This is a genomic window from Nitrosomonas aestuarii, assembly GCF_003046585.1.
GTDB lineage: Bacteria > Pseudomonadota > Gammaproteobacteria > Burkholderiales > Nitrosomonadaceae > Nitrosomonas > Nitrosomonas aestuarii.
The window spans coordinates 1-115,343 of the sequence record NZ_QAAE01000008.1 but is presented as its reverse complement, the minus strand read 5'-3'; the positions used below and the strand labels follow the sequence as shown (position 1 = coordinate 115,343).

96 protein-coding genes and 1 pseudogene (1 of these 97 running past the window's edge) are annotated in these 115,343 nt (G+C 44.3%); 65 read left to right on the top strand and 32 right to left on the bottom strand.

What is annotated here, in order from left to right:
• On the bottom strand, positions 1–238 hold the beginning of the coding sequence (locus C8R11_RS08775; RefSeq protein WP_107795373.1) for a copper oxidase. Its footprint begins 812 nt before the window's first position; 238 of the gene's 1,050 nt are visible here — the first part of the coding sequence; the start codon lies at positions 236–238; its stop codon lies off the left edge, out of view.
• Positions 231–1,955, bottom strand: a complete 1,725-nt coding sequence (locus C8R11_RS08770; RefSeq protein ID WP_107795372.1) for a multicopper oxidase domain-containing protein — start codon at positions 1,953–1,955, stop codon at positions 231–233. The genes C8R11_RS08775 and C8R11_RS08770 overlap by 8 nt, the downstream gene beginning before the upstream one ends.
• A gap of 423 nt (positions 1,956–2,378) precedes the next feature.
• Here C8R11_RS08770 and C8R11_RS08765 point away from each other — a divergent pair, with 423 nt between their 5' ends.
• The 5 genes and pseudogenes from C8R11_RS08765 to C8R11_RS08750 all read left to right on the top strand — a co-directional run bounded on the left by C8R11_RS08765 (position 2,379) and on the right by C8R11_RS08750 (position 9,626).
• On the top strand, positions 2,379–3,515 hold the full coding sequence (locus C8R11_RS08765; RefSeq protein ID WP_107795371.1) for an efflux RND transporter periplasmic adaptor subunit: 1,137 nt from the start codon (positions 2,379–2,381) through the stop codon (positions 3,513–3,515).
• Between the two features lie 43 nt (positions 3,516–3,558).
• Positions 3,559–6,732: an efflux RND transporter permease subunit gene (locus C8R11_RS08760; RefSeq protein ID WP_107795370.1), complete on the top strand. Its 3,174-nt coding sequence runs from the start codon at positions 3,559–3,561 to the stop codon at positions 6,730–6,732.
• Positions 6,733–6,805: 73 nt separating this feature from the next.
• Positions 6,806–7,300 (top strand): annotated as a pseudogene (locus tag C8R11_RS16970) (shikimate kinase); the annotation flags it as partial.
• A 102-nt stretch (positions 7,301–7,402) separates the two neighbouring features.
• Positions 7,403–8,503 carry a 3-dehydroquinate synthase gene (aroB, locus tag C8R11_RS08755; RefSeq protein ID WP_280142041.1) on the top strand — a complete coding sequence of 367 codons (1,101 nt, stop codon included), beginning with the start codon at positions 7,403–7,405 and terminating at the stop codon, positions 8,501–8,503.
• On the top strand, positions 8,496–9,626 hold the full coding sequence (locus tag C8R11_RS08750) for a deoxyguanosinetriphosphate triphosphohydrolase (RefSeq protein WP_090696869.1): 1,131 nt from the start codon (positions 8,496–8,498) through the stop codon (positions 9,624–9,626). Before aroB ends, C8R11_RS08750 begins: the two co-directional genes overlap by 8 nt.
• A gap of 144 nt (positions 9,627–9,770) precedes the next feature.
• Here the strand turns inward: C8R11_RS08750 and C8R11_RS08745 are convergent, their stop codons facing one another.
• Together C8R11_RS08745 and C8R11_RS08740 are read right to left on the bottom strand one after the other, a co-directional pair.
• Positions 9,771–10,229, bottom strand: coding sequence for a SpoIIAA family protein (locus tag C8R11_RS08745; protein WP_107795368.1), 459 nt, complete (start codon positions 10,227–10,229; stop codon positions 9,771–9,773).
• A 121-nt stretch (positions 10,230–10,350) separates the two neighbouring features.
• A complete protein-coding gene (locus C8R11_RS08740) occupies positions 10,351–10,881 on the bottom strand; it encodes a peroxiredoxin (protein ID WP_107795367.1) in 531 nt (176 codons plus the stop codon).
• 508 nt (positions 10,882–11,389) lie between these two features.
• Between C8R11_RS08740 and C8R11_RS08735 the strand changes: the two genes are divergently transcribed.
• Complete coding sequence (locus tag C8R11_RS08735; RefSeq protein ID WP_107795366.1) at positions 11,390–12,118, top strand: hypothetical protein; 729 nt, start codon at positions 11,390–11,392, stop codon at positions 12,116–12,118.
• Between the two features lie 135 nt (positions 12,119–12,253).
• Positions 12,254–12,586, top strand: coding sequence for an acylphosphatase (locus C8R11_RS08730; protein ID WP_107795365.1), 333 nt, complete (start codon positions 12,254–12,256; stop codon positions 12,584–12,586).
• Between the two features lie 108 nt (positions 12,587–12,694).
• Here the strand turns inward: C8R11_RS08730 and C8R11_RS08725 are convergent, their stop codons facing one another.
• A complete protein-coding gene (locus tag C8R11_RS08725; protein WP_107795364.1) occupies positions 12,695–14,176 on the bottom strand; it encodes a lipase family protein in 1,482 nt (493 codons plus the stop codon).
• Between the two features lie 351 nt (positions 14,177–14,527).
• On the opposite strand from C8R11_RS08725, the gene sucC reads away from it, so the two are divergent.
• The 26 genes from sucC to C8R11_RS16155 all read left to right on the top strand — a co-directional run bounded on the left by sucC (position 14,528) and on the right by C8R11_RS16155 (position 46,526).
• Positions 14,528–15,700, top strand: a complete 1,173-nt coding sequence (gene sucC / locus C8R11_RS08720; RefSeq protein ID WP_107795363.1) for an ADP-forming succinate--CoA ligase subunit beta — start codon at positions 14,528–14,530, stop codon at positions 15,698–15,700.
• A gap of 59 nt (positions 15,701–15,759) precedes the next feature.
• A complete protein-coding gene (gene sucD, locus C8R11_RS08715) occupies positions 15,760–16,638 on the top strand; it encodes a succinate--CoA ligase subunit alpha (RefSeq protein WP_107795362.1) in 879 nt (292 codons plus the stop codon).
• A 64-nt stretch (positions 16,639–16,702) separates the two neighbouring features.
• Positions 16,703–17,020, top strand: coding sequence for a hypothetical protein (locus C8R11_RS08710; protein ID WP_090696882.1), 318 nt, complete (start codon positions 16,703–16,705; stop codon positions 17,018–17,020).
• A 25-nt stretch (positions 17,021–17,045) separates the two neighbouring features.
• Positions 17,046–18,509, top strand: coding sequence for a D-alanyl-D-alanine carboxypeptidase/D-alanyl-D-alanine endopeptidase (dacB, locus tag C8R11_RS08705; protein ID WP_107795361.1), 1,464 nt, complete (start codon positions 17,046–17,048; stop codon positions 18,507–18,509).
• A gap of 34 nt (positions 18,510–18,543) precedes the next feature.
• A complete protein-coding gene (locus C8R11_RS08700; RefSeq protein WP_090696885.1) occupies positions 18,544–19,119 on the top strand; it encodes a Pvc16 family protein in 576 nt (191 codons plus the stop codon).
• Positions 19,120–19,206: 87 nt separating this feature from the next.
• Entirely contained in the window at positions 19,207–20,067 is an 861-nt protein-coding gene (locus C8R11_RS08695; RefSeq protein WP_107795360.1) for a hypothetical protein, read from the top strand.
• Between the two features lie 119 nt (positions 20,068–20,186).
• Positions 20,187–21,683 carry a phage tail sheath family protein gene (locus tag C8R11_RS08690; RefSeq protein ID WP_107795359.1) on the top strand — a complete coding sequence of 499 codons (1,497 nt, stop codon included), beginning with the start codon at positions 20,187–20,189 and terminating at the stop codon, positions 21,681–21,683.
• Between the two features lie 74 nt (positions 21,684–21,757).
• Positions 21,758–22,216, top strand: coding sequence for a phage tail protein (locus C8R11_RS08685; RefSeq protein WP_090696890.1), 459 nt, complete (start codon positions 21,758–21,760; stop codon positions 22,214–22,216).
• Between the two features lie 66 nt (positions 22,217–22,282).
• The gene (locus C8R11_RS08680) at positions 22,283–22,750 is read left to right on the top strand and encodes a phage tail protein (protein ID WP_090696892.1); all 468 of its coding nucleotides are present in this window, start codon (positions 22,283–22,285) and stop codon (positions 22,748–22,750) included.
• 17 nt (positions 22,751–22,767) lie between these two features.
• Positions 22,768–22,932 (top strand): DUF5908 family protein, encoded by a 165-nt coding sequence (locus C8R11_RS16165; protein WP_181258211.1) that lies wholly within the window; start codon positions 22,768–22,770, stop codon positions 22,930–22,932.
• A gap of 1 nt (position 22,933) precedes the next feature.
• On the top strand, positions 22,934–23,623 hold the full coding sequence (locus tag C8R11_RS08675; protein WP_107795358.1) for a CIS tube protein: 690 nt from the start codon (positions 22,934–22,936) through the stop codon (positions 23,621–23,623).
• A gap of 9 nt (positions 23,624–23,632) precedes the next feature.
• A complete protein-coding gene (vgrG, locus tag C8R11_RS08670) occupies positions 23,633–25,423 on the top strand; it encodes a type VI secretion system tip protein VgrG (protein WP_107795357.1) in 1,791 nt (596 codons plus the stop codon).
• Positions 25,424–25,446: 23 nt separating this feature from the next.
• On the top strand, positions 25,447–25,746 hold the full coding sequence (locus tag C8R11_RS08665; protein ID WP_107795356.1) for a PAAR domain-containing protein: 300 nt from the start codon (positions 25,447–25,449) through the stop codon (positions 25,744–25,746).
• Positions 25,747–25,784: 38 nt separating this feature from the next.
• Positions 25,785–26,207, top strand: a complete 423-nt coding sequence (locus C8R11_RS08660) for a GPW/gp25 family protein (RefSeq protein WP_090696899.1) — start codon at positions 25,785–25,787, stop codon at positions 26,205–26,207.
• A 136-nt stretch (positions 26,208–26,343) separates the two neighbouring features.
• Positions 26,344–30,237, top strand: coding sequence for a baseplate J/gp47 family protein (locus tag C8R11_RS08655; protein ID WP_107795355.1), 3,894 nt, complete (start codon positions 26,344–26,346; stop codon positions 30,235–30,237).
• Entirely contained in the window at positions 30,221–31,057 is an 837-nt protein-coding gene (locus tag C8R11_RS08650) for a hypothetical protein (RefSeq protein WP_107795354.1), read from the top strand. The genes C8R11_RS08655 and C8R11_RS08650 overlap by 17 nt, the downstream gene beginning before the upstream one ends.
• A gap of 14 nt (positions 31,058–31,071) precedes the next feature.
• The gene (locus C8R11_RS08645) at positions 31,072–31,407 is read left to right on the top strand and encodes a hypothetical protein (RefSeq protein ID WP_090696904.1); all 336 of its coding nucleotides are present in this window, start codon (positions 31,072–31,074) and stop codon (positions 31,405–31,407) included.
• A complete protein-coding gene (locus tag C8R11_RS08640; protein ID WP_107795353.1) occupies positions 31,394–34,528 on the top strand; it encodes a hypothetical protein in 3,135 nt (1,044 codons plus the stop codon). The genes C8R11_RS08645 and C8R11_RS08640 overlap by 14 nt, the downstream gene beginning before the upstream one ends.
• Complete coding sequence (locus C8R11_RS08635) at positions 34,512–39,674, top strand: contractile injection system tape measure protein (RefSeq protein ID WP_107795352.1); 5,163 nt, start codon at positions 34,512–34,514, stop codon at positions 39,672–39,674. Before C8R11_RS08640 ends, C8R11_RS08635 begins: the two co-directional genes overlap by 17 nt.
• Complete coding sequence (locus C8R11_RS08630; protein ID WP_107795351.1) at positions 39,658–41,040, top strand: ATP-binding protein; 1,383 nt, start codon at positions 39,658–39,660, stop codon at positions 41,038–41,040. Before C8R11_RS08635 ends, C8R11_RS08630 begins: the two co-directional genes overlap by 17 nt.
• Before the next feature lie 2 nt (positions 41,041–41,042).
• Complete coding sequence (locus C8R11_RS08625) at positions 41,043–43,688, top strand: hypothetical protein (RefSeq protein ID WP_146159100.1); 2,646 nt, start codon at positions 41,043–41,045, stop codon at positions 43,686–43,688.
• A 285-nt stretch (positions 43,689–43,973) separates the two neighbouring features.
• Positions 43,974–44,747 carry a glutathione S-transferase C-terminal domain-containing protein gene (locus C8R11_RS08620; protein WP_181258210.1) on the top strand — a complete coding sequence of 258 codons (774 nt, stop codon included), beginning with the start codon at positions 43,974–43,976 and terminating at the stop codon, positions 44,745–44,747.
• Positions 44,748–44,878: 131 nt separating this feature from the next.
• Positions 44,879–45,031: a hypothetical protein gene (locus C8R11_RS16160; RefSeq protein ID WP_181258209.1), complete on the top strand. Its 153-nt coding sequence runs from the start codon at positions 44,879–44,881 to the stop codon at positions 45,029–45,031.
• Between the two features lie 235 nt (positions 45,032–45,266).
• Positions 45,267–45,896, top strand: a complete 630-nt coding sequence (locus tag C8R11_RS08615; protein ID WP_107795348.1) for a class I SAM-dependent methyltransferase — start codon at positions 45,267–45,269, stop codon at positions 45,894–45,896.
• A gap of 95 nt (positions 45,897–45,991) precedes the next feature.
• Positions 45,992–46,306 carry a BolA family protein gene (locus C8R11_RS08610; RefSeq protein WP_107795347.1) on the top strand — a complete coding sequence of 105 codons (315 nt, stop codon included), beginning with the start codon at positions 45,992–45,994 and terminating at the stop codon, positions 46,304–46,306.
• Between the two features lie 70 nt (positions 46,307–46,376).
• Positions 46,377–46,526 (top strand): hypothetical protein, encoded by a 150-nt coding sequence (locus C8R11_RS16155; RefSeq protein WP_181258208.1) that lies wholly within the window; start codon positions 46,377–46,379, stop codon positions 46,524–46,526.
• Between the two features lie 111 nt (positions 46,527–46,637).
• Here C8R11_RS16155 and C8R11_RS08605 read toward each other — a convergent pair whose 3' ends face one another.
• The 3 genes from C8R11_RS08605 to C8R11_RS08595 all read right to left on the bottom strand — a co-directional run bounded on the left by C8R11_RS08605 (position 46,638) and on the right by C8R11_RS08595 (position 50,002).
• Positions 46,638–47,654: a sodium:calcium antiporter gene (locus C8R11_RS08605; RefSeq protein ID WP_107795346.1), complete on the bottom strand. Its 1,017-nt coding sequence runs from the start codon at positions 47,652–47,654 to the stop codon at positions 46,638–46,640.
• Positions 47,655–47,778: 124 nt separating this feature from the next.
• Positions 47,779–48,504, bottom strand: coding sequence for a glycosyltransferase (locus C8R11_RS08600; protein WP_107795405.1), 726 nt, complete (start codon positions 48,502–48,504; stop codon positions 47,779–47,781).
• Positions 48,505–48,757: 253 nt separating this feature from the next.
• Positions 48,758–50,002 carry an MFS transporter gene (locus C8R11_RS08595; RefSeq protein ID WP_107795404.1) on the bottom strand — a complete coding sequence of 415 codons (1,245 nt, stop codon included), beginning with the start codon at positions 50,000–50,002 and terminating at the stop codon, positions 48,758–48,760.
• Positions 50,003–50,833: 831 nt separating this feature from the next.
• Between C8R11_RS08595 and C8R11_RS08590 the strand changes: the two genes are divergently transcribed.
• Both C8R11_RS08590 and C8R11_RS08585 read left to right on the top strand, forming a co-directional pair.
• A complete protein-coding gene (locus tag C8R11_RS08590; protein ID WP_107795345.1) occupies positions 50,834–51,721 on the top strand; it encodes an L-type lectin family protein in 888 nt (295 codons plus the stop codon).
• Positions 51,722–52,072: 351 nt separating this feature from the next.
• Entirely contained in the window at positions 52,073–52,453 is a 381-nt protein-coding gene (locus C8R11_RS08585; RefSeq protein WP_107795344.1) for a rhodanese-like domain-containing protein, read from the top strand.
• Positions 52,454–53,044: 591 nt separating this feature from the next.
• On the opposite strand, the gene C8R11_RS08580 is transcribed toward C8R11_RS08585, so the two are convergent.
• The 5 genes from C8R11_RS08580 to C8R11_RS08560 form a co-directional block, all read right to left on the bottom strand.
• On the bottom strand, positions 53,045–53,644 hold the full coding sequence (locus C8R11_RS08580) for a urate hydroxylase PuuD (protein WP_107795343.1): 600 nt from the start codon (positions 53,642–53,644) through the stop codon (positions 53,045–53,047).
• Between the two features lie 216 nt (positions 53,645–53,860).
• Positions 53,861–56,188: a nitric oxide reductase activation protein NorD gene (locus tag C8R11_RS08575; RefSeq protein ID WP_107795342.1), complete on the bottom strand. Its 2,328-nt coding sequence runs from the start codon at positions 56,186–56,188 to the stop codon at positions 53,861–53,863.
• Positions 56,189–56,245: 57 nt separating this feature from the next.
• Entirely contained in the window at positions 56,246–57,052 is an 807-nt protein-coding gene (locus C8R11_RS08570) for a CbbQ/NirQ/NorQ/GpvN family protein (protein ID WP_107795341.1), read from the bottom strand.
• 148 nt (positions 57,053–57,200) lie between these two features.
• Positions 57,201–57,557, bottom strand: coding sequence for a ribulose bisphosphate carboxylase small subunit (locus C8R11_RS08565; protein WP_107795340.1), 357 nt, complete (start codon positions 57,555–57,557; stop codon positions 57,201–57,203).
• 74 nt (positions 57,558–57,631) lie between these two features.
• Positions 57,632–59,053, bottom strand: a complete 1,422-nt coding sequence (locus C8R11_RS08560; RefSeq protein WP_090702347.1) for a form I ribulose bisphosphate carboxylase large subunit — start codon at positions 59,051–59,053, stop codon at positions 57,632–57,634.
• Between the two features lie 214 nt (positions 59,054–59,267).
• Between C8R11_RS08560 and C8R11_RS08555 the strand changes: the two genes are divergently transcribed.
• Positions 59,268–60,188 (top strand): LysR family transcriptional regulator, encoded by a 921-nt coding sequence (locus tag C8R11_RS08555; protein ID WP_107795339.1) that lies wholly within the window; start codon positions 59,268–59,270, stop codon positions 60,186–60,188.
• A gap of 28 nt (positions 60,189–60,216) precedes the next feature.
• Here the strand turns inward: C8R11_RS08555 and C8R11_RS08550 are convergent, their stop codons facing one another.
• From C8R11_RS08550 to C8R11_RS08530, 5 genes are read right to left on the bottom strand one after another with little or no spacing between them, the layout of a single operon-like run.
• On the bottom strand, positions 60,217–61,728 hold the full coding sequence (locus C8R11_RS08550; RefSeq protein WP_107795338.1) for a polysaccharide lyase: 1,512 nt from the start codon (positions 61,726–61,728) through the stop codon (positions 60,217–60,219).
• A gap of 52 nt (positions 61,729–61,780) precedes the next feature.
• Positions 61,781–62,335: a GNAT family N-acetyltransferase gene (locus tag C8R11_RS08545; protein WP_107795337.1), complete on the bottom strand. Its 555-nt coding sequence runs from the start codon at positions 62,333–62,335 to the stop codon at positions 61,781–61,783.
• A 21-nt stretch (positions 62,336–62,356) separates the two neighbouring features.
• Complete coding sequence (locus C8R11_RS08540) at positions 62,357–62,740, bottom strand: SirB2 family protein (protein WP_090702338.1); 384 nt, start codon at positions 62,738–62,740, stop codon at positions 62,357–62,359.
• Entirely contained in the window at positions 62,737–63,225 is a 489-nt protein-coding gene (locus tag C8R11_RS08535; RefSeq protein WP_090702335.1) for a hypothetical protein, read from the bottom strand. The genes C8R11_RS08540 and C8R11_RS08535 overlap by 4 nt, the downstream gene beginning before the upstream one ends.
• A 47-nt stretch (positions 63,226–63,272) precedes the next feature.
• On the bottom strand, positions 63,273–63,638 hold the full coding sequence (locus C8R11_RS08530; RefSeq protein WP_107795336.1) for a SpoIIAA family protein: 366 nt from the start codon (positions 63,636–63,638) through the stop codon (positions 63,273–63,275).
• Between the two features lie 450 nt (positions 63,639–64,088).
• Here C8R11_RS08530 and C8R11_RS08525 point away from each other — a divergent pair, with 450 nt between their 5' ends.
• Positions 64,089–65,954, top strand: coding sequence for a GGDEF domain-containing protein (locus C8R11_RS08525; protein WP_107795335.1), 1,866 nt, complete (start codon positions 64,089–64,091; stop codon positions 65,952–65,954).
• A gap of 190 nt (positions 65,955–66,144) precedes the next feature.
• Positions 66,145–68,214 (top strand): polyphosphate kinase 1, encoded by a 2,070-nt coding sequence (gene ppk1 / locus C8R11_RS08520; protein WP_107795334.1) that lies wholly within the window; start codon positions 66,145–66,147, stop codon positions 68,212–68,214.
• A 24-nt stretch (positions 68,215–68,238) separates the two neighbouring features.
• On the opposite strand, the gene ppx is transcribed toward ppk1, so the two are convergent.
• Together ppx and C8R11_RS08510 are read right to left on the bottom strand one after the other, a co-directional pair.
• On the bottom strand, positions 68,239–69,735 hold the full coding sequence (gene ppx / locus C8R11_RS08515) for an exopolyphosphatase (protein ID WP_107795333.1): 1,497 nt from the start codon (positions 69,733–69,735) through the stop codon (positions 68,239–68,241).
• 147 nt (positions 69,736–69,882) lie between these two features.
• The gene (locus tag C8R11_RS08510) at positions 69,883–70,341 is read right to left on the bottom strand and encodes a helix-hairpin-helix domain-containing protein (RefSeq protein WP_107795332.1); all 459 of its coding nucleotides are present in this window, start codon (positions 70,339–70,341) and stop codon (positions 69,883–69,885) included.
• Between the two features lie 598 nt (positions 70,342–70,939).
• On the opposite strand from C8R11_RS08510, the gene C8R11_RS16710 reads away from it, so the two are divergent.
• The 4 genes from C8R11_RS16710 (at position 70,940) to C8R11_RS16150 (ending at position 73,223) form a co-directional block, all read left to right on the top strand.
• On the top strand, positions 70,940–71,173 hold the full coding sequence (locus C8R11_RS16710) for a hypothetical protein (RefSeq protein ID WP_244907616.1): 234 nt from the start codon (positions 70,940–70,942) through the stop codon (positions 71,171–71,173).
• Entirely contained in the window at positions 71,086–71,523 is a 438-nt protein-coding gene (locus tag C8R11_RS08500; protein ID WP_244907613.1) for an isochorismatase family protein, read from the top strand. The genes C8R11_RS16710 and C8R11_RS08500 overlap by 88 nt, the downstream gene beginning before the upstream one ends.
• A gap of 111 nt (positions 71,524–71,634) precedes the next feature.
• Positions 71,635–72,867 carry a nicotinate phosphoribosyltransferase gene (locus C8R11_RS08495; protein WP_244907612.1) on the top strand — a complete coding sequence of 411 codons (1,233 nt, stop codon included), beginning with the start codon at positions 71,635–71,637 and terminating at the stop codon, positions 72,865–72,867.
• 191 nt (positions 72,868–73,058) lie between these two features.
• A complete protein-coding gene (locus C8R11_RS16150; RefSeq protein ID WP_181258207.1) occupies positions 73,059–73,223 on the top strand; it encodes a hypothetical protein in 165 nt (54 codons plus the stop codon).
• A 145-nt stretch (positions 73,224–73,368) separates the two neighbouring features.
• Here C8R11_RS16150 and C8R11_RS08490 read toward each other — a convergent pair whose 3' ends face one another.
• A complete protein-coding gene (locus C8R11_RS08490; RefSeq protein WP_107795330.1) occupies positions 73,369–74,718 on the bottom strand; it encodes a GGDEF domain-containing protein in 1,350 nt (449 codons plus the stop codon).
• 337 nt (positions 74,719–75,055) lie between these two features.
• Here C8R11_RS08490 and hemE point away from each other — a divergent pair, with 337 nt between their 5' ends.
• The 3 genes from hemE to C8R11_RS08475 are packed head-to-tail and all read left to right on the top strand — an operon-like array spanning position 75,056 to position 78,159.
• Positions 75,056–76,117, top strand: a complete 1,062-nt coding sequence (gene hemE / locus C8R11_RS08485) for a uroporphyrinogen decarboxylase (RefSeq protein ID WP_090702169.1) — start codon at positions 75,056–75,058, stop codon at positions 76,115–76,117.
• Between the two features lie 58 nt (positions 76,118–76,175).
• Positions 76,176–76,865 carry a response regulator transcription factor gene (locus C8R11_RS08480; protein ID WP_090702186.1) on the top strand — a complete coding sequence of 230 codons (690 nt, stop codon included), beginning with the start codon at positions 76,176–76,178 and terminating at the stop codon, positions 76,863–76,865.
• Complete coding sequence (locus tag C8R11_RS08475) at positions 76,846–78,159, top strand: sensor histidine kinase (protein ID WP_107795329.1); 1,314 nt, start codon at positions 76,846–76,848, stop codon at positions 78,157–78,159. Before C8R11_RS08480 ends, C8R11_RS08475 begins: the two co-directional genes overlap by 20 nt.
• A gap of 16 nt (positions 78,160–78,175) precedes the next feature.
• Here C8R11_RS08475 and C8R11_RS08470 read toward each other — a convergent pair whose 3' ends face one another.
• The 6 genes from C8R11_RS08470 to fliF all read right to left on the bottom strand — a co-directional run bounded on the left by C8R11_RS08470 (position 78,176) and on the right by fliF (position 84,777).
• Entirely contained in the window at positions 78,176–79,324 is a 1,149-nt protein-coding gene (locus C8R11_RS08470) for a flagellar hook-length control protein FliK (protein ID WP_107795328.1), read from the bottom strand.
• An 82-nt stretch (positions 79,325–79,406) separates the two neighbouring features.
• Entirely contained in the window at positions 79,407–79,862 is a 456-nt protein-coding gene (gene fliJ / locus C8R11_RS08465; protein ID WP_107795327.1) for a flagellar export protein FliJ, read from the bottom strand.
• A 17-nt stretch (positions 79,863–79,879) separates the two neighbouring features.
• Positions 79,880–81,316: a flagellar protein export ATPase FliI gene (gene fliI, locus C8R11_RS08460; RefSeq protein ID WP_107795326.1), complete on the bottom strand. Its 1,437-nt coding sequence runs from the start codon at positions 81,314–81,316 to the stop codon at positions 79,880–79,882.
• A complete protein-coding gene (locus C8R11_RS08455) occupies positions 81,297–82,013 on the bottom strand; it encodes a flagellar assembly protein FliH (protein ID WP_107795325.1) in 717 nt (238 codons plus the stop codon). The genes fliI and C8R11_RS08455 overlap by 20 nt, the downstream gene beginning before the upstream one ends.
• 60 nt (positions 82,014–82,073) lie before the next feature.
• On the bottom strand, positions 82,074–83,069 hold the full coding sequence (fliG, locus tag C8R11_RS08450; protein WP_107795324.1) for a flagellar motor switch protein FliG: 996 nt from the start codon (positions 83,067–83,069) through the stop codon (positions 82,074–82,076).
• Positions 83,062–84,777 (bottom strand): flagellar basal-body MS-ring/collar protein FliF, encoded by a 1,716-nt coding sequence (fliF, locus tag C8R11_RS08445; protein ID WP_107795323.1) that lies wholly within the window; start codon positions 84,775–84,777, stop codon positions 83,062–83,064. The genes fliG and fliF overlap by 8 nt, the downstream gene beginning before the upstream one ends.
• Before the next feature lie 320 nt (positions 84,778–85,097).
• Between fliF and C8R11_RS08440 the strand changes: the two genes are divergently transcribed.
• The 4 genes from C8R11_RS08440 (at position 85,098) to C8R11_RS08425 (ending at position 89,388) form a co-directional block, all read left to right on the top strand.
• Entirely contained in the window at positions 85,098–86,342 is a 1,245-nt protein-coding gene (locus C8R11_RS08440) for a sensor histidine kinase (RefSeq protein ID WP_107795403.1), read from the top strand.
• Positions 86,335–87,651, top strand: coding sequence for a sigma-54-dependent transcriptional regulator (locus tag C8R11_RS08435; RefSeq protein ID WP_107795322.1), 1,317 nt, complete (start codon positions 86,335–86,337; stop codon positions 87,649–87,651). The genes C8R11_RS08440 and C8R11_RS08435 overlap by 8 nt, the downstream gene beginning before the upstream one ends.
• Before the next feature lie 99 nt (positions 87,652–87,750).
• Complete coding sequence (fliE, locus tag C8R11_RS08430) at positions 87,751–88,074, top strand: flagellar hook-basal body complex protein FliE (protein WP_107795321.1); 324 nt, start codon at positions 87,751–87,753, stop codon at positions 88,072–88,074.
• Positions 88,075–88,233: 159 nt separating this feature from the next.
• Positions 88,234–89,388 (top strand): HD-GYP domain-containing protein, encoded by a 1,155-nt coding sequence (locus C8R11_RS08425; RefSeq protein ID WP_244907611.1) that lies wholly within the window; start codon positions 88,234–88,236, stop codon positions 89,386–89,388.
• A gap of 337 nt (positions 89,389–89,725) precedes the next feature.
• Here C8R11_RS08425 and C8R11_RS16705 read toward each other — a convergent pair whose 3' ends face one another.
• Positions 89,726–90,004 (bottom strand): cation:dicarboxylate symporter family transporter, encoded by a 279-nt coding sequence (locus tag C8R11_RS16705; RefSeq protein ID WP_244907610.1) that lies wholly within the window; start codon positions 90,002–90,004, stop codon positions 89,726–89,728.
• A gap of 66 nt (positions 90,005–90,070) precedes the next feature.
• Positions 90,071–90,280 (bottom strand): hypothetical protein, encoded by a 210-nt coding sequence (locus tag C8R11_RS16700; RefSeq protein WP_244907609.1) that lies wholly within the window; start codon positions 90,278–90,280, stop codon positions 90,071–90,073.
• Between the two features lie 969 nt (positions 90,281–91,249).
• On the opposite strand from C8R11_RS16700, the gene C8R11_RS08415 reads away from it, so the two are divergent.
• The 15 genes from C8R11_RS08415 (at position 91,250) to odhB (ending at position 107,925) form a co-directional block, all read left to right on the top strand.
• Complete coding sequence (locus C8R11_RS08415) at positions 91,250–91,657, top strand: rhodanese-like domain-containing protein (protein ID WP_181258206.1); 408 nt, start codon at positions 91,250–91,252, stop codon at positions 91,655–91,657.
• A 70-nt stretch (positions 91,658–91,727) separates the two neighbouring features.
• Positions 91,728–92,153, top strand: a complete 426-nt coding sequence (ndk, locus tag C8R11_RS08410; protein WP_090702146.1) for a nucleoside-diphosphate kinase — start codon at positions 91,728–91,730, stop codon at positions 92,151–92,153.
• Between the two features lie 32 nt (positions 92,154–92,185).
• The gene (rlmN, locus tag C8R11_RS08405) at positions 92,186–93,325 is read left to right on the top strand and encodes a dual-specificity RNA methyltransferase RlmN (protein WP_107795319.1); all 1,140 of its coding nucleotides are present in this window, start codon (positions 92,186–92,188) and stop codon (positions 93,323–93,325) included.
• On the top strand, positions 93,322–94,137 hold the full coding sequence (gene pilW, locus C8R11_RS08400; RefSeq protein ID WP_107795318.1) for a type IV pilus biogenesis/stability protein PilW: 816 nt from the start codon (positions 93,322–93,324) through the stop codon (positions 94,135–94,137). The genes rlmN and pilW overlap by 4 nt, the downstream gene beginning before the upstream one ends.
• Positions 94,134–95,225 (top strand): helix-turn-helix domain-containing protein, encoded by a 1,092-nt coding sequence (locus C8R11_RS08395; RefSeq protein WP_107795317.1) that lies wholly within the window; start codon positions 94,134–94,136, stop codon positions 95,223–95,225. Before pilW ends, C8R11_RS08395 begins: the two co-directional genes overlap by 4 nt.
• Positions 95,226–95,294: 69 nt before the next feature.
• Positions 95,295–96,536 carry a flavodoxin-dependent (E)-4-hydroxy-3-methylbut-2-enyl-diphosphate synthase gene (gene ispG / locus C8R11_RS08390; RefSeq protein WP_107795316.1) on the top strand — a complete coding sequence of 414 codons (1,242 nt, stop codon included), beginning with the start codon at positions 95,295–95,297 and terminating at the stop codon, positions 96,534–96,536.
• Positions 96,536–97,798, top strand: coding sequence for a histidine--tRNA ligase (gene hisS, locus C8R11_RS08385; RefSeq protein ID WP_107795315.1), 1,263 nt, complete (start codon positions 96,536–96,538; stop codon positions 97,796–97,798). The genes ispG and hisS overlap by 1 nt, the downstream gene beginning before the upstream one ends.
• Before the next feature lie 61 nt (positions 97,799–97,859).
• On the top strand, positions 97,860–98,498 hold the full coding sequence (locus C8R11_RS08375; protein ID WP_090702133.1) for a YfgM family protein: 639 nt from the start codon (positions 97,860–97,862) through the stop codon (positions 98,496–98,498).
• A gap of 11 nt (positions 98,499–98,509) precedes the next feature.
• The gene (gene bamB / locus C8R11_RS08370; RefSeq protein ID WP_244907608.1) at positions 98,510–99,730 is read left to right on the top strand and encodes an outer membrane protein assembly factor BamB; all 1,221 of its coding nucleotides are present in this window, start codon (positions 98,510–98,512) and stop codon (positions 99,728–99,730) included.
• Between the two features lie 84 nt (positions 99,731–99,814).
• Positions 99,815–101,212 (top strand): ribosome biogenesis GTPase Der, encoded by a 1,398-nt coding sequence (gene der / locus C8R11_RS08365; protein ID WP_107795313.1) that lies wholly within the window; start codon positions 99,815–99,817, stop codon positions 101,210–101,212.
• Between the two features lie 157 nt (positions 101,213–101,369).
• Complete coding sequence (locus C8R11_RS08360) at positions 101,370–102,065, top strand: succinate dehydrogenase iron-sulfur subunit (protein WP_090702128.1); 696 nt, start codon at positions 101,370–101,372, stop codon at positions 102,063–102,065.
• Complete coding sequence (locus tag C8R11_RS08355) at positions 102,062–102,295, top strand: FAD assembly factor SdhE (RefSeq protein ID WP_090702125.1); 234 nt, start codon at positions 102,062–102,064, stop codon at positions 102,293–102,295. The genes C8R11_RS08360 and C8R11_RS08355 overlap by 4 nt, the downstream gene beginning before the upstream one ends.
• Before the next feature lie 103 nt (positions 102,296–102,398).
• Complete coding sequence (gene gltA / locus C8R11_RS08350) at positions 102,399–103,697, top strand: citrate synthase (protein ID WP_107795312.1); 1,299 nt, start codon at positions 102,399–102,401, stop codon at positions 103,695–103,697.
• Between the two features lie 22 nt (positions 103,698–103,719).
• Positions 103,720–106,584 (top strand): 2-oxoglutarate dehydrogenase E1 component, encoded by a 2,865-nt coding sequence (locus C8R11_RS08345; protein WP_107795311.1) that lies wholly within the window; start codon positions 103,720–103,722, stop codon positions 106,582–106,584.
• A 15-nt stretch (positions 106,585–106,599) separates the two neighbouring features.
• Positions 106,600–107,925 carry a 2-oxoglutarate dehydrogenase complex dihydrolipoyllysine-residue succinyltransferase gene (gene odhB, locus C8R11_RS08340; protein ID WP_107795310.1) on the top strand — a complete coding sequence of 442 codons (1,326 nt, stop codon included), beginning with the start codon at positions 106,600–106,602 and terminating at the stop codon, positions 107,923–107,925.
• Between the two features lie 18 nt (positions 107,926–107,943).
• Here the strand turns inward: odhB and dnaE are convergent, their stop codons facing one another.
• Positions 107,944–111,459: a DNA polymerase III subunit alpha gene (gene dnaE, locus C8R11_RS08335; RefSeq protein WP_107795309.1), complete on the bottom strand. Its 3,516-nt coding sequence runs from the start codon at positions 111,457–111,459 to the stop codon at positions 107,944–107,946.
• A 97-nt stretch (positions 111,460–111,556) separates the two neighbouring features.
• Between dnaE and trhP the strand changes: the two genes are divergently transcribed.
• Positions 111,557–112,927 carry a prephenate-dependent tRNA uridine(34) hydroxylase TrhP gene (trhP, locus tag C8R11_RS08330; RefSeq protein WP_090702113.1) on the top strand — a complete coding sequence of 457 codons (1,371 nt, stop codon included), beginning with the start codon at positions 111,557–111,559 and terminating at the stop codon, positions 112,925–112,927.
• A 12-nt stretch (positions 112,928–112,939) separates the two neighbouring features.
• Here trhP and C8R11_RS08325 read toward each other — a convergent pair whose 3' ends face one another.
• The gene (locus C8R11_RS08325) at positions 112,940–113,938 is read right to left on the bottom strand and encodes a YheT family hydrolase (RefSeq protein WP_107795308.1); all 999 of its coding nucleotides are present in this window, start codon (positions 113,936–113,938) and stop codon (positions 112,940–112,942) included.
• Positions 113,939–114,053: 115 nt separating this feature from the next.
• Positions 114,054–115,049: an integron integrase gene (locus C8R11_RS08320; protein ID WP_107795307.1), complete on the bottom strand. Its 996-nt coding sequence runs from the start codon at positions 115,047–115,049 to the stop codon at positions 114,054–114,056.
• Positions 115,050–115,343: the final 294 nt, after the last annotated feature.

Below are 115,343 nucleotides of genomic sequence, written 5' to 3'. Positions count from 1 at the left end.
CATGGGCGTCATGATCGTGAGCGCTATGATCCATATCATGTCCTGTATGGTCAGTATGGTCAGTATGGTCAGCATGGTCGCTGTGATCACCATGATCATGATCTTTATCATTCATGTCATGATCACTATGATCATGTTCTGTGCTTTGGTGGCTGCTTTGATCGGTAGTTTCCTGTGCAAGTGCGTAAGAACTCAACGCTATCATGCCCAATAGCAGAATGAAAAAATGCTTAGTCATTAGCTTTGCTCCCTTTTAAGCCTTTAAGCCTGGATATTGCGCTTGTCATAGCTGCTTTAGCTTGCTGTCGTCTGGCGATAACTAAATAAATCAGTATTCCAACAAGGAATCCGCTGACCAGGTTCAGCATGGTTGTTCGGGTCTCAGAGTCCATGCCTGACCGCACACCTGCTGCACCTAAACTGCTGGTTTGGTCCAGATCCTGCCATATTGGTATTCTTCTCTGATAATATTCTTTGGTGAAGAAGACTGATAGATCAATACCATGTGCCACTTTGGGCAGACCCAACTCATTGAGATAGGATTTATAAGCAATCATACTCATGCTGCCGCCTTCACTCATGCCGTCCGTAGTTATTCCCTTTTCACGATGATCATGAAAAAGCCATGCACCTTCACCATAATTATGCAAGCCATCATTAGTCGTGTTTAATGTTAGATCCAGGCGCTGGGCAGGAGCCATATCAAATACATCGCGCGTAATTTGTGCTGCTGGATTGTGTTCTACCCCGTCGTAATGCGTAATCGTTGCCTTGTGACCATGCGTGTGTATTGCCACCATTTCTCCGCCACTGTTGAGCATTCTCAGTTTTATTTTTTGGTTTGGCTCGGCAATGATCATGGATTCCCTTAAGGTGTAGGGAAATGACAATCCATTCAGAGTAAAGTAATCTTCTGTAGAATCTGTCAGATCGTATCGCCGGTTCATATCACGTGCGATCAATCGGGGGTCGTTGTATTTCTGTATAATTTCATGCAATTCCTTATCCATTGCATGGTACTGCAGATCATATTCCTGATCGAATTGTTCTTTTATCGCTACAGACGGATGCCGGACTTTGCCACCGCCGACATTTAATGTCTGCAACCAGTTATTAGGCCGGTTTTCCTCCACAATAATCATACCGGCTAATCCCATCGCCAAATGCGTATGGGTTTGTACGTGACAGTGATAAAACATGGTGCCTGGTTGGCGCGGCTGAATTTCATAAACGCGCCTTTCGCCGGGCATCAGATTTATTTCACTGGTTTGTGGCACGCCGTCATTTCCATATTTTCCTCCGTTATATTCATGATGAGAGAAAGGATGGTCGACGCCATGCAGATGAATGGTATGAGGGAAGTAATGTGTGTTTTCCAGCACTATTTGAACAATGTCACCAACTTCAACCCGAATGACTGGAGAGGGTAGCCGTAATAATGAATTAGCGCGGAGACTTTCAAAGTTTTCTGTTGACATTCCGCTTGTCTTGGGAGCAAATACCCATGCACCAGGCTGTATGCCTGGCGCAATATCGAATGTAGGAATAACACCCTCAAAATCGGGCGTACGGCCATTGAGTTCAATAATTTCAAGCTTAATGGTGATGCGGTCAGGGTCGCCATCACCATCAATATCATCTGTTTTAATAATGGCATCCGGCGATAGACCGCTTTTCATCAAGGTGTCCATGGAGACATTATTGGTACCTTTAACAACTGCTGCGATTAAATGGGGATTATCCGGACTGCATTGTTCTGATGCTTCAATTTTAACTCCCTCAATAACCTGGGCTTTCCGCCATGATGGAGAAATTTTAGGGTCACACATAGGTTCAAATTCTAATGCCGCAGGATCGACTTTAACAGTAGCAGGCAATTTTAAAGACGCCTGAGTGTTGACTGCAAAAAATATACTGCTGAAAGCCAGAATGGCAATAAAATAACGTATAGGCATTTCAACGCACCTTTCAATTTATCTTAAATTTAAATGTTTTAGTTCTGTTTACATTGATCTTAATTGACTACCATAAACTCGGATGTGTTTCTGTGTAAGCTTCCAGAAAATACAGAAAATAAAATGGCACAACCAAAAACAGAATTAATAGGATTTCCTCATTGTTGAGGTTTTATTAAAATACAGTTTTAATCTATATCAATTACACTACATAGATTTGATATCTTGTCCAATTACGAAGTTCACGAGTATTCATAATGTTTTTATTAGATTTAACAAAAGAAGATTATTTATGACATTATACAGAACCCCATTAGGCTTATGTGGTCATTTCTGTTGAATTCACTCAATTTCACCTTTTGAACGCATAACGTATTTGAACTGATTTCGAGTTATGTGAATCCTTACTGCTAATCACTATTCATGAAAAAAACTTTCGTATCAAATCTGTTTTTATTTTTTCAATTTTTTTTGGTTGCTTGCAGCAGTAATGCACCTATTGATAACAATAAAACGTCAACTGAAGAGCTTACGGTTGGTGTATTGCAGGTGCAACCTGTCATCATGCGCATCAGTGCGGAAACAGTCGCGCAAACGGAAGGCGCAAAAGAAATTGATATCCGGCCAAGAGTGGGTGGAATCGTGCTAAAGCGTTATTATCATGAGGGTATGGCGGTTAAGGCAGGACAGCCATTGTATCTGATTGATCCGGAGCCGTTTCAGAAGACTCTGGCCGAGGTGCGGGCGGCGTTTCTGGAGCAAAGCATTCGTGTTATGCAAGCAAATACTGAAAAGGCGCGCCAGGAAAAGCTGGTTGCAGAGAATTTTGTCAGTAAGCGATCCTATGATAACGCTGTGGCCGATCTGAGGATAACCGAAGCTGCCTTGCACGCGTTAAAAGCGCGTGTAGAACAGGCTGAACTGGATGTATCCTACACGACAGTTAAAGCACCGATTGACGGCATTACCGGCCGCTCACAGATATCGGAAGGAGTGTTGGTTGCGGCAAATACCAGTGTGTTAACAACGATGATGCAAGTGTCACCCATCTGGGTGCGTTTCAGTTTTTCTGACAATGAACTCGTTCGTTTCAATGGGCGGTTAAATGAGGACAATGTCGAAGAAGTTATCCTTATTTTCCCGGATGGCTCCGAGTATCCTCTCAGCGGCAAAATTAATTTTGCTGCAAGCGAGATAGATCCGCTCATCGGTACGCAGCAACTTAGGGCAACTTTTGAAAATCCCGATCATCGTTTATTGCCAGGTCAATTTGTACGCGTGCGTGTGGTTGCGGGTGAAACTGATCAGGTTTTTTTGTTACCACAGGTGGCAGTCATGACTTCCGATCTGGGCAGATATGTTTATGTGGTTGATGAAAAAAATATTGTCACGAAACGCAGAATAACTGTTGGTGAGTGGGTCGGTAAGGATTGGATAATTTTAGACGGTTTGCAGTCAGGAGATAAAGTTGTGATTAATAATCTCATTCGGCTCAGTCCTGATATGTCAGTCAATCCCGAGTTGATGGACGCTTCTGAAGTTTTGTCTCTCAGATCCTGATTTAAAAATTATAAAACATAGTCAAAATCGATTTTAAGACAAAATGACGAAATTTTTCATTACACGCCCCATATTCGCGTCAGTATTATCCATAATTATTGTGCTAGCCGGTATTGCAGCAGCCGTTCAATTGCCGATCGCACAATATCCACAAATTACACCACCAGTGGTGCAGGTGACTGCCACTTTTCCAGGCGCCAGTGCGGAAACGCTGATTAAAACAGTAGCAGCGCCAATTGAGGAACAACTCAGTGGCGTTGATGACTTGTTATATTTTAATTCGAGTGCGGATTCGAGTGGACGGTTAACCATTACCGTCACGTTCGAAATTGGTACTGATATTGATCTGGCCACATTCAATATCAGTAATCGGGTGAATATTGCTTTGCCGCGTCTACCCGATGAAGTCAGGCGATCTGGTATTACCATACAAAAGCGCGCCAATGATTTATTGCTTGTGTTTGCGGTAACTTCAGAGAATAAGGAACATACCCCTTTATTTTTAAGTAATTATATTACCAATCATTTTTTGGATGAACTGAAACGTACTGGTGGGGTTGGTGAAGCGCGCATTTTCGGAGCACAGGATTATTCAATGCGCATATGGCTGCAGCCTGACAAAATGGCGCAGCTCGGTATTACTACAAGTGATATTGCTGTGGCGATTCGGGCACAAAATGCGCAATATGCGGCGGGAAAGATTGGGCAGGAACCGGCAGTTGCTGATCAGCAACTGGTTTACACGGTTACCGCTAAAGGCAGACTGTCAGAGTCCGAAGATTTCGGCAATATTATTCTGCGGGCCGACGGATCACGCGGGGTGTTATATTTAAAGGATGTCGCGCGTATTGAACTGGGGGCACAGGAATATAATATTCAAACCGTTCTGAATGGCGAACCGGGTGTCGGGATCGGTATTTTTCTGCAGACAGGCGCCAATGCATTGGATACGGCCGCGGCTATCAAATCTAAAATGCAGGAATTGCAGCATTTTTTTCCGGAAGGTATGCAGTATGTACTTCCGTATGACACCAGTGATTTCGTAAAAGAATCAATCTGGGAAGTTGTTAAAACGCTTGTTGAAGCCATGGTGCTGGTTGTACTGGTCGTTTACCTTTTTCTGCAAAGCTGGCGTGCGACCATTATTCCAATCATCGCTGTACCGATTTCGCTAATAGGCACATTTGCGGGATTATGGCTGCTGGGTTATTCAATTAACACCATGACGCTGTTTGCCATGGTGCTTTCCATTGGTATTGTTGTGGATGATGCCATTGTTGTGCTGGAAAATATCGAGCGATTGATTTCTGAAGAAAAACTGTCGCCTGTTAACGCAGCGATCAAAGCCATGCAGCAGGTATCGAGTGCGGTGGTTGCCATGACGCTTGTCCTGGTGGCGGTTTTCGTACCAGTTGCGTTTCTTGGAGGTATGGCCGGAGAACTGTACCGTCAATTCGCGGTGACAGTAGCTGTAGCAGGCGTGATTTCAGGGATAGTCGCACTTACGTTGACACCCACACTTTGTGCCATTTTACTCAAGTCTGCTCAACAGCATGCCGCCTTTTTTCAATGGTTCAACCGCGGGTTTAACCATATGAGAAACTTTTATGTCAGCATGGTTGGTGCCGCAATTAGAAATGTTGCCGTTAGTGTACTGATTTTTTTAGCTTTCATTGGCGGGGTAAGCTATTTGTTGAAAATCATTCCAGGCAGCCTTGTGCCGCCGGAAGACCAGGGTTATGTAATTGCAGCCGTTATTCTTCCAGACAGCGCCGCGTTACCACGCACAATTGCAACGACCGATGCTATTCGCACCGAAATTGCAAAAAACCCGGACGTGGCCTTCCAATTTGCTGTGAGTGGCTTGGATTTCATTGGCGGCGGCAATAAAACAAACGTATCTACTGTTTTCACAAGAATGACTGACTGGTCGGAACGCGAGACAACCGCAGATGATCTGGTAGACGAATTGTTTCAGATTGGTGCGCAGCAGTCGGATGGCTTGGCTATCGCGTTTAATCCGCCTGCAATCCGTGGATTGGGCAGTACGGGTGGGTTTGAACTTTACGTGCAAAGCCGTACAAACCCCGATCCGAGGCAATTGGCGAAAGTAGTGGATGATTTTATGCAAGCATTAAAGCAAGAACCCAGGCTGGCATCTGTCAATACATTTTACCGCTCTACAGTGCCGCAGTTTTTTGTGTCAGTGGATGAAGCCAAAGCAATGTCACAGGGTGTCGCTATTGCCGATATATATGAAACATTGCAAAGTACGATGGGATCATTGTATGTGAATGATTTTAATCGCGCCGGACGCACATACCGTGTGCAATTACAGGCTGAAGCCGCTTACCGCATGAAACCGGAGGATATCGGTAAAGTGTATGTGCGTTCAAGTGCGGGATTGATGGTGCCGCTTTCTGCGCTAGCGCAAATAAAACATGTCATTGGTGCAGAGCAATTGGAACGTTTTAATGGATTGCTGTCGGCGAAACTCATTGGAGACGGAGTGCCCGGTTTAAGTTCGGGTGAAGCAATTGAACTGGTTGAACAGGTTGCTACTGAGGTTTTGCCGGATGGTTATCAAATCGCATGGACGGGCAAAGCCTTTCAAGAAAAAAGAACCGGCGCTGCAGCGGTTTTTGCGTTTAGTCTGGCCATTATTATGGTTTTTTTAATTCTGGCCGCTCAGTTTGAAACCTGGGCATTGCCGCTGGCGGTTATTATGGCCGTTCCTTTTGCTTCGGCAGGTGCATTGATCGCGGTGTTGATACGTGAAATGCCCAATGATATTTATTTTCAGATCGGCATGGTGACATTAATCGGATTGGCAGCCAAGAATGCGATTTTACTGGTTGAATTTGCCAATCAAAAAATGAAAGAGGGTATGGATGCGAAGCGTGCAGCTATGGAATCCGCTCTGTTGCGATTTCGTCCTATCGTAATGACTTCCATGGCGTTTATTCTGGGTGTAGTACCTTTAGTGATTGCGACAGGCGCGGGTTCCGCCGCACGCCAGTCGATGGGGACAGGTGTTTTTGGCGGCATGATTCTGGCTGCATTTGTTGCGACTATTTTTGTGCCATTGTTTTTCTCATGGTTTGTGTCAAAACATACCATGCCACCTTCAAAAATGCGATGGAGAAAGGTTGAGTCTTCAGATGCGTCTTGTCTGTCCTATAAGTCCGCAGGGCCGGGGATAGCCAATAGAGCCTGAATGCTTCTGAACACATGTAGTAATGTGCAATATATAAGTATCTTCATTCAGGGCGTTCAGTTAAAATTTTATTATGAACATAAATATAAAAATAACTGCGCTGGATAAAAAGCTGATACGGTCTTTAGGTAATTGTAATATCATTCTGGTAGGAATGATGGGCGCAGGAAAAACTACAATCGGTAAAGCATTAGCGAATTATACGGGGAAGCGGTTTTTTGATTGTGATCATGAAATCCAGGAACGAACTGGTGTCAAAATCCCGATTATTTTTGAAATTGAAGGAGAAGCCGGTTTTCGCAAGCGCGAATCGCAAGTGCTGCAAGAACTGGTCAGGAAAAACAATATCATCCTGGCCACGGGCGGGGGCGCAGTGCTCAGTGTTGAGAATCGCAGATTGTTAAAACAGCATGGAACTGTCGTTTATCTACGGGCATCCGTCAATGATTTGTATCGTCGCACACGTTACGATAAAAATCGGCCATTACTGCAAACAAATGATTTACGTGGCAAATTAGTTGAACTCTTTGAACAGCGCGACAAGTTTTATCAGGAAACAGCACATATTATTATAGACACCGGTAAGCAAAATATACGCTCTCTGATAAAAGACCTAACAAAACGTTTAACTTCTTTTGAAACAACTCACTCTACTTATACACAGAATCTTATGCGAACCATTACGGTCGACTTTTCATCAGCTTCCGAGGCACGAAATTATCCAATTCATATAGGTAATAGCATTTTAAACCAGGCTGATTTAATCGTATCCTGTCTGCAGCAAAAACATGTGGCTATCGTCAGTAACACTACAGTAGCGCCGCTTTACCTGAATAAATTACGTTCTGCGCTGGAAGAAAAAGGCGTGCGCTCTTTTCCTATTATCCTTCCAGACGGTGAGGCCTATAAAAACTGGGAAACCTTGAACCTTATTTTTGATGCGCTGCTAAACAATCATTGCGAGCGTACCACAACCATTTTAGCATTAGGGGGTGGTGTAATCGGTGATTTGACCGGATTTGCGGCCGCTACCTATTTGCGTGGCGTGCCTTTTATTCAGATACCGACTACGTTGCTGGCGCAGGTGGATTCTTCCGTTGGCGGAAAAACCGGCATTAATCACGCGCTGGGTAAAAACATGATTGGTGCTTTCTACCAACCGCGTATGGTACTGGCTGACAGCGCGACACTGGATACATTGCCCGACCGTGAATTACGCGCAGGTCTTGCTGAAATAATTAAATACGGGTTGATTCGTGATCCCGCTTTTTTTGAATGGCTGGAACAGAATATGCAACGATTGCTAGCACGTGATCCGGTGGTGTTGAATGAAGCTATTCAACGCAGTTGCGAAAACAAAGCCGAAATTGTTGCGGCAGATGAAAAAGAAAGTGGTGTTCGCGCATTATTGAATCTGGGACATACTTTTGGTCACGCGATTGAAAATGGCATGGGTTATGGTGTCTGGTTACACGGCGAGGCAGTAGCAGCGGGTACAATAATGGCGGCAGAGCTGTCCAGACGTATGAAATTAATCAACGAAGCGGATGTTATGCGTATTCGCAAGATTTTTGTACAGGCTGAGTTGCCTGTTACTGCCCCCAGATTTTCACCGGAAAAATATCTGGAACTGATGGCGCTCGACAAAAAAGTGTCTGCCGGGAAGACGCGCTTTATTTTATTAAATCGTATCGGTGAAGCGGTCATGCGTGCAGACATTCCTTCTTCCCTTATTATCGATACGTTGACTGCCTGTATGACGCATGAATAAACATGAATACCTGGCGTCTTATGCTGTTTGCGAAACAAATACCCGTGGCCGGTTAGTCAAAGAAGAGTCGCCAACAGGGCGGAGTGAGTTTCAGCGAGACCGTGACCGCATTATCCACTCAAAAGCTTTTCGGCGCCTGGAATATAAAACACAAGTGTTCGTTAATCATGAAGGCGATCTGTTTCGTACGCGACTGACCCATAGCCTTGAAGTGGCCCAAATAGGGCGTTCAATTGCACGTAATCTGCGATTGAATGAGGATCTGGTTGAGGCGATTACCTTAGCACATGATCTGGGCCACACGCCATTCGGTCATGCCGGTCAGGATGCATTAAATGCGTGTATGAAGGACTATGGTGGTTTTGAACATAATCTTCAATCTCTGCGCGTGGTGGACCTGCTCGAAGAGCGCTACGCTGCATTTGATGGGTTGAATCTGTGTTTTGAAACCCGAGAAGGGATTTTGAAGCATGCTTCTAAAAAAAACGCCCGTCAATTGGGCGATGTTGGTGAACGTTTTCTTTCGAATAGGCGGCCATCGCTAGAAGCGCAGTTGGCCAATTTTGCCGATGAAATCGCTTACAATAATCATGATGTCGATGATGGCTTGCGCTCCGGCTTGATTTCCCTGGAGCAGTTGCAGGATGTAGACATTTTCTCCCGTCATTTGGCAGCCGTCAGAGAAAAATATCCTGATCTTGTGGGGCGGCGGCTGATTCATGAAACCATACGCTGTATGATTAATACCCTGGCAACTGACCTGACAGTACAGAGTACTCAAAATATTGAAAATGCACAGATTAGAGACTTGTCTGCTGTGCATCATGCGCCGCCGCTGATAGGTTTCAGCAACCAAATCAAAAAAGAGCAGCAGGCACTCAAAAAATTTCTGTTTGAAAATTTGTATCTGCATTACCGCGTCATGCGAATGAGCAACAAGGCATCGCATATCATCAGAAAATTATTTGACGCTTTCAGCAATAATGTTCGCCTGCTTCCAGTGAAATATCAACAGAAATTCGAACATGAAAATTATCAGGCAATTGCAGATTACATTGCTGGTATGACAGACCGCTACGCAATCAGAGAATATCAACGTTTGTTCGCTATCACACAGGATTAGCGGGCCGTTGAATAATGTTTTTATTTTTCTGTTTTGTATCTTCCGTTGTTCACCTTAACTAAGAATAGTTTAACGCACTTAGAAAGGTACCCGGTAAAATCAGACGGCAACAGCATTCCTGTTAAAGAAAGCTTTCGCCTAACTTCATTCCTCCGCAATCCACTGCTGAGCATCTTTCAAATCATTGAAGGTAAAACGGCGGACTTCGGCAGCAACAAAATGGCTGACTATCCTGTCAGCCAGCCAGCCGACCGCTGAATCCGTAACCAACGCCACCTTGGATACATGACGGTGATAGTTGCGGACAAACCGGAAGTGCGAGAGCGTAGCACCAAAGGATTCCCAGCCGGGGAAATATCGAGTATTGATGATTATACCCTTCAATTTATCGTGCTTTTTCAAGTAATCATCGACTCGTTGCGTGGCGTATTCAAAATCCACTTCCGATAATGCATTGTCCGGAGTCATGGTAGTAATACCAGCGGATTCATCTATCTTGACTTCGAGCATAGATCCTCCTTTTACATTGTAGCTGAACCCCTCCTGCTGCCGGATTTCTTTATTCAGGCAGTCGACGTCACAAAAAAATATCTTCAAATTCATCTATATCCTCTTATCAATAGCGCGATTCTAGATGAGGTAAAGAGTTTTAATAAGTTGGATTATTAATCCGATCTACACATTGAAAAAATTGACTCGGTTTATAACCGAAACAAGTTTGCGATTATTTGGATTTTAGGTATTCCAGCATTTTGTCAGCACCTGAAATCTCAAAAGGATCAGTGGGATAATTGTCTGCAAAACCAGGTTCAATGAATATTTTCTCGATCTGTTTGTTTTGTACAACCATGGAATACCGCCATGACCGCATGCCAAACCCTAGATTCGATTTATCAACAAGCATTCCTATTTTACGTGTAAATTCTGCATTTCCATCGGGGAGTAGAAATACATTTTTTATTCCAAGATGCTTACCCCACTGAAACATAACAAATGCATCATTTACTGATAAACAAATTACCTCATCAATACCTAACCTCTTAAGTTCATCGTAATACTTTTCATAGCCAGGCAAATGGGCATTCGTACAAGTAGGTGTATATGCGCCTGGCAAAGCAAATAAGACAATTCGCTTTCGATCAAAAATGTCATTGGTTGTTAAATCCTGCCAGCGGAAAGGATTATCGCCACCGATAGATTCATCACGTATGCGCGTTTTGAAAATTACGTTCGGTACTTGCCGTTGTTCTGTCATTATTGCCTCCTTGAGCTATTGCTTGTCTACGATCTGTAAACTTGTGAATCCTGTGTTTGTTCATAAATGCCGCAAAATAATGAAAAGCATTCCTGTCAAATCAACTCCACTCTTTTTTAATGCGACTATTACTTTTTAGTTGAGTTCAGTTGCTCAGTAAACATAAATCCGAATTCCATGGTTGGATGAGTCTCAGTTTATGATTTCTCGAGCATAGGGGTATGGCGCACTTGAAAAGATAATGCTATTTCAAGGTGACATTATGTTGATACGGGGTCGAAAACCTTGCAATTCATCACGTAACATTAACGTCTAATAAAGAGGCGCTATAATTTCCAAAAAGGAACTCAAACTCAAAACTCCGGTAAGATTAAAATAAACTGAAAAGTATTGATCTAAGAGATGATCAATTTAAGGCAATGGAACTTTGCAAGTTTTCGTAGAATCTCATAACAGCATTTATAAATGATTGGAGCGAATAGTATGAAGTTTTTGAAAGGAGGTGCGCATGAAATTAAATTTATTCACAAAATCTGATTGTTATCGTTTTGTCACTTTTATCGTTTATATATTATTGTTTCCTGTGTCCTCTGTATTTGCCAATGAAAGAATTATTCATGTCATTGATTTCACAGGACAAGAAAATGGCAGTGCTCTATCCTGGCTTAAAAGGGAGGGATTTGAATTTGAGCTAAAAGCAAATAAACTGAATCCAAGATTTGAAAATGATGCCTTGGTTATTAGCACCCAAGATGAAGTAGCCGGTTTGTTTGGATTGAAGTTTGCACAACAGGATTTTGTGCATGATGTCAAAAGAGTTGAAATCGTCTGGGGTGTAAACAAATATCCGGATGGGGCGGATTGGAACAATGGTATTAACAGCGTTCCGATTGCAGTCATGTTTTCATTTGGAACTGAAAAACTGTCGAGTGGTTTGCCGCTGGGAATAAAAGCTGCGCCCTATTTTTTAAGTCCGTTTATTGGCAAGGAAGAAGACCAGGATAGAATGTATGTTGGCAAACTGTGGCGTAAAGGGGGGCGATATTTTTGTGTCGCGTCGGGGGATCAAGCAGGCCAGACTATAATCACAGATTTTGAAGTTGACGAAAGGTTTAAATCGACTTTCAATCATGATGATACACCACCCATTACCGCGATTGCTTTTCAAAAGAATACCAAGAATACACAAGGCGGGTCAGAAGCATTTATAAAAAAGATTACCTTTCTATCAAAATAAATTCATAATTTGAAGATACTTTTATGTATTGCATGATTGCACGTTCCTCCCTACGTGTGATTGGGCATTCATATAGTTAGAATAAAATATATAAGCAACTAGTGTGCAGAATGAATTGAAAAGGATTGCAACAGATTGAAGAGAACAAGCTTTTATGTCACCGGTAATGTACAGAATGTCATGTTCAGGCAAACATTTATTCGTGGTGCACAAAAGCGAAAGTTAAAAGGTGGTGCATCCAACGATACAAAAGATTCTAACCGGGTACATTGTTCACTCGAGGGCGAATCGGCTGCAATTGATGAAATGATTAGTAAGCTTCGGACAGGCAAACCGATTAATTCCTGGAATGCTCATGTGGAAGTACTGCATTTTTATGATTATTTCACTGAAATATCCGAGCATCAAGTGACCACCGAAAATGTTAATCAGCATCACTGGTCACCTAATGTTGAATTTTATCTTTAAAACGAACAGCCGGAATTTTGTTACGTTTGTCGTTTGAAATTGAATAACTTTGTCTTTCTTTATGAGACCATATTAGTTGTATTGGCGAAGTCTGTTGACAGGATCACACTAGGGTAACTCCGCCAGGGAATCAAACCAATCGTTTCCGCTGAGCAAAGCCGGTATCGCGCAATCAAGGTGATTGCCGAAAAACAATGTTTCCAGTTCGACATTTGCACCTGCAGCAATAAAGTAGTCAATTGCTACCGTGGAATTTTCATAAGGCACGCGGTCATCGTCGAGGCAGTGATAAAGCCGGGTCGGCGAAACTGGTGTCCAACGATAGACATCGTTATTTTCGAGTGCCACCCTCAGTTGTCGGTCGTCGCCGTTTTTCAGTGCGGTCAAAAAAGAAGGTGCGAATAATTCGTCGGGAATGATTGGCAGTGCCGCGTCAATGGCATCGCTGTCGTGCGCACCATCGAATAATTCAACGATAGTTTCTGCCACATCATCTGTAGCCAGAAGATTCGTGATGTCATCTTCAAAACCGTAGATCTGATTGTAAGCAAGTAGTACATAGGGAAAATACATCGGTCTTGGTAACGGTTTATCCGTAAGAATCTGCTGCAACATTGTGCCAGACAGATCGTAAGCGCCTGCCATCGGCGCGGAGGCAGTGATGACGAATTCGTCAGCGTGATGTGTTTCGATCTCACGTTGGGCCGCCATGGTGGCGTAACCACCTTCCGAATATCCTGCAAGGAATAGTTGGCCATTGAGCGGATAACCGCCGTCGGCAGCTAATGAGCGCGCCGCTCGTATAAGATCAATGACCGCCCAGGCCAGCGTCTTGGCGTGCATGAAAGGATGTAATCCATTACTGTCGCCAAAACCTAAATAATCCGGTACTACCGTCAAATATCCTCTGGTACCCATCAGAAACAGTGCCAGGTCTGTTCCGGATTCTTCCGGATTTACACTGGGGGCATGGTCGCGCTTGATTATGGTGCCATGCTGAAAACTAAGCAATGGCGCCCCGGTCGGAATACCGATTGGTGTGCCGATAACGCCAGATGCTGCGGTGGGATTGCCGAACGCATCCTGCGTCTGATAACCTACACGATAAACAGCAACATCGTAACGTGGATTCAGGCCTGCTAATGCGGTAAAGGGGTATTCGATTGCAATCTGGTCGACTGTCTTTATTTCCATCAGCTTGACGGAGAGAACGGCGCCTCTCCCTTCAGGCATGGTTAATTTTGCTGCGTGTTTAATTTGGAAGTGGCTGTTTGCATTGTGACGTAAAGAGGCACTGTACAGTTCACCCCGATAACTGACCATCGGCAAAAAAATTTCCAATTCATCGCCAACGCTGGCAAGTCCACCGGACGACGCTTTGTTTTCACGCTCGCTACTGTCGGTCAGCCTAAAAACCTGCTCTTCACGGTTTTCTGGATTCAGGAACGCTGAATAGGTTTGTCCTTGATACATGATCCAGGGCAGATATAGTTCGAATTCTTCTGTAAGCAGCGCGATGGCGCGCGCCGATGCTGGAATGCAGGCCATTGAAAAGACCAGAATGTATATCAAACAGATTGATTGCTTCATATAAGCATTAATATTGTTTTCATTTGGTATTTAAAATTCATCTAAAATACTTGTCAGTTTTCTGCAAGCCTTGTTTTATCATAATTTTGCTAGGATTTGCTATTATCAAAACAAAATTCGACGGTTTTCATTGAGGAAATAAAACCTGCTTTTTTGTATTTCCTATAATGTTTTCAGCTATCCTTGCAAATTGCAACAGGAAATAAACGCAATCTTATTATCTAGGGTTATTCATTTCAGTAAAATACAATATTGAATCAATTGTGCATACATGGTGATAGAAGAATTATGCGCTATACTGAAAACATCCATAGCATGCATAAATTTAGATAGAAAGACGGAATCCATACTATGAAAATTCATGAATATCAGGCGAAAAAGATTTTGCAGCAGTTTGGTGTGGCCACACCACGTGGAATTGCCTGTTTCAGCGCTGATGAAGCGATGAAAGCAGCGCAGGAACTGGGAGGCGATACCTGGGTTGTCAAAGCGCAGATTTATGCGGGTGGGCGTGGTAAGGGCGGTGGTGTCAAGGTGGCCAGATCACTTGATGAAGTACGTGAGCTGGCCGGAAAAATGCTGGGTATGCGGCTGGTTACACATCAGACCGGATCCGAAGGACAGATTGTGCATCGTTTGTTTATTGAAGAAGGCGTCAATATTGCTAACGAGTATTATGTCGGAATGGTAGTCGATCGCGGCAGTCAGCGCGTATGTCTGATGGCCAGTGCTGAAGGCGGCATGGACATTGAGCAGGTGGCGGCGGAGTCGCCCGAAAAGATACATAAGATTTATATCGACCCGATTGTCGGTTTAACCAATAACGAAGCGCTTGATGCGGCCGCCAAGATGGGTATTCCAGAAGCGGGCCGCGACGAGGCCAGGGCATTATTAGTGGGATTGTATCGGGCATTTGACGAAAAGGATGCCTCACTGGCGGAAATTAATCCGCTGACATTGACTGCGGATAATCATGTGCTTGCACTTGATGCGAAAATGAACTTCGATGATAGCGCGTTGTTTCGGCATCCTGAAATTGTGGCGTTGCGCGACCTGGATGAGGAAGATCCGATAGAAGTCGAAGCGTCAGAACATGATCTGTCGTATATTCCGCTTGACGGTAATATTGGCTGCCTTGTCAATGGAGCAGGACTGGCTATGGCAACAATGGATATTATTAAACTGTATGGCGGTAATCCAGCCAATTTTCTTGATGTCGGCGGCGGTGCAACGGCCGATAAAGTGACGGAGGCGTTTAAATTAATGCTCCGCAATCCCAAACTGGAAGCAATTCTGGTAAATATTTTTGGCGGTATCATGCGATGCGATGTCATTGCAGAGGGTGTCGTGCAGGCGGCGCGCGAAGTTCATCTGACGGTCCCGCTGGTGGTTCGGCTAGAAGGTACCAACGTGCAGCTTGGTAAAAAGATTCTAGCCGATTCAGGATTGCAGATTATCCCAGCTGAAAATATGGCCGAAGCAGCGCAGAAGGTAGTAATCGCGGCCAGAGCACCTGAAAACTAGCGTTTTTAGTTTTTGGCAACATTGAAATAGCTATTTACTTATCGAAGGAGCCATTTTTCATGTCCATCCTGATCAATCGAAACAGTCGTGTGATGACGCAGGGGATTACCGGGAAAACCGGTCAGTTTCATACCCGCATGTGCCGGGAATATGCCAACGGCGGGGAATGTTTTGTTGCTGGAGTGAATCCGCGCAAACCTGGCGAAAATTTTGAAGGTATTCCGATATTTGGTACTGTGAAAGAAGCCAAAGAAACGACAGGTGCGAATGTTTCGGTGATTTATGTACCGCCGCCATTTGCAGCCGCTGCGATAGATGAAGCTGTTGAAGCAGAACTGGATCTTGTGATCTGCATTACCGAAGGCATTCCGGTGCGCGATATGATACGTACGCGCTATAAAATGCAAGGTAAAAAAACACGGCTGATCGGACCAAACTGCCCCGGCATTATCACACCGGATGAAATCAAGATTGGCATTATGCCCGGTTACATTCACAAGAAAGGACGCATCGGGGTAGTATCGCGTTCGGGTACGCTGACTTATGAGGCGGTTGCACAATTGATGGAACAAGGATTGGGGCAGTCGACCTGTATCGGTATTGGTGGTGATCCGGTTAATGGTTTGAAACATCGCGATGTTATTCAGCTGTTCAATGATGATGACGAGACTGATGCAGTGCTGATGGTCGGTGAAATTGGCGGTACCGATGAAGAAGACTGTGCACGCTGGGTGAAAGAACATATGCAAAAGCCGGTAGTCGGCTTTATTGCCGGTGTTACTGCGCCGCCGGGCAAACGCATGGGACATGCCGGTGCAATCATTTCTGGCGGCAAAGGAACAGCGCAAGAGAAGCTGGCTGTGATGGAAGAATGCGGGATAAAGGTTACCCGTAATCCGGCGGAGATGGGAAAGCTGTTAAAGTCGACGCTTGCTTAGCGTAACAGCAAAAATATAGTCATTAGTTGTTTTGTGTTTTTGTGTATAAGGAGCAGTCATGCACATGAGTGGTCGCGTTAAATTATTTGTTTCAGTGTTTGTTCTGTTTACATTCGAAGGTTGTGCGATGCTCGAACCGATGCAACCGACTAAGCCAGCGCAGCCTCCGACTGAGCGTCCGAAAGAGCCGCTGCCGCCCAGTACCAAACCGACTTATAATCTGATGGGTTACCCGCCCGCCACTCAGGAAGGTTATATAGACGGTTGTGAAACCGCTAAGAAATCAAAATGGGGCTTTAAGGACCTCAAACGCTATGAAAGTGATGGCCAGTACCGGACAGGCTGGGATGATGGTTTCTTTATATGTAATCGAAAAAAATAAATTATAAAACGATCATGCTGCTGCTATGAATACAACGCATTTAAGCGTATTTGTATTGTTTGTCCTACTGCTGGCGTGTCAGCCTGTTTATTTGCTGGCCGATCAGCAATCGCATCAAATACCGATTCCTGTTAAACAAAAACTTAATCATGCAGGTGTCCCGGAATCTGCTGTGGGTATTTATGTCCATGAAATCGGCAATGAACTGCCGATCATTGCGGTGAATGCAGATGTTCCCATGAATCCCGCATCGGTGATGAAACTGGTTACGACATACGCCGGACTTGAAATACTGGGCCCGGCTTATTCCTGGCAGACTATTCTATACGCACATGGCAAAATAAATGAGGGTGTATTGCACGGTGACCTGGTAATCAAAGGTTATGGTGATCCCAAGCTGGATCTGGAGAATTTCTGGCTATTGATTCATCGCCTGCGCCAGACCGGATTGCATGAAATAACAGGCAATCTGATACTGGATTACAGTCATTACGATATACCGCAGGATGATCCGGGTGCTTTTGATGGCCAACCTTACCGTACTTACAATATTCTGCCTGAGGCGCTACTGGTTAATTACCGTTCTACGGCGTTACATTTTATGCCCGATCCAGAGAAGAACGCAGTGAGGGTGGTTGCCGATCCAATACCCGATTCGCTGGTTTTGCTGAATAACCTGAAATTGAGTAACAGGACGTGCGGCAGCGATTGGCGCAATTTTATGGATATTGAAATTCAAACCAACCAGGAAAGCAGTAATCACATGCTGATTACTCTGAACGGCAGCTTCTCGGCACAATGCGACAGGCGGTCGTTTTTACTGGGCTTGCACGATAGTGCAACATATACGCGCGATCTGTTCAGACGATTGTGGTCACAACAGGGGGGAGTGTTTACAGGTGATGTTGTTGTTGCCAAAGCGCCGGCAAACTTGTTGCATATCAAAACGTATCATTCACCGCCACTAGCTGAAATTACTCGCGGGATCAATAAATTCAGTAACAATATTGCCGCGCGTCAGTTGTTTTTGACGCTGGGCACTGCCGGGTCAATCAGTCGCAGTCGTGCTCCGGCCACGCTTGATAAGTCAGAGCAGGCATTAAAACAGTGGCTGGTGTCCAAACAACTGTTTTTCCCCGAACTGGTAATTGAAAATGGCTCCGGCCTGTCACGTAAAGAGCGTATCAGCGCATGGCATATGGGTCGACTTTTATTGACAGCATTTCAAAGTCCGGTGATGCCTGAATTTATCTCGTCGATGCCGATAGTCGCAGCCGACGGCACCATGCGTAACCGCATGACAGGTACATCTGTAAGTGGTGTTGCGCATATGAAAACGGGCACTTTAAACGGCGTCAGAGCACTTTCCGGTTATATGTTAAATAAATCGGGACAGCGTTTTGTCGTTGTGATTTTTGTCAATCATGCACTGGCAGATCGTTCGGGTGCTGCCATGGATGCATTGTTGCAATGGATTTATGATCGCTAACCACTCTCGGTCACAATAATAAGATAGAAATACTATGATTAACCTGGCTATACAATTGATGGCTACACAATTGAATCAGCACCTCAGGCGCACTTACGATCTGAGTGAAGACGTAGTAATTGTCTCCAATTTGCTGGATGTAGACGGTAGCGTCGCACCCAATACCCATAACAAACTGGTTATTTTTCTAACCAATGTTGAAAAGGACTCGGTGTCTGCTGGAGCGGGCCGCTCACAATCGTTCGGCGAGTGGACCGTGCAACGTAGCGCTGCGGTGAATTTTAACCTGTATGTGATGTTGACGGCCAATTTTACAGGTAACAACTATGCCGAAGCGCTGAAGTTTCTCTCTAGTACAATTGGTTATTTTCAGCGTAATCCATTGTTTAACCATCAGACTGCACCGGATATGGATCGGCGTATCGAGAAACTTATTCTGGATATAGAAAATCTCTCCATTCAGGATTTAAGTAATTTATGGAGTTCGCTGGGTGGGAAATATATGCCATCCATTCTTTATCGTGTGCGTATGATTACATTTGATTCGGATGAAATTACAGGGCGCCAGCCGGTTGTTACGACGCCCAGGCCCTCTGTCGGTAGAGATTGACAGTTTGTAAGGTTTACATTTACAGTGTCGGCTTGTTGAGTGATTTGAATAAATGGGCCATATTAAAACGGAGCGTTAGTCAAACCAATGGGTGCCTACCAGCTGCTATACAGTGTTACTGTTGAGCATATGTATTTTGCCAATAATGTCTGCAAGTCACTTCAATTTGTTCCCACACAAGCAACTGTTAACTTGCTTTATAAGTCAGGCTTGCTGTTAAAAGTAAGCGAAAATCGTCTGTCAGTTTTTTTTGAAGATGACAGGCTGGATGTTCTTCAGATGCATGCGGAAGATAATTTTGTATTCACATTTAAGGTTTTTTCTAAAGATCCAAATTTTTCCCTGTATACGTTTCCCGAAATACCGGCTCAGCATACAATCCTTTATTTTGACAACCAGCATTTGGCCAATGATACAGTCGGCAGATTTTTGCTGCATAGCGGCTCAACCGTATCTAATGCTGACTATTTAGATTTAAATGCTGATCTGATCAGCGGTGATCTTGAGTCAAGAGATTGCCATGTGCGTCCCTGTTTTATCATAAAAATAGTCATTCAAAAGGATGCACAGTTACTGTCTTTAAATCAGCAAAGCGGCAGCTTTAGACAATTTCATATCTCATTTGCGAGTAAAAAAACTTTTTGGAAATATTATCTAATGGGTAATTTGTCCGGTCGCGAGCTTTATATTGCGGATATGAACAACGAAATTGAATTTGAAGAAATCGGCAGTGCGGTGTTGCCGGGAAATCGTAATGCCAAAATGTTGCGGTCAACCAGCGCAATCCAGATGCAAGAAAAACCGCTGCAGTGTCTTCAACTAATGGAGTTTATAGATTTGAGGGGTAAAATTGTTATTAAGCGGCTACCCAATGCATCCATCCATCAAATTAATGGCGAGATGGTTCAAGGTAAAATGAAGAATATTTCAGAGATTTATATTCACTAGCGACTGCATGATCGAATACAAATATTGTGAAAAGCGTTGTCTAATAACTTGATTGATTATTGTAAGATAGAAGCGTAAATATGGCTAAAGCGCATTAATTCAACCTAAAGGAGCGAGCTATGGGGCAGTACAAAACACCAGGTGTATACATTGTTGAGAAAAATGCATTTCCAAATTCTGTGGTTGAAGTGGCGACTGCAGTACCTGCTTTTATCGGTTACACAGAACGTTCTGACAATAAAGGGAAATCATTGCTTAACAAAGCCTGGCGCATTTCGTCCATGTCTGAGTTCATAAGCTTTTATGGCGGTGCACCTAAATCCCAATTTGCAATTAATGCGCAGAAAAAAGGCTCAGCTATAGAGGTCGATTTTTCTGTGAATGATAAAGCGTATCTTCTTGAACTTCAGGACTCAAGATATTTTCTGTATCACAGCATGATGCTTTTTTTTCAGAATGGCGGCGGGGCCTGTTATGTCGTTTCGGTCGGCAAATTTGACGAAGCAATCGAGAAAAATAAGCTCGAATCGGGTGTTAAAATCCTGCTGAAGGAACAGGAGCCGACGATGGTTGTTATTCCGGATGCCATGTCACTGGATCAGAAGGATGGCATAGCCTTGCAACAGGCGATGCTGGATCATTGTGGGCGCGTAATGAAAAACCGTTTTGCTATTCTCGATATTTTTGATGGTGATAAGGAGGTACAAGATAGCGGATGTGTAGAAAATTTCCGTAATGATCTGGGTACTAATTTTCTTGATTATGCTGCAGCCTATTACCCTTGGTTGAATACATCTGTCGTACAGACAAGTGATCTGAGTTTTGAAAATATTACCAATCTGGATGTTTTGAAGGAATTGCTCGATACCGAAGTTGATAATAGTCAATTGGTTGATACGAAGAAAGAAGAAATTAAAGCGCAGACAACTGAGTTGACATCAGATAAAAAAACATCAACCAGTGCCGAATTACATAAAAATCTGAATGCTGCGAGTCAGTTGTATGGTGCGATTCTGCTGTCTGCCAGAGCCAGACTGAATCTGCTTCCGCCAAGCGCCGCCATGGCAGGCGTTTACTCCATGGTTGATAACTTCCGCGGCGTCTGGAAAGCACCAGCCAATGTCAGTCTTAATGGTGTTGTTTCGCCGGCAGTAGAAATTACCCATGATCAGCAAGAAGACTTGAATGTTACTACGGCGGGTAAATCGATTAATGCCATACGCTCGTTTATCGGTGAAGGTACATTGGTATGGGGCGCACGTACACTGGATGGAAACAGTCTGGATTGGCGCTATATTAATGTGCGCAGGACCATGATTATGTTGGAGGAATCGATCAAGCTGGCGACAAAAGCATATGTTTTTGAACCGAATGTCTCCAGTACCTGGGTAACCATTAAAAGCATGGTTAACAATTTCCTGACCAGTATTTGGAAACGTGGTGGGTTGGCTGGGGCGACACCGGAAGATGCATTCGGTGTATATGTCGGACTCGGTGAAACTATGACGCCGCAGGATATTCTGGACGGCGTTTTGCGTGTGACTGTTTTAGTGGCACTGAGCCGGCCGGCAGAATTTATCGAGATCACATTCCAACAGCAAATGCAGAAGTCATAGTTCGGAGTCGATGGAATAACCGTTTAAATCGGCCTAATATGATTTATTTTTTAATCGTAACATAGAGGTAAGTTATGGCAGATGATGGATCAAGTCAATCGGCATCCGTATGGCCCATGCCGAAATTTTATTTTCAGGTGAAATGGGATTCCCAGGTCATGTCGTTTCAGGAAGTCAGTGGTCTCGATATTCAATCTGAAGAAATAAAATACCGGCATGGTGACAGCCCCGAATTTTCTGTTATTAAGATGCCGGGCATGAAGAAGGTGGGTAATATCACCATGAAAAAAGGTGTCTTTAAAGGTGATAATAAATTCTGGGATTGGTTTAAAGAAATCAAAATGAATACCATTAAGCGCTTGCCGGTAACCATTAGTCTGCTGGATGAAGGTGGTAATGCAACCATGGTCTGGACCTTGACCAATGCCTGGCCAACAAAAATTACCGGAACCGATTTGAAATCGGAAGGTAATGAAGTGGCAATTGAAACCATTGAAATTGTGCATGAAGGATTAACCATTGCAAACGGGTAATGCGGGAAATTCATGATTCAGATTTTACAATTATGGATTTTTGCTGTCTGTGAGTTTTTTTGAATAATGCCAGGTACGCAGTTCGATAATGCCTATCCGCCTTCTGCTTTTTACTTTAAGGTTATGTTTGGCGGTACCCATGAAACAACGGATACTTCCTTTCAGGAGGTATCCGGAATTTCGTCAGAAATTGATTTGGAGTCCGTCGTAGAAGGTGGTGAGAATCGGTATGTCCATCAATTGCCTAAAGGTATCAAACACCCTAATCTTGAACTCAAGCGCGGTATCGCACCTAAAGATTCACCTTTGGTGAAGTGGTGTATTGCTGTCATCGAGGGGGAATTTATCAAAGCGATTGAAACGCGGGTTATTCGCGTTTTTTTAATGAATGAAGAAAAAAAACCGATACGCGGCTGGCTTTTTGATTCGGCTTATCCGGTTAAATGGGAGATTGAAAGTTTCGGGTCAACTAAAAACGAAGTCGCTATAGAAAAAATAATCATGAATTATACTTTTTCAAAACGTATTGTCTAAAGTCGACCGTCAATAATATGCCCATAGAAATCAAACAACTACTAATAAAATCCAATATCGTGCACTATACCGAGGACGAAGAAACCGATGCGCATGAAGCGCGCAGCGCATTTAAGGAAGAACTATTGACCGAATGCCGTCATTTGATTCTGGAAATGCTGCGTGAAAAAGAGGAACGTTAAAATGGCAAATCAAAAAAAAGCGCTATTGACGATTTCCCCTTGTACCGTCAGTTCAAATGGTAAAATCAGTGTCGATCGTTCCAGAAAGAAATTTGAGGCGTTGATCAATCCATCTGGTTATGAACATACTTTAAGTTTGAGGTATTCCAAAAATAAGGTTTTGGGACAACCGGGAACAGAAACCAAATATGATGTCAGTCACCCTGAGAAAATCGTATTGAAAGAACTGGTTATAGATGGAACAGGTGTTGTCAAATCCTCAAATAATCAAACTGTTTCAGTCAAGAATCAAATTGAATTACTCAAAAATGTAGTTTATACCTATGTCGGCAGTAAACACGAAGCACCGATCGTGCAGTTAACGTGGGGCAGTTTTTTATTTTACGGCCGGGTAGAGTCACTTAAGCTTGATTATACGTTATTTAAGCCCAACGGCGTACCGTTACGCGCCAAGGTTACATTGACGTTTACTGAATATCAAAGCAGTGAAGAAATTGCAAAAGAAGCAGACAACCAATCGCCCGATTTGACGCATCAAGTTGAAGTTAAAGCAGGTGATACACTACCTTTACTGTGCTATCGGATTTATCAGGATTGTGCTTTTTATCCGGAAGTCGCACGCGTTAATAATTTAATGCATTTTCGTGATTTAAAGCCAGGCATGCAGCTTCTATTTCCACCACTGAATTAAAGTTTTGTCATGGCTGATTCACCACTGACGCATAGTACGGGTGTTATATCTTTTACCCTATCCAGTAATGGACAGGTGATTGCGGATACGATACAGATTGTTTCGGTGGAAATCAGTTATTGCGTTAACAGGATTCCGTCAGCAAAGATTATTATCCTAGATGGCGATATGCCGAACAATGATTTTCCGGTCAGTAATCGGGACGATTTTAAGCCCGGTGCCATGATTCAGATAAAGGCCGGATATGACGGTAAAGAAACCAGTCTGTTTACCGGAATTGTTATCAGGCACAATATCAAGATCGATGGCGATAATTTTTCCCGCTTAATCATTCATTGCAAAGATAAAGCGGTGGCGATGACAGTTGGACGTAAAAACGCGAATTTTGTCGATGTAAAAGACAGCGACGTGATGATGCAGCTTGTTGGTGGTTATAGCGGTTTATCTGCTGATGTTTCTGCAACGCCGGCTCAGTTCAAGAAATTGGTTCAATATTACTGTACCGACTGGGATTTTTTGCTGACAAGAGCGGATGTGAATGGTTATCTGGTGACTGTCGAGGCCGGAAAAATCAGCGCCAGAAAACCACAAGTAACGGGAGATGCACAACTGACGGTTACTTATGGTGTCGATTTGATGGCGTTTGATGCGGATCTTGATGCCTTTACACAGTTTAGCAGCGTAAAAGCGACCTCCTGGGACCCATCGATGCAAGCGGTTGCGGAAGCTCGGACTGGTCCGGTCAGCCTGAACAGTCAAGGTAACGTGGATAGCGCTGAATTGGCTAAAGTAATCGGCCCCGATTATTTTAGGCTGCAAACCAATATTCCGCTGGACAATGCCGCGTTATCTGACTGGGCCACAGCTCAGCAGATCAAATCAGGATTGGCCCGAATACGGGGAAGCGCCACTTTTCAAGGCAACGCCAAAGCAAAAATCGGCTCGTTGATCGAATTGAAAGGTGTTGGTGATCGTTTTAATGGCAATGTGCTGGTGACTGAAGCCAAACATCGAATTGTTAATGGTAACTGGATTACCGAGATTCAGTTCGGTCTTTCGGAAAAATGGTTTACCGAACAACATGCAATTGAGGCGTCGTTGGCTTCTGGACGCACTTCCGGTGCCCGAGACCTGCAAATAGGCGTTGTCAAAAAACTTGATGCTGATCCGGATGGGCAGTATAAAATTCAAGTATCTATACCTGTCATGCAAGTGGATACAGAAGGTGTATGGGCGCGTCTGATCAGTTTTTACGGGTCCAGTGATTTCGGTGTTTTTTTTATGCCTGAAATCGGCGATGAAGTGATCTTAGGATATTTAAACAGTGACCCATCGTGCCCGGTCATTCTGGGCAGTCTTTATAGCAGTAAACGAAAACCTGCCTATGAACCGACAGCAGAAAACAATATCAAGGCTGTTGTGACGCGCAGTAAACTTAAAGTCGAGTTTAATGAAGAAAAGAAAATGATTACATTGATTACACCGAATCAAAATCGAGTTGTAATCAGTGACGAGCAGAAATCGATTCTGCTTCAGGATGAAAATAATAATAAAGTGGAATTAAATGCCAGCGGTATTACTATGGACAGCCCAAAAGACATCAAAATCAGTGCGAAAGGGAAACTCACAATCGAAGCGGTAGGTAATGTTGAAGTGACTTCCCAGGCGGATATCAATAACAGTGGACTTAATATTAACCATCAAGCGAATATCGGCCTGGTTGCAAAAGGAAATGCAACGGCCGAATTGTCGGCGAGCGGACAGACTACGGTTAAGGGTGCTATGGTGATGATTAATTAATCACTTTTTATAAGAATGTGAAGATGCCCCCAGCTGCCAGAATAACCGATATGCATATCTGCCCGATGCAAATACCGGGTGTTCCGCCAATTCCACATGTGGGCGGACCTATCAGCGGCCCTTGTGTGTCGAATGTACTGATTGCCAGTTTGCCTGCCGCTGTTGTGGGTGACATGTGTGTCTGCGTAGGGCCGCCGGATACTGTAGTGATGGGTTCTGCAACGGTGATGATCAGCGGCAGGCCGGCGGTCAGAATGGGGGATACTACAGCGCATGGCGGCAGTATTGTTGCAGGTGCGCCCACTGTAATGATCGGCGGATAGGTTTATATAAGCTTATTTTTTTACAACTCATTGATGCTATGACAATAGACAAATCTTTTCTTGGTACGGGCTGGGCCTTTCCGCCACAGTTTAATCAAAATGGCTCGGTCAAACAAGTGACAGCCGAAGAAGATATCCGTGAAAGTTTATATATTCTGCTGTCTACAACCCCCGGTGAAAGGGTTATGCAGCCAACCTATGGATGTGACTTGAAATCACAGGTTTTTGAAGAGATCGATGAAGGTTCGGTTACCGTCATCATTGATTTGATCAAGCGCGCCATTTTGTTTTTTGAGCCGCGTATTTTGGTTGAACATATTCTTGTGGACACAGAAAATGAAACGGATCAGTTAAATGGCCTGATCAGAATCTATATCACCTATATCATCCGCGCCACCAATAATCGCCATAATATTGTGTATCCGTTTTACTTTACAGAAGGCACCAATGTGCGTATTTAAACCCTCAAAGTCCTGGATGGTCGATTTAATTTCACATAATCGATGCAAATAGATAACAGGTAAATTGACTCGGTAGCAATGCGCTGTTTTTCTCAAGTTGCACGAGTGTGCCGCTCTATTTATATTTAATTGTTCAATGAAAAACTGTTCTGACTTGATCTCATCAAACGTTCATTTGCATATCCGTGATGGCACGAGTCAGACCAGCCGCTTGTTGCCCGCACTTGATCCTGCATATTTTCAGCTGATGGATCTGCGTTTTCATTCATTACTGGCCATGGCTGTCGACTACGCCGAGCGGATGAAATTTTATAATATTCACAATGCAGCTGATGGCAACTGGAAGTCTTATTTCTCGGCCGATGAAACAGTCATCATAGCGATTATTCTGTCAACCGATACCAAGAAACTGGCAACCTTTTTTAAAAACCGGCAATACCCCGACAGTGGTTGTGTTGATGTGATGAATGCGTTACATGCAGCATTGCCGGCAGAAAATCAGCAACAACTTATTGCGCTCTATAATGTTAGCGTACTTCTGGATAACTGGCTGGCATCGTTAAGATCAACGCAAAGTCAGACTGGACACGAATTGCATCAACTGATTGCAGGCATTATTACCGGGCTTAATAAAGAGCTGCAATTACTTTTGCAGTGTTTCGCATATTTTTTGCCCGACAAGCCTTTGGATATGTTCTTTTCAAAGGATTTAATTAAACTGTTAAAAGTACCGGAATCTGAAAAACAATCTGTGTCATTGGATTTCTCAGACCGACCGATAGATCAACTGGCCATACGCTCGAGTTTTTATGCAGTGGTCAAAGCCATTGAAATGGCGCAGAGGCGGTCGGCTGATCTGCTAACGACTTCCCTGCAGAGCCAGCGTCACGATCCTGCTACCGGCCTGTTAATTGCATTTCTACAATTATTTCAAAGACTGCATCAAAAAATCAACCGGTTCACGCCGGGTCTTGTTGATTTTTATTATGAACAAGTGTTGGGTGCGCAGGCGCATCCATTTGAACCGGATCATACCTATCTGGTCGTTACGCTGGTAAATGAAAAGCAAACTAAATGGATTCCTAAGGGGACTGTTTTTCTGGCTGACAGGCATAGTGGAAAGCAAGAGACGCTTTATGTCAGTGATGATGATGTGCTGATACATGGCGCCAAAGTCGGTGCGACGCATACCTTGTTTTTTAACCGTGATCGGTTGAATTCTTCCGAGAATAGACTGCAGGAAACTGTTTTTTTGCCGAATATTTCCAAAAAAAAAAACAGACAACTTGCCACGTCATGTTGGCTTAATAGTATTCCTATTATCAGCCAGGAAGCGCTTGCGGCTCGAAGCAGCTTTGTGGCTTATCCGATTCTGGGGGCGCCTAAAAATACAGAAACAGAGTCTTTATCTGTTTCGCAAGCCCGCATAGGGTTTGCATTGGCCAGCAAGACACTGCTTCTCAAGGAAGGACACAGAAACATTAACATCACCCTCAAATTTGCTGACGCAGAAACCAACCCTGAGCAAGACAAGTTTCACCACTGGATTCATAAGATTGCGGCCGTGCTGAAATCATCACAGGATAACGATACAGAAGCCATTTTCACAAAGGAAGAAGCGCAAGACATCTTTTTCAAGGTTTTCAGTAATATTTTCGTTATCCACCTGACGGGTGAAGAAGGGTGGTTGCCTGTTGATGAATATGTGCCGATTTATTCAGGAATCGATGAGAGCATCAGTGATAACAGCCTGCAAATTGCTTTTACCCTGCCAGCGGACGCGCCTGCGATTACGGCCTATTCCAGTGAAGTCCACGGTGAACGCTATGAAACACAGCTGCCAGTCGTCAAATTTACACTCAATCCACGGGGCTATTTGTATCCCTACAACATATTGAATAAACTGGTACTCGACTGGATAAAAATAGATGTTTCGGTTTCGGGTAATCGGACGCTGGTATTGCATAATCAGCTTGGACAATTGTCAGCGCTGACATCATTTAATCCATTTGGCCCGTTGCCGGAAGTGGGCTCTTATCTGCTGGTTGGGTGCACCGAAGCGGCGGTAAAACAATTGACACATTTTAGTCTCGAAATAAAATGGGGTGGTCTTCCGCCTGGTATTGGCGGATTCAACACTTATTATCATGGTTATGATAGTCCAAGTAATCACAATGATTTCAAAATTAACAAATCAGTGCTGATGGAAGGCAAATGGCTTCCGGAAGAAACTGCCCCGGAAACTGTTGATACATTGTTTCAAATTAAAAATTCGCATCACGCTTCAAATGTGTTGAGTGAAACCAAACAAATATCATGTGATGCACTGATTCCTTACTGGAGTTCGTCAGACTACTTTCAAACAATAATCGGTTTAAGTTATACACCTTCCAGTAAAAAAGGATTTTTTAAATTTACTTTGACAGAGCCGCTTGATGCTTTTGGACACAAAAAATACCCGCAGATTCTGGCGCGGGCATTGACCCATAATGCCAGGCAGCGCATTTCCAAACTACGCAAAGCTGAACCTAATACGCCTTATACACCTATGGTCACATCCATACTGGCTAATTATCATGCATCTTCCAGGATAACTACCGGTAAAAGTGATAATGATAGTTGTTTGTCTACCTATCAGGAGAAACTGATTCATCTTCATCCAATGGGATGGGAAAATACTGCGATGCAATCAGGTCAAGCTGTCTTTTTATTACCGCAATATACTTATTCGGGTAACCTGCTGATCGGATTGGAAACTTTCGATGCGGGTGGTTTGATAACCTTGTATTTTTATCTGCGTGAAAATTCACTGCCGACAGAACACCATTCCGTAGAAAAACTACAGTGGTTTTTTCTTTCTTCAAATCAATGGATGCCACTCTCACCCAAGGAAGTGATTGCCGATTCAACACATGGATTTATGACATCAGGAATTGTGACTTTGGACGTTCCTGCAGACATTAATCAGGGTAATACCATCATGCCGGATTGTCTTTTCTGGCTATGTGTATCCGCTGACCAGGATATGGAGAAATTTTGCAGTTTGTATGCAGTTTTTGCACAAGCAATTCAAGTGAGTCGGTATTTGCCCGGTGGTGAAGATATCCATAAACTGACGCCCTTTAATTCGCTACCGGCCGGCAGTATCAAACAGACGAAACAATCACTTCCCGGAGTGGATAATATCTGGCAAGTGCAATCGTCAGTAGGAGGAAGATCCGTTGAAAATAAAATTGACGTGCGTATCCGTATGAGTGAACGATTGCGTCATAAAAATCGAGCATTACTGCCGCTTGATTATGAACAGCTCTTGCTGGCGCGTTTTCCGCAAATATACAAGGCGAAGTGTTTTGCAAATCTGTCCCCTGAATATGATTCGCGCTACCAGCGAATTTGTCCGCGCATTTGTTCTGGTCACGTGACAATTGCGGTGCTGCCTTACCCGGTTAAACAGACGCGCTATGGTGAACAACTGTGGTTAAGTGGTCATATGGTGAATGCAGCAAGAGATTTTATCAATCAATACACGTCTTCGTTTGTTACCGTTCATTTTGTCAATCCAGTCTATGAAACCATACAAGTGCGTTGTACTGTTAAACTGAGAAACGCACGTAACGGGGGATTGTATCTTGGCAAGCTCAATGACGCGATCTCAGCCTATATCTCTCCCTGGCATGATACAGTTGGTTACACTACGCATTTTGGTTGGTGTATTAATAAATTTGATGTGCAATCCTATATACAGCAGTTGGATTTTATAGACCGGGTAACGAATTTTTCAATATTGCGTATCACACCCGACGGCAACGCATTGTTTAACTTGCTCGACAGCGTGGCGGAAAGTAAAGTGACGACGGAATCCTGCGAGATAACGCCCAGGTATCCCTGGAGTATAGCGGAACCTATGCAGCAGCATTTTATTGAAGTGGACGACAGTTACGTTACGATAGAACCGGAGATTACCGGTATTGGCGAGTTGGAAATAGGCAGCACATTCATTATTCAGAATAGAGATGGCGAAACAAAATAGAAAAACACTGGAAGCCAAATTCAAGAATGGCAGCAGGCCCTCAGAAATTGCTTTTGCCGATTTGATTGATTCAACGTTGAATTTAATCGATGATGGTTTCGATAAAACGATCAAAGACGGCCTTAGAATTTTCCAGCTCGGCGACGGAAAGCTGATGAGTTTTTATCAAAAAATGGAGACACTCAGTCCTTTGTGGTTTGTTGGTTTGGATAAGGCAACATCAAATCTCAAAATTGGCAATCAATTCAACCCGAATGTGTTGACATTGCGCAGTATAGGCAATTCGTCCAATACGACAGAGGCGATCGATACTGCAGATGCCGCCAGAGTCGGTGTCGGTATTAATAATGCGCAACCACAGTATGAACTGGATGTTGTGGGCACGATTGCTTCGCATGGGAGGGTCGGGCAGAAAGATGCGTTTGCCGTACCGGCTGATGGCGAATGGTATGATATTACGCGTGTGTTAACCGGTTGCCAGGCATTTGAAGTTGTGGCCGGTGTCGGTGGCCGGGATGCAGATGGTAAATATGCTTTGATGCACGCTTTCGCATTATGTACTTATTATGCAAAAAATCATATCAGTTACCATCAGGCGCATTTTGGCGCCAAATGCAACCAACTTGAATTGCGTTGGGAACCGGTTTCCAATGAAAATGGTAACTTTGAATATATACTGCAGTTACGGACAGGCGTTTCCTACGGCCATGATATCTGGGTCAGATATCATTTAACCCGGCTTTGGAACGACACGGCCATGTATGACAGTGAAATTAAGCCGGACGGAACACCCATGTCCACATCCAGAAAGAAAAAATGAAGTAAACAGGCAGGATGACAGAACGTATTTTATCGATAGAATTAAGTTTGGAAGAAGGTAATCTGCTACTGATTGCGCTGGCCGAGTGTCCCTTTAAGATAGTTTTTGAATTAATCGGTAAATTGAATCAACAGGCACATTATCATTTTGCAGAGGGCGTCGATCAGTCCGGGAAAAAAATTTTTACATTTACTGAACTAGAGATACGATTGGCGATCAAGGCGCTAGGAAAGCTGCCGTATGAGCATGTTCATCATCTGCTTTTCAGCTTAAAAAAGCAGATGACACATCAACTGCAGCCAGAAAGCGATCTGCCGGTCAAACCTTCTAATACTTATGCCGGCAATTGAACAAATAAACCGTATTCGAAGCGATCCGGACGCGCTTGATTTTGAAACGCTAAGAAAAGATGCTATAGCGTTAATCCAAAATTTATGCGGGGAATGTTGGACTGATTATAATTTACACGATCCAGGCGTTACCATTCTGGAACAGCTCTGTTATGCTTTGACTGACCTCTCCTATCGTGCTGAATTTTCCATACAGGACTTCCTTGTCAATGGTGGCGGCGTAGTCGATTATGAAAAACAGACCCTTTACCCGCCGCATGAAATATTGCCCAGTTCAGCTGTCACGCATACTGATTATGAGCGGGTAGTATACGACAGCATTCCGGAAATAGACCAAATCCGTTTTAAACCTTATGTGGATGAACAGAGTGATGTAACCGGTTTATACACTGTTTATGTAAAAATTGACCGGAGCCTGTTTCAAATCCGGACCGATGCGATTTATTCTGAAAAGGTTAAAAATGAGACTGAGCGCATCAATCGACTACGGGATAGTTTAAGCTACTTGCATAGCGTCACAAGTCAGATTGTCGAGAGTCTGCAACTGCGGCAAAATGCACTAAAAAGATGGCGGGATCGAATTGACCGATCTAAGCATGAGACCCAGGCCAAGCAAATGCAACGCATTGAATCGTCCATTCATCAATCCGAAGAAATTTTATCACTGTTGACGCAACATGCCTTAAGCTTGTCTCATGCAGGGGGTGCACTCAATGCGATCGACGCCATGCAGCATGGTCAGTCTTGTCAGACAAAAACAATTGTTCAGTCCAGCGAGCAGTTGGCGGCACTCGAACAGTTATTAAACCACCTGCCTGTGGAGAAACTAGAACAAATTCATGCCATTTTGGATACGCCGCTTCAGAAACTGAGCGATATTATACCCGTTTTAAATAATATTCTGCCTCGACTGACTGCTCTGTTCAATGAAACAACAGTACCCTTGGCAAAAAAGATTGATTGCCTCAAAACTGACAAAACGCATTTGCCACTATCCGATGAAACCCGAGTCAAACAACGGATTCTGGCGGTCTTTTCCAGTAACCGCAGTCTTGGTGAAGATATCCATAGTATCAAGATGATTGAATCAAGTTCTTTTTTTTTAGTGGGTGATATTGAAGTACATCCACACCATAATCCAGCTAAAGTTTATGCTGAAATTATGTTCAGATGTTCACGTTTTATTTCATCAGATATGCAGATTGATCACTACGGGAGTGTATTAGCCGAAAATAAAAACTATGAACAGGTTTTTTCAGGTCCATTAACGCAGCATGGCTATATTCGGAATGCGTCAGCTGACACATCTCGGGGTGCCATAACGATTATGGATTTGATAGCGTATATTGGTAACATTAAAGGTGTTACGCAAACCCGGAATCTTGCATTAACCGACAAAGACGGACGACAATACGTAAGCCTGAACTATCTGCAGTCACAGCATTTTTTTCCTGATTTGCGTATTTCATATGTCGAGAACTCAGCCCACATATTACATTTAAGACTGCCACAAAGTGCGGACGAAGTTGAAACCGAAATTGTGTACGCCGAAGCTGTATCATCGGAAAAAAACGAATCCAGGAAAAATGCAGTTTTTTTTGAGGAATTTCACCGCGAACTGAAAAAACTGATTTTTGAGTACCATGCATTCAGGCGCAACACACAGTCACTTGCGCAATTTATACCACTGCCCAACGGTCAATTAAGGGACTTTCGTCGCTATTATTCAATTCAGAATCATTTTCCGGCTATTTATGGTGTCAACAAACAGGGTATGTCACGCGCAAACCCACCTGAGGCACTGGCCAAAGTCAAGCAGCTTAAAGCCTACCTGTATCCGTTTGAACAACTGATGGCTAATTATTTACAGGGACTGCAAGAAATTTCAGGCTTGTTTTCCGCATATCAGGAATCAAGAAAAACATATTTCTCCCAGTTTCTGGATAATACCAAAATCCCTGGAATTGAAGCACTTTATACGGAAATACCAGTCAGCAAGCCGTCTGCAATCGGCGATACCATTGATGATATTCCAGGCCGATATGATGAATACGGTGTGCGAAAAAACCGGATACTCGATATTTTACTGGCGCTTTATGGCGAAGTATTTGAACAGCATAAACTGCTTCGCTTCAATTATTACCGGCACAAGGATGCGGACGACTGGATGATTGAAAATAAAATCAATTACTTGAAGTCCATTCGTAAAATCAGCAAAGATAAAGGCAAGGGGTTTGATTATCTGCAGCCTGTTTTTGCATCGCAACACCTAGACCAGAAAGGCAACTTGGCTGGCCTGCATATAAAAGTCCGCGCGCTACTCGGATTAAAACATGTCCTTAAGCCAGTGTTAACAACGGATGTCCTGACGGAGAAACAAAGCCGTCTCATTTCTGATCGTGCACTGGCCAGCAAAATTAAATGGCTATCTGGTGATAGCCAGCATGAAGCAGTACCCGTTATTTCAGACTTTAAGCCAGGAAAGTGGACAGAAAATACATTGCCTACGCGATTGCCGGTTTTCAGTGATTCAATTTTTAAGGAAGGCATCAAGCTGGATAATTATCGGCTTGTCCGGTCGGCGCAAAAAGACACCATGATTTGCTTCATGCATGCGCAAGATAACAAATTATGGATACTAGCGAAAGAAGCCACTTTTGATAAGGCTGCCCTTTATGCGCATCAGTTTTGTAACACGCTCAGTCAATTAAATCAATTATGTGAGGATTTTCATATAATTGAGCATCTGTTGCTGCGGCCGCGCGGTTCGAAGGAAAATGACGTATTGGCATGTGATCATCTGTTTATAAATAATCGTATCAGTATCCTTTTCCCATCCTGGACAACGCGTTTTTCAGACAACGTATTTAGAAAATTTGCCGAAGAAACCATACAAAGGAGTCTTCCGGCGCATGTATTTGCACAATTTTACTGGCTCGATTTTTCTCCCATGCAGCGTTTCGAGCAGTACTATAAAGATTGGCTGTACTTGATGCAGCAGCTCAATCAAGCTCAAGACCATGAGACCGTATTATTTCCGCAACTTAATCAAGTATCCGCACAAATTATTTCATTTTTAAACCAATACCGACAGGAAGGCGGTCGTGATTATTGGCTCTGATCGCAGGTCTGCGCATGTTATCGATGAAGTGGTTTTTGATTACTTGATTCACGCCGAATCCGTTGCACATGAACATGAATCCTTCATGAACACATGGGTAGTTGATGCGTTGTTACCCGTTGTAGAAACCATTCTGGACGAATATGATGTTGCAGAGAATGTTTTACGTATCGAGCAGATAACCCTTGATCTGGGTGATATTCCCAGCGCCGATTATCCCGCGCAAATTATTCGACGGTTGCGCGAACAACTCGCCATAGAACTTGATGAAGCCATTCAGGCGTTGCCTTTATCATCACAACAAGCGTCACGGCAGGTGATCGGAGAACCCGTAAAATCATTAACCGGTGACTTCGCTATACAGCAAATCAGCTTGCTGCAATCAGATCTGGAGCAGCTGAAACATTTCCTGTTAACCGGCAGACTGCCCTGGTATGTTGATGCAATCGATTCAATCGTCCATGAAAAACTTTTGGAGCGGGTGTTGCAGGAAGAAAATAGCAGCGGTGCGCTGAAAGCGTTATTGGCACAAATTCCAACGACCAGTCGCGCATTATTCATTCGGCGTCTGGTTAATCAGTTCTCAACCGATCTCCGGCAAAAGCTGCTTGCACGCCTCGTGCCGGAACAAAGTGATTTGATAGTGGACCTGGCCGCAGTATTGCAACCGCTCTTGTCGACTCAGCAAATATCCGCATCACAACGAATGAGCGCCGCGGTAATGCTATGGGAGCAGATATTTCATTTTGTTTTTGACAATGTGCATACCCTGAATTCGCAGGATTTATCAACAGCAGTCGCGAAAATACTCAACAAAGTATCTGTATCATTGACAGGTGATGCAAACGTCCTGAGTAACAGACTGATTCATGCCGCCAGAAGTCAGCGAAATAATCCGCAGTTATTGAAAATTGTGTCTGCATCCATCCCGGTGCAAACAGAAACTTTAACCGTCATTGCAGAGAGTCATTTTCCCAATAAAGAAACGGATCTGGCCGGTAAGCAAGCGGTCACCACAAAGCAGACCTTGCCGCAGCCCTATGAAGCTATGTTGTATCAGCGCATTATCGTGGCGTTAGCGCAGGCAGGCATCAATGATTTAGATGAATATCCTGAAAATTTACAATCCCCCAAGGCGCAGGCAGTTCAGCAATGGTTGCTGAAAATGCTAAAGGATGCAACGATATGCATACAGTTGGCCGCCAAACTTCCAAAGCCTGTTCTGCTCGATATTATTTATCTGCTATCGCCTTATGCGGCGGCAATCGTCGAACAGATGTTGTTTCATGCTGAAACGCTTTGCCGGTCAATTGCAAATAGACGTCAGATAACGTTTGACCAATGGGAGCGGCAAATCTACGAGAAAGCGCTGTGTTATTTTGCGCCAATATCGCCAGACTGTTTTACAAACACTTTATTTGAAGCAACAGGGTTTATGGATGCGATAGTGAATGCATTTTCACATAGCGGGGAAAATGTAGCAACATTACAATTTTGGCATGAAGCGTTGTTGCAACAGCAGCCCTGGGAGCGGGGCGGAAGCGTTCTGATGAATATCATTTCCGAAAGTGTGCTGTCATACCACTCAGAGCATTCACACATTTTGTCTGGCAACGAAATCCGGAAGATCACGGAAGCGATGATGGATGATTTTGAGACGCAACAGCGGCGTCTGAAGGCGGCATTTCATGCCGGCCGGTTGATACCAGAGAGATTGCCTGAATCTGAGCTGAGAAATCTGATTCAAACCATACTTGAATTTGGCCCAGAATCGGTTGATACGGATCGCCAAGCGATTCTCGATACCATTGAAGCATATGCCCGCAAAGCCGCCAATTCCGCGTCTTATTATCAACAGATACTGAAAAATTTACTTTGCAACCAGGCTGTTGATATAGAAGCTATTACTTTACAAAATAAGCAGCGTGTGTCATCGCAAAAGGCAACATTCACGCCAGCGAAAATCGATTATGCCGATCAGATAGCTAGCGATTCAAAAGAAAAACCTGATCAGAAGCTGCACACACCTGAAGTCAATGCAGTCATCTTTCAGCGTTTACTGTCTGCCATTGATCAAGTCGCGATCAACCGGGCAGGTCTGGATCTGTCTCCAGAGAAGCTTCCCACTGATAATATACAAACAACCCAAAAGCAACTGTTGGAACTGTTTCAGGATGCGGCGATACGGACACAATTAATCGGCCAGCTTCCATTGACAGCGTTAATTGACTTTATTTACTTACGGTCGCCGCAGGCCGCTATGATTGTTGAGCAAATGCTGCTGCATGCTGATGCTTTTTATCAACATACTGTCAGTAATCGCTTTGCTGATATTACAGCATGGAAACGACAGCTGTTTGAAAGTGCGCTGCGCTGCCTTGTATCAGCATCGGCTGGTGGGGCTGCAGGTTCTTTAAGCGCTACAATTTTTGTTCGGGCATTGCTGGCCGGATTGTCGGATGACAAGAATGCTGCGTCAGTATTGCAATCCTGGCGGGAGATTCTGGCAGGTAACCGTCTGCCGGCGCAAGGATCTGTGCCGGGAACGGGTGCGCTGCAAAATATGATGCTTGGCATCATCGCGCCGGCATCACCCAATCAGCCAGTCCCCTTAAGCGCTGAGGAAATACAGAAAATTACAACCGCGTTGCCTGCTGATTCCATTATGCAGCGACAACGACTTAAAACGTTATTCTATAATGGCCAAATAATACTTGGAGAATTGCCTCAAACTGTGCAGAAAGCTTTGATTCAGGCTCTGCTGGAACCTGATTTAAGATCAGGTAAGTCCGACCAGCAGGCATTTGTCGAAGCAATTAACATGTTTGCGTCAAAAGTTATCAATACCGGATCGTATTATCAGAGGATATTGGAGAATCTGCTGCTTGAGCGGGAGATCGACCTTGAAGCTATTATCGCTCAAACATTGGCCGATGGCAGTGGTAGCTTAACTCAAAACGAACCCGATACAGAACGAACCGCTGCACAAATGGCGGAAGCTGATACAGTTATCATGCATCGCATTCAGTCTGCGTTGACAAAATCTGCGTTTATCGAAGTGGATCGCTATCTGGAGGATATGCATTATTCAACTGAGCGGATAACTCAAAAACGGTTGTTGGAAATGCTTCAGAATGTTGCGATACGAAAACAATTGATCGCCAAGCTGCCAGAGTCCGTTTGGGTTGATATCGTTTACATGCTGTCGTCACAAGCCGCCATCGTTTTAGAACAACTGTTGTTGCATGCTGAAACACTTTGCCGGATTACTGATAAAAATCGCCGCACTAAGTTATCCGAATGGAAAAAGCAACTGCTGGAAAATGCGCTGCATTATCTAGTGGCAACATCGGTTACCGAGACTGTCGGTTTATCTGTAAGTCCATTGAATATAGATCACTTTATCCAGGCTGCAATACCTGCACTGTCTGGAAATGAAGCTGTGGCGTCAATATTACAACTTTGTCAGGCAGAGTTTAAACAGCAATCAGCTTCCGGACGCAGAGCGGTGCCAGAGTATGGTATGAGGACCCTGCAAAACATACTTTTACAAACTGTTTTATCTGCACCTGTCAATCAACAAGCTATTTTGACTGACATGGAAATAGAACAGATAACAGCCGCATTGGCAGATGATTTTAAAATGCAGTGGCAATATCTGACAGCGGCGTTTTATTCCGGTAAATTGATTCCCGGGCGGTTGTCTAATATTACCCTGAAAAATTTGACACTGGCGATACTGGAACATGACCCGGCATCGACTGAAACGGATCGTCTGACATGGATCAATGCAGTCAAGACGCATTCTCGGAAAACTGTTGACAGTGCATTTTATTTTCAGCAGATACTTGAAAAACGAATACTTGATCAAGCGATAGACCTTAAAATCATAGCCGACGAATCGACAGGGCGAAATTGCTCTATTCAAAAAAAATCAACTGCAGAACGAATGATCCGACAGCCAGCGGAAGCTGTTGCGATTATTAACCAACGCCTCCAGTCTGCTCTGCGACAGGCTGCGATTATCGGGACGACAGATCTGTATTTTGAAGAAGTTAATGCTGTTGATGCGCAGACAGTCCGGAAACATCTACTTGAAATACTTCAGGATAGTACGATACGGAAACAATTGATCGCCAAGCTGCCAGAGTCCGCTTTGATCGATATTGCCTACTTATTGTCGCCTCAGGCCGCAATCATTTTAGAGCAACTACTGCTGCACGCTGAGTTGTTTTATCAACACGCTGTAAACTTACATTATGCAGGTGTGGCTGAATGGAAGTGCGCGCTTTGGCACAGCAGTATGAAGATGCTTCTTGCAACGGCGGACACAGATTCATTAACGCCTCGATTTGATGCAGTATTTTTTATACGGACGCTAATTACAGAAATGTCAGACAGTCGCGACGATTTTCCTATAATTCAGTCATGGCATAACGTGTTGGCACGGATACAAAAGACAGTTCTGCCAAAAGATCAATACCCAGAAAGCGGGGAGGGGATCGTTCTTCAACATCTGCTGCAGACATGCATGATGCGGCGTAATGCTAATGCATGTGAAGAATCTAAAAAATCGCTACATCCCCAATTCGATGTATTGATTGCGAATGAATTGACTGAGGTGGATTCGTCTGATACTTCCGATGAAGCGTTTTCTATCCATAATGCAGGTCAGATATTGGCGGCGCCTTACTTGCCACGTCTTTTCGGTCGGCTGGGATTGATTGAAGCGGGTGTTTTTATTGACCGGCAGGCGGCTGAACGTGCGGTACATCTATTGCAATTTATGGTGAATGAAAAGACGCATTCTCCCGAGTATTGGTTGCTGCTTAACAAGATTTTGTGCGGTCTGTCGGCCGGTATCCCGGTTTGTAATCAGATTGAGCTCAGTTATCGCGAGCGCGATACCATTGAAGATTTAATGCGAGGCATGATCCAGAATTGGAAAACAATCGGCAAGACTTCAATCAATGGTTTGAGGGAAACATTCCTGCAACGTCAGGGGCGATTGCAGTTAAAAGATGGCATATGGTTTTTGACGATTGAACCTGGACCGTTTGATATGTTACTCGATCAATTGCCTTGGAGCTTCTCGGTCATTAAGCATAGTTGGATGGAGCGAGCAATTCATGTTACCTGGCGCTAAAATACCATTGCCCTTATCCAAAGGAAAAAAAAACCCTAACGCGGCAGCACTTGAGAAGGAAATTGCCTGGTTCAAAACGGTGATGATGGCGCGTTTTGATCTTTATTTTGAGCGTGAAACGGATATTGAGGACATTCATACCATACAGCCGCCCGATTTGACCACGGATTTGTCAGCGTTTGCGCAGATCGTCAAAGCGTTTGATATGGGTTTTGATGAGCGATTGATTGTCATATTGGCGTTAATGCCTCATTTGCAGGCACAAGCACTGGATTCCTTTTTATTCATGAATAAGGATATTGCCCGCTGCTTTACAGAATTTGGTGGATGGCAGGGTAAGCATCACAGCGGTTTCTTACCCACTTGTGAGACGGCTATTTTTATTCTGGCAGGTAGTGATTTGACAAGACGCTTTCAGGTGTTGCAGTTGTTTCAGGCAGACCACTACCTGTCAAAGCAAGGCATCATTAAAATTACGCATACAGCCAGTGGCGAGCCATTCTTAACTGCGTCATTGACCATGACCGCTGAGTATCTGGGACGCATGATGACAGGGAAAAATCAAAAGCCCGACTATGACATTCATTTTCCGGCAAAATATATCACAACTGCGCTGACCTGGCAGGATTTGGTGCTCAGTGTTGAAGTTATGGATGAAATTGAAAATATCAAAACCTGGCTACAGTATTCGGCAAAAATATTGCAGCAGTGGGAACTGGGCCGGCATATAAAACCCGGTTATCGTGCCTTGTTTTACGGGCCACCGGGAACAGGTAAAACATTGACCGCAACATTAATCGGTGCCGAAGCAGGTATTGATGTTTACCGCATTGACTTGTCCATGGTTGTTTCCAAATATATCGGTGAAACTGAAAAGAATCTCGCCAATGTGTTTGATCAGGCTATCAACAAGAACTGGATTTTATTTTTTGATGAAGCGGATGCATTGTTTGGCAAGCGGACGCAAACGAGCAGTGCTAACGATCGTTATGCCAATCAGGAAATTTCCTATTTATTGCAACGCATTGAAGATTATCCGGGCGTTATTATCTTGGCTACCAATCTTAAAGCCAATATAGATGAAGCGTTTGCCCGCCGCTTTCAAACTTCTGTGCACTTTGCGTTACCCGATCCGGATCAGCGTATCCGTTTGTGGCGGGGCATGTTTTCCGATAACAAGCTGTTATCCGCAGATGTGGATTTGAACCTATTGGCAGAAAAGTATGCAATATCCGGTGGTGCTATTACCAATGCGGTACGTTACGCTGCGATTCGGGCGATTCGGGGGGAGCGGGAAAACATTACGCAAAGCGATCTTGTGAAAGGCATCACAAGAGAACTGTTAAAGGAAGGGCGGACGCAATGAGAATGCATTTAAAAAAAATCGCGCTCATCTGGTTATGGTTAATAGCAGGTACAGGCATGTCTCTGTTATATGCGTCTGATGTATCCTACCCTCTGCATTATGAACTGGATTATGATCAGCATTATAACCGCCTGCTTGATCGCGCACTCTTCACCCAGCTGGATCATTCTGCCGTTTATCGTGTACAACAGGATCTTGCGGCTGTTTATCATCAGGATCTGAATTGGAAAAGAGATATCCGGTTAAGTCAGCAGCCGCTTAGCGACGGCGTTATCGGGCCGGTAACATTGTTCTGGTTGCAGCGTTTTGCACATGATTTTAGAATCGAGCCGATTGGTAATTATGTCGATGATTTGATTAACAGGTTGGAGAAAATCGCCGAATTTTCAAACCTGTTTCCCGAAGAAACCGTGGTACTGTTGAGCGCCGATTTTGCCGAATGGAACGACACAGAACCCAGTATTCAAAGAGATCTAGATTACGATATCAGGCGTTTTGGTTCATTCCAGGCATTGCTGGATTTGGTCTATCGTTACCGATCACTCAATGAGCTATTTTACATACCGGGCATGGCTGATGAACCAGTCTCTTCCTTGTTTTATTACCAGTTGACGCAGGAAGACTTCAAATTGCTGCAAAGTAAAACGCAAATAATGGCAGCACTGCAAAAACTGGAGAATAAACAGTTTGAGAATTTTTCATTGCTTGAAGAAGCAGTTTCAGGAGTGTTGCAGACCTATCCAAATTTATTTCAACGACTATTGCCTGCGATTCAGAAATATTATAGCAATAAGCCGTTCACGATCACCAAGGCTTTCATAGCGTTTCTGAATCAAGCGATGATGGGCGATCCGCACATGGCTGCTTTAAACAACGTTATTGCCGGATTGCTGGAAAAAGAACTCGTCGACATAACCTATCCGGCTCAAACTCTTTTCGATCATGCTGCGCAGGCCAAGATAATTGCGGCTTTAGGCGTTTGTACGGCGTCATTGCATAATCAATATACGTTAAGTCTTATATTCAGTGATGAAGATTTTCTGGCATTAGAAAAAGATTTATTGAATAACCAGGCATATCACAACATGCCCGAAATTCGTAAGCACCTCAAATTAATTCGGGCGCTGCGTCAACGTTCGGGCGTTTGTAATGAAACAGAACAACATGACGTGAATGCATTTGTTAGCAATCTGTATGCAAACGTCGTTCAACCGACCATTGCGTTCCTGTACCAGAAGAGGCCCGTTTTTGATACATCCGCAACATTTGAATGGGATGGCAGCGGCTGTGGTTGTGTGCTGGATAAACTGTCAGGCACGGTATACGGTTTTTATCCATACTGGCTGGCTGATAATGAAAAACAGACGGTTGATTTCAGTGTATTGACCAGAGTTGCCTATTATGGGTTGTCTTTTGATACGAGCGGTTCTATCAATCATGCCAACGATGATAAAAGTAACTTTGATTTGAAAAGATTTTTGAAAAAAAATCCGTTTGTGCAGGCGGCAAGAAAACACGATAGCAAACTGGATTGGGTGATTCACAAAGACCGCTATTTCTGGGATAAAACCTGGGGGACGCTGGATTCGAGTCAGAAAGCAAATATTTTTGCAAAACTGAGCGATGATATCTTCCAATTATTAACGCGTCCGCTTGATGCGGATTACGCCAAATGGACGTTTGGTATTCTGCCGACACCGACACAAGGTGATGGGGTCACCTTTGATTTCAGAGGATATCCGAAGGATGCGGTTTCCATTGATCTTCTGAACCGTTTTTATGATGAGTTGACAAAAAGATTGAATACAGCAGGTAATGATTATTTTGTCAATATCATGGTGACGCAGTCGGAGCTGGATGAAGGTTTTTATCGATTTACAAATCTACTTGAACGAATGACAGGCATACAGCCGAATGACGCCCCGAGTTCATATCAACAACTGGATATACGAGACGACCTCAAGTCTAAAATTCTGGTGTTGTTAGAAGAACCCATCACCATGACGAAAAAAGATCTGAGGCTGCGAATTGAAAATGGCGGATTATACGGTATTTTACGCGGACTATTGTTACGCAACGTTATTCCGGTAATCGAATTCGATGGTCATAACTGGGAACAACTGGAAGATGACATCGTGTATTTTAAGGATAATTTTGGTGGCGCGGGATTTTGGTCAATGCCGCTGAATGAACCAGCCATGCCGGCGGAACTGTCTGGCCGTTGTAGTGAAATTCAAACAATAGGCGGTTGCCTGGTCAGACATTTTCAACAGGCGGAAAGAGATGGTCAGCCGGATTCCCTGCTTGACCAGTTCGTCTGTGAAAACAGGCACTTTTTCTGGATTGCGTTGATGATACTGGCAGTACTGTCATTTATTTTATTGGTGAGCTATCAATGTTCTTGCCGGTTTTATGGAAAAAATAAAAATCTTTATTTCATGATTATATTTGTAACCATTATTCCTGCATTGATAGTTGCATTATTGCTTTTATTGTATGACCCTATGCTTGAAACGCTTGCCGAAGGCAACATTCCATTGATTGTGGTGATTTCTGGCGGGATTCTGGCCAGTATTGTTTTTTACCGAAAACAGCAATCGCAACGCAAGAGGCCTACGCGTCCCAAACAAAAAGCTGTCATTGTATAATTACGTATGGGACGTAGTATGGAGTACAGTAGACACAGAGCTGGATTGGGCCGGGCCGATGGATACAGATGAAGGATGAGGCCTCAGTCAATAATGGTCAGGGATTGGAGGATAAGGGGTTGGATGGGTGTTGTTGCTGTTTAAAGCGTAGCTAAATCAATGGAATCTTGCTTCAAGAATTCCACGTTGATTCCATCATAAGCAATTAAGCGCATAGCATTTCGCAAAATTCAGTCATCGCATTCAGACGCTCAAGACAAAATTAATCTCATGAGGAGTGACAAGATGAAAGCACCTTTACTCGTAAACCTGGCGCCAGCTGTCAGTACCGATGTATGTCGCTGGTGTTTTGAATATTGGGGTATGGCATATCGTGAAAGTATGCATGTACCCATCTTCCACGTACTGGCCCTTGCCTGGCACAGAGCGTCCAATAGTGATCGTCCCGTGGTCGTAGACGGATCTGATCGATATAAAACCGAGGCCGAAATAACTGCCCATTTTGATCCGCTGGCACCAACCGAGCGTCGGCTGATACCCGATGGTGAACTTGGACAACGCGTATTGGCTGAAACAAATTATTACCATAAAACAATGCGGTCAGGCACGGTGCATTATATGTATTGGAATCTACTCAAACACAAACAATTAATATGGCCAAGTTTTACGACCGGGACCCCCGGGGTTGAGCCACCATTAGCCCAGGTGTTATACCCGCTGATCAAGTTTGCATTGATTACCAGCCTGGGTCTGAGCGAAGCCAATGCTGCCAAAGGTATCAAGACAGTAAGCGCGGGATTTGACCGTGTTGAAGCAGCACTCTCAGATGGCAGGCCCTACCTGCTGGGTGAACAATTCACCCTGGCTGATCTAACCTTTGCAGCATCAGCAGCACCGATTATTTTAGCAAGTGGATATGCCGGACACATGCCCGAATTGGAAGCGGTGCCGGTGGACATGCAAACTGTCATATTAGAACTGCGTCAGCGACCCGCCGGAATATTTGCACAGCGCATGTACGACCTTCATCGCAAGAAACCCAGTAATGCAGGGTCGTAAGCGGTTGCTGAAACACCTTTTCGAGGCAGGCGATTCAAGACAAAAAAAATATGAGGGTAGGGTAGACCCTGTGACCTTTTGACCCTTTCAATGCGGTTCTCGTTGATCTTTTGAACCAATTTCATAATGAGTTGACAAAAAGATTGAAAGCGTCGGGTAATGATTATTTTGTCAATATCATGGTGCCGCAATCAGGACTGGATGTGGGTTTATATCGGTTTCCAAATCTACTTGAACGTATGACAGGTATTAAACCGAATGATGCGCCCAGTTCATATCAATAAATGAACATAGGGGACGATCTTAAAGCTAAAATTTTGGCGGAGCAGGATTCTGGCTAATGTCTCGAATGAACCAGTGATACTGACGGGGTTGTTGGGCGGTGTAGAGAATTTAGAGCAATTAGCGGCTGTCTGATCAGACATTTTCAACCGGAAACAATAGGCAAAGCGTAGGAGGCCTGCCCGGCCCAAATAAAAAGCGGTTATCGTATATTGGATTTTCCCATAAGATTAACCTATGGATTTAATCGAAAAAGCTACTGTGATGCACTATCACCGATATCGGATCGGGCGGTATCGGCACGGTACAGTTGAGTCATTGGGCTGGCGCAATGCAGAAAGTCAACAGATACGCTATGCAGTTTTGGCCAGGGTAGGCAATTTAAACGGCGCTAGTATACTGGATGTCGGTTGTGGTTACGGTGATTTGAAAGCCTATCTTGACCTGCATTACACCGATTATGACTATATCGGCATTGATCAACAGCCGGAGTTTATTGCGGAAGCCAAGGCACGGTATAACGGGTTTTTATGCACAGCGTTTTATCAAACCGATTTCAGTACCGCGCGACTACCGCACGTTGATTATGTATTCGCCAGTGGTGTATTGAATTACCGCTGCAATAAAGAACAATTTTATGCAGACATGATATGCAAACTGTATCACAGCGCACGTGTTGCACTGGCGTTTAATATGCTGGACAAAAATCATTTTCCACGACATAAATTGCTGATAGGTCATGATTGTGATTCAATTTTAACATTTTGTCATACGCTATCGTCACAGGTTGAATGCATCAGTGATTATTTGGAAGATGATTTTACGGTATTCATGTACAGAAATGCGGTTGTTGGCCATCAACAGTAAAAACGAAAGGGCCACAGGAAATTATCTGTACCGGTTGTGTCAAAGCAGAAGAAAAAATGAAAAAATATTATAGATTTTACTAAAATGATTATATTATGACTATTAAAAATTCTATTGAAGCCAAACTTCAGTCACTGCAGCCACAGTTTCTGGATGTGGTAAATGAAAGTCATTTACATAATGTACCCAAAGGATCTGAATCTCATTTCAGAGTGACTGTCGTTTCCGACGAGTTTGATGGCAAAATGCTTATAGCACGTCACCGTATGGTCAATAAAATTCTGGCTGCTGAAATTGCTGGTTCTATTCATGCGCTTGTACTGCACACAATGACTCGTGAAGAGTGGTTTGAAAAGAGTGGAAAAAAAAACGAATCTCCGCCATGTCTTGGTGGTTCAAGAACCACGTAACTTTGAATCAGCGGTTCCCCTATTTGCACGCAAACGGCAAATACAATTTTGTTAGAAGATGAGCCGGGAATTGCTTTGGCAAAAAGATCCGGTTGATCTGGCACTCGGCAAATATCTTGGTCTGGACCAGACCGAAATAAACCAATTGGCACTCCTGGTGGTTACGTTTTTTCAGTTCATGCCCACCGATGTGAACCTGCACATACGCTGCATGAAGTAATGACGGTGGCGAACAGACTCTTTAATGTTCCCGATAAACCATTCAAATTGTTGCCGCTATCCGTGACAATGCCAACACTTTCAAAATTGTAAAGGGAAGGCGGCCTATCGATCAATGATGTATGTAAAGTACATAGGTGTTAAACAGATAAAGCATCAACAGACTCAGACTGACCCAGCCGATATTCATAAATACCTGCGATCTGGGGCGATAAATCAGGCCAATCATAACAATCCCTGTCATTACAGCAGCTGAAAAGGCTGAAACGGCATGTATCGGCGAGATATAGGAAAAAAGCGCTCCCTTCAAAAAAATGACATCATTGATGGCTAGAATAGCAATGTTAAACAGGTTGCTCCCTAATAAATTGGCAAGCGCCATGTCCAGCGCGTTAATGCGTACAGCGGCGATTGTTACAGCGAGTTCGGGCAGTGATGTGGCGATAGCGACAAACAGCGTGCCGACAAAGGTATTGTTCCACCCCATTACCTCGGCCAGCTGCGTGCTTGCAAAAGGCAGATAAATACCGGCCATGACCACGACCAGTGATGCCAGCAGGTAACCTGTGTATGCCCGGGTTAATGTAATGTCCGGGTAACGGCTGGCGATTCGCTTGACAGACTGTTCGACTCGGGAGTGCTCATGGACGAATAATGCACGCATGGCCACCAGATAGCACAGGATAATAATCGGCGTATAAGCACCGATAAAAGTAAAATTCATGAAGGAAGACAGACTGGACAATAGTATGCTGAGTCCGGCAAAAGCGATCAATACGACACCAAATGCGGCAGAGAGTACATGATTTAAACTGGCGCGGTGATAAATGGATTGGCCACGCAGCAGGTAATCCAGTATCACCAGAATGACTAGATTGAAAACACAGCTGCCCATAATGCTGCCAGCAGCGATATCGGGCACATCGGCCAGGGTTAATGCACTGATACCGGTGATTAATTCAGGCAGGGACGTTACCGTAGATAAAAGAATAAGACCGATCCAGCTGCCTGAGAGCCCTGTTTTATCAGCGATGATGTCTGCATAACGGGTAAGTTTTGTACCTGCGATGCCTATTAAAACAGCGCAGGCTAGGAACTTGAGCCAGATGAGCAGTATGGTCAATAACATGGGGTGTGAATTAAGTTTAGTCAAAGGTTTTAATTGAATATCTAAACAGCTTGTCAAAATTATAGATGACCGTGATTACAAGCTTGATATGGACTGACAGCATTGCTTGCTAATTGATTGATTATCAGCGCCGCCCATCGTACCAGACAGGCAATTTCTTTTTGTTTTGTAATGCTTTGCGTGGGCTTAAAAGAACTTGAAAAAATTGACTGGCCATTTCACGTCCTGAATACAATTCAAGCTTGCGTGCAGACGTGATCAATGGGTGCCGTGTCAGGATGGTGAATTTAAGGCCACGTTTGCGGCCCCATTTTTTTAATAAATGGCTTAGATCAATTTCGTCGGCAGCGTATAAATTCTGATTGAATCCACCGACCGCTCGAAATGCATCCGCACGGCAAACCACCAGTGCACCTGATGCCCAGCGGAATGTTTCGGAAACGACGGTCCAGATTTTTAAAATTGCCGTGCCCCACCATGGTGAATTTGGCATTTGCATTACGCTGCCGCAACCGACATATTTACCGGAATCGATCAGTTGCAGAATATCAGCGATCATGCCGGGATTCAGCAGACTATCCGCATCGACAAACAGGAACCAGTCACCCGTCGCGGCGGCAGCACCAGTGTTACGCGCGCGACCGATTTGATTAATTGGTTCGAATACCACATGTGCGCCGGATTGCCGCGCCAGTTTGGCGGTTTCATCGGTTGAATTGTTGTCCACGACGATGACTTCGGATGTAAAATCTGCTCGTTGATTGGCGTTCAGTGAGGCAGAAATAGAGTCGAGACATTGTCTAATTAAATGGGCTTCATTGAAAGCAGGAATGATGATAGAAAGAAGCATGAATAAAAATTTTTTTAATTGAGAAACTTTATTATCCCGAAAAATAATCCGGCTATGCAGAATTGAATGTGCGGACTGATAAATTGTACCGTAACAGTCAGACAAAAATAAAAACAAAGCATTCAAAAAAACGGAATTGCTTCAATGAAACGGCATTGCCTCGTGATCACCATTTTATGGTTACCGTTAAACACGTTCTATTGGCGAGAGCAACCGCAGTTTATCGGGCATCTGGCTCAGAACACCGAACAGGCTAAATGTCTGTTGGTTCATGCAATGCCGCTTGCCGCCCTCTCGATACATCGATACGTACTAAAATCAGTAAGCCGATAATAAAATAACTGCCGGTTATCAGCATTGCAAGACGATGGTCGCCGCGTGAAACCCAACTGACCCATCCGTAAGTGAGTGGACCCAGAATGGAAGAGAGCTTGACAGCCAATCCCCACAGCCCGAAAAATTCAGCGCGACGGGAAGCCGGACTGAATAAGCCGACGAGCGCGCGTCCGGCAGACTGGGAAGCGCCGAGACATAAACCCGCTATGTTGGCGGCCAGCCAGAACATTGCACGATCATCTGCATACCATGCCAACAAAATCATTATCATCCAGCCAACGAGGGTAAGTGCAATAGTCGTCAGATGTCCCAGCTTATCCTGAATATGACCGAATGTGAAAGCGCCCAGTGCCGCAGTGATATTGACCAGCAAAACCAGCAACATGGTTTCTTGCGTATCAAACCCCATTGCCTGCTGCGCATAAATCGCCGCCAGAGCAATCACCGTCTGGATACCGGCTTGATAAAAAACCAGGCAAAGCAGAAAGCGCATTAAATCCTGATAATGGCGCACATGTTTGAGCGTATCACGTAATCGTGAAAAACTTTCACGTATAATCCGGCGGCCGGAAAGATGCGGCTGTGGTTGTGCCCGTTCTTTGAGATAGAGAAAAGTCGGGGTGCTGGCGATGGCAAAAATGGCCGCGGTGATTAACATGGTGACCGGAATGTATTGACTGGCTTCATAGCCTTGGTCCTGTGCCCAGGTCACATAAGCGAGAGAACAACCCAGACTGACTAAACCACCCAGGTAACCCAGCCCCCATCCCCAGCCGGATACCTTACCAAGTGATTGGCTTTTTGCCAGTTCCGGCAGAAATGCCGCAATCAGGTTTTCACCGGTTCCAAAGAAAAAATTCGTCAGAATGATCAGTGTTACCGCCAGCCATAAATCTCCGGGACCGATAAAGAAAAGCAGTGCCGTGAACACAATACAACCGATAGTGGTCATGAATAGCAGCGGCTTCTTCATCGCGTAAGCATCCGCGTATGCACCCAAAGCCGGTGCGGTCAAAATGATGAGCATATAGGACGCGGCTAATGAGGCTGTCCATGCAAACGTCCCCCAGTCTTCATTACCTGCTACGACGGCAACAAAATAGGCGTTAAAGATGGCGGTGATGACCACCGTAGTGTAGCCCGAGTTGGCGAAATCAAACATTGCCCATGACAAGACCTCGCGCCGACTTACACCTTCGGTGAAATTTTGGGATTGCGGTTTGTTTTCCAAATAATAAATCCTTATTTATAAACAGGTTCAAATAACAGACTGTTTGGGAGAGTGATTTAACTTCTGTTGTGGAAAGAATGGCTTCCGAATATTTTTTCCACCATCGGTGACCAGTGTAACTTCATTTTTATCACTAAAAAGCAGTCTTGTGTTTATAGCGGATGACTTTTTGATGTGTTCTGGATTCGCTTTATGCGAGCAAGCAGAAACCTGTAATGCGATTAAGGGAAAAACAAAATTGAAAAGGTTTCTACATAATTTACTCATGAAAAGCGAGCGATTCATGGTGCTTCTGTATAGGTATTTTTGTGGAATCAAGAATTTGTGAAACTGGATGCGTAAATGTGTTGGTCCGTGAGCGTGCAAGACAACCGGGCAATGGGCTATATCACGCAATACATTCTATAGGATAAGTGCAATGTTTTCATGCGTGAAAACTGCGGGATCATTTTTTGTCTCTGTCGGAACGCGATCGTCTGTGTCCTGTGGATGTCGGAAACTATTACACATGAGAAAAACAAGTTTTTAGACAATAAATAATAACAAACTGATTTATATAAATAATTGAAATCTTTCAATGGTGGTATTTTTATTGCCCAGTCTTACACTGAAATCTGAAAAAAAGTGAACTAAATGGAGTGATGTGTCGTTACTACCTTACAACTATTTCATTACTGCAGCCACATGAGTTTGAATTTCAAAAGGGCACACTCTGCTTGCGCTGGGTTTTAGAGCCAATCCGATTAATCAGGGAGAATTTATATGCAAAAAATAAGAATTTCAAGCACACTGCTGGTTTTTGCCGTGTCGATGATTATAGCTGTGCCGGTACAGGCGGTATTAGTCAACTTTCAGAATTTTAATGATCTTTCCGGCTTTACACTGAACGGTGTCACAGGCGGCATAAATACCGGCGCGCAAGGTGTAATGGGTCCCAACCCGGGAGATGGTCGTGTTCTTCGTTTGACAAATAATGTAGGTCAATCGGGCAGCGCTTTTTTGACAAATCCATTTTCACTGGCTTCAGATGCATCATTCAGTAGTTTCTTCGAGTTTCAGTTTAAGGATCAACAAAATGGCGGTGCAGATGGGATTGTTTTTGCGATTCAAACAGTCGCCAATACCGCCGGTGGTGCAGGTGGCGGTATAGGTTATCAAGGGCTTACACCCAGCATTGGCATTGAATTCGATAACTGGAACAATGGCGGTGGTGATGGCAATAATGGGAATCATGCAGGCATTAATATTAATGGCAATATGAATTCCGTTGTGCGTGCAGACATCCTGCCTGCGCTGCTGGATAGCGGGACGATTTTTCACGCCTGGGTTGACTATAATGGACTAACCGACTTACTTGAAGTGCGTCTTGCGCTCGATGATATCCGGCCTGCGACTGCTTTGATGAGTCATGCCGTTGATTTGGTTGGTTTGTTAGGTACAACCAATGCTTTTATCGGTTTTACTTCGGGTACGGGTTATGCTGGCGCGGATCATGATATCCGGCGTTGGGTTTTTGATGGACAGTTTAATCCAATTACAGATCCTGGCAATCCAGGTGGCACGATATCAGAACCTGGCATTTTTGCGCTTTTTTCAATTGCCCTGCTAGGGTTCGGGTTGAGTCGTCGCAAGGCCTGGATAACACTTTAACAATCGACTATCAAGTTTCTGCATCTTTACGGCGGCCATTGGTCGCCGTTTTTATTTTTTCATAAGATCGATAAAAAAGATAAGGCATATTGTTGGCGCGTAGTTTGAAAAAACGAGCGGTTCTAAAGGATGCGATGCATAAAAAAATGATGGTGCTCCATTGCTTCTAATTTTCAGGTTATTTTATTGGTAAAATTTATAATTTTCTGTGATACGAGCATTGCAATGCTGCCTGACGGGTTTGTCACAATATGATATGGTTTATTGGCTTCAATCGGTCAGACTTTCGAGAACATATTTATTTGAACGACACTATTCATCCGTTATAATTTTAATTATCAGGAGGAAATAATGCAGCATAATTCGGGTTTTCTTAAATTGGTAGATGCTGCAAAACAGCGAATCAAAGAATGCACTGCAGCTGATGTGCATGCCCGGATAGCTCAGGGTGATCAGTTTCATTTTATCGATGTGCGTGAAGATCACGAATACCAGTCCGGTTATGCCGCAGGTGCCCGTCATCTGGGAAAAGGCATTATCGAGCGTGATATTGAAATAGCGATACCCGGTAGACAGGAACTCATTATATTGTATTGCGGTGGCGGCTTTCGTTCTGCCTTAGCCGCGGATGCACTGCAGCAAATGGGTTACGCCAATGTATTGTCGATGGATGGCGGCATTAAAGCCTGGCGAGAGGCGGGATATCCGATTGAAAATGACCATTCGGATTAGCGCTAATCAAATGCAAACATCGGATGTTGCGATTTTTCTGAGCACCAAACGTAATGGACTTAGGCATGATTCGGAAGTTTTTCATTTGTTGTATTGCAAGAACTGTTACCTTTGTTTTTAGCTCATTAACCTCTACTAACTACGGTTAATAAGGGGGAGATTACCGGACAAAACGCGAATTAACCCAGAAAATTCAACAAGCTTTATGGGGTACAGCAGCAACACTGTGGTCTAAGCCAAAGATGGAAGTGATTGGTTTGTCAGGACAAGTTCCATTTAAGCCGATCAACCTAGTAGGGCTCTTGTCGCTTCTTTTTGGATTACGCAAGAACCGTGAGTTTAGGATAAATAGATAGAAATAACAGGCATATTAAATACTTTAATGCGTTATGTGAGTTGTGATTCTTTTAATCAATTTAACCTAATAAGTGGTTACCCATTAGCTGCCCTAAGTCAACTCGATATGCCCGATAGACGGATAAGCTCGCGCCGCAGTCAGAGGGGTCGATTGAGTCTAATCATGACGCTATTAATCCGGCTTCCTCGCAGGAAAAAGGGAGCAAATACAAATTATCGCTCCCCTTACGAGTTTCAATAAAACACTAACCCATGGCCATATCCAACCATGCAGAGTAACATTGGAACCGATAAAGCGGTGTTGGTACGTGATGCTAGAAGTGCTGTCTTTTTTGCGTTTGCAATGACATCAGCGCTATATTCTTTGCCATCAAGACCAAGAATTTTCTTTTGGTTGGGCCAGATCAGTACCCAAACGTTAAATAACATGATGGTGCCTAACCAGGAGCCTAAGCCTATGACAGCCATGCCGTTTGTCAGCGTGAATGCGTTGATAATGCCTTGCACACCGCCACCGATTTGAGCCAATGCGATCATACCGGTTAACCAGGTGACTGCTGCTGCCATACGGAACCATAAAAGGGCTCTTGGTGCGATGTATTTATTAATTGCAGCAGGTTGCGGGCCGTCAGGGTTCGCTAATGCAGCTCCGACTCCAGGGACTTGAACAAAATTAAAGTAATAAAGCAGGCCAATCCAACAAACACCTGCTAAAACATGTAACCAGACCGTTGCATTTAATCCGGCCAGGCCATTACCCAACCCGAAAGCAACAGCAAATGCAAGAATAAAACCAATGGCAATTGTGCCTTTGATTGATAATAATGGATTCATAGTTATCCCCTGTACGAGTATTATTTTTAGGTGCTAAAGATAGGTAATCTGAGCATATAACAAATAGCATGTTTTGTGGAAATTAACGGTGTCAGTATCGATCAATCAAAAAGCTCAGTGTCGATTGAACTGTGAATTGAACGAAGCTAAAAAGCCCAGAAAAAGACAGATAAGCTCGCGCAATCCGCCATAGCAGACAGAATATATTACAATTATTTATCGCGTCAGTCCCGCATACAACGCCGGCAGTTTCTCCGGCAATCTTTCCACATGATCGACGACAAGGTAATTGCGCTCGCCAAAAATCCGTGATACGTATTGATCCGCACGCGGGTCGAGGCTCATACAATAGGTGATGACACCTGAGCGGGCGGCCTCTTCAACGGCTTTTTTGGTGTCGAAACGCAGATACTGCGGATCGCGCACGTCGATGTCGGCGGGTTCGCCGTCGGTGATGACGAGCAGCAGTTTTTTGGATGATTTCTGTTGTTTCAGGTAATGACTGGCGTGGCGAATGGCCGCACCCATGCGAGTGGAGAGTTGTCCCGTCATACCTGCCAGTTTGGCCTTGGGTATTTCGTCGTAGGGTTGTTCAAAGTCTTTATAGCGGTAGTATTCGACATCATGCCGGCCATCAGAACAGAAGCCGTGAATGGCGAACGGATCACCGATTTTATCGATAGCATTGGCCAGCAGCACGGTTGACTGGCGGGTCAGTTCCAGCACGGTGTATTCCTGTCCGGTGACTTTCTCGTTGGTGGATTCGGATAGATCAAGCAGCACCAATACCGAGATGTCGCGTATTTTGCGGACGGAACGCATCATGATTCTGGGGTCGGGCTGGATGCCCATGCGGATATCGATCATTGAGCGGATCGCTGCATTGATGTCGATATCGTCGCCATCTTCAAGTTTTCGGATGCGGCGTGTGCCTTGTGGCTGCATGGCATCGAGCAAAAATTTCATGCGAGTGATCTCGCGTTTGTATTGCGTGGCGATTTCGTCGATACACTGCATGTCGCCCATTTTGGCACGTTTTTCCTGTACTGTAGCCCAATCCGGACGTTCGAGCTGGATCTGGTAATCCCATTCCGAATAGTGAAAGGGTGCCGATACGGGCTCCTTGCCTTCCATTTCGTTATAAGACACACCCGCGTCTTCATAGGGGAAAAACTCAGTGCCCATGACCCATATTTCCTGCGCGTCGTCACCGGCGGTTTCAACTTCTACTTCGTTGGCGAATTCCATCACGTTGACATATTTGCGCACTTGTTTAACCGTTTCGTAACCAGCGCTGATCGATTCGTCGAAATCAAATTCCGCAAACTCCCAGAAGTAGCGATTATCATCGCGGTAGGGCGCGGTTATCGTGTCGGTGCGAGGATTAAACGGCAGTTTTTTGTCAAGCAAACTATGCGCGAGCTGTACACCGATGTCCCATGAAATCTGATGGCTCTCAAGTTTGTCTTGTGCGGCTTTAAACAGACGGCGACCTTCTGCTATCCATTTGTCTTTATCTTTATATTCCGGATCAAGCAACGCGCGCGCCAAACGGTTGAGATAATCACCTATGCTGACATTCATGTCCGAGGTGGCAGTATGCAATACCGACCAGGTCTTTTGTAGTCCGGGAAAACGACGGATGGACAGGGACTCAATACGCGCGTCCTCAATGACTGAAATCACTGCCATTTGCAAGGGGTTCAAACTTTCGGCGGATATTGGTTGTTTCGTTTCAACGAGGTGGGCGGCAGCATGGGCCGCGGCGGCACGGTAGACTTCTGTTGCCGACACATCGCCAAAATTGTCAAAAGCATCTGGCAAGTGTATGAAATAATTCTCGATAAAAGGCCTATAGCCCTCGCGCGTTTCAAAATCGCCGGAAGTCGGTTTCATGAAAAAGTCGCGCGCCCAGAGTGCGCGCAAGTACATGTTTATGCGGCGTTGCACATCGACAAAGAGCGTGCCTTTACGTTCTTTTTGTAGAATAGCCAGGGATTCCTTGGATACCAGGGAAAAATATCTGACCTGTTCTTCGTAGTCGGTACGATGCGCATGTGCACCCCACATGGCCCAGCGACGCAGTCCACCAAGGGTAAGCTGCTCGAAAAGCACTTCCAGCTTGTCGAGCATCGGACGAATACCACGTGGTGCTTGTGCAATCAAGGTGTTGAGAAATTGCAGATAATTTTGGAACAGTTCCGCATCACCAAGGCGTCTTGCAGCAGTGGGGGCGGTAGCCAGCACCAGTTCAATGACTGAACCCGAAGTTCTTGATGCCAGTGCGAGAACCGCAGTGGCTAATTCGCTGACAATATCCTCGCCAATTTCTTTGACAACCTGTGGAATTTCATCAATCCAGCAATCCACCAGACCACGCCCCCGCCGCAAGTTGTGCAGTGCAGACACGCCTTTTATATAATTGTCCAGTCCACGAGGTGAAAGTACTTTACTTGCTTCATGCCAGGCATTCTCCAGCAGTGCAACCGACTCCGGTTCCAGATCTTCCAGTATTTCTTGATAGTCTTCCAGATTAACACTCATATACACACCTTTTTACACAAAATCAAAGAATTATTCTTTAAGGCATAATAGACATTATTAATTGAAGAATGTTGTCACTGCTGCGTCCAGTGCGTCGCGCATATCCGGATCATCCGTAATGGGCCGTACTAGTGCAACACGGCATGCGGCATGGGGGTCCACTTTTTTGACAATCAGGCTGCCTGCATAAATCAGCATACGGGTTGAAATACCTTCATCAAGGCCATGGCCTTTCAGATTGCGTGCGCGCTCGGCGATCGATACCAGTTTTTCCGCAATTTCCTTGGATACGCCGGTTTCATGGGCGACTATTTCACTTTCGATTTCATGATTGGGATAATTAAAATCCAGTGCGCCAAAGCGTTGCTTGGTGGATTGCTTGAGGTCTTTCATCAAGCTCTGATAACCTGGGTTATAGGAAATAACAATCTGAAAATCTTTGTGTGCCTGGATCAGTTCGCCCTTTTTCTCCAGTGGTAAAACGCGGCGATTATCGGTGAGCGGATGAATCACCACAGTGGTGTCCTGGCGTGCTTCAACGACTTCATCGAGATAACAGATGGCGCCATAACGGGCGGCAACGGCCAGCGGGCCATCCTGCCAGTTGGTTCCTTTGGCATCCAAGAGATAACGGCCGACCAGATCGGACGCAGTCATGTCTTCGTTACAGGCAACTGTGATCAAGGGTTTTTTGAGTTTCCACGCCATATACTCAACAAAACGTGTTTTGCCGCATCCGGTAGGACCTTTCAGCATCATGGGCATGCGTACGGAGTAAGCGGCTTCGTACAATTCCACCTCATCTGCAACGGAGTGGTAATAGGGTTCTGTTTTAACGTGATACTGGTCAATAATTTTGCTCATGACAAACTCCTGTTTTTTATTACGCTACATTATGAAGCGCTGGTCCAGATTTTTTAACAATTTGCCAGCGGTTTCACAGGTCAAAAAAAACCCCTAGCCCTTTTGGGGTAGGGGGCTTCGAGTAGTAGCTAAAACCCGATGACGGCAGTTAAATGGTTTTGCCGCGGTAAATCACCATGGCTGTGCCTTGTGATTGGTTAAAATTGTTGTAACCAATCAAACGAACATGATTGTCCGGGTTGGCTTTATGGCATGCTTCAGCTTCAGCCAGAACACGATCAACGTCGGTTTCACCAAACATAGGCAATTTCCACATGTACCAATAAGAATCCATCAAATACTCAGGTTCAGTATGCTCAATGGCCGGATTCCAGCCTTTGCTAATTAGATACTCTACCTGTTTCTTAATATCTTTAGCATTCATTGCAGGCAGATAAGAAAATGTTTCGAACTTACGGCTAGACGGGTCACTGACACGTGATTTGTAATCTATTACTTCACTCATTATTTACTCCTTAAATTCAGTTACAGGTGGAGAAAAAGCAGCACTGATTCCCCACCTTTGCTTTTTGGTATTACTTATTTATGAGCCACGTCCAGTTTGTCAACAGTATCAAACTCAAACTTGATCTCTTTCCATGTTTCCATAGCAATCTTCAGTTCCGGACTGCTTTTGGCGGCTTTTGTCAGAATGGCTTTGCCTTCTTTTTCGATCTGTACACCACTGTTACGCGCTTCCACACACGCTTCCAACGCGACGCGATTAGCAGCGGCGCCAGCGGCGTTACCCCATGGATGACCTAACGTGCCACCACCAAACTGCAGGCAGGCATCGTCACCAAAAATTGCAACCAGTGCTGGCATATGCCATACGTGAATACCACCCGAAGCAACAGGGAATACGCCGGGCATGGAACCCCAGTCCTGATCGAAGAATATGCCGCGTGCACGGTCTTCTTTGACAAAGCTGTCACGCATGAGATCAACCCAACCCAAAGTTGCTTCGCGATCGCCTTCAAGTTTGCCAACCACGGTTCCGGAATGCAGGTGATCGCCGCCAGATAAGCGAAGTGCCTTGGCTAAAACACGGAAGTGAATACCATGGTGCGGATTACGGTCAATCACAGCGTGCATTGCGCGGTGAATGTGCAACAGCATGCCATTGTCCCGACACCAGTTTGCCAAACCTGTGTTGGCGGTAAAACCACCTGTCAGATAGTCATGCATGATAATCGGTGCGCCCAGTTCCTTGGCAAACTCGGCGCGTTTGTACATTTCTTCTGGTGTAGGTGCGGTTACATTAAGATAATGGCCTTTACGTTCACCAGTTTCACGCTCTGCCTTTTGACAGGCTTCCACTACGAATTCAAAACGATCACGCCAACGCATAAAGGGCTGGCTGTTAATATTTTCGTCGTCCTTGGTCAGATCCAAGCCGCCGCGCAGACATTCATACACGGCACGACCGTAATTTTTGGCTGAGAGCCCCAGTTTGGGTTTGATGGTGCATCCCAACAGCGCACGACCATATTTATTGAAGCGATCGCGCTCCACCTGAATACCTGCAGGAGGGCCTCCGCAAGTTTTTACGAAAGCAATCGGAAAACGAACATCTTCCAGACGCAGGGCACGTAGCGCTTTGAAACCAAAAACGTTACCTACCAGAGAAGTGAACACGTTAACTACGGAGCCTTCTTCAAACAGGTCGATCGGGTATGCTACGAAAGCATAGTAGCAGGTGTCATCACCAGGCACATCTTCAATACGATAAGCACGGCCTTTATAGTAATCCAGATCGGTCAAAAGGTCAGTCCAGACTGTGGTCCAGGTACCAGTGGAAGATTCGGCCGCTACTGCTGCGGCTACTTCTTCACGAGGTACGCCTGGCTGAGGTGTAATTTTGAAACACGCCAAAATATCCGTGTCCAGTGGGGTATATTCGGGCATCCAATAAGTTTGGCGGTATTCCTTAACGCCGGCGCTGTATGTTTTAGCCATAATTTTTCTCCAGTAAGATCCACTCGATTCAGTTCATATCACAACACGAAAGAGAGGAGGTTAAGTAACAATTAAGCAGTGATTAAGTAACGATTTGTAACAAACATGAGCGTTTGAAACATGACGTGTACTATAAATATATTTAACCATAAGATCAAATCAGTTATTCTAATAACTATGATAAGCTTTTACTTATAAAGAACTGGATAATTGAACTATGCTGCATCTCACGCTACGACAATTGAAAGTATTTGAGAGAGTTGCGCACCACTTGAGCTATTCACGTGCGGCCAAAGCGCTCTACTTATCTCAACCGGCTGTTTCCATGCAGATAAAACAACTGGAAGGGAATATAGGACTGCCTTTGTTTGAACAAATGGGTAAGCAGATTTATTTAACTGAAGCTGGAAATGAGTTATATCGTTACAGCCGTGATATTTTGCAGCGCTTGTCTGATTTGGAACTTGCACTGGATGAACTCAAAGGCATGGAGCGCGGTAAGTTGAATATCGCAGTAGTGACCACCGCCAATTACTTTGCACCACATTTGCTGGCCAAATTTTGCCAGCGCTATAACGGTGTTTCTGTCAGTCTGAATGTTTCCAATCGAGTAACAATACTTAAACTATTAGCCGAAAATGCCATTGACCTGGCGATTATGGGATTGCCCCCGGAAGACATCGACATCGTCAGCGAATCATTTATGGAAAATCCGCTGGTTGTTGTTGCGCCGCCCAATCATCCGTTGTGCCTAGAACATAACATCCCAGTCAAAAAACTGGCAAAGGAAATTTTTCTGGTGCGCGAAATGGGCTCAGGTACACGTGATGCCATGGAACGATTTTTTACTGAACATAAAATCAACATCAATAAAGGTATGGAAACCGATACCACCGAAGCTATCAAACAAGCCGTGCAGGCGGGGATGGGACTCGCAATCATGTCGCAGCATACAGCAGAGCTTGAACTTGAGACTGGGCGGCTGAAAATGCTCGATGTTCAGGGCTTTCCAATCCTGCGCCACTGGCATATTGTTAACCGTAAAAACAAGCGCCTGTCCGCCGTGGCGCATGCATTTAGTGAATTTTTGTTGAAGGAAGCAGCCGCGTTGATGCGGGCATCCAAAAGAAATGATTGAACAGAAGCTGTTTTTGTTATATTAGTTTTTACTGATGATTCATTTTCATCGGACCGATATATCGTGTAGCAATAACTAAATTGTCAATATAAAGGTAAAACGTTGATCTCGGCTTATCAATGCCGCCATGATAAAAATTCAACCACAGGTTTTCAATTTTCAGCTGATCAGTTTTACGAAAGCGAAAATCTGTTTTATCTAACACTTTTTTTCCATCGATCCAGACCGTTAATTGTCCATTGGATTTGTCGGGATCATTCAGCTTTAAATATTGTTCAATTGCATACCAGCGATTTTTCTGCAGCAAATTAATCGCACTGTTCCAGGATACATTCTCACCATAGTTTGTATTGCTATCCGGATGATAAACATAATTGCCCAGCGGGATGGCACCTTCAAATGTTGAGTTAGACGACGCCTCTAAAAAAAAGAGCCCGCGGGCAGACCAGCCATTATAGCCATCAACAGCGCGGCCACCCCATCCCGCCGTATTATATGTACCGGCAAAACCGGGTAATTTACCGCCGTCAGTCGGGCGCCAGTTATCTCCAAAACGTAAATAATAGCGGAAGTACATTTGTTCCGGTTCATGTCCGATGAGATTTTTAAAGCGATAGTGGCCGGTAAATCCGTAATTTGTTTTTTGGTTAAATTCAATTTGCAATGCGCTTCCGTCAAGTGGCTTGAAGCGGTCGCTATCATATGCGGTGTCAACAATCCGGTAATTATTGTAGCCACTGGTATCGTCCAGATGACTTTGCCAATCGGTATTTGCAGATGAATTAAATAAACCGCGCTGTGCATTAAACTGCTCGGCAATGATGACATCCGGGTGTTCAGCCAGATTCTGGTCAGCCGGATAATCCCAGGCGATACCGCGTTCTATTTCACCAGGTGCCTGCAGCGGCGCGATTGCAAAAACACCTATCTGTGTATCGCCGAATTGTTTAGTAGTTGTCGTTAAATTCAGCCTGGCGTGCGTGATTTCGGTGTTATCTAACGCTAAAAACTTGTCGTCAATGGCAATTAAGGCAGGCGTGTTAGACCCGACCAGAAGCTGTTCATCATGTCCCAGCGATCTGTGTGATGTAGTGGAAAGGGCAGTGTCCCTGGTCACTTTATATGTCTTGGTCTCATTTTGAGAGGTTTGTATGGTTAAATGAGGTGGTTCCAAGGATTTAACCTCGGATGATTCGAAAACAATCGTTCCCTTACCGGACTCTTCTTTCAGATAAACGCCATGATAACTGTCCGGGTTTTTTATCCAGTATTTCACCAGAGAAGTCAGGTCTAATGATACTTTTCTGGCGGTATCCAGATCTTGAACATGCGTTATTGAAAACGCCGCATTACCGTAAAGCTCGCCGTTGCGGTCGATCCAGTCTCCAAGTTGACGGCGCCATAGAAGTTTTGCGGAGGCATCAGAGAAAATGAAGTTTGCGCCGTCTCTGTTCTCCTTGCTGCCTTGCGACCAATAAACCTCACTCTGTGCATTCAAGGTCAGGAATAACAAAATCAATGTAATATTTAGGCGATACATTTTTTTATAAATATTTGTGTTGGATAATCCAGAGCTTACTCTCTTCAGAGTGTTAAACAAGCTTTTCTATATATTTCTCCAGGTATTCTATCGTTAATCCATGCACTCTGGGTGTGCCGATACCGCGGTGCAGGGGGTATTCTTCTATGCGATCAGTACGTTGATACCCGCGGCGTTGATAAAATGCAATTAGCTCGTGGCGCTGGGAGACGACAAACATTACAATTTTTCTAGCTTGCAATTGTTGTTTTGCAATGATTTCGGCCTGTTGCAGCACATGCTTACCGATGCCTCGTCCCTGAAAATTCGGGTGTACCGAAAAAAAACCGATATAGGCATGCTGTTGTTCTTTGGCAAGATAAATACAGGCGGCGAGCAGTCGTTCCCTATACACGACGAAAAACTGTGCATTCGGCCTGGACATGGCGGCTGTTATTTCACCGATATGCGTTCGATTGCCGCTAATGATATCTGTCTCTCTGGTCCATCCTGATTTTCCGCGATAGGTCATGTTAACCAGTTTGCAGATATCGTCGCAATGATCAGGCGTGGCATTTTTGAGCGTGAATCGGGAAAAATCAAAAGCATTCTGCCTTATCGTTACCATATTGCACAGATTGTCTAAATATTAAAACAAATTGAGAACAGGACTTTTGGTCAATGCCACTAGTACGATATAAAGAAATACACATTCTGCGGTAATCCAAGCGGTGATACGTGTTCTGCGCGTTTTGCCGAAACGCATGGCGATCATACCCAAGCCGATATAGATTAATATGCCGATAACCTTGGCAGTCAACCATGCGTCGCTCAGTGGGCTTTGTTGAATTTTAACAGCCAGCGTTATTGCACTGGTCAGTAAAATGGTGTCGACGACATGTGGAAGGATTTTGACCCAGCGTTGGCGCAGTTTGGGTGAATTCTGCATTAACCAGATGCCGCGCAGAAAAAAAAGTAAGAAACTGGTAATGACGCTGCTGACATGAATCATTTTGATCAGGGCAAAGCTCACAATCTACCTCCGATTATTAACCAGCCGTGACTGCCTGCTACTGCACCGGCAATGGTGAGTAAGCTCAGGATAAGTAAAATTAAATGCCTATGCTGAATATTTGCAAACGTCTGTAGGGTAATATTTTGCGGCGAAGCCGGATTTGACTTTCGCCTGGACCGTGGTTCAAATACAAACAGCATTACGGTAAAAAGCAGCCAGATCAGGACCATGGCATGCATCCACCAATATTGCCATTGTGTAAAACGGTGCCAGGCATCCAGCACGTATGTCATGTAAAACCCGCTCAAGCCTACGAGTAAGGTGGAATAGCGGGCCTGTGCAGCGAACCGGCGTCTGAAATTAGTAAAAAAAACCATGGCTTCCGTAGGTGATGACCAGTGTTTTAACGCTGGCAGTAGCACCAGCGTAACCATGGCAACACCTCCAATCCAGAAGACCACGCCTAATACATGCAATACTCTGGCAAAAGCGAAATCGTCCATGCGTATATTGAAATAATTTTATTAAGTAAACAAGCTCATGTGCGTATTTATACGGATGGTGAAATGTCCCCGGATGCCGCCCATGTGACAGCCTTTTCATAATCATTAAAAACAATAACTTGAGCGTCTGTGAACAGGTTTGATATCCATGCGCTCCAGGTTTGCCACTCATCGTCAGTTACCACCGCGACATGACTGAAATCGTTGCCGTGTTCATGCATGAATTTGAGGTCTTCCCATGCGACATCAACGGTGTAGTTCAGCATATCGCGAAAGTCAACGACAACATTTACCTTGCCTTCAAAGGTGGATTGATAAATGACTTGATCTTCAAATTGCTTGTAATCAGATAATGTAAATTCACCAATGACTGCGACTATGATCAAATTATTTTGCTTTTGTATTGTAATCATGATTTCACCTTAAAAGATAAGGTCACTATTATCGGTAATTAAAGTAAATGGTGCAAATATTGCTAAATACGCGTTCATGACATGGGTAAGCTAAATTTTTTTTGTAGATTTTTTGTTTAGCTGGATAAGCTATTAATATAATGTGGTTATTATTTTTTTATCAAGTGAAAGCGACTGAAGGGATTGAGCGATAGTAACTTTTTTGAGTGAGTTGACTTTTTATAGATCCAAGTTTAGTGCCGTTATTTAACTGGTTATCAAAAAAACAAGTTGATGGATTAAAAATCGTTTATTCCATGCAATGCAAAACCGAACCTGCGTGTAGTATACGTATCTACTTGATCGAAACTCATGCGCATTTTGCACTTTACTAATTAACTGAATAACAAGTAAACACACAGCAAATACTAAATGTGTTTTATTCTCAAAAAATTCTGTCGATGATTAATTATGAATGAAACTGATAGCCCCGGCCCCTCGGTAATTGCACGGCAAGCTTTGCTAAAGCTGGCTTCATTAAGACAACCACCAACACCCGATAATTACCACAAGGTTTACGAAGAAATCGCTGGAAAACCTGGCAGTCGTATGAGTGTAAGCACGTCCAACACGCTTTCGTCTTTCGTATCCGATTTTCCCCGGCATACACAGGAATTAAGAGATCTGGCCAGTAAATTCGAAGAAGCGCTGCAGAATAACGACTGGAATGAATACAGATCAGTATTTATGAAGCTTGCCGGACTGGCCACACAATCGGATAGTGGATTGAATACAGATGATATTAAACCCCCGTATAGAGAGTGTTCCTGGGGTGAAACGATTGTCCGGCTCTTAAAGCAACTGGAGTCCAATCATGGGAAAGTGACCATTGCCAGGAAACGTGAGGGCCTGAATCGTGTATTAACCCGATTTTCAACAGATACATATCAACTGCAGAAAAAATTAATCGCATTGATGGAGTCATGGGATGTTTTAGCGACAGACACAGCCAAGGAGATTGAAATCGTGGTCGCAGATACTGGTGATGCATTGCTGCCAAAAGTGAAAACCGGTCCATATGATGGACAAGGGCAGTCAGCAGATACTCAGCTGCCACAAAGTTACACATTTGTTAATGATATAACAATTCAGTTGCGCGAACTGTTGATACAGGTTTTAGAACATGTCGCATCTGTAAAGTTAAACGATGAGACTCTGAGTAACGAGGCCATAAATCTGTCGCGCAAAGTGCGTATCATCGAAAGCAAGCAAGAAATGCAACAGTTTGCTTTAGAATTTAAACAACTTCTCGAAAAATTTGAATACTGTTCGGAAGACAATGCAAGATTACAACGGGGTTTGTTGCGCTTATTGGATAAGCTACTGGTAAGCACCAGTGAATTATTGTCTGAAGATGAATGGATAAAAAATCACATCGCCAGATTGCGGGAAACGATAATCTGTCCTTTGGATAAACGTTTGATGATTGAGGTTGAAAATTATTTAGACGAGATTATCCAGAGACAGAGCATTATTAAGCGCAACCTGGGTGATGCCAGGACAACGCTTAAGGAAATGGTCACCTGCCTGATCAACAATATAGAAGAATTATCCGATGAAACGGGTGATTATCATGACAAAATAGAACGTTATTCAGAACAAATTAATCAAACTGATGATTTGGGTATGCTGAATCATTTGCTGCTTGAAATTATGAAAGACACCCGGCAGATGCAGGAAAGTACGCAAAATTACCGGGACGGATTCTTGGCAGCATGTGCGGAAGTAGAGACCGCTCAGGAAAAAATAGTGCAGCTTGAATCCGAACTGCAGCAAATGAGCGAAAAGGTACACGAGGATCATTTGACGGGTATTTTGAATCGCCGTGGTTTGGATCTGGCATTTGAGCGCGAAATGTCGCGTGCGCAACGGCAGCAGTTACCCATATGTTATGGAGTGCTCGATATCGATAATTTCAAAGTACTGAATGACATTCACGGTCATAAAGTTGGGGATGAAGCGCTCGTATATCTGGTTAATGCGGTAAAAAATGTTACACGAATTGATGATGTTATTGCACGGTATGGTGGCGAAGAATTTGTAATCTTGTTGCCGAATACCGGGATGAAAGCAGCTGTTGAAGTGTTGTCAAGAATAAAGCGAGATTTGACCAAAAAGTTTTTCTTGCATGAACATAAAAAAATTCTTATTACTTTCAGTGCAGGTGTTGCTGAGTGTAAACAGGGCGAAACGCAGGAGAGTATTTTCAAGCGTGCCGATGAAGCTTTGTATCGTGCTAAAAAAGGTGGAAAAAATTTAATATTGGAAGCTGTTTAAAATTAAGTTGATACAATTCCTGTCTTCCTGTCTGATTATCCCTTATCCCGATCTGTTTTCGATACTGCAGCAACAACGTAGAAAAATTTTCAATAGTCCGTTAATCCACATTTAATTTTTGTAATATTCCATTGATACACTGTAATATGGTAAAAAAACTTGTATTACTTTGTGAAGAACTTTCTGATTGATGGATATAGCAGACCTCAAAAACCCTACCTTATATATAAATCGTGAACTGAGTTTACTTGAATTTAACCGGCGTGTAATTGAGCAGGCAAAAGATGAAAATCTGCCGTTGCTGGAGCGCTTGCGTTTTCTCTGTATTGCCAGTACTAATCTGGACGAGTTTTTTGAAATTCGTGTTGCCGGTCTAAAACAGCAAATCAAGTATGGTTCTGTACAGACAGGCGCAGATAACCTGTTACCGGCAGAAGTGATGGGGCGGGTGAGTGAAACGACGCATCAGGTTGTCAATGAGCAGTATAGCGTCTGGAATGACATGATTATCCCGGCATTGGCTAAAGATAAAATCAGGTTGTTGCGTCGTTCTCATTGGAAGCCGATGGTGGGTCGTTGGATCCAACGTTATTTTAATGCTGAGGTATTGCCAATTTTAAGCCCTATCGGGCTTGATCCGGCACATCCTTTTCCCAGGGTATTAAACAAGAATCTGTATTTTATCATCTCACTGGAAGGTAAGGATGCGTTTGGGCGTGAGTCGGGGCTGGCCATTGTGCAAGCGCCGCGTTCACTGCCCAGAGTTGTGCAAGTGCCGTCGAAATGCAGCAACGGAAACCATGATTTTGTCATGCTTTCTTCCATCATACATGCGCATGTGAAAGACCTTTTTCCGGGTATGAATGTGCTGGGTTGCTATCAGTTTAAGGTGACGCGTGATAGTGATCTGCTTATCGATGATGAAGAAGTGGATGATTTGTTGCGCGCTTTGGAAGGGGAACTGCCTTCCCGCAGGTTCAGTAATGCTGTTCGTCTCGAAGTTGCCGACAATTGCCCAGATCATTTGAGCGATTTTTTATTGCAAAAATTTGAATTGGAAAAAGCTGATCTTTACAGGGTATCGGGCCCGGTCAATCTGGGGCGTTTGCTTGCTATTTGTGACCTGGTTGACCGGCCGGAACTGAAGTTCAGTGGTTTTACACCGGATATTCCGAATCGCATGGTCAAGAATACAAATATTTTTGAAGTGTTGCATAACGGTGACATTCTGTTACATCATCCATTTCAGTCTTTTGCGCCCGTGGTTGATTTCCTGCGTCAGGCGTCGAATGATCCAAATGTGCTGTCGATCAAACAAACACTTTATCGCACCGGTGCTGATTCAGCAGTGGTCGAAGCGTTAAAGGTTGCCGCACGTGCGGGTAAGGAAGTGACGGTTGTGATCGAATTAAGGGCAAGGTTTGATGAGGAAGCCAATATTGAACTGGCCAGTGAATTACAGAAGGCGGGTGCGCATGTTGTGTATGGTGTGGTCGGTTTCAAAACCCATGCCAAAATGATTTTAGTTGTCAGAAGGGAAGGACGCACCTTATGCCGCTATGTACATTTAGGTACCGGTAATTATCACGCAAGAACGGCACGTCTCTACACGGATTACGGTTTATTGACATGCGACAAGGCGATCGGCGAAGATGTAAATAAACTGTTTCATCAGTTAACCGGTTTGGGGCGCGCAGGAAAATTAAAGAAGTTGCTGCAATCACCTTTTACTTTGCAAAAAGCTATGCTCAGTTATATTGAAGATGAAATCAAAGCAGCTAATAATGGGAAAAAGGCCTGGATTATTGCCAAGATGAATGCGCTGGTTGACCCTGAAATCATTATGGCATTGTATCGGGCTTCCCAGGCAGGGGTTAAAGTCGATTTGATTATTCGCGGTATTTGCTGTTTGCGCCCAGATGTCAAGGGCGTTTCGGAAAACATCCATGTGCGCTCCATCGTCGGACGATTTCTGGAGCATACGCGCGTTTATTATTTTTATCGGGGTGGTGAGGAAAGCGTATTTTGTTCCAGCGCTGACTGGATGACAAGGAATTTATATCATCGTGTGGAAGTGTGTTTCCCGATTGAGGAGAAACGTACCAGCGATTCGGTGATTGCCTATGGTCTGTTGAGCTATCTTTCAGATAATACACAGGCCTGGGTGTTGCAAAATGATGGTTCTTATAAACGCACCAAACCGGGTACGCAAAAACCCCGTTCAGCCCAGCTGCATATACTGGAGCATTTTTGTGAATAATGCTCTATCAATTGATTACTGGTCTTACTGAAAGGTCAGTTTGATATCGGCTGCCTGCAGATAATTTTGCTCGGTTTTGAGATCAGCCAGTGTTAAAGGATGATTGAACAGCCATTCTGCCGGAAAAAGCAGGTTGATTTTATGTGCATTCGCACGAATCTGTATTTCAGGCAGTGTGTTGTTGGAACGGCTTCTATGCAAAACAGCAGCCAGTCTCAACAAGATGCTGAGTCTTATCACAGAAAGCCTGGAATTACCTGAAACAGACTCAAATTCTTCTAAGGGAAACTTTCTGCGATGACCGCGCACCAATTTGGCCAGCTTGATTTGTTCTTGCCGTGAAAAACCGGCCAGATCGGAATAGGTGACCAGATAGTCACCATGCCGGTGATATTGGGCATGTGCGATTGATAATCCGATCTCATGAATTTGGGCACCCCATAACAATAATTTCAGGTCTTCCTTTTCGGACAATTTCCAATCGGAACTGACCTGTCGGAAAAGGTTTTCCGCTGTTTCTTTGACGCGATTGGCCTGTTCCGTATCAACGCCATACCGGTTGGAAACATCCAGAATAGTTTTGTCCCGTATGTCTTCGTTATGTACTCGGCCAATTAAGTCATGCAGAAGACCTTCACGCAGCGCACCATCAGAGACATTGATTTTTTCCAGACCCAATGCTTCGAATATGCCGAACAATACGGCAACACCACTCGCAAAGACGGGTTTTCTATGCTCAGACAGTCCTTCAAATTCGATAGCTTTACTGTCACCCACGGCCACGAGTTCATCCATCAACTTTGAAAGTGCGGTGACAGTGATTCCGGATTCACACCACCCTCGGGTCTGCACGACATCGCGGATGGTAGTAATAGTGCCGGAAGAGCCGAGCGCAAAATCCCAGCCTGTCTTTTTGTATGCCGCTTCAATTGATTCGAGTTCCTGTCTGGCGTATAAAACTGTTTTGCTTATTCTTTTGGCTTTAATCTTGCCATCATCAAAGAAGCGTTTCCCCATATTGACGCAGCCCATGTAAAGGCTATCCATGCTGTATATCTCATAGCCGCGTCCGATAATGAGTTCAGTACTGCCGCCACCGATATCGATTACCAGCCGTTTGTTGACTTCATCGTACGCGGTATGCGCAACGCCCTGGTAAATTAGACGCGCTTCTTCCTGACCGGCAATAATTTCTATGGGGTGGCCTAACGCCGCATCTGCCAGTGACAGAAAAAATTCACCATTACGTGCCTGACGTAGCGTGTTAGTGCCGACTGCGCGTATATTTGCTTGCGGTATTTCTTTGACACGCTCTCCAAATCGTTGCAGACATGCCAATGCCAGTTGCATGGATTCATCGGACAAATCATAGTTTTCGTTAAGTCCGGAGGCGAGTCTGACCATTTCCTTGATTCGGTCTATGATTTGCAAACGGCCGTCTACATAATTAGCGACTATCATGTGGAAACTGTTAGAGCCTAAATCAATGGCAGCATAAGATTCATCTGTTTGGAGTGTCATAGCCTATGGTCAGAGCGCTGTAAGGTATATTTGGGTTTTGTGGATACTTATAGGATAAGGGCGCAATTGGCAACTACGTTGTTTAACTGCATAACTCGCCAACCATTATAGGAATGTCCATTTGTAAGTCTTAAAACGAAGCGAATATTAAAGTTTCTTTTTTATTTTTTTCTTATTATTTTTCTTTTTTTCCTTTTTTATTTTTGTTTTGTTTTTTTCTTCGTTTTTCTCTTTTTTCTTGATTTTTTTCTTGGTTTTATTTTTTAGTGAATCTTTTTTGCGGTCTTTTTTTATATTATTTTTAATTTTTTCGGCGTCATTATGCGGCGAAACTGAGGATAAATTGGTCGTCGTATTTTGATTCGTAAATTCTTTTGCAATCGTTTGTTTAAGGGGAGTGGTTGTCGTTTGATTATTCGTATTTTTTAACAGGTAAACTGCAGCCGCTTTTTTAACGGCTTTTGCGCGTAAATTACTAAAGCCCGGTACTTTTTCCAGTGCTGCTATGCTGATAGCAGCGAGTGCTTCGGGCGTTTTAATATGATGATCTGCCAGGACTTTGGCAGTAACAGGACCAATACCCACTACATCTGTAAGTTTTGCCATGGGTTTTTTGACGTATATGATGGAAAACCCAATTATATATGCCTGTCAGATTAATACAATAAGCAGTAATTGGTTTATTGATTGTTGCATTGGCTATATTATTCAATTGTATTGTAACTTGATCCGACGGTGCAAGATGCGAGTGGGTTTTGGGTGCTTGGTTTCGCGCAGAATGCGAATGTTGAGCTATATATGTTAAGTAATGCACCCGGTGTGCCTTTTGGCACAACTGGAACAGTGTATACAATGCTGTTTTTAATGCGGGTTTTCTTGATGTTCCTGCTGTTGACGTTATGTTGGATGATGATAACAGTGTTGATTTTGGGTGCGTCTGCAGATTGTTGAGGGAGGCGAACCGTTACGTTTTGAACTGGCTCAGACTGAACGATTTCCACGTTCGCTGCCGAACTGGAATTACTTTCTGATCAGTCTGTGTTGACGTTCGAGTTTACACAGGTAACATTTGTGAAATAGTTTCTTTAACAAAACTGCCAATGATTTGATAGCATGTACAGAAATTGAGCGTCGCATTCTTGTAATCGTTTACCATTAATAAATGCGGTTTTATTTTATAAGTGCAAGTTAATCATTTCGATAAATGGAAATTACACTTAAACATGGCGATGCGCTGATTATCGTTGATGTACAGAATGATTTTCTGTCAGATGGTAGTTTGCCGGTTCCGGGGGAGATAAAATTGTTCCGATTCTTAATCGATATATCACCGTTTTTTATGCATTTAGGTTGCCGATTTTTGCAACGCGTGATTGGCATACGGAAAACCATTGTTCTTTTCAAGAATATGGAGGCGAATGGCCGCGTCACTGTATAGCAAGTACATCCGGAGCCGCGTTTCCTGTCAGTCTTACGTTACCCGTTTATACAAAGATTATTTCCAAAGCAACTACTCAGGCAAGAAAGGCTTATTCAGCATTTTCTGAAACACAGCTCCATGAGTTGCTGCAGTCGCTTAAAGTGAAGCGGTTATTTGTCGGCGGGCTTGCGACGGAGTATTGTGTATTGAATACAGTAAAAGATGCCATCGGACTTCAATATGTAATTTTTTTGCTTGAAGATGCAGTCTGTGCAATGAATCAAAAACATGATGACGGTTTTCGCGCGTTGATGGAAATGAAACGACTCGGTGCGATGCCCATTAATTATGAGGAGCTTGTGTTGTGAATTCGTATTCAAATCTATACGATCAATTCAGTCCGCTGTTGACAGACCTGTACCAATTGACCATGCTGCAAAGTTATCTTGAGAATAACATGGGATACGGCAGTTTTTGAAATGTTCGTGCGTAAACTGCCAGCGGGGCGTAATTTTCTGGTTGCTGCCGGACTTGAGCAGGTATTGGATTATCTGGAGAATTTGAGGTTTTCACAAGATGAGCTTACCTGGCTTGCTGGACGATTCCCGTCACATGTCATAGATTATCTGGATAATTTACGTTTTACGGGTGATGTGCATGCGATGCCGGAAGGTACCGTGTTTTTTCCAAATGAACCGATTATTAGAATTACTGCGCCTTTGCCGCAGGCGCAATTGATCGAGTCTCGCATCATTAATCTGATACATTTTGAAACACTGATTGCTTCTAAAGCAGTGCGTTCGGTACTGGTTGCACCTGGAAAAACGTTGGTAGATTTCGGTATGCGGCGGGCGCATGGAGCAGAAGCCGCGCTGCTTGCGGCGCGGGCGAGTTATCTAGCGGGATTTTCCGGTTCGGCAACGGTATTGGCCGGTGCAGTTTATGATATCCCGCTGTACGGTACCATGGCACATTCCTTTATTCAGGCGCATGACGATGAGATTGTTGCATTTGAGCACTTTGCCCGTTCTCATCCCGAGAACACGGTAATGCTGATTGATACCTATCATACCGAAAATGCTGCAACCAAAATTGTTGCTCTGGCGGACAAGCTCAGGCACGACCAGATCACCATTAACAGTGTTCGCTTGGATAGTGGCGATTTAGCTGAACATGCACGAAATGTACGTCAGATACTTGATCAGGGTGGTCTGAAGAAAACTACCATTTTTGCAAGTGGTAATATCGATGAATATCGTTTGCACGCACCAATAGATGGTTTTGGCATCGGCACCGCACTAGATACATCCAGTGATGCACCGGCGCTCGATTGCGTTTATAAACTGCAGGAATATGCCGGCCAACCGCGACGCAAGCATTCCGAAGGCAAAGCAGCATGGCCAGGAAGAAAACAGGTATTTCGTGGTTTTGATGCAGAAAACTGTATGATGGGAGATGTCGTTGCGCTCGAAGAGAATGATTTGCAATCAGGTGATCCGCTGATTAAACCGGTCATGATCGAAGGCCGGCGTGTTCAGGATAAAATGTCGTTGCATGATATTCGCAAAAAAACATTGAAAAGCTATGCAAATTTGCCGAAGAGGTTGACGACTCTGGATAATGCGTCAATTTATCCGGTCCGAATTTCGGAAGCGATACATAGGCTGGCAGATCAAATGGATACAGAGCTTTTATATAATAAAAGCTACTAAGAAAAGTGATTTTAATTTTGGCGGTCGACAGATGAGTAAGGTCAAGTTTGCAAATCATACAAATAACGACTGATGATAGCTGGCAAATGACCGAATTATGGAGCAAACTGCTATCTGTCCTTGCTTTGAATAATCAATAAAATAGTATCTAATGGAGTTTCACTTAATTAAATTTGCGGAGGTTTGCTGCAATGGATAAGGAACTCGATTTTGATGAAATAAATGATGTAGCTGATGGCATGATTCCAGACAGTCGAATTGTAAAAATCATTGATGAAATGGAACTGGCCAAGAAAAAAAACCTTGTTTCATCCGAAGCATTTGGGGATCGGCATGTGCTGGTAGAGATGTTTTAGTTCTTATAAGACAGCTCAGGTGCCTAAATTTATAGAGCTATAGTGAAAAAGGATGATTGTGATCTGGCAACGCGATCCTGTTGTCTTGGTTGATCTATATAGTGTGTAAAAAGTGCATTTTGATCACGCGGTGTTTCGGAATAAATCAATACTTGAGCTTTTTCTTCCTTTTATTCTCATACATCAAAGCGTCTGCTTTTGTTAGCAGATCATCGAGTGATGGGAAATCTTTGGCTCTTCCGGTGATTTTACCTTCGCTGTAACTTATTTTGTAGGGTTTATTGCTTTTGCTGTTGGCGGCATAGACGGCGTCAGCTAATCGTTTGAGAGCAGTATCGAGTGCGGCATCTGTTTGGTTTTGTTTGCTCAAGACCACAAATTCATCGCCACCTACACGTGCGATTGTTTCATAGCGGCGAAAGTTTGCTTTTAATAAATCGGCAAATTCGATAATCATTTCTGACCCAATTTGGTGGCCAAGCGAGTCGTTTATCTTTTTCAATCCATCCAGATCAAAATATAAAAGTATCAGTACAGAATCATTTCGTAAGCTTTCCAGAAAAGATTGCTTGCCAAGTATACAAAAAGCGCGGTGATTGTATAGGCCGGTCATTTCGTCTGTCAGCGCCAGTTTGCGCAAATCATTTTCCAAGTAACTGATTCTGTTTGCTAACCATAGGATAATAAAAAAGAAGATGAGTGACAGCAAAGTTGCTGAAAGCGCTATTCGAATTTCCTGGGTAGTTGAAAAATAATTAATGGCGCTGATAACAGCAAATGGGCCTATCAACGTCCAGGGCAATGTTACTCTGGCGGTATAACTGGCAATGCCGAGGCCAAGAAACAAGGAAAAAATTCCGCCTTGTATACCGCGAACAAAGTTTGCAAATGTCAATAAGCACATACAAAAAAATGTTTGGAAGGAAACCAGTGTTTCTGTTGAGTGACCATATAAGCTTGTTGCAGAAAAGAAATAGCCCGAGAAAATCACTAAAACCATTCCAATCAGCAATAGGGTGAGTATGTCGCGTATATTATTACGGTGCTTTTGGTCGGTCTTTGCAACAATAAAAGAAAAACCGAGCAAACAGAAAAAAACTGCTCCGTGTACAGTTATCCTGCCCGAAAACTTTGCGTAATTATCCGTTGTCAAGAAGGTTTCAATCGGAAGTGATTGGCCAGTAGTATGGCCATATAGTGAAGCCGTGGATAATATGATTACAATAAGCCCACAGAGGCGGATAATCAGAATATTTGAATTTTTCCGTATTAGAATTATGGCTATTGCACTGATCAGGATGCAAAGCGCAGCATTTTGTTTCATGAGCCACCAGTCCGCGGGCAGGAGTGCGCCAATTGAAGGAAAGAGCCAGCCTCCCAGTGTAATAATTGCGATACTTCCTGCTAATACCATGCTTGCAGTTTGTGCATAAAACAAACGAGACAAAAACCTTGGGTTTTGCTGTTGAAATTGATGATCAAGAAAATTATTCATGCGTGCTCGAGTTGAGTTGGATATGCACAGTACCAGCCTAAATGTGGCAGTTTTGTATGTTCATTATAATGTTGTTATTGACTAGCGGTCTATCGCATGTCGGTTTTTGGTTTGTTATTTTTTCGGCGATAACACTTCGTTTTTTTGCCTGTATTTGTAACTATTTACATCGATTATGTCGAATTCATTGTTTAAAGGCGTGCCAACAAGCAATCTGCAAAATTGTCAATGTACGTCATTATCAATCACTGGTAAAATATGACCTTTGGAAAAGGTTAAGTTAGTGTGCTAGCTAAGGGATAGCCTTTTAAAATAAAAATAATACATAGGCTTATTAATGACGATTCCTAAAAACGATACTTTTTTACGCGCTTTATTGAAACAACCTGTTGAATACACGCCTGTATGGCTAATGCGCCAGGCAGGTCGGTATTTGCCTGAGTACAATGAAACGCGCGCACGTGCCGGCGACTTTTTATCCTTATGCAAATCGCCGTCTTTAGCTACTGAAGTAACCCTGCAGCCGCTGGAGCGCTTCCCTTTGGATGCGGCTATTTTGTTTTCCGATATTCTGACTATACCGGATGCCATGGGTTTGGGTCTTTATTTTGCGCAAGGTGAAGGCCCGATGTTTGAACGGCCTCTGCGTCAGGAAAGCGATATTCAAGCATTAAAAGTGCCTGATCCAGATTCTGATTTGCGGTATGTGATGGATGCTGTTGCAGAGATTCGCAGCGCGCTTGATAACCGTGTCCCGTTGATCGGTTTTTCGGGCAGTCCTTTTACGCTGGCCTGCTACATGGTTGAAGGAAAGGGAGGTACAGATTTCCGTGAAATCAAAACAATGTTGTATAAGCAACCTGAATTATTACACCAGATATTGGAGAAAAATGCCCAAGCGGTAACTGCTTATCTGAATGCGCAAATTGAGTCGGGCGCGCAAGCCGTAATGATTTTTGATACCTGGGGTGGCGCACTGTCTCATACGGCATACCGTGAGTTTTCACTGCAATATATGCAACAAATTTTGGCTGGACTTAAGCGGGAACAAGCAGGTTTACGCATACCGAATATTGTCTTTACCAAGGGCGGTGGGTTGTGGCTGGAAGCGATTTCGGATATTGGTTGTGATGCAGTTGGTCTGGATTGGACAATTGATATTGGAGATGCGCGCCGCCGTGTAGGTGATAAGGTGGCGTTGCAAGGCAACCTTGATCCATCGATTTTATTTGCTTCACCGGAAATAATCACGAAAGAAGTAGAGAAGATTCTTACAAGTTATGGAAATGGCAGTGGTCATGTATTTAATTTGGGGCATGGCATCTCTCAGTTTACACCACCCGAAAATGCTGCCGCATTGGTAGAGGCCGTGCATGCACTGAGTCGTAAATTTCATTAATGTCTTGAGGCTGATAATTTAAAAGATTGACCCGAAAAAGTTGCAAAAAGGTGACATTGTGCATATTTTGATTATTGAAGATGATCTGGCTATTGCTGCCAATCTCTACGATTTTCTTGAATCACGTGGTCACAGCGTGGATGCGGCTGCGGATGGTGCATTAGGGCTTCATCTGGCGGTTACGCAACAGTTCGATGCGATTTTATTGGATCTGGGATTGCCCGGAATGAACGGCATCGCTTTGTGTCAGAAATTACGGCAGGAGTCTCAGATTGATACACCGATACTCATGTTAACTGCGCGCGACACATTAGAAGACAAGTTGATTGGGTTTGAGCATGGTGCCGATGATTATTTAGTTAAACCATTTGCGCTCAAGGAAGTTGAAGCGCGTCTCAATGCATTACACAAGCGTCATTCAGGGCGCGTTGCCAGTCGGATGCTGGAAGTTGATAATTTATCATACGACCCCAAAACGTTTTCGATACGTTTTGAAGACAAAGATGTTAAATTGCCGCCAAAATGTATTCGTTTGCTGGCATTGATGATGAGTGAGCCGGGGCGTGTTTTTAGCCGTAAGGAGCTGGAAGCAGAAGCATGGGAAGATACGCAGGAAACCAGCGACACACTACGCAGTCATATGCATGTCCTGAGGCGAGCTTTGTTACGTGCTGGCGGCTATGATCCAATTGAGACGATACATGGTATCGGCTATTGCTTAATTTCTCGTGCTCAAACTGACGATTGAACACGGATTGCGTCTGCGTGTTGCTAACGCGCTGGCGAATTTCTGCATTATGACTGTTGGTGCATTAGGTATCATTCTGTATGTGGCTTCTGACAACATTGAAGAAGCGCATATCAGGCAGGTAATGAAGATGGAAATGGATCACCTTGTCCACCGTTATCGGAAGCATTCTGATTTCTATTCTCAGATCGGTTCGCATCTCAAAAGTTACGTGATTCATCATGTCGATGATGAATTGCAAATTCCCTCCTATTACCGTGGATTACAAGCGGGCTATCATAGAATTTATTATGATTTTGAAGATATACATGTGCTGGTTCATTCCATTGACGATGTTAAATTTCTGGTTGCCTATCGGATTTTTCTACACAATCAGCGACTCAGTGAATTGCGGTTGTTGATTCTATTATCCTGGGTTGCTGTTGTCGCGATAGCATTTGTTGTGGGCTATGTTTTGGCGGGAATACTCGTCAAACAAGTGACCGATCTTGCGGAAAGAGTGAGATTACTTGCACCCGGTGATGTTCAGGGGGTGCCTTTGATGCAGTCTGACATGGATGAGGAGGTGGCACAATTGGCATTGGCGCTGGATGATTATCAGAACCGGATACGCCGTATGTTACAGAGAGAACAGGAATTTACCGCCAATATCAGCCACGAATTAAGAACACCGATTACCACCATATTAACAAGTTGCGAGTTATTGGATGCAGAGCCTGATCTTTCTGAAAAAGTTCGCTTGCGTATTAAACGTATTGAGGGAGCTACAAGTAGAATGGGGGAACAGCTGCAAGCTTTGCTATTTCTTGCGCGTGAACAGGCACTGGGGGTGATGGAACCTGTGGCTATTGAAGAATGTGTTAATGATGTCGTGGAGCCGCTGTATCCGGGAATCCACCGGAAGAAACTGAAATTTATTGTGAATATCAAACCAGACGTTATTATTCTGTTGAATCGTCAGGCACTGCATACAGCATTAACGAATTTGTTGCGCAATGCGATTCAATATACGGATGAAGGATATATACGGGTGGACTATAGCGGTGGCAGTCTGTCAATAACTGATACCGGTATGGGTATTGAACCTGCTTTTATTCCGTTGTTGTTTGAACGTTTTTTTCGCGGAACAACGCATGTGGAGGGGCTTGGAATCGGTCTCCCCATTGTCAAACGTATTTGCAATCATTATGGCTGGCAAATAGATGTTGAAAGTCAAAAGGGGCAGGGGACTACTTTCCGGATTACCTTTCCGCTTCAATTATCTTCGAATATTAAACTGACTCTGAAGAATTAATTTGCCAGCATCCGTATCAGGCAAATGTATTAACTATTCCAATGTGCCTGTTTGAAACAATACCTTTATCCAGGTGTGAATCAGATTCATCATTTGCGCCAAAAATACGTGCATTTCCTGTCGAATAAAGTGGGCGCTGTTCATCTCGTTGCTGGCGTTGGAATGACTCGGCGCCAACCATGACATCGCCCAGTTGAATGCCATTTTCTGCCATCAATTCACGTAATTTGGGTAATGAGGCTTCTATAGCCTCGCGTACGGCCAAATGCGGAGACACAAACTGAGCTGTTGCTTGTGTTCCGTTTTCACTTGTAAGGCTCAACATAATTTCAACAGGACCAAGATGAGCAGGGTTCAGCCGAAGTTCTGCAACCTGGTTTTGTTGATTGACGAGCCATACGATTTTTTGTGCAAATTCGCCATTCCACTTGGGCTGCCCAATTTGGGTGTCGAGACTGAGGCTATGTGGCGCAGCTGCTTGTGTAGATGATGGAGAGAAAATTTGTGCAAGATTGTTTAAACCGGAATGTTGTGTTGTATCAGAATCTATTTGAGATAATGCACTTGGTTCGTTGAGTCCAGACAATATTTCTTTATGAGTTTGCGTCGAAAATGACAGAATTTTTCCGTCACCGGCAGGATTTGCCGTTTGTAGAGAGTGCCATGAGCGAATATCGTCTAGAAAATCTTGCATAATTCCTTGCTGTGACCCCGGTTGAGATGACAGTAGAGTAGTAACTAAATTCTGACTCTGACCCAAACCCAGGGCTGGGTTCTTCATGTTAGTATTCAGTTGGTTTTGTGGTAGCACTGCAGTTTGATCTGCGCTGGTTACGCTGGTGGCATCGGTTGTTTGCTCTGTTTTTTCTGAAACCTCATCGCTCGCTGTGATATCAGTATTTTCAGTTGTTGTTGCACTCTTGTTATCCGTATGGGCGGTGTCGGTTTGTTTTTGAGTGACTTCTGTTTTTTCTGAAGTTTTATCGCTGGCTGGGTTTGCTGTGTGTTCAGCTGTTGGGGCGTTTTTCTTATCTGCGACTTCGTGCGCAAATATTTTGTCAAATTGCTCTCTTTTAGATTCATTTGAGCGCGAAATATCATTTGTATTTATAGCAGGTTGTTTTGTTTGAACTTGCGATTGCAAGGTATTAACTAAATTTAGCATAAATTTATCTCATAAAGACTGTTAAAAATCTTACTTAATAGAAAAGCAATATTAGTGCCATATTTGTGTAAATTCGGAATTCTTATTTTTCGTTGTTTGAGTTGTTCTGTATAAAACGATTGGATATGAACTCGTCAAGTTCTTTTTGTTCAGCCTTTGTCTGTATCAGTTGCGCTGTTTTTTGATAACGCTGTGATAATGTGTCGTAGGAATTGAGTCTGCGTTGACAAGACTGGTACTCGCTATTGCCCGTATTTCGGCTATTAACTGCGTGCTTGACTGCCAGTCTTTGCTCAGAGATGGCGGTATCTAGTTTGTCGACGAATCGAATGAAATTTTGCAATTCCACATGATTAATCCCGTTTTGCGAAAGGTTTTGCAAGCGGGTTTGATAACTTTGCCGGTATTGTAATAGTAAATTAAGTTTTTTTTCGGCCTCCAGATGCTGAAAATTTAACTTTCCTAATTTTTTCGCTGATTCTTTACTTTTCTTTTCAGCAAGATCCAGCAATTTTCTTAAAGTCAACGTATTCGGCATATTAAAATCAGATTAAGTTATTGGATATGCTTAATGTCAAATATTGAAAACAGATTTTTAATGCTGTCGTTATAGTTTTCCTGTTCAGCTATGCCTTGTTGCAGAAAATTCTCAAGTGTTGGATAAATCTTAATCGCTTGATCTAGTACTGGGTCGGAGCCAGGTACATAAGCGCCTACACTGATGAGATCATGGTTGCGCTGATAGTGAGAATAGATACGTTTAAATTTTCTGGCTGTTTCAGCTTGTTCCAGTGGCACGATGTTTGTCATGACACGACTGATTGACGCTTCAATATCGATAGCCGGATAGTGACCCGCCTCTGCTAATCTACGTGATAGCACGATGTGCCCGTCCAGAATTGCACGGGCACTATCTGCAATCGGATCATTATGGTCGTCACCCTCGGTAAGAACGGTGTAAAAGGCGGTGATGGATCCACTATTATCATTGCCATTGCCCGCGCGTTCCACTAACTGGGGTAACTTGGCGAAAACGGAAGGGGGATATCCTTTAGTCGCGGGCGGCTCGCCTATAGCCAGTGAAATCTCTCTTTGTGCCATGGCATACCGAGTAAGTGAATCCATAATCAATAACACATGTTTACCCTCATTGCGGAAATGTTCGGCAATGGCAGTTGCATATGCCGCACCCTGAAGGCGTACTAGTGGTGATGTATCTGCAGGTGCTGCAACAATGACTGAGCGTGCGAGTCCTTCACTACCCAATATGTTTTCAATGAATTCCTTGACCTCGCGTCCACGCTCTCCAATTAAACCTACAACAATAACATCTGCGCTGGTATAACGTGCCATCATGCCTAACAATACGCTTTTGCCAACGCCGCTACCGGCAAATAATCCCATGCGTTGCCCACGGCCAACTGTCAGTAATGTATTTATTGCGCGTACGCCTACATCAAGTGGTTGGGAGACTGGTGCCCGTTCAAGTGGATTAAATGGCCTGCTATAAAGCGGAACACTTTTTTCAGTCACGATTGGGCCCAACAAATCAAGTGGCTCGCCAATACCATTTAGAACCCGCCCAAGCAAATTATCCCCGACGCTGACATGTTTAGCTTGATCTGAAGCACGCCTGCGTGGATACTGTCGCGTTCCGATTTTAGGTGTATCTGTTGCAAGTTCTGTCGGTATTACCTTTGCGCCGGGTGTCAGTCCATAAATTTCGCTGGTTGGCATTAAAAATAAGCGTTCTTCCGAAAAACCAACTACTTCCGCTGAAACGGCGTTTCCGCTTGACAAGAAAATAGTGCAGCTACTGCCAACCGCCAGCTTGAGTCCAACTGCCTCCATGACCAGACCGGTAACACGTGTGATCGTGCCGGTTGGCAAGATTGGAGTGGAAGTAGCGATGAGTTGGCCACAGTTCTTTAAGAAATTACACCAGTTTTCATGGTGATCAATTATCTGATAATTATTTTTCGATCCAGTCATTTTTCTGGCCTATGGCTGCCAATATACGGCGCCAGCGTGTTTCTATATTTGCATCAATCTCGCCCCCGTTTGCTTCTATACGGCAGCCACCTTGCTCCAATTGGGTATCTTCACGAATTTCCCAGTTTTCCTGGGTCAGCTGTTCATTCATATGCTGACGAACGATTACTGCATCTTTGGGATGTAAAAAAAGGCGTAACTGTTGTCCGGTGCTGGGAAGCTGGAGAATGGCCTCTTGTACAATAGGCAAGATTAGTTCAGGATGAATTACGAGTGCCTGCGAGATCATTTTTTTGGTTAAATCAATGGCAAGCGTTAGAAGTTCTTGTGCAATCTGTTGATCAATTGTTTGAATTTTCTCATCCAAATCGGCAAAAATAGTATGAATCTGGTTGAGTTCTGCTTCTATCACCGATTCACCTTGCTGTCTGCCTTCTTGAAAACCACTTTTATAACCTGCTTCGTAACCTTTTTGATGGCCATTTTCTTCTGCTTTTTGAAACAGAGCTGTGATTTCTTCTTCTGTGGGAGACGTAGGGATATTTTTATCTGTGGTATTTTTCGGCTCGTTTGCTGCTGACATTTCTTTGTTCTGGAGATCCTTTGTTGAGGGTACTCCAGGCACGTCTAAAGAATCCAGTTTCCAGCGCTGGTATGATGTCAGGTTTGCTTTTGGAATGACAGTGGTTGTTTCCATTTAGAGTTTGTGTATTAGGTTTTTTGTATTAAATTGATTAATTTTATGTATGGTGCCACATTAAACATAACTGTCGTCGCCTTTGCCCCCTAGTACAATCTGTCCGCTCTCAGCCAGTTGACGCAGAGCTTTGAGTATTTCTTTTTGTTCCGCCTCAACTTCGGATACACGCACAGGCCCCTTGCCGTCAATGTCTTCTTTCAGCGATTCAACAGCACGTTTGGACATGTTCTTAAAGATCTTGTCACGAACTTCTTCTTGCGCCCCTTTTAGCGCGATTACCAGTGATTCCGACTGTATTTCGCGCAGTAGCAACTGAATGCCCTGATCATCAATATCAGCTAAATTGTCAAATACAAACATTTCATCCATGATTTGCTGAGCCAGTGTTTCATCATATTGTTTGATGTTATCAATAACGCTTGTTTCCTGTATCGTTGGTATAAAGTTCAGTATTTCCGCCGCGGCACGGATTCCTCCCATTGGTGCTTTGCGGATGTTATTACTTCCGGATAACAATTGAGTCAGTACATCATTCAATTCCCGTAGAGCTTCTGGTTGAATGCTATCTAAAGTTGCAATGCGTAATAATGTGTCATTGCGCAAGCGTTCCGGAAAAAGACTGAGTATTTCACTGGCATGATCGCGTTCAAGGTGAACTAGAATGGTTGCGATAATCTGCGGATGTTCGTTCTTGATCAGTTCAGCAATTGATGATGCGTCCATCCATTTTAGACCCTCAATACCGCTGGTGTCACCGCCATGCAGAATTCGGTCAATTAGATTTGCCGCTTTTTCATCACCCAAAGCATTTGTCAGTACCCTGCGGATATAATCGTTTGCACCTTGGCCAAGTGCAGTTTTTCCGCTGGCGCGTGTATTAAATTCTTCGATTGTGGTTTCTATTTCATTCTGGGTAATGTTTTGCAGGCTCGACATAGCGCTTCCCAGTTTTTGAACTTCTTTGGGCGATAAAAACTTGAACACCGAAGCTGCTTCATCTTCGCCGAGAGACATGAGCAAAATAGCGCTCTTTTTTAAACCATTATCATCCATTGCCATTCACCCATTCTTTTACAACATTGGCGACAATTGCCGGTTCATCAATAGCCAGTTGCTTGGCTTTTTGGAGGTTTTTACCAAATGCATTTTTTCTGACTTCTTCTTCAGTAAGCGACTTATCCAGTAAAGGTGTGCCATCTTCAGCCAGTTTCAAAGGTTGCCCCATTGCATCCACTGCTGCATCATTCGGTAATTCGGTTAGCTTCTTTTCTTTTAATTCCGGATTGTGTGCGAGTGATTTGAGGAACGGGCGCAGTATTTTCAACAGGAAAAACACTACAATGGCAGCAATTAATAATTGTTTGCCGATCTCTTGCGCCAATAAAATCATGTCTGGATCCTTCCACAACGGCACAGCCAGTGCTGTATTATCTGCATCGCTAAATAAACTGTTCGTAACCGTTAATGTATCTCCACGATCTTCGTTATACCCCATGGCATCTTTTACGAGATTATTGATTTCTCGGATTTCTACTTCAGATAGCGGTACATGCGTTATATTGCCATCTTCACCTACCGTTTTTCGATAATTGACAACAACCGCGGCAGATAATCGTTTGATATTTCCAGTTGGTAAATGGGTATGCTGAACTGTTTTGTCAACTTCATAATTGGTTGTAGATTCTTTACGTTGGTCAGAGGGTAGCGGCTCAGGTTTTTGTTCGCCATCTTCTCCTTCAATTTCGATTGGTGCAATTGCTGGTTCAGGCGGACGGTTAGTTAATGCACCTGGTATGCCGCCGTCAATTTTGTTGCCAGTTGACATTGATTCCATTGTTTGCTGACTACGAATCGAAGCTGCTTCAGTCTCTGTGTTGTTAGGCCGGTAAATTTCTTCAGCGCGTTCTATTCTTGAGAAATCTAAATCGGCGGTTACTTGAGCATGTACATTGGTAGCACCGGTAATGGGCGATAGTATCGCCTCGATTCGTCGCGAATAGCTTTTCTCAAGCTCGTGCAGATATTCCAGTTGATTGGCGTCAAACTTGGACTCGGGTTTTGTTTGTTCCTGTCCGCTGAGCAGATTGCCATTTTGGTCAACAACAGTAACATTTTGGACAGATAAGCTGGGTATGCTGCTTGAGACCAGGTGCACTATGGCGCTTACTTGTTCTTCAGCCAGCATTCTGCCCGGATATAGATTCAGTAATACTGAAACACTGGGTTTTTGCCTTTCTCTGGCAAAAACAGATGGCTTGGAAATAGCCAGATGTATACGTGCACTTTGAACTGCTGACAAAGATTGAACGGTACGTGACAACTCACCTTCAAGGGCACGTTGATAATTAACTTGCTCAAGAAACTGACTGGCGCCAAATTTTTGGTTTTCCATTAACTCAAATCCGGCCAGTCCACCTCTCGGTAATCCCTGGCCTGCCAGACGTAATCGGGCCTCATGAACCTGGTCACTGGGTATCAGAATGGCGCTACCGCTTTGTGAGAATTTGTATGGAACATTCGTTTGTTGCAACGAATTTATAATGTCAGCACCATCTTGATCTGAAATGTTGGAATAAAGCACCCGATAATCGGGTGATTGACTCCACATCCACGCACCTGCGAGCAATGCAATGATTGCCGCGATAGCAACCATAAATCCCAGTTTATTTTGGTTAGACAGTTGGATGAATTTGTCTAATCCGAATGATGTACTGGGTTGTACTTTTTTTGCTGTATTGGTTTCGCTAGGTATTGTGGCCACAAATGTTCTCCTGCTTAAGTCGTCATATTGTTTTTAAGTTTGTGAAAATTGTTTTAAGCATTTTTCATTTATAACAATCTCAGTCACTTTATTTATGGTTTTATATGTCGTAGATATCAATTTAATCCTTGAAGAATTTTGTCTAAACTGAGCACGGCAATTTCGACAGGTTCATTATCGAGAATTTTCATAATCATTGAATGCTCAAATAAGGCAGAATTGCTCGCTTTATTCAAGCCATGATGCGATCCGTTTTTAATGCTATTCTGCGTCTAATTTGGAAAAATAGTGTTGAATTCAGGATATATAATACAAATCAAATGATTGATATTGAGTCATCATCCTCAACTACCGTAGATCAGGAACAGCTTAAACTTGCATTTGACGCATTTAATGCGGCATCTGAGCAATTGTCGGGGGTGTATCAGGATTTGCAGCTGCAAGTAGAGCGGTTAACGTATGAGCTGGCACTTGCTAATGGTGAATTACATCGACAATTGTCAGCAAAAGAGGCACTGTCTCAAAAATTAACATTGTTATTGAATGCATTGCCCGGCGGTGTTATTGCATTAAATGCCAATGAACGGGTTGAGCAGGTTAATCCGGCTGCCAGTTTAATGTTGGGTGATCCGTTGGTTAATTTGTCATGGCAGAAAATAACCGATGAGCGTTTATTGCCCACCGCGATAGCCAATGAATGGAACGTTGAATGGCAATCTGGTGGAAATAATGCCATGAAGCAGCGTCGCATTCGCATAGAGAGCAGTCCTGCAGATTCAGCCGGTAGACGAATTTTACTGATTCACGATATTACTGAAGCATATGCAATGCAAGAACAGATAAGGCGTAACCAGCGTTTGACTTCAATGGGAGAGATGGCTGCAAATTTAGCCCATCAATTACGTACCCCGCTCTCTACGGCTTTGTTATACGCCTCACATCTGGGTAATGATGCATTAATGCCGGGTGAACGGCAAAAATTTGCAACTAAAACGATTGAACGACTAAAGCACCTGGAGCACCTGACAGGCGATATGTTGCGTTTTGTAAAAGGCGAGACCGCTCAGTTCAAACCTGTTGAAATAAGTGCTTTATTAACGGAATTGCAACAGGTTATTGAACCGCAAATCAAACGTTCCGGTATGTTTTTTAATATCCATGATCATAGTCAAGGTGTAAATTTGATGACGGATCGTAAGGCATTATGTGGTGCATTTATTAATTTGCTTGAAAATGCAGTGCAAGTCTCTGCAGTGGGTGATGAAATTACTCTGAGCTGTGATTTGAAAAATAACGATGTAGTGTTTAGAGTACATGATAACGGCACGGGTATTGACAATATGCACCAAGAACACTTGTTTGAGCCGTTCTTTACGACACGCACAGAAGGAACGGGTCTGGGGCTGGCTATCGTGCGTGCTGTCGTTCAGTCTATGGGCGGGTCTATTGAAGTTAATTCGACACCTCAATTGGGCAGTGAATTTATCATACGGTTACCCAGGACTATCAAAGGTGGCGGGATCGCAGGAGATGAAAGAGACGCAGGAGGTTATAGCAATGGATAAATTACCTGTTCTGGTTGTGGAAGATGATCAAGATTTGCTGGAAGCAATCTGCACCACAATGAAGTTGTCAGGGTATCAGTCGTTTGCCGCCTCTGACGGTGTTGAAGCAATGACTTTGCTGCAAGAAAACGAGGTCAGTATGGTGGTCAGTGATGTTCAAATGAAGCCAGTCGATGGACTTGCATTGTTACAACAAATTAAAGCATTCAACCCGGATTTGCCGGTGTTGTTGATGACGGCCTACGGTGAGGTCGATAGAGCCGTTGCTGCTATGCGCAGTGGTGCCTGTGATTATTTGTTAAAGCCCTTTGAGCCAAATAGCTTGTTGGCATACATCAAGCAATATGCAATGACTTGCCCTGAAAGTGAAAATTACATGATTGCTAAAGATCCGTGTATGCGCGCTTTACTATCCCTGGCCAGACGTGTTGCCAAATCACCGGCAACTGTTTTGCTTACCGGCGAAAGCGGTAGCGGAAAAGAAGTAATTGCCCGTTTCATTCACCAGAATTCAAATCGTTTAGAAAAACCTTTTGTTGCGATTAATTGTGCCGCAATTCCTGAGAATCTTTTAGAAGCAACATTATTTGGCTATGAAAAAGGTGCTTTTACCGGCGCTACTCAGGCGCAGGCCGGAAAGTTTGAGCAGGCACAGGGCGGCACTTTGCTGCTTGATGAAGTTTCGGAGATGTCGCTGGAATTACAAGCAAAATTGCTTCGTGTATTGCAGGAAAGAGAAGTGGAACGTGTTGGTGGACATAAAATTATCAAGTTGGATTTTCGTCTTTTAGCAACTTCCAATCGTGATATGCTTGCTTTGGTAAAAAGCGGCAAGTTCAGGGAAGACTTGTTTTACAGATTGAATGTCTTTCCGATTGAAGTCCCTTCACTAAGAAAAAGACCTCAGGATATCGAGCCATTGGCACAGCATTTTATAAAAGCAGTCAAGGTAGATTGCACACAACCGTATACATACCAATTGTCAAATAAAGCAATTACAAAACTGACACAATATCAATGGCCTGGCAATGTCAGGGAACTTGAAAATGTGATGCAGCGCGCCATGATTTTAGCAACAAATACGATTAATGCTGAACATATTTGTTTGCCAGAGATGGATGTGAGTTTACAGCAAACTGATCGTTTTATTGATGCAACACCGCTGGATATGAAGACGTTGGAGCGCAGACATATCCTGGATACACTTGAAGCTGTTAATGGTTCGCGCAAATTGGCCGTTCAGAGATTAGGAATTTCCGAACGAACTTTACGATACAAATTGCAGCAATATCGAGTGCATAGTCCTTAAATATGTCATTTGTTTGAAATTTTTACCATTGTTTTTATATGATGAACGGTTAAACGTTTGTTTTTTTGGGTTGGTGAACGCTGATGATGGATTCTAATTATGGATAGATCTGGAATAGATAATATACTTGAGCAATTACAGGCAACTTCAGTACTTGCTTCTGGCGTAAAAAAAAGGGCAGAAGATAATGATGCGGTCAAAGTTGACTTTGGCGAGACATTGAAAGACGCTGTTGATAAGGTGAATAACACACAGCAGACGGCAAAACAGTTGAGCAAGGATTTTGTAAGTGGAGAATCCAATACGGATTTGCACGAAGTGATGATTTCTTTACAAAAAGCCAATGTGTCTTTTCAGTCTATGGTGCAGGTACGTAATAAGCTAGTCACTGCCTATCAGGAAATTATGAACATGCAAGTGTAATACGCTTTATATTTAATTTACCTGATTTGTCATAATTCTGTCGGTACAATTCAATTGATGCCAGAAATATCGTATATGTGGTAGCTATCCCATGGTTTTTCAATTCCCTTTTATTGAATAAAAAAACATGTTAGGTGATTTGGCTAAAAGAGAAGGGCTTTGACTTTGCAACAGAAAGAAGATTTATTTGCACACCAGGATACGCTTGCGAGGTTGCATGAGGATATTCCCTTATCAGATAAGCTAAGCTTTATACACCAGATTATTCTTCAGGATTTTCCTTTTATAAGTCGTGTGGCTATTGCTTTGTTTGATGAACAAACAGAGATGCTCAAGACCTATGCGCACAGTACCGAAGGCGATGAGCATCCTTTCGTTACCTACGAGGCCCCACTTGATGCTGCGCCATCATTACGCGAAATCATTCAACACCGTCGCCCGCGTTTGGTACAGGATTTGAACATTTTTACCAAAGGTAAGCATGAGCATACCAAGAGAATAGCTGCCAAAGGTTACAAAGCGAGCTATACAATGCCACTTTATCAAAGTGCCGCTTTTGTTGGCTTTTTATTTTTTAACTCACTCGAGGAGCATCCTTTTACACCGAAAGCATTACGTCAGATTGATATTTATGGACACTTGATTGCACTCATGGTAATCAATGAACTGGCAGCCATTCGAACACTCGTTTCTGCTGTGCAGGCAACACGCAGCATGACGCATTACCGCGATATTGAGACGGGCTTGCATATTGAACGCACTGCACATTATGCGCGTCTCATTGCTCGCGAGCTGGCGGTCGACTATAAAATCAGCGATGAACAGATTGAACATATTTTCTTGTTTTCTCCGCTACATGATATCGGCAAGATCGGTATTCCAGATAGTATTTTGCGTAAACCCGGCAAACTGAGTGATGAGGAATTCAGCATAATGAAGACACATCCGGGAAAAGGTCGAGAAATCATTGATTCTATTCTAGAAGACTTTAGTTTATATGCTTTGGGTCATGTAAATATCATGCGTAACATTGCTGAATATCACCATGAAGCGATAGATGGCAGTGGTTATCCAAAAGGTTTGAAAGGGGATGAGATTCCAATTGAAGCGCGTATCAGCGCTGTTGCAGATGTGTTTGATGCTTTGACTTCACGCCGTGCATATAAGGTGCCTTGGAGCAACGAAAAAGCTTTTGCTTTGCTGCAACAACTATCCAATAGCAAACTGGATCGTGACTGTGTGAAAGCGCTATTAAATAATCCAGACAAGATATTGGAAATCCAGCAGCGCTTCCGTGACGATGAACTTGTTTGATCTGATCTATCCGCTTCGTATCAGTTTCGGTGCGTCCATTTTTGCACGACTAGACTGCCCCTTTATCGCTCTCAACATTGACTATGCTACGTACCGTACGCAATAAACGGTCTATCGGTAATAGAATGGCAATTGCTTCGGCATGGAGTCCGAACAGCCTGTAAAACGACAACCATGGTTACCATGCCTGCGCTAGCGATACCGGGTGTCCCGCTGCAGCTGACATGACATTAACGAATACAATCAACTGTTAGATCAAACTTTTAGCTCTCGATACCCACCTGACCCGCGATGAAAAGTACTGTAATGGCCTCGTATAGAGCGGTGTCGCCCATATTCATCGTGGTGCCGAGTGGAGAATAATAAATCCCGCAATATCGCGTTTAACGTGCAGATGTTGCTCGACGCTGGAGCTGGTGGCGAAAGTGGTAATAAGCGCTTCACGTATACCCTGCCAGAATTTAAACGATGTCATGCCGGTTGTCAGATAAAGAGTTAAAGGTAGTACTAACAGGCCATGCAGTAATGTGGTGCCTGTTACGATTGCAACAAACTTGATTAAAGTGGTGAGCAGGTTGGTATCCTCTGCGGTCACCAGCTGTAATAGTAATGCCAAATGGTACGAGACGCTTGATCCTTCCTTCCAGTATTAGAATCAATTTCAGAAACTCCTGCATCAATATCAGAATATTTCGATAACGATGACCACCAATGCAATTCCCAGCAATAAAGCAAATTCCACAACGGCCAGTACATTGCCATGCGTCAGTGCTGCGATCGGGGGTTGGAACAATGAATGAAGAAATGCACCAAAAACTCTGCTGATGACCTTTGTGTAGCTTGAAAATTCTGCAAAGCTTACTGAACCATGGCCAGTTATAGTCCGCCGCATGGTTTCAGCTGGTTAGTGCCTGCCAAACCCAGCAGAAGCGCCAGCCAAATTGTTAACACAAAGAATCCAAGCGTTCCTTGCTATACCCGATTCATTCGCCGGTGAGCACGCAGATTGGGAACGCTGGCAATAATCGATGTAAACACGAGTGTAATCAATACTATACGAAGTAAGTCAATGAATAATGTGCGTCTCAGTTTGGCCATGTACAAGCAAATGTATGTTGTAGTCAACGCGCTTTTGAGGACATTTTGTTATTGTCAGTTTCTTTCATGCAATCGTGTATATGTTTATGTTTTTATATCATTTTCGATATGCTACATTTCTTGAGTCTGGTTTGACTTTGGTTGTTATGACCATGCTGTTTACAAGCAATCCGGTATGCACCGGTTTTATTGGGTCACAGGTTGCATCCATCAAGTACTAGTCGTTTATTTACCTTGAAAATGGCAAAAATGAGAGATTGGCCGTTTTGAAGCACTTGGTCACTCTGTTATGATCTCTATATAACTAATAATATGATAAATATGGTATTTATGAATATGAGTCAATTATATTTTTTACAAAAGCATTCAGAAATGAGCTAGCATTAACATGCTTAATTTTTAAGACTATACTTCGTTTTTGTCGCCAGTTTTTCCTTGTAACGTCTGCTGCGAAAGCGTTTTTCAATAACTCGTCAAAGATGGTGAACGCCTTTTCTGCGGTTTAACTGGTTAGTTGTTGAAGTGGCTTTATTTCATCACAGATCTAATTGATTATTGAGATTATCAGATCCCAAATCTGGGAGTTGTATTTTGGGCAATAGGCGAAAAACTCCAATTTTATTGCGATTTACAGCTTTGTCGTCTTAAGAGTAGTGATTTCACTACATATTTTTTAGATAGAATTTATAAAAGTAGTTTTTTGCCAGAACCTAGTATGGCATACAATACCTGCTACCACTATCGCGCTGTAAGAATTAACATTATGAAAAACTATTTCCTATTACTATTTACTTTATTCGTACTATTAACAGTTCAAAATCTTAAAGCTGACAAAATTGCACCAGAAAAAATAATTGGCGCACATACTATTTCAACAGGAACAGCCAAATTATTGTTGGATCGAGGCTATCCCTTTGTCGATGTGCGCGGTAAATCTGATTTTGACAAAGGACATCTGCCTGGTGCGTATCATCTTTCTGTTAAAAGCGATGACTTTTCGGCCAAAAACTTAAGCAAAATTGCAGCCAAGGATGTGGCAGTTATCTTTTATTGTAATGGTATAACGTGTCTCGGCAGCGCTATGGCTACGGAACAGGCGGTTCTGTGGGGATGGGAAAAAGTATTTTATTATCGTGAAGGGTATAAAGCCTGGCAGGCGGCGGAATATTAGTTTTCCTGATTTCATACTGTTTTTTTGGTAAAATACGCATTTAATTAACTAATATTATTGGAGTTATTTGATGGCAATTGAAAGAACTTTTTCCATTATCAAACCAGACGCAGTAGCAAAAAATGTGATTGGTCAGATTTATTCACGTTTTGAATCAAATGGATTAAAAATAATTGCCGCACGCATGACTCAGCTTTCCAGAGCTGAAGCAGAACAGTTTTATGCAATACATCGTGAGCGCCCCTTTTTTAATGATCTGGTTAAATTTATGATTTCCGGTCCTGTGATGGTGCAAGTGTTAGAAGGAGAGGACGCTATCAGAAAAAATCGTGAGTTGATGGGAGCAACGGATCCTCAAAAGGCCGAAAAGGGAACAATCCGTGCAGATTTTGCTGACAGTATTGATGCGAATGCCGTGCATGGTTCAGATGCGCCTGAGACGGCCGCTGTTGAAATTTCCTGTTTTTTTCCAACATTGGAAATATATACCCGTTAATTTCGATAATTTCTATGTATTCAAAATAATTTGTGACAGTTAATTTACTAGATTATGATAGAGAAGGTCTCATTGATTTCTTAACAGAAATCGGTGAGAAGCCTTTTCGCGCCAGGCAAATATTGAAATGGATACATCAGTTTGGCAGATCTGATTTTGCTGAAATGAGTGATCTGGCGAAAGAATTAAGAGAAAAGCTTTCAAAGCTTACCGTTATTTCAGTGCCGGAGATAATACGTGATCATACTGCTGCTGATGGCACGCGCAAATGGTTGCTATCTGTTGGAGCAAGTAATGGTATCGAAAGTGTTTTCATACCCGAAACAAATCGTGGCACATTGTGTGTCTCCAGTCAGGTTGGCTGTGCCTTGGCCTGTGCTTTCTGTTCTACGGGGAAACAAGGATTCAATCGTAATTTGACAGTAGCTGAAATTGTCGGTCAGTTGTGGTTAGCCGATAAATTGCTTAGGGAAAGCACAAACATTCAATCCTCACTTCTAGCTCAACAGGACTCATTCGTGCCGCAGACATTGCATTCTCCACGCATGGTCAGCAATGTCGTGATGATGGGCATGGGTGAGCCGCTTGCAAATTTTGAAAATGTGGTAACCGCATTGAACCTGATGTTGGATGATCATGCCTATGGACTATCCAGGCGGCGTGTGACAGTCAGCACATCAGGGTTGGTTCCTGCAATGGACCGGTTGCGTGAGCGTTGTCCGGTGGCCTTGGCGGTATCACTGCATGCCCCGAATGATGCTCTGCGTGATTATCTGGTGCCCATTAATAAAAAATATCCGATTAAAGCGCTGTTGGCAGCATGCCAGCGTTATCTACAAGTTGCTCCAAGAGATTTTATTACATTTGAATATGTAATGCTGGATGGTGTTAACGACAGTGTTTCCCATGCAAAAGAATTGGTGAAACTGGTTAAGGATGTGTCCTGCAAATTTAATTTGATTCCTTTTAATGCTTTCCCGAATTCTGAATTTAAGCGTTCATCGTCAGAGTCGATTCGTGTTTTCCGTGATATCCTGATGCAAGCTGGACTGGTGACAACGGTACGTAAGACACGGGGAGATGATATTGCAGCTGCTTGCGGTCAATTGGCCGGACAGGTGCGTGATAAAACACGCCGAACAGGCAAAATTACCCTGGAATCGATGCGATGAAGTTATCAACAGGGTACGTTTCTATCAAGCATCTAGGATTAGTCGGGTTTGTTGTTTTGCTACTAAGTGTTTTTTTAGTCGGTTGCGTGCATGAACCTACAAAAGCGAGCCTGACTCCGGATCAGATTGCTGCGCGTGCTGAGAAGAGTGCGCGGATTCATACAGAACTGGCTGCCGAATATTTCTATCGTGGGCAATATAAGGTGGCACTTGAAGAAATCGACGAAGCGCTGAAATCAAGCGCCGATTATGCACCTGCTTTTAGTATGCTTGGATTGATATATATGGAACTGGAAGAAGATGGTAAGGCGCAGTCTTACTTTGAGCGTGCATTGAGATTTGAACCAGGCAATCCCGAAATACATAACAACTATGGCTGGTTTTTGTGTCAGCGACTCCCTGAGCAAATGGATAGAGCGATTCGTCATTTTATTACGGCGTTGCGAGATCCGCTCTATGATACTCGCCATATTGCTCATGCCAATGCGGGTATTTGCGAGCTGAAACGAAACAATTTTTCTGAGGCATCTTTATATTTTCGTGAGTCGCTCTCGTTTCAACCCAACTATAGGCCTGCATTGGTAGGATTGATTGAAATAGATTTTCAAAGAGGGGACGTTGCAATGGCTCGCTCAAAACTATCCGAATTCATTCAAAAATTTCAGCCGATAGCCAGAGGGTTGTGGCTGGGAGTACAAATAGAACAGGCTGCTGGTAATTCACGAGCGGCGGAAAGTTATCTTTTTCAATTACAAAAAAATTTCCCTAATTCTAAAGAAGCCAAAGCTGTAAGAGAAGGTGCTTTGAAATGAATGATCATATGGATAACAGCAAAAACAAACAATCTGGAGATGGTAATCAGGAGGATGCTGTAACGGAACAAAGTGAAAGAAATAATAAAGTTGGTATAGGATCAGGGTCTGTGGTTCCAGAAGCCGTTCGGGACCCAATTCAGAATCTGCACAAATTTGACAACGCTGCTGATGATTATGCAGCCCGGAGAACAGCTGTAGAGACTGAGTCTGAAATCAGCCGGTTCTTAAAAACAGAAGATCACTCTGAGGCATATAAAGATGAGACACTGAACTCTGCAAGTGTTGTTCAAGGTGTTGGCCATATGTTACGTAATGCGCGTATAGCTAAAAATATGAGTGTTGATGATATTTCACGCCAGTTGCGGATATCTATCCATCAGGTTGAATCAATTGAAAAAGAAAATTTCGAAGAATTGCCAGGGCGTACTTTTGTGCGTGGTTTTGTTCGTAATTACGCGAATCTGATGCAACTGGATGCTGCTGCAATCGTAAAATTGTTGCCTGGACCGACAACAGTTGTTGCTAATGTTGAGCATACGCCATTTAAAGTTCAGGAAATGACGTCCTCATCGAGAGATGGCAAAAAGCTAAATAGTACTTTATTCATTATTATCATAATGATATTTCTGGCATTAACCGGCTACTTCCTATATGAGAAAATACCGTTCTGGCAACAGACAGAACAAAGCACAGATCTCGTAATACAGCAGGAAAATGGCCAGACAGCTGTTGAACTACAATTACCGTTGCCATCTTTGAAATTATCAGAGAAACCGGAGGAGGCTACGCAGTTCAAGCAGAATTCTCTAACATCGATGGGTGCTGTATCCGCAATCAATACATTTGGAACGCTTACTTTTAATTTTTCCGCCGATGCGCATGTCAAAGTTACAGACGGTAACAATGATATTGTTTTTGAACAAAATAATAATCAGGGAACGCAACAGAGAGTCAGTGGAAAAAAACCCTTGTCGGTTGTTATCAGCGATGCGTCGGCTGTAGAAGTCACCTATAATGATAGGCAGATTGATATTAAACCTTATACCAATACACAAAATGGCAGTGCACAATTAATGCTTGAATAATCAATCCTGTAAGCAATGGTTTTTACTGTCTACTGTTTCTTGAATATCGAGAATGATACAAAATAATCTATGACATCCCAAAAAAGTTTAACTTCGCGACGGCGTTCAAGTGTCGGTGTTGACGTCGGGTCAATTAAAATTGGAGGAGGCGCTCCAGTTGTTGTGCAATCAATGACCAATACGGATACCGTTGATGTGGTCGCCACTACAGAACAAGTTGCGCAATTAGCACGTGCCGGTTCGGAGTTGGTTCGCATAACCGTTAATTCTGCCGATGCGGCTAAAGCGGTGCCAGATATTCGTCAGCGACTGGATGACATGGGATGCCATGTGCCATTGGTCGGTGATTTTCACTTTAATGGTCATAAGTTGCTTACCAGTTATCCTGAGTGTGCGCAGTCTTTGGCCAAGTTTCGGATTAATCCTGGCAATGTCGGTAAAGGTAAAAAACGTGACGAGCAATTTACAACCCTGATCGAAACAGCGTGCAAATATGACAAACCGATCCGTATCGGTGTTAACTGGGGGAGCCTTGATCAAGAAATGCTCGCGCGGATTATGGATGAGAATGCCAGTTCCAGTGATCCTAAGGATGCGACTTATGTTATGCGTGAGGCACTGATAACTTCAGCGCTGGAAAGCGCTGCAAAAGCGGAGGAAATCGGATTGCCGCGTAACAGGATTGTGTTGTCTTGCAAAGTAAGTGGTGTACAGGATTTAATCATGGTTTACCGGGAATTGGCTGCTCGCTGTGATTATGCGCTGCATCTGGGACTGACGGAAGCCGGGATGGGCTCCAAAGGAATTGTCGCATCCACAGCTGCTTTGTCGATACTTTTGCAGGAAGGTGTCGGGGATACAATACGGATTTCATTGACACCTGAGCCGGGCGGGTCGCGTTCACGGGAAGTCATCGTTGCTCAGGAAATTCTACAAACCATGGGGTTGCGCGCCTTTGTACCGTTGGTTGCTGCCTGTCCCGGATGTGGTCGAACGACCAGCACGTATTTTCAGGAACTGGCTGAAAGTATTCAGGGGTATGTGCGTGAAGAGATGATTGTGTGGCGTGAGCAGTATGAAGGAGTTGAGAATATGACTCTGGCGGTCATGGGTTGTGTAGTGAATGGCCCGGGAGAGAGCAAACATGCCAATGTCGGCATCAGTCTACCAGGATCTGGTGAAAGCCCGGTAGCGCCTGTTTATGTGGATGGTGAGAAAACAGTCACTTTAAAAGGTGACAATATTGCCGCAGAATTTCGCCAGATTGTCGAAAATTACGTTCAGGAAAAATATCCGAGAAAAGCTGGGTAATGGCTAAAGTTATAAAAGCGATTCGTGGGATGAATGACATTCTTCCCGACGAGGCCCATCAATGGTTTTTTTTCGAGCAGACTGTGCAAGATTGGCTGGCGATGTATGGTTATCGAAATATTCGTACGCCGATTGTTGAACAAACCGATTTGTTCGTTCGTTCTATCGGTGAAGTGACTGATATTGTTGAAAAAGAGATGTACAGTTTTGTCGATCATCTCAATAATGACAGTTTAGCGCTGCGCCCTGAGGGTACTGCATCCTGTGTGCGTGCTGTTATCGAGCATAATCTGTTATATGGAAGTCCGCAAAGACTCTTTTACTCCGGTCCGATGTTTCGCCACGAGAGACCGCAAAAAGGACGCTATCGGCAATTCCATCAAGTTGGTGTGGAAGCGTTAGGTTTTTCCGGACCTGATATTGATGCTGAATTAATCATCATGTGTGCTCGCTTGTGGCAAATGTTGGGCATTACTGGTTTACGTCTTGAAATTGGTACGCTGGGCAGTTCGGAATCCAGAGCCTTGCACCGTGCGAGGCTGATTAAATATTTTGAACAACATGCAGATCGGTTGGATGAAGATGCAAACAGGCGGTTGCATTCGAATCCGCTGCGTATCCTAGACAGCAAGAATCCGGAAATGCAATCAATTATCGAGCACGCACCCAAGCTTATTGATGATCTAGACGAACCATCCTGTATTCATTTTGAAACATTGCAGCACATCTTGCGCGAGCAGGGGGTCAATTTTGAAATCAATCTGCGTCTGGTCAGAGGACTGGATTACTATAATCGCACGGTTTTTGAATGGGTCACTGATAAACTCGGCGCGCAAGGTACGGTATGCGCAGGTGGCCGTTATGATGGACTTGTCGAGCAGGTAGGAGGTAAGCCTGCACCAGCTTGCGGTTTTGCCATGGGAATAGAGCGGTTACTGGCGTTGATGCAGGAATGCGGTAAGGAAATAGCGCATCCTGTACCCGATGTCTACATAGTGCACCAGGGTGAGCGGGCGATGGATTACGCGTGGCGGGCGGCAGAGTTCTTACGCAATGAAAACTGTCAGGTTATTCTTCATTGCGGTGGCGGCAGTTTTAAATCACAAATGAAAAAAGCTGATGCCAGTGGGGCGCGTTATGCGTTAGTTATTGGCGACGATGAAGCGTTGGCGCAGGCTGTGACACTTAAACCGTTACGTGAAGCTATCGAACAGGCAAGAGTCGATTTGAATACTGTGAGTGAGTTGATAAAAACAAAATGAACGAAGCGTCAGCTGTGTTTTATTTTTTTCATGTGAATAGTAACTATTTCAGGGAAATATAATGGCAACATATAATCGCGAAGAAGAAGATAAAATTGAAGGTATTAAAGCATGGTGGAACAGATTTGGGACTGCTATAACAGTTGTCCTGGCGGTAATGATGGCAACCTTTGGCGGCACGCAGGTCTGGAAATACTATCAGCAACAGCAGGCACAGCAGGCGGCTGATTTGTATGTCTTGCTCAAACAAGTGCAGACAACAGAAGATTTTGAAAAAATCAGCGATGCAGCGCATTTGTTAACAGAAGGATATCCATCCAGTGGTTATGCCCCACGCGCTGCATTGATTGCAGCCAGGTCAAGCATAAAAGCAGGTGATATGCAACGAGCGAAAACGCAGCTACAGTGGATACTCGATCATGCTAAAGAGCCTGAAATGAAGGATTTGGCTCGATTGAGACTAGCCAGTGTTTTGTTTGACGAAGAAAATTACAATGAAGCGTTACGTCATTTAAATACTAAACATATTGATTCCTTTTCAGGATTGTATGACGATTTAAAAGGTGATGTGCTACTGGCCTCGGGAAAAATAGAAGAAGCGCGACTGTCCTACCAGGCTGCAATCAACAATCTCAACAAAAATAATAGCTATTTCAATATCGTACAGATGAAACTGGATGCATTGGGAGAATCTGACTGAGCATATTTGTCTTGTCGAGAACTGAAGTGTTGTGGCGAAAACGCTATCTATGGGTTTTAGCGGTCATGTTTCTTCTTGGTGGTTGCAGTAGCCTGCCATCACCTTTTAACCCAAAAATGTTCGAATCATTTGGCTATCAAGTTGCTGAATTATTTGAACGGGAAAAAAAAGTTGTTATCGACGAAGAAGAACTGGCTGCACTGAATGCGCTTGATGAAATACCGCTTTTGTGGAAAAGTCGCGTAGGGGAGAGCGGGATAGCCCGATTTCATGCTGTCTACGAAGATAATGCTATTTATGCGGCTGATGAAAAAGGACTACTGGTAAGTCTGGATCCGCATACAGGTGAAGAAATATGGACTGTTAAAACTAAATATCCATTTTCTGCAGGTGTTGGCGTCGGTGAAGGCATACTGCTGATGGGGACTTCCAAGGGTGAAGTACTTGCGTATAACACGGCTGGCCATACTCTGTGGAAGGCACAGGTCAGCAGTGAAATATTGGGCCTGCCCCAGGTAAATAGCGATATTGTTGTTGTACGAACGGCAGATGCGAGAATCTACGGACTTGATGCTGTTGATGGCCAGAGAAAATGGGTTTATCAGGGTGCTACACCAACATTAACGGTGCGCAGTTCAGCAGGTGTTGCAATTACCCAAGGTGCTGTTTTTGCAGGATTTGCTGGTGGTAAAATGGTGGCTATGAGCTTGTTTAACGGCAATGTGGGTTGGGAAGCCGTAGTATCTCAGCCGCGCGGCGTAACCGAACTTGAAAGAATGACTGATATTACCAGCTCGCCGGCTATTGATGATCGGCTTGTTTGTGCGGCTGCTTATCAAGGGCGGGTAGGTTGTTTTCAAGTCATTGACGGCACCCAGATTTGGGCACGTGAATCTTCCAGCAGTGCTGGTTTGGCAATGGATAGTGATTATGTTTATGTCACTGAAGACAATGGCGTGTTAGCTGCGTATGATAAAAGAAGTGGCGCTGGGATGTGGAAGCAAGGCAAACTGGGTAGCAAAAGACTGACCGCACCTTTAGTAGATGGTCATTTTATTGTGCTTGGTGACGATAAGGGTTTTGTCAACATCCTGAGAAATTATGATGGCGTGGTGCTGGCGCGTGCGGCAACAGATGGCGGCGCCATATTGTCACAGCCGCAGCGGATCCCCGGCGGATTCATTGTACAGACTGCTAATGGCGGAATTTTCGCATTTAATTCCAAATTTTGAATTTTCATCTGATAAGATTCCAAGTAGCTCTTGCAAAAACTTTTTCTTCGTAACGTACTGGTAAAGTAATCATATCCAAATAAGATGAAACCCACACTTGTTCTGGTCGGTCGCCCCAATGTGGGTAAATCCACGCTGTTTAACCGCCTGACACGCAGTCGAGATGCCTTGGTTGCAGATATTCCCGGTTTAACCAGGGATCGGCATTATGGTCACGGCAGAGTAGGGGATAAACCCTATCTGGTCATGGATACTGGCGGCCTGGAACCGGTAGTCAAAGATGGGATTATGCATGCGATGGCGCTACAGTCCTTACAGGCAATTGATGAAGCAGATAAAGTGCTTTTTATTGTTGATGGCCGTCAGGGTGTGACTGCACAAGACAAAATCATCGCCGAGCAATTGCGGAGAAAAGATCAGAAAATCCTGTTGATTGTTAATAAAACAGAAGGCATGTCTGCCGCAGTAGTTACCGCTGAGTTTTATGAACTGGGTCTTGGTGAGCCTTATGCGGTTTCGGCGTTGCATGGTGACCATGTCAATGAACTGGCGGCGCTTGCGCTAGCTGAATTTCCCGAATTCGAAGAAGCACAAAATGAGCACAGGTATCCGAAAATTGCTATTGTCGGCCGTCCGAATGTCGGTAAATCAACTCTGATTAATGCCTTGCTCGGCGAAGAACGGGTAATCGCCTTTGATCAGCCCGGTACAACCAGAGACAGCATTTATATCGATTTTGAACATAACAATAAGCATTACACGCTTATCGATACTGCCGGGCTGCGACGCAGGGGGAAGGTTAAGGAAACAGTTGAAAAATTTTCAGCCATCAAGACATTGCAGGCAGTAGAAGACGCCAATGTAGTAGTGTTGGTGCTGGATGCCAGAAGCGAGATTAGCGAACAGGATGCGCATATCGCTGATTTTATTTTGCAATCAGGCCGTGCGTTGGTAGTGGCTGTGAATAAATGGGACGGGCTTGATGGTTATCAGCGTGAGGTGATTAAAAGAGAACTTTCCCGTAAACTGAGCTTCCTTGGTTTTGCCAAATTGCACTACATATCCGCTTTGGAGGGCACCGGTTTACAAAAACTGGTTTTATCCGTTGATCAGACATATGCTGCTGCAATGGCCGACTTGTCTACGCCACGACTAACCCGTGCCTTGCATACAGCGGTTGAAAAGCATGCACCGCCCCGCGGTGGTATGTCACGGCCTAAATTACGCTATGCGCATCAAGGGGGATCAAACCCGCCGCTGATTGTCATTCACGGAAGTATGCTGGATCATGTACCTGAAACATATCGGCGTTATCTGGAGAATTTTTTTCGAGAGGCTTTTAATCTGGCGGGCACGCCCTTACGAATAGAATTCAAAGTCGGACACAATCCCTATGCCCATAAAAAAGCCGCTCCGCTCACTGAAATGGAAGCGCGGCGTGCGCATAATCGACGTCGGCGCAACCGGAAGAAATACGGTTAATAAAATTTGAGAAGTAGCGGGAGTACTGGTTCTCGTCAGCCGCTTTGGGATATGCCCTGTACCATATTGCTGTCCATCTGTTAAACTGCATCTTAATTCTTGTGGTCGCGCATTCAGTTGCGCAATTAATGTCAACATAGAGGTATAGGAGTCAGCGATGAAAATTTCTGTTTACCGTTATGATCCTGAAAAAGATGAAAAACCTTATATGCAGGATTATGATATCGAGCTGGCCGCAACTGACAAAATGTTGCTGGATGCGCTCATACGAATCAAATCTGTTGACGACAGCCTGAGTTTGAGGCGCTCCTGTACCGAGGGTGTTTGCGGGTCGGATGGCATGAATATCAACGGACGTAATGGTTTGGCATGTATCACGCCGTTAAAAACATTACGTGAACCTATAGAAGTGCGTCCACTCCCTGGGTTACCGGTTATTCGTGATTTGATTGTCGATATGACACAGTTTTACAATCAATATCACGCTATCAAGCCGTATTTAATCAATCATAACCCGCCACCGGAAACAGAGCGCTTGCAATCACCAGAGGAACGTGCCGAACTGGAGGGCGCTTACGAATGTATTTTATGCGCATGTTGTTCCACTGCTTGTCCGTCATTTTGGTGGAATCCGGACAAATTTGTTGGTCCCGCGGGTTTATTGCAAGCATACCGTTTTTTGGCGGACAGCCGCGATCAGGCGACAGCGGAACGACTCGATTATTTAGAAGATCCCTACCGCCTTTTTCGTTGTCACTCCATCATGAATTGTGTAGCTTCTTGCCCGAAAGGACTCAATCCAACTAATGCGATTGGTAAAATTAAAGATATGATGGTAAAAAGAACGGTATGAAAGGATTCGAACGCGCACGCTGGCGCTGCCGGCGTGGGATGTTGGAATTAGACATAGTTCTTCAGCGTTTTATGGATCAATATTACCGTCAGTTAAGTAAAGAAGAAATAATGCAGTTTGAAAGTTTGTTATCACTTGCTGATAATGATTTATGGGATTTGATTTGCGCAAGAAAGGCAGTCATGGACGATGATCTGTTACCGGTATTAAAATTGCTACAGAAAAGCTAAGTGTGCACATTGAAACAGAAAACATCTGAGTGTCTGCAAAGCAGCTGTAATGAGATGAAACAGCGCCCAGTAAGTTAACTATTGTAATACGTGGAGAAGTAAAATGGCACAGAAAGGTACAGCAACCTTGAATCTTGGAGTCGGCAGTGAACCCATAGAACTTCCCGTCATGTCAGGTACCATGGGGCCGGATGTAGTGGATATTCGTAAGTTGCATGCCAAAAGTGGATTATTTACTTATGATCCTGGTTTTCTATCTACCGCCAGTAACAGTTCCGAAATAACCTTCATTGATGGTGATAAGGGTATTCTGTTATATCGCGGCTACCCGATCGAACAGCTTGCAAGACAATGCGACTTTGTCGAAATTTGTTATCTCCTGATGCATGGAGAACTGCCCAAAGAGAGTGAAAAAGCCAGCTTTGACAAGGATATCAAGCATCATACGATGCTGCATGAGCAACTGGTCAAGTTTTATAGTGGATTTCGTCGGGATGCGCATCCAATGGCGGTAATGGTTGGTGTGGTAGGTGCCTTGTCGGCTTTTTATCATGAGGCTATGGATATTTCCGATGCAAGTCATCGGGAGTTATCTGCAATGCGTTTGATTGCCAAGTTGCCGACCATCGCAGCGATGGCATACAAATATAATATTGGCCAGCCCTATATCTATCCGCGTAACAATCTCAGTTATGCTGAAAATTTTTTACACATGATGTTTTCATTACCGACGGAAGATTATAAGGCTGACCCCAAAATTGTACGTGCTTTGGATCGCATTTTGATTTTGCATGCCGACCATGAACAGAACGCTTCTACATCTACAGTACGCCTGGCCGGATCAAGCGGCGCTAATCCATTTGCTTGTGTTTCTGCAGGTATCGCTTGTTTGTGGGGACCGGCTCATGGTGGTGCGAATGAGGCCTGCTTACATATGCTTGAGGAAATTGGTGATGTCTCGCGTATAAACGAATATATCAAGCGTGCCAAAAGTAAAGATGAAAATTATCGTTTGATGGGATTTGGACACCGGGTATACAAAAATTTTGACCCCCGTGCAAAACTGATGCGTGAAACCTGTCACGAAGTCTTAAATGTGCTCGGATTACAGAATGACCGTTTGTTCAAACTGGCGCTTGAACTGGAAAGGATTGCGTTGGAAGACGACTATTTTATTACCAGAAAATTGTATCCGAATGTTGATTTCTATTCGGGCATCGTACAACGTGCGATGGGTATTCCAACCATCATGTTTACCGCGATCTTTGCAATGGCGCGGACGGTTGGCTGGGTCGCACAATGGAATGAGATGGTTTCTGATCCGGATTACAAGATCGGACGTCCGCGCCAATTGTACACAGGTACACCGATGCGTGATGTACCTGCTGATTTTCGTAAATAATTATTGACTGAGACTGCCGGATATGAATAAGCAGTTGCAGGATTCTCCGTTATTTGGTTCAAATGCGCCTTTTATCGAGGCAATTTATGAGGAATATCTGCATAATCCCATTTCAGTTGAGCCCTCATGGCGCGAATATTTTGACACGATTCATCAAACGCAAGGATTGCCAGTCAGTCAGCTACTAAAAAGCGCTGTCGTCACAAATGAATCGCAACCGGCCAAAGAGAACAGAGACACCAAGAAAGGTGAAGATGCCGACCGTATGATCGTTTTGCCCGAAGTGATCCAAACGGCGCATTCGGATACCAATGACCGCAAACAAGTTGCGGTGCTGCAGTTAATTAACATGTATCGCTATCTGGGCCTGAGCCAGGCATCGCTGGACCCTTTGCAAACCGACTCGAAACCGTATCGATCTGAGCTTGATCCGGCTAATTTCGGTTTCACGGATAATGATTTGGATACTGTATACAATACAGGCTCGTTGGCAGGACCGGATCATGCGCCTTTGCGGGAAATTCTGCAGATACTCAAAGAAACCTATTGCGGTTCAATCGGCGCTGAATATATGTATATTTCATCGGTTGAGCAAAAACGCTGGATACAGAGCAGGCTGGAAACAAAACGTTCCAACCCAGATTACAGCATTGAATACAAAAAACATATTCTGGAAAGATTGAGCGCTGCTGAAGGGTTGGAAAAGTATCTGCATACCCGTTATATTGGCCAGAAGCGCTTCTCGGGAGAAGGTAATGAAAGTCTGATTCCTCTACTCGACGGTTTGATAAATTCTGCCGGCAAATCAGGTGTCGACGAAATTGTTATTGGTATGGCACATCGAGCCAGATTGAATGTGCTGGTCAATACACTGGGAAAAATGCCCGCGGACCTGTTTCGTGAATTTGAAGAAAAATATGCGCAGGATCTGCCCTCTGGCGATGTCAAATATCATCAGGGTTTTTCTTCAGCCATTACCACGCCAGGTGGCGTAGTACGCCTTGCTTTAGCGTTTAATCCATCACATCTGGAAATCGTTGATCCGGTCGTGGAAGGTTCCGTGCGTGCACGTCAACATCGTTTACGTGACAGGCAAGGCGATAAAGTAATACCGGTTTTAATTCATGGCGATGCTGCATTTGCCGGTCAGGGTGTTGTCATGGAAACACTGAATCTGTCGCAAACACGCGGTTATGGTACAGGCGGCACTATCCATATTATCATTAACAATCAAATTGGCTTTACCACGTCGGATCCGCGTGACAGCCGCTCCACGCTGTATTGCACTGATGTAGCTAAAATGGTCGAGGCACCTGTTTTTCATGTAAATGGCGATGATCCGGAAGCAGTCATTATGATTACCGAGCTCGCGCTGGATTTTCGCATGCAGTTCCATAAAGATGTCGTGATCGACATGGTATGCTTTCGCCGCCTGGGACACAATGAGCAGGATGATCCGATGGTTACACAACCCAAAATGTATCAGATCATCAACCAGCATCCCGGGACGCGCCAGCGTTATGCCGAAAAACTTGAAGTCGCAGGCATTATTAAACCGAATGAAGCAGATGCCATGGCCCAGGCTTACCGAGAAGCAATGGATGCCGGCATTAACCCGAATAAAAATATTCGCTACAACTACAAATCCCCTTATTCAGTCAACTGGGCGGCATTCAAGAAACCTTTCAAGTGGAACCAGCCGGTTAAAACAGGTATTTCTCTTGATACCCTTAAACAACTGGCTGTGCGCCTGACTGATATTCCGGAAAAATTCATTCTGCATAAGCGTGTTGAAAAAATTATTGAAGACAGACGTTCAATGGGAGAAGGGAATCTGCCATTGGACTGGGGTATGGCGGAGAATCTGGCCTATGCGGCGCTGCTTTATGAGGGTTTTCCGATACGCATCTCCGGACAGGATTCAGGCCGCGGAACCTTTTTTCATCGGCACGCAGTACTGCATAATCAAGATACATCGCTTGCAGACAAAAATATTTACGTTCCCTTGCGACATATCACACCAGATCAACCCGATTTTGTTGTCATTGATTCAATTTTGTCAGAAGAGGCCGTGCTGGGATTTGAATATGGTTATGCCACCGGGCAGCCGCATGAATTGGTGGTTTGGGAAGCGCAGTTCGGTGATTTTTCCAATGGCGCGCAGGTTGTCATTGATCAGTTCATCGCATCCGGCGAAGCCAAATGGGGACGTCTGTGCGGATTGGTGATGCTGCTGCCGCATGGTTATGAAGGACAAGGGCCCGAGCATTCATCTGCCCGCCTCGAACGTTATTTGCAACTTTGTGCGGATTACAATATTCAGGTGTGTGTGCCGTCAACTCCGGCGCAAATGTATCATTTACTGCGCCGGCAAATGATACGCCCCCTACGCAAGCCTCTGGTCATCATGAGTCCAAAAAGCATGTTACGGCACAAGGAATCGGTGTCGAGTCTTGAAGAACTGGCCGAAGGTGTCTTTTATCCGGTCATTCCGGAAGTTGAGGAATTGGAACCGAAGAATGTTAAACGCATTATTGTATGCAGTGGAAAAATCTATTATGAGCTGAGGACGTATCGTCAGGAAAACCAGATAACCGATATGGCTATTATCAGACTCGAGCAGCTTTATCCATTCCCACACGAAGATTTCAAGCAGGAAATCAAACGTTACAACAAAGCAAAAGAAATCATCTGGTGTCAGGAGGAACCCGGTAACCAGGGTGCCTGGCACCGCATCCAGCATTACCTGCTGCGGAATATGAAACCGAGCCAGATATTGGGTTATGCATTGCGGCCCTCATCCGCATCACCGTCAGTCGGCTATCTGGCGATACATAAAATGCAACAAAAAGAAGTGATTGAGGCAGCATTCCGGGATAAAATTTAGAAAAAAGGGGACACTATGTTAGTTGAAGTTAAAGTACCCATGTTATCTGAATCGGTGGCAGAAGCGACACTGGTTTCATGGCACAAAAAACAAGGTGAACATGTTGAGCGCGATGAAAATTTAATTGATATTGAAACGGATAAAGTTGTACTGGAATTGCCCGCGTCTCATGCAGGTGTTTTAAAAAAAATTGTAAAAGGTGACGGCGCTACAGTGACAAGCGGGGAAGTCATAGCAACCATTGATACGGAAGCGGCTGAGTCTGAAACTGAAGCTGAAGCTGAAACGGCTGAGTCTGACACTGAATCCGCAGCCGCATCAAAAAATGAATCAGATGCTGCAACGGATGATGAGCAGGAAGAAACCGAAACTGATAAAACCAAAAGAAAAGCCGACCCAACGATTCCAATGTTGATGCCTGCTGCTCGTAAACTGGTAGAAGAAAATCAGTTGAAAGCGTCGGACACGAAGTCGATCAAGGGGACAGGCCGTGGAGGGCGCATTACCCGTGAAGACGTGCAGGCTTATATACAACAGCATAAGACAGAAAACAACGCTGTTGAGGCGGATGAAGACAGCGCCGGTCAGGAACAGGCTGCGCAACCTGCTGATACCACAGAATCCGGTGAATCAGGTGAACGCATTGATCGCCGGGTCACCATGTCGCGGTTGCGTATGCGTATTGCAGAAAGGCTTTTACAATCGCAATCAACAGCGGCGATATTGACGACATTTAACGAAGTGAATATGCAGGCCGTGATTAATCTGCGCGAGCGTTATCGTAACGAATTTGAGAAGGAGCATGGCGTTAAGCTCGGGTTTATGTCCTTTTTTATAAAAGCGGTTGTCGCTGCACTTAAAAAATATCCCATCGTCAATGCATCGGTTGAAGGCAATGAAATTATTTACCATGATTATTATGATATCGGGATTGCCGTGGGTAGTTCGCGCGGACTCGTGGTTCCGATTCTCCGTAACGCGGACCGTTTGACGTTTGCGCAAATCGAAACGCAGATTGCAGACTTTGCCAAGCGTGCGCGTGATGGCAAATTGACCATTGAAGAATTAACCGGTGGTACATTTTCGATTACCAATGGCGGCGTATTTGGCTCCATGCTGTCAACACCGATTATCAATCCACCGCAAAGTGCAATTTTAGGCATTCATGCGACCAAGGACAGGCCTGTGGTGGAAAACGGACAGATCGTAATCCGGCCCATGAATTATCTGGCACTTTCTTATGATCATCGTATTGTTGACGGGCGTGATGCGGTGTTATCACTGGTTGCGATGAAAGAGGCGCTGGAATATCCTATGAGTCCTTTATTGGAAGATCAGTAATCAGCAGCATCTCAGAAACTAATAAATAATCTCAACATTCTCGGCCTTGAAATGCCGGGTGAGTGTTTGCAGCAATTGATCCTGCAGGTTGACCTGCCAGTTTTCGCCCAGGATAATTTCACACGCGGCTTCCTGGTTCCGGTAAACCAGAGAAACCGGACAAGACGATTGTCCGGCACTGACGCGGTCATTATGATCGGATTGGTCCTGATTGGAGTAGGGCATCAGCAGTGTCTTCAATGTGGCGGCTGCCGGGAGCGTGTCGGGATTACAGTGAAGTTTGATTCGTTTGGCAAATTGAGTGCGAATACTGGCCAGATCGTATAATTTTTCCGCCGTGATGCGCAATTCTTCGCTGCCTTCATTATTGCCATATTGACCGCGAATGCCGACTTTGACCTCTGCAATGAGTAATTGATCTTCCTTCAGCCAGTTACGATTTTCATTAAACAATTCATCAAAAACAATCAACTCGATATTAGCTCTGCCGTCATCCAGGCTGATGATTGCCATTCTGCCGCGTCGTGTCATTTGAACGCGCACAGCGTGAATAATACCTGCCAGCAGCTGTGTTTCGCGTTGTGGATTCAATCGATCGAGTGAAGTGCGGACAAAAGGCCTGATCTCGTCGATATATGTGTCGAACAGGTGTCCGCTGAAGTAAAAACCAAGCCCCTGTTTTTCCTGTTGCAGCTTTTCCCGATCACTCCAGTGCTTAGCTGCAATCAATGTGGGTTGCAGCGTCAGATCATCCTGACTGCCAAACAGGCTGGTCTGGTTTGCGGCGCGGCTGGATTGTTCCGCTGCCTCGATAGCAATGCCGACGGACGCCAGCAGGCTGGCGCGGTTTTCATTCAGGCAATCGAATGCGCCGACTCGAATCAGTGATTCAATCACGCGGCGGTTGATGATACGCCGGTCTACCCGGTTACAAAAATCAAACAGGCTGGAGAAAGCACTGCTTTGTTCGCGTACTTTGATGATTGAATTGATTGCCGATTCACCGGTACCTTTGACCGCACCCAGACCGTATCGAATTGTATTGTTGTCACCAGGCACAAAACGATAATCTGAAAGATTGATATCGGGTGGTAACACAGTGAGTCTGTTTGCCAGGCTGTCTTCAATAAAGATATGTACTTTGTCAGTATCGTCCATATCAGCCGACAAACAGGCAGCCATAAATTCTGATGGATAATGCGTTTTCAGATAGGCTGTTTGATAAGCGATCAGCGCATATGCGGCGGCATGCGATTTGTTAAAGCCATAACCGGCGAATTTCTCCATCAGACCGAATAGTTCCGTGGCTTTGTCTTCCTCAAGTCCGTTTTTGACTGCTCCGGATACAAAAATATCGCGTTGTTGCGCCATTTCCTCGACTTTTTTCTTGCCCATGGCGCGGCGTAACAGATCGGCGCTGCCCAGGCTGTAGCCGCCGATTACCTGTGCGATTTGCATGACTTGTTCCTGATAAATCATGATGCCGTAGGTTGGGCTTAAAATCGGTTCAAGGCGTGGGTCGAGATAATCAATTTTCTTGCCATGTTTGCGTTCTATGAAATCAGGAATCAAATCCATCGGTCCGGGCCGGTAAAGTGCGACCAATGCGATAATGTCTTCAAAACGATCGGGCTTTGCTTTTTGCAGCAAATCTTTCATACCGCGTGATTCAAATTGAAAAATACCGATAGCATTGCCCTGTCTGAGCAGTCCATAGGTGGCTGCATCGTCAAGTTGAAGTGAAACCAGTGAAAAAGCCTTATTTTGCGGTGTTTCAGATGTGTTGCGGTGATTGATATAACTGACTGCCCGATCCAATGTGGTCAGTGTCCGCAGCCCGAGAAAATCGAATTTAACCAGACCTATTTTTTCAACATCGTCCTTGTCCAGTTGACTGACTACAGACTCGGTTGATTCGGTACAATAAATCGGACAAAAATCAGTGATTTTGCCCGGTGCAATGAGCACGCCGCCTGCATGCATGCCTATATTGCGCGTAATACCTTCAAGCCTTTCCGCCAGCTCCAGCAAATTGCGCACATCCTCTTCTTCGCTGGCGCGCTGATTTAACTGCGGTTCGAGCTGGCGTGCTTTTTTGAGTGTCATGCCGATTTCAAAAGGCACCAGCTTTGCCAGTTGATCGACGAAGTTATAAGGAAGGTCAAGCACGCGGCCGATGTCGCGAATAACTGCCTTGGCTGCCATGGTGCCAAAGGTTATTATTTGGGAAACACTTTGCGTTCCGTACCGCTGTTTGACGTAATCAATTACCCGTTCACGCCTGTCCTGACAAAAATCAATATCGAAATCAGGCATCGAAACACGTTCTGGGTTCAGGAAGCGTTCAAACAGCAGGTCATAGCGCAACGGATCAAGATCCGTAATGCCCAGCGAAAAAGCGACCAGCGAACCTGCGCCCGATCCCCGACCCGGACCGACCGGTACGTTATTACGTTTGGCCCAGTTAATAAAATCAGCCACGATGAGAAAATAACCGGAAAAACCCATGGTGATAATAGTGTCCACCTCAAATTCCAGGCGTGTCTGATATTTGGACAGCTGCTTGTGACGCTCATCTTCATCAGGAAAACAGACCTGCATGCGCTTCTCCAGCCCTATGCTTACCTGGCTGCGCAGGTACTCCTCGAGACTTTCATTGTTAGGCGTCGGATACTGCGGCAGTTTGTTGACGCCGAGTTCCAGTTCCAGATTGCAGCGCTGTGCGATTTCAATGCTGTTAGCCAATGCGGACGGGATGTCGGCAAAAAGCGTGGTCATTTCCTGTTGAGTCTTGAAATACTGCTGTCGGGTAAATCGTTTAGGGCGGCGCCGGTCGGCGAGAATATAACCTTCGGCAATACACACTCGCGCTTCATGCGCTTCAAAGTCATCAGGCGCAAGGAATTGAATCGACTGTGTAGCTACCACAGGCAGGTTGAGTTTGGCGGCGATGATCAGCGATTGCTGCAGCAGGTATTCCGCCTGATCATGCCCATCGCGCTGTATCTCAATATAGAACCGATCCGGAAAAATCTCGGCCCAGTCCTGCGCCTGTTTTTCTGCCTGCTGCAGATCATTGATTAAAATAGATTGGCCGATACCGCCAAACCGTGCGCCTGATATTGCGATGAGTCCCCTTGTGCCATTTTCTTCGGCCTGCAGCCATGACAAGCGAATCTCAGCTCTGCCATGCGCCTGATTTTCAAGATAGGCACGTGTTAACAAGCGCGAAAGCAGCAAATAGCCGGGATATGACTGGCATAGCAGTAAAATGCGTACCGGTTTGCTGCGATCTGTCTCGTTGGTGATCCAGACATCACAGCCTATAATCGGTTTAATTCCGTTTTTGCGGGCATTTTGATAAAATTTTACGATGCCGTACAAGTTTGCCAGATCTGTAAGCGCTAAAGCAGGCATCTGGTTTTCAACCGCTTTTGCAATGACGTCATGAATCCGGATGGTGCTGTCCACAATTGAAAATTCACTGTGTAATCGTAAGTGGATAAACGCCGGTGCAGCAGAAATTAGGGACATAAGTGGTACAATTGAAAACTGCGTGGATTGATTGTTCAAGTTATGACAGCAACCATGTCATGTTTTTTCTATTACATATGGATTTTAATTTTACATTATGTTGACGACTCCCGAACTATTACTTCCCGCCGGTTCACTGGAAAAAATGCGCACTGCTTACGCTTACGGCGCCGATGCAGTTTACGCGGGGCAGCCGCGTTATTCCCTGCGGGCGCGTAATAACGAATTTGTGCTGGAGCAGCTGAAGACCGGTATTGCCGAAGCGCATGCCCTGGGTAAGAAATTCTTTGTCGCCAGCAATCTCATGCCGCATAACGCAAAAGTAAAAACCTATCTGGCGGATATGGAACCGGTCATTGCCATGAAACCGGATGCACTGATCATGGCCGATCCCGGACTCATTATGATGGTACGCGAAAAATGGCCCGATATCCCTGTCCATCTTTCCGTACAGGCAAACACAGTCAATTACATGGGTGTAAAGTTCTGGCAGAAAATCGGCTTGACGCGCGTCATTCTTTCGCGTGAATTGTCGCTGGACGAAATTGCGCAGATACGCGATTTATGCCCGGACATGGAACTGGAAGTGTTTGTGCATGGCGCGTTGTGCATTGCATATTCCGGGCGCTGCCTGTTATCCGGCTATTTTAATCACCGTGATCCAAATCAGGGCACCTGTACCAATTCCTGCCGTTGGGACTATAAAGTGACTGCAGCAGAGGAAAGTGGAAATGGCGATATCCAGGCCAGGGAAGCTGCAGCGACAATAGATTTTGATTTTAACCAGGCTATGCAGGAATCAAACAACCAGATGGATCAACAACGGGGCTTTACCCGTCATCCCGCAGCTGACCAGGTTTATCTGATTGAAGAAAAAGAGCGGCCCGGCCAGCTCATGCCGATCATGGAAGACGAACACGGCACGTATATCATGAATTCAAAAGACCTGCGCGCGGTTGAGCATATCGAGCAGCTGGTCAAAATGGGCGTTGATTCATTTAAAGTTGAAGGCAGAACAAAGTCTTTATATTATGTCGCCAGGACGGCGCAGGTTTATCGAAAAGCCATTGATGATGCCACCGCTGGCAGGGCATTTGATCCCGCGTTACTGGGTGAACTGGAAGGATTGGCGAATCGCGGGTATACCAGCGGTTTTTACCAGCGCCATCAGACCCACGAGACACAGAATTACCTGCGTGGTTACTCGGAATCCAGCCGCAGTCAGTATGTCGGTGATATTACCGGATTTGATGAAACCAGCGGCATGGCGGAAGTGCTGGTTAAAAACCGTTTTCAGGTGGGCGATCGTCTGGAGATCATTCATCCATCCGGCAATCAGGTTGTTGAATTAACGCAGATGCATGATACCAAAGGTAAGTCGGTATTTGCTGCACCGGGCAGCGGTCATCGTGTCAAAATTCCGATGACAAAAGCAGTCAAAAACGCGTTTATTGCGCGGTTTTTATAAGAGTTACCCGTGTCACTTGCACTGGTGATAAAAAAAACTGACGATTTTTCTTGGCAGCCATTCCAGTCTGCCAGGAAAAGGTCCCTGTATAAAACCGGCGTGGCCGCCTTCTTCGGGATATTCCAGTGTCACAGCCGGTGAGACTTCAGCGGGCGTCGGTAAAACTGAAGCGGGCATAAAAGGGTCGTTGAGCGCATTGATGACTAAAGCAGGTACTTGAATATGCGGCAGCCATTGTTTGCTACTCGATTTTTGCCAGTAATCGTCCGTGTCGCGAAAGCCATGCAGGGGCGCGGTTACCAGGTTATCAAACTCGTAAATGGAACTGCACTTCGACAGTGCCCGGGCGTCAAACAGGCCTGGAAATTTTTCCAGCTTTTCAAGTACTTTGTATTTCAGCGTACTGAGAAAATGACGCGTATAAACCTGGTTAAACCCAGCATCCAGGGCGGCGCCCGCTGCGGCGAGATCAAGCGGTACCGAAATCGCCGCCACGCCATTAACCCATTTTTTTGCCTGCCCGCCTTGTTCACCGAGCCATTTTAGCAATGCATTGCCACCCAGAGAGACACCAATGGCATACACCGGCTGCGCATCATTATTGGCCTGCCTGGTTTCCTGCACAATGCGTTTGATCATCCAGTCAATTTCTGCCGAATCACCGGCATGATAAGCGCGCGCTAACCGATTCGGGGAACCGGAACAACCCCGAAAATGAATCACCACGCTGTGCCAGCCATACTGCTGCAATATACGTTTAATGCTGCGAATATAATGGCTGCTGGAACCGCCTTCCAGCCCGTGAAAAATAACGACCAGGGGTGCATCGGTATTGCCGTCCAACCAGTCAACATCGACAAAATCACCATCATCCAGCTCCCAGCGCACACGGCGATAAGCAAACTGTGCCTGCCGCATAAAATACGGGTAAATAGTCTGCGCATTACCGCCAGGCAGCCATTTCGGTGCAACATAAGGTTCGGTATAGAACGGGATTGAATCGGTTTTCATGTGGCATTCTTATTGTTGAGACTGTGGGGAGTTTAGCATTTTGTAAGTGAAAGATGGCTCGAATTCTTTGGATTAGATATTGGGGCTATCAGGGCGTATTCGCCAGGCCGGTCAGTTACAGATTATCCAGTGGACTGACTACCGCTTTGCTACCTTTGTTCAAAACATGCGTATAGATCATCGTCGTTGAAACATCGCTATGTCCCAACAATTCCTGTACCGTGCGGATGTCATATCCGGCCTGCAGAATATGCGTTGCAAAACTGTGACGCAAGGTATGCGGTGATGTCGGCTTGACAACACCTGCCGCCTGCGCTGCTTTTTTGACATAGCGCTGCACCTGCTTCTCATCGATATGATGACGGCGCTCGGCTTGACTGCGCGGATCAATGGAATATTTTCTGGCAGCAAATACATATTGCCAACCCCACTTCTTGGGCGCATTGGGATATTTAACAGCCAGTGCATTCGGTAGCCAGACATCTGCTTTGCCCATTTTAAGGTCATTTTCATGCCATTCCCTGCGCTTCGCAAGCTGATGGCGCATGGCTTCCAATAAGCTGTCGGGCAGCATCGTCACGCGATCCTTGCCGCCCTTGCCATCACGTACTACGATTTCCTGGCGCGTCAACTCAACATCCTTGACGCGTAATCTAACAGCTTCCATTAAACGCATGCCTGTTCCGTACAACATTCTGAAAATTAAACCAACCGGTTCCGGCGCAGTTGCAGTTTCGCTCAACAGCGCCTGCACTTCCGATTGTGTCAATACCACCGGCAAGCGCTGTGGTTTTTTGGATCGTTCGAAACTACCCAGCCAAGGCAATTTCAATGCCAGAACATCCCGGTACAGAAACAGGATTGCCGATAATGCCTGATTTTGTGTAGAACTGGATACATGCCGATCATTTGCCAGGTAGGTTAAAAACCTTTCCACTTCAACCGCTCCCATATCAGCCGGATGGCGTTTGCCATGGAAAATAATATAGTGTTTAATCCATGAAATATAGGTTTTTTCCGTGCTTAAACTATAGTGCTTGTATCTTATTTTCTCACGTACTTGTTCAAGCAGTTTTTTAGCGGGTGGCATTGTCGTATTTTCTTGTGTCATTTGTCTTATTCAATGGAGAACTTAAGTTAGAATACAAAATGTTAATTAATAATCACCATGGTTATACGACATTTGCTGCAAGATTATTAGACAAAAAGTCGTATACATTGCGTTAGCAGAAACTCCCGCGTGATGACAAAATGCACACATTTGTGCTATTCTTTGTGCAATGAATTTCTACAATTGGAATGCGGAGAAGAATGAGCAGTTAATTGCGGAAAGAGGCGTTTCTTTCGAAGAAATCGTTTTCTATATCGAAAATGGCGGTCTACTCGATGAAATTGCTCACCCCAA

Bases quoted from the DNA above. Each gene is read 5' to 3' on its own strand.
- der (WP_107795313.1), top strand. From the start codon at position 99,815: ATGAAACCCACACTTGTTCTGGTCGGTCGCCCCAATGTGGGTAAATCC.
- C8R11_RS08695 (WP_107795360.1), top strand. From the start codon at position 19,207: ATGGGTGCCTACCAGCTGCTATACAGTGTTACTGTTGAGCATATGTAT.
- C8R11_RS08750 (WP_090696869.1), top strand. From the start codon at position 8,496: ATGAATAAACATGAATACCTGGCGTCTTATGCTGTTTGCGAAACAAAT.
- C8R11_RS08545 (WP_107795337.1), bottom strand. From the start codon at position 62,335: ATGGTAACGATAAGGCAGAATGCTTTTGATTTTTCCCGATTCACGCTC.
- dacB (WP_107795361.1), top strand. From the start codon at position 17,046: ATGAATACAACGCATTTAAGCGTATTTGTATTGTTTGTCCTACTGCTG.
- sucD (WP_107795362.1), top strand. From the start codon at position 15,760: ATGTCCATCCTGATCAATCGAAACAGTCGTGTGATGACGCAGGGGATT.
- sucC (WP_107795363.1), top strand. From the start codon at position 14,528: ATGAAAATTCATGAATATCAGGCGAAAAAGATTTTGCAGCAGTTTGGT.
- C8R11_RS08655 (WP_107795355.1), top strand. From the start codon at position 26,344: ATGAAAAACTGTTCTGACTTGATCTCATCAAACGTTCATTTGCATATC.
- C8R11_RS08395 (WP_107795317.1), top strand. From the start codon at position 94,134: ATGAATGATCATATGGATAACAGCAAAAACAAACAATCTGGAGATGGT.
- C8R11_RS08645 (WP_090696904.1), top strand. From the start codon at position 31,072: ATGACAGAACGTATTTTATCGATAGAATTAAGTTTGGAAGAAGGTAAT.
- C8R11_RS08510 (WP_107795332.1), bottom strand. From the start codon at position 70,341: ATGGCAAAACTTACAGATGTAGTGGGTATTGGTCCTGTTACTGCCAAA.
- C8R11_RS08610 (WP_107795347.1), top strand. From the start codon at position 45,992: ATGACTATTAAAAATTCTATTGAAGCCAAACTTCAGTCACTGCAGCCA.
- C8R11_RS08665 (WP_107795356.1), top strand. From the start codon at position 25,447: ATGCCCCCAGCTGCCAGAATAACCGATATGCATATCTGCCCGATGCAA.
- dnaE (WP_107795309.1), bottom strand. From the start codon at position 111,459: ATGTCCCTAATTTCTGCTGCACCGGCGTTTATCCACTTACGATTACAC.
- C8R11_RS16700 (WP_244907609.1), bottom strand. From the start codon at position 90,280: ATGCGGCGGACTATAACTGGCCATGGTTCAGTAAGCTTTGCAGAATTT.
- C8R11_RS08565 (WP_107795340.1), bottom strand. From the start codon at position 57,557: ATGAGTGAAGTAATAGATTACAAATCACGTGTCAGTGACCCGTCTAGC.
- C8R11_RS08525 (WP_107795335.1), top strand. From the start codon at position 64,089: ATGAATGAAACTGATAGCCCCGGCCCCTCGGTAATTGCACGGCAAGCT.
- trhP (WP_090702113.1), top strand. From the start codon at position 111,557: ATGTTGACGACTCCCGAACTATTACTTCCCGCCGGTTCACTGGAAAAA.
- C8R11_RS08675 (WP_107795358.1), top strand. From the start codon at position 22,934: ATGGCAAATCAAAAAAAAGCGCTATTGACGATTTCCCCTTGTACCGTC.
- C8R11_RS08555 (WP_107795339.1), top strand. From the start codon at position 59,268: ATGCTGCATCTCACGCTACGACAATTGAAAGTATTTGAGAGAGTTGCG.
- C8R11_RS08490 (WP_107795330.1), bottom strand. From the start codon at position 74,718: ATGAATAATTTTCTTGATCATCAATTTCAACAGCAAAACCCAAGGTTT.
- C8R11_RS08625 (WP_146159100.1), top strand. From the start codon at position 41,043: ATGCATTTAAAAAAAATCGCGCTCATCTGGTTATGGTTAATAGCAGGT.
- C8R11_RS16710 (WP_244907616.1), top strand. From the start codon at position 70,940: ATGGAAATTACACTTAAACATGGCGATGCGCTGATTATCGTTGATGTA.
- C8R11_RS08660 (WP_090696899.1), top strand. From the start codon at position 25,785: ATGACAATAGACAAATCTTTTCTTGGTACGGGCTGGGCCTTTCCGCCA.
- pilW (WP_107795318.1), top strand. From the start codon at position 93,322: ATGAAGTTATCAACAGGGTACGTTTCTATCAAGCATCTAGGATTAGTC.
- hemE (WP_090702169.1), top strand. From the start codon at position 75,056: ATGACGATTCCTAAAAACGATACTTTTTTACGCGCTTTATTGAAACAA.
- C8R11_RS08320 (WP_107795307.1), bottom strand. From the start codon at position 115,049: ATGACACAAGAAAATACGACAATGCCACCCGCTAAAAAACTGCTTGAA.
- C8R11_RS08440 (WP_107795403.1), top strand. From the start codon at position 85,098: ATGATTGATATTGAGTCATCATCCTCAACTACCGTAGATCAGGAACAG.
- C8R11_RS08535 (WP_090702335.1), bottom strand. From the start codon at position 63,225: ATGGACGATTTCGCTTTTGCCAGAGTATTGCATGTATTAGGCGTGGTC.
- C8R11_RS08735 (WP_107795366.1), top strand. From the start codon at position 11,390: ATGAAATTAAATTTATTCACAAAATCTGATTGTTATCGTTTTGTCACT.
- C8R11_RS08605 (WP_107795346.1), bottom strand. From the start codon at position 47,654: ATGTTATTGACCATACTGCTCATCTGGCTCAAGTTCCTAGCCTGCGCT.
- C8R11_RS08530 (WP_107795336.1), bottom strand. From the start codon at position 63,638: ATGATTACAATACAAAAGCAAAATAATTTGATCATAGTCGCAGTCATT.
- fliG (WP_107795324.1), bottom strand. From the start codon at position 83,069: ATGGATGATAATGGTTTAAAAAAGAGCGCTATTTTGCTCATGTCTCTC.
- C8R11_RS08360 (WP_090702128.1), top strand. From the start codon at position 101,370: ATGAAAATTTCTGTTTACCGTTATGATCCTGAAAAAGATGAAAAACCT.
- C8R11_RS08700 (WP_090696885.1), top strand. From the start codon at position 18,544: ATGATTAACCTGGCTATACAATTGATGGCTACACAATTGAATCAGCAC.
- C8R11_RS08630 (WP_107795351.1), top strand. From the start codon at position 39,658: ATGTTACCTGGCGCTAAAATACCATTGCCCTTATCCAAAGGAAAAAAA.
- C8R11_RS08740 (WP_107795367.1), bottom strand. From the start codon at position 10,881: ATGACAGAACAACGGCAAGTACCGAACGTAATTTTCAAAACGCGCATA.
- C8R11_RS08680 (WP_090696892.1), top strand. From the start codon at position 22,283: ATGCCAGGTACGCAGTTCGATAATGCCTATCCGCCTTCTGCTTTTTAC.
- C8R11_RS08710 (WP_090696882.1), top strand. From the start codon at position 16,703: ATGAGTGGTCGCGTTAAATTATTTGTTTCAGTGTTTGTTCTGTTTACA.
- C8R11_RS08685 (WP_090696890.1), top strand. From the start codon at position 21,758: ATGGCAGATGATGGATCAAGTCAATCGGCATCCGTATGGCCCATGCCG.
- C8R11_RS08585 (WP_107795344.1), top strand. From the start codon at position 52,073: ATGCAGCATAATTCGGGTTTTCTTAAATTGGTAGATGCTGCAAAACAG.
- C8R11_RS08575 (WP_107795342.1), bottom strand. From the start codon at position 56,188: ATGAGTGTTAATCTGGAAGACTATCAAGAAATACTGGAAGATCTGGAA.
- C8R11_RS08415 (WP_181258206.1), top strand. From the start codon at position 91,250: ATGAAAAACTATTTCCTATTACTATTTACTTTATTCGTACTATTAACA.
- fliJ (WP_107795327.1), bottom strand. From the start codon at position 79,862: ATGCCGAATACGTTGACTTTAAGAAAATTGCTGGATCTTGCTGAAAAG.
- C8R11_RS08745 (WP_107795368.1), bottom strand. From the start codon at position 10,229: ATGAATTTGAAGATATTTTTTTGTGACGTCGACTGCCTGAATAAAGAA.
- C8R11_RS08615 (WP_107795348.1), top strand. From the start codon at position 45,267: ATGGATTTAATCGAAAAAGCTACTGTGATGCACTATCACCGATATCGG.
- C8R11_RS08725 (WP_107795364.1), bottom strand. From the start codon at position 14,176: ATGAAGCAATCAATCTGTTTGATATACATTCTGGTCTTTTCAATGGCC.
- ispG (WP_107795316.1), top strand. From the start codon at position 95,295: ATGACATCCCAAAAAAGTTTAACTTCGCGACGGCGTTCAAGTGTCGGT.
- C8R11_RS08590 (WP_107795345.1), top strand. From the start codon at position 50,834: ATGCAAAAAATAAGAATTTCAAGCACACTGCTGGTTTTTGCCGTGTCG.
- C8R11_RS08375 (WP_090702133.1), top strand. From the start codon at position 97,860: ATGGCAACATATAATCGCGAAGAAGAAGATAAAATTGAAGGTATTAAA.
- C8R11_RS08620 (WP_181258210.1), top strand. From the start codon at position 43,974: ATGAAAGCACCTTTACTCGTAAACCTGGCGCCAGCTGTCAGTACCGAT.
- C8R11_RS08455 (WP_107795325.1), bottom strand. From the start codon at position 82,013: ATGGAAACAACCACTGTCATTCCAAAAGCAAACCTGACATCATACCAG.
- C8R11_RS08470 (WP_107795328.1), bottom strand. From the start codon at position 79,324: ATGCTAAATTTAGTTAATACCTTGCAATCGCAAGTTCAAACAAAACAA.
- C8R11_RS08495 (WP_244907612.1), top strand. From the start codon at position 71,635: ATGTTCGTGCGTAAACTGCCAGCGGGGCGTAATTTTCTGGTTGCTGCC.
- C8R11_RS08570 (WP_107795341.1), bottom strand. From the start codon at position 57,052: ATGAGCAAAATTATTGACCAGTATCACGTTAAAACAGAACCCTATTAC.
- C8R11_RS08550 (WP_107795338.1), bottom strand. From the start codon at position 61,728: ATGTATCGCCTAAATATTACATTGATTTTGTTATTCCTGACCTTGAAT.
- C8R11_RS08435 (WP_107795322.1), top strand. From the start codon at position 86,335: ATGGATAAATTACCTGTTCTGGTTGTGGAAGATGATCAAGATTTGCTG.
- fliI (WP_107795326.1), bottom strand. From the start codon at position 81,316: ATGACTGGATCGAAAAATAATTATCAGATAATTGATCACCATGAAAAC.
- C8R11_RS08595 (WP_107795404.1), bottom strand. From the start codon at position 50,002: ATGTTTGATTTCGCCAACTCGGGCTACACTACGGTGGTCATCACCGCC.
- C8R11_RS08600 (WP_107795405.1), bottom strand. From the start codon at position 48,504: ATGCTTCTTTCTATCATCATTCCTGCTTTCAATGAAGCCCATTTAATT.
- ppx (WP_107795333.1), bottom strand. From the start codon at position 69,735: ATGACACTCCAAACAGATGAATCTTATGCTGCCATTGATTTAGGCTCT.
- odhB (WP_107795310.1), top strand. From the start codon at position 106,600: ATGTTAGTTGAAGTTAAAGTACCCATGTTATCTGAATCGGTGGCAGAA.
- C8R11_RS08650 (WP_107795354.1), top strand. From the start codon at position 30,221: ATGGCGAAACAAAATAGAAAAACACTGGAAGCCAAATTCAAGAATGGC.
- C8R11_RS08580 (WP_107795343.1), bottom strand. From the start codon at position 53,644: ATGAATCCATTATTATCAATCAAAGGCACAATTGCCATTGGTTTTATT.
- gltA (WP_107795312.1), top strand. From the start codon at position 102,399: ATGGCACAGAAAGGTACAGCAACCTTGAATCTTGGAGTCGGCAGTGAA.
- C8R11_RS08345 (WP_107795311.1), top strand. From the start codon at position 103,720: ATGAATAAGCAGTTGCAGGATTCTCCGTTATTTGGTTCAAATGCGCCT.
- C8R11_RS08765 (WP_107795371.1), top strand. From the start codon at position 2,379: ATGAAAAAAACTTTCGTATCAAATCTGTTTTTATTTTTTCAATTTTTT.
- hisS (WP_107795315.1), top strand. From the start codon at position 96,536: ATGGCTAAAGTTATAAAAGCGATTCGTGGGATGAATGACATTCTTCCC.
- fliE (WP_107795321.1), top strand. From the start codon at position 87,751: ATGGATAGATCTGGAATAGATAATATACTTGAGCAATTACAGGCAACT.
- C8R11_RS08770 (WP_107795372.1), bottom strand. From the start codon at position 1,955: ATGCCTATACGTTATTTTATTGCCATTCTGGCTTTCAGCAGTATATTT.
- C8R11_RS08355 (WP_090702125.1), top strand. From the start codon at position 102,062: ATGAAAGGATTCGAACGCGCACGCTGGCGCTGCCGGCGTGGGATGTTG.
- ppk1 (WP_107795334.1), top strand. From the start codon at position 66,145: ATGGATATAGCAGACCTCAAAAACCCTACCTTATATATAAATCGTGAA.
- ndk (WP_090702146.1), top strand. From the start codon at position 91,728: ATGGCAATTGAAAGAACTTTTTCCATTATCAAACCAGACGCAGTAGCA.
- C8R11_RS16165 (WP_181258211.1), top strand. From the start codon at position 22,768: ATGCCCATAGAAATCAAACAACTACTAATAAAATCCAATATCGTGCAC.
- C8R11_RS08640 (WP_107795353.1), top strand. From the start codon at position 31,394: ATGCCGGCAATTGAACAAATAAACCGTATTCGAAGCGATCCGGACGCG.
- aroB (WP_280142041.1), top strand. From the start codon at position 7,403: ATGCGAACCATTACGGTCGACTTTTCATCAGCTTCCGAGGCACGAAAT.
- vgrG (WP_107795357.1), top strand. From the start codon at position 23,633: ATGGCTGATTCACCACTGACGCATAGTACGGGTGTTATATCTTTTACC.
- C8R11_RS16150 (WP_181258207.1), top strand. From the start codon at position 73,059: ATGGATAAGGAACTCGATTTTGATGAAATAAATGATGTAGCTGATGGC.
- C8R11_RS08325 (WP_107795308.1), bottom strand. From the start codon at position 113,938: ATGAAAACCGATTCAATCCCGTTCTATACCGAACCTTATGTTGCACCG.
- C8R11_RS08760 (WP_107795370.1), top strand. From the start codon at position 3,559: ATGACGAAATTTTTCATTACACGCCCCATATTCGCGTCAGTATTATCC.
- C8R11_RS08690 (WP_107795359.1), top strand. From the start codon at position 20,187: ATGGGGCAGTACAAAACACCAGGTGTATACATTGTTGAGAAAAATGCA.